The following is a 113,772-nucleotide window of genomic DNA, read 5'->3' as shown; positions in this document are numbered from 1 at the left end:
GGGGGGGGGGGGGGAGTTAAAAGTTTTTCCATTTTTTGCGTCATAAAACGGACCCTGGCGACTCTATTATCTATGACAGCCTAAAGCTGTCGGGTGTGCCACCGGTTTTTCATGATCGGCTTGGTGGCGCACCGCCCCAGCTGCTATGGGAAGTAGCTGGGGGCATAAGGGAAATAACTTGTGCCTGCCAATCGTGGGGATTAGGTGAGCACAAGGGCACCTGCCGCCGGGACTAGGGGAAACGCCCCGGTAGTCAAAGTGCCAACACCGTGATGTGTTCGGGGTGTAGGGTCGCTGCTGCTGGAACTTATCGAGCGGCTCTACACACCGCACTCACACAAACCGCCACTCACAGGGCCGTTCGCGGGTTCTGTGCTGGGGCAAACAGATATAACTTCATACACTTCAGACGCTTTCGCAGGCGCTGAGACACCAAGTGCCAACACTGTTCGTGGGTGGTGGCGCGCAGGCTAGACAGGCCACCACCGGCTGATGGCCCCTCCTCGGGGAGGGGAGCCATCAGCAGCAACAGAGGGTAGAGAGACTGATGCCACTTTACTGCTAGGGGCGGCACAGCCCGGCTCCTTACACTGCCTAAGGGGCCGGGCTGTCTTGCTTCTTTTCATAAACTACTGCATGAGCAGCTTAATCCCGATAGACTAGTAGAATACCCCCCACTACTCTAAGCTAGGGGTAACTCGCATAAACCCAGGGATTTTCATGCAATCACATAAGACCGCGCAACCGGCTAGCGGCGGCCCCACCGATGAGCTACTGCTCATGGATGTCCGCGAAGGCAAGCTTGATTCGTTCGGCGTTCTGTATGAACGTTACGTGTCGATGGCTCGTGCCATCGCCTACAAGCACACCTCTAACAAGACCCTTTCAGAAGACATCGTCTCCGGAGCCTTTGTGCGTGTGCTCCAGGCCCTCAAAAACGGCAAGGGCCCCCGAACCTTTATGGGGGGCTACCTAGCTACCACTATTGCCCACCTGGCAGCAGAAAACGGTCTCATCGCTCAAAAAGAAGTTCCCAGCCAAGAAGAACACCTAGAATTAATGGGTTCGCTGGACGAGACCGTCCTAAAATTACATGAATCAGATGAGCTCATTACCGCCTTTACCGGCCTGCCGGAACGCTGGCAGACCGTGCTCTGGATGACCGAGGTTGAAGATAAAAAGCCTCGCGAAGTCGCCCAAACCATGAATCTTTCTGCCAATGCTGTCTCGGCTCTGGCGGCCCGCGCCCGAGAAAGCCTGCGCGAAGGTTTCCTGCGGGCCCACCAGAATGCGCCGAAGACCGATGAATGTGCCCAGTACTCACCCCATCTAAGTTCTATGGTGCGCGGCTCTTTGACCAAGAAACGTAGTGAAGCCCTGCGACTGCACCTATCGGTCTGCTCCTACTGCACTTCAGAATACTTGGCCCTGGCCGGTATTAATAAGTCCATGCGGGTTTGGGTTTTCCCAGTCTTGGCAGGCCTGGTTCCCGTCCTCACCGACGGCTCGAAAGTCTTGCTGCCTTTCCTGGCCGGTGGTGTGGCTGGTGGCGCCGCCGCTGGTGCCGGCGCCCAGGGTGGCCTTTTCTCAGGTTTTGGGGGCGGACGCTGGACGCCCGGCAGCCAGGCCCTGGCAGGTGCCGCTGCGGTCGTGACCGCTATCGGTGCTGTGGCCGGTGGCATGGCCCTGGTCAATAATTCTTCGGCCGGGTCAGCGGTTATCAGCGCAGACTCCCAGCTGCAGACCCCTAAAGCCCAGCCGAGCGACGATACTTCAGGCGTTACCGATAGCCTGGTGAACGAGCCCCAGAGCGTCTCTAGCGGCATGACCGCCGAAACTTTGCGCTCGTCCGTAGCCGTTAACGGGCCCTCAGCTGGCCAGGGCAGCAGCAGCTCTAGCAGTGCTGCCTCTTCAAGTTCTCTGGCCAATGCGGTGGCGCCGGAAGCTCCTGTTGCGCAGCCGCTTGCTGCTGCCTCGTCCGACGGTAGCTCTGCTTCAACGAACAAGACCGCTGAGTCTGCTGCATCTAGTGCGAGTGCTCCTGCCGCTTCAGAAAATGCTACAGCGTCTCTGACTGAGCCTGTTTCTGTGCAGGTTCCTCTGGCTCCTGCCCCTGAGTCTTCGGTTGCCCCGGTCACCCCTGAGCTACCTGCTGCTCCCGAAGCCCCTGCTGCTCCCTCGCAGCCGGAAGCTCCTGCGGAGCCGGTAACTCCTGAGGCTCCTGCGGAGCCGGTTGCTCCCTCTGAACCAACCCCTCCGGCAGAACCTGAGACCCCGATTGCTCCCGAGCAGCCTGTGGACCCTGAGGTTCCTATTGAGCCCGTTGACCCGGAAGTTCCCGTTGACCCTGAGGTCCCTGTTGAGCCTGTGGACCCTGAGGTTCCTGTTGAGCCAGTTGACCCGGAAGTTCCGGTCGAGCCAGTTGACCCCGAGGTTCCTGTTGAGCCTGTCGATCCGGAAGTTCCCGTTGACCCTGAGGTCCCCGTTGAACCTGTGGATCCTGAGGTCCCCGTTGAGCCCGTTGACCCGGAAGTTCCGGTCGAGCCTGTGGACCCGGAAGTTCCCGTTGAACCTGTCGATCCTGAGGTCCCCGTAGACCCTGTTGAGCCAGAAGTTCCTGTTGAGCCTGTCGACCCGGTTGAGCCTGTCGACCCTGTGGACCCCGATACTGGAATCCCTGAGATTCTGGGGCCCCTGGACTGGGTGGGTACTCCGGAGTACTACGAGTTCATCGCTAATACTCCCTGGGATACCATTGGGTACCCCGTTGGTGACAACCGTATGTGCATCATCACCTTCCTGGTCACTGACTCTGAAGGTGCTGAATTCCCCTCAGGATTTGGAACCTACCTGCCCCCCATCATCATCGAATCGCCCTATGCCACCTACGTGCTTGAGAGCTACTTTGGCATCAGCCGAATTCAAGACATCACCTGCTACTAGGTAAGAAACGTCTACCGGCCCCGCGCAAGGGGACTCGGTGGGCGTTTTTCTAAAGCCTCTAGCGGAACACCGGGCACTATCTCAGCTTGGTCATCTAACCTAGAAATCAAGACCCCGACGAAAGGACTTTCATGCACAGCCATAACAACGGCCTCAAAACAGCCCTGCTCTTGGGGTCGATGGTAGGTTTCCTGCTCCTCATTGGTGCAGGCCTGGCCTACTTCACCCGAAGCTCAATCTTTATTGTGCTCTTCGGCCTGATCGGTGTAGGTACGGTCGCCTACACCTACTGGAATTCCGACAAGCTCGCTATCCGCTCCATGAACGCCTACCCCGTGACCCGTGAGCAGATTCCCGGCCTCTACGCCATCGTTGAAGAGCTCTCAGCTAAGGCCAACCAGCCCATGCCCAAGCTCTACGTTGCCCCGACCATGACCCCTAACGCCTTCGCTACCGGCCGTAACCCCCAGAACGCCGCGGTCTGCTGCACCGAGGGTATTCTGCAGCTGCTCGACGAGCGCGAGATGCGCGGTGTGATTGGTCATGAGCTCATGCACGTCTACAACCGCGATATTCTGACCGGCTCCATTGCTGCCGCTATCGCCTCCGTCATCGGTACTATCGCCCAGTTCGCTACCTTCGGCGCCATGTTTGGAGGTAACCGCGAAGAAAACCGCGGTGGCGGCCTCATCTTCACCCTGCTCATCGCCTTTCTAGCGCCCCTGGCCTCGGCCGTCATGCAAATGGCCATTAGCCGCACCCGCGAATACGATGCCGACGAGGACGGCGCCCGCCTCACCGGCGACCCGCTGGCGCTGGCGTCCGCCCTGCACAAGCTGGAAAACGGGGTGTCACGCTACCCCATGAACCCCGAGAACCGCCAGACCGCAGGCGCTGCCTCCATGATGATTGCTAACCCCTTCCGCGGCGGCGGTTCAATTAAGAACCTGATGGCCACCCACCCGCCCATGGCTGACCGTATCGCCCGCCTCGAAAATATGGCTCGTCAGAACGGCCAGCTCTAACCGGTAGATCACGGTCGGCTTCAGTTGACCGTACAAATCTGAACAGGTTAAAGAAGAGCTCCCCACCTGCCCGGGCAGGTGGGGAGCTTTATACCTAGGTGCGGACGCCCCCTATGGGGCAGGTGCCTAGCGGTAGTTGACGAACTGCAGGTCAACCTCAAGGTCGGCGCCCTTGAGCAGGGCAATGACGTCCTGCAGGTCATCGCGGGACTTGGAGGTTACGCGCAGCTCATCGCCCTGAATGGTGGCCTTGACCGACTTGGGGCCCTCCTCACGAATGAGCTTAGAGATTTTCTTGGCCTGGTCCTGGGCGATGCCTTCCTTGATGGAAGACTCAATGCGGTATTCTTTGCCTGACGCGTAGGGGTCGCCGGAATCCAGGGACTTGAGCGAGATGCCGCGCTTGACCAGCTTGGACTGGAAGACATCGAGCACGGCCAGGGCGCGCTCCTCGGAGTTGGCCTTAATCAGGATCTTTTCGCCGGAGAAATCAATTTCAGCGCCGACACCGCGGAAGTCGTAGCGCTGGGCTACTTCCTTCTGGGCCTGGTTGAGGGCGTTAGAAACTTCCTGCTTGTCGACCTTTGAAACAACGTCGAATGATGAATCGCTTGCCACGGGTGCTTACCTCTTTGCTTGTAGATAGGTGACCGTGCCCCTGTAGACCGCTAGCGGGTGAGGGGCGCTTACCTACAAAGGTACCCTGTTTTGCGGGGGCTATGCAGGTTATCGCAATCGTTATGAAACTGTGACACCATTCTCAGCTAAAGTTCATCTTGGTTTGGGAGGATGAAGCTATGGCTGAAAAGAAAACAGCTGCCCACGCTGCAGCCGGCGTACAGCCCGGCTCAGGAACCACTCCGGCAGCGCACCAGGTACTAGCTGTAACTGACGGGACCATGCAGCGAGCCTACGAGGCTCTCCTTGCAGATTTAGTGGCAGACGGCTTTACTGCCGCCGATGCAACTGCCCCGGCGGGCAGCGGCTCGCCTGAAGTCGAACGGGCCCCAGATTTTGCCCGCGGGCTGGGGCAAACCCTGCACGATGCTGATTTAGTCGCCAGATTCGAGGGCGTGAAAGAAAACCTTTCCCGCGAAATTCGCGGCGGCATGTGCACCCCCGATCAGGCTTATGCCTACCTAGAAAACCTTGAAATATCGCTCCTGCTAGAGCAAGAAGCCCTGGCGGCAAGCTCTGCGTCTAACTAACATGGCCCCGACCGGCGTCCGCTCTCATAGCGCGCCGGTCGGCCCGCTTAAGTGGTCTTTGCAACAAAAGCTACTTTTGGTTTGGCAAGCTGCCTAAAAGTGTGTAAAGTATTCTACTGTTCGCTCAAACGAACACATTCAAGAAATTGAATACGGCAGATTACCCGAGCGGCCAAAGGGGGCTGACTGTAAATCAGCTGGCATTGCCTACGGGGGTTCAAATCCCTCATCTGCCACAGCGAAAATCCCGCCTCACATGAGGCGGGATTTTTTATTCCCCTGGTGAGCTAGCTTCATTATCAGAGAAACCGGCCACAGTCTTTAGACAAGCCCCGATAAAACCGGTAGCGTGTTTCTCATGGCAACCATTGAAATTACCCAGGAAAACCTGACCCAGAACGTCGAAAACTCAGACATTCTCTTCCTCGACTTCTGGGCCGATTGGTGCGGCCCCTGCAAGCAGTTCGGCCCCATCTTCGAAGCTGCATCTGAAAAGCACGCCGACATCACCTTCGGCAAGGTCGACACCGAAGACCAGCAGCAGCTGGCCGCCGCAGCAGGTATCACCTCTATCCCCACCATCATGGGCTTCCGCGAGGGCGTTCTCGTCTTCTCCCAGCCCGGTGCTCTGAATGCCCAGCAGTTCGACCAGATTATCGACGCGGTCAAGGGTCTGGATATGGCCGAGGTGCACAAGCAGGTTGCCGAGGCTGAAGCAGCCCAGGCTGAGCAGGCCTAAAGCCACTAACTTTCTTTATATAAGTCGCCCTCCCCCTAACTGGGGGAGGGCGACTTCGTCTTAGAAGGAGCGCATATCCTGCGGGGCGTATCGGGGGCCGCGGCGCGGTTCGCTGATCCCGGCGGCCTTGATGAGGGCCACGACCCGCTGGCGGTGCCCGGCGTAGGGGATAAGCAGCTCTACCATGCGGGCGTCATCGCCGCGGGTGCCATCGAAGGCGTAGGTGACGTGGTGTGCAAGGTGGTAGTCGCCCACGCTGACGGCGTCGGGGTGGCCGCAGTAGCGTTGCAGGGTTTCTGCGATGGTCCAGGGGCCAATGCCGGGAACCGAGTTCAGCGCCCGGGCGAGCTCGCTTACGCTGTGCTGGGCGGCAAACCATTCGAAGGACTCAGCCCGGTTCGCATAGTGCACCATGGCAGATGAGCGGGAGCGGTCGAAGCCGGCGCGGTGGTAGGCCCAGTCAGGAATCTGGGCAAAGACGGACGCCTGCGGGAAGATAACAAGCCCCGGCGGCTGGTCGGGGAGCCCGGTTGCAGGGGATGGTTCACCGTACTGGCGTAGCAGGGCCCGCATACCTCCCATAGCCTCGATGCCGGTGACCCGCTGTTCGGTGATGGCCAGTAGCAGGTTCTGCGAGAGCAGGCCAATAGAGGGTAGCCGCAGCCCCGGTGCCTCGGCCCGTGCCCGCACCAGCCTAGCTGGCAGCTGCCCCCAGGCCTCTGAGGCGTAGAAACCGGCCCACCGGTCCTGCTCACCCACCCAGCCCGGCACGCGAGCCGCAAAAGCTTCCAGGGCGGACGCAGGCGAGGCGTCACCTGCGGAACTTTCACCTGCCCAAATCGTTACCTCAATCGGGGCACGCAGGTCGGCGGGGCGCGTCCTGGCAAAACGAACAAGCAGCCCCACCCCAGCTTCGCGGGCCGTCGCCCAAAAAACAGGGCCAGCAGGCCCGGCTACCTGACGAAAGAGGGGGTCGAAGGCTCCGCGCTGTAGGGGAGCAAAAGTCTGGCCCAGGTGGACCCGGTGGGTTGGTTCCAGAACAAAATGCGCGCGCAACATGCTCACCATCGTCTCACACCCGCTCTACCTGACCCACAGAACCACTTTGCTGTCTATACTCGTACAAGACGCCGCACCCGTGGCGCCCACCCCAACCTCAGACGAAGAAGGCGCATGAGCTCCCCCCTACTGCCAGCAGAAGCCCACCCCATCAGGGCGCGTATCAGCGCTGCAGCCCTGGCCCTAGCTGTCTTTGCCCTCTACAGCGTCTACTCCTGGTTGCAGTGGCGGCACTACGTGGTGCCCTCCTGGGACCTGGGTATCTTCTCGCAGCTGGCTAAGGCATACGCCTCGGGTCAGGCCCCGATTGTGCCGATTAAGGGGGAAGGCTTCAACCTGCTGGGGGATCACTTCCACCCCGTCACCGTGCTGCTGACTCCCTTCTACTGGCTCTGGCCTACGCCCGCCACCCTGCTCTATGTGCAAAACGGGCTGGTCGCCCTATCGGTCTATCTGCTGGTGCGCTTCGCCCAGCGGATTCTGGCCCCCTGGGCAGCCCTAGCCCTGGGAGCTGCCTACGCCCTGAGCTTCGGTATTCAGCAGGCTGTAGCCGTTCAATTCCACGAGGTTGCCTTCGCCCTGCCCCTGCTCGTCATGAGCCTAGGCTACCTGGCCATGACCCGCCTGACGGATGCCCCCGCCCCCCTGCTGCGCCGCGCCATCTACTGGGCTGCCCCCCTGGTCTTCGTCAAAGAGGACGTCGGCATCACGGTTTTCGTGATCGGGCTCGTCGCCCTGGCCCGCACCGGCTGGCTCTCAACCGCCAGCAGCATAGCCTTCCCGTCGGCGTCCGCCCCGGTACGCCCCCGCCGCGAACTCTACCGCACCCTGCTGCGTTCCTGGGGCAACACCCCCGCGGTCGCCGAAGCCAGCCTACTCATGCTCTGGGGAATAGTCTGGCCCCTGCTCGCCATTGGCCTTATCCTGCCCCACTTCAACACCGGGGGAGTCTTCGACTACTCCGACAAACTCGACATCGCAGCGGCTATCGGCGACCCGCTTGGCGCCTTCGCCCAGCTCTTCTACCCCTGGCAAAAAACCGCCACGCTCGGCCTGCTCCTGCTCACCGGCGTCCTGGCCTGGACCACCAGCCCCCTCGCCCTCATCGCCGCCCCCACCCTCATCTGGCGTTTCCTTTCACCCCAAGAGGGCTACTGGGAACCCACCTGGCACTACAACCTCGTGCTCATGCCCATCGTCTTCACCGCCCTGCTCGATGTGCTCGCCCGAGCCGTCGCCCGTACGCACCTCCCCGCCTATCGGCTCGGGGCAACACCCGCCGGGCGCACCGTCCGCACAATCCTTGCAACCCTGCGCCACCGCGCCCCGGTAGCCCTGCCCGCGCTCGCCCTCATCATCAGCCTAGGACTCCTGCCCAACCAGCCCCTGGTCCAGCTGACTGACCCAGACTTTGCCACCACGGAGCTTTCCACCACTGACCAGATGAAGGCCGAAGCTATTGCCGCTATCCCAGAAGGTGCCACCGTAGCTGCCGACCTCTCCGTCCTCACCTACCTGGTGCCCAACCACACCGCCTACTGGATTGGCCACTCCGGGGAACCCGGCCCCGACTACGTGCTCGTCGACAAACTTGGCAGCGCCTGGGGCGGCAACCCGCCCAGCAGCTCCGTCGCCTACGCCACCGACCGCTACGGTACCGCCACCTACGTTCACTACCGCACCATCGGCACCATCGACATCGCCGTCCGCACCCGCTAGCTGTACCCTCTATCACCACCCGGGCCCAAAACGCCCAAACTAGGGTAGAGTTGAAAACGTAAGACTCGGGAACCCCCGACCATTTCTCTTCAGCGCCCACGCCCGCTACTGGCACACAACCACAGGGCCACGCGCGTTCAACGAACATACTTAGGCTAAGCAGACCGTTGAACCTTCGACTAGAGAACCTGATGTGTAATCAGCTCGCCCAAGCGCGCACCCCTGATAGCCAGCGCCCACGAACCGAAGACCTCTGATCTTTGAGGCCCCTCGCGAGCATTCCACGGGGACACCCCGTACAGCACCTCCACCTCAGTGAGAGTGCTGAAACCCCACTCGATGAGGACAACATTGACTGAAAATACTGCCGTTAACGCAGAAACCGCAACCGACGCCATCTTCCAGGAACCGGTTGTAGACACCCCCACCCAGCAGGTAGAAAAGGACGAGGACGGCGGCACCCGCTTCACCGACCTGGGCCTGGACGCCCGCGTCCTGGCAGCCCTCGAAAAAGTCGGCTACGAAAAGCCCTCACCTATTCAGGCTGAAACCATCCCCCTGCTGCTTGAAGGCCGCGACGTCGTCGGCCTAGCCCAGACCGGCACCGGCAAAACCGCAGCCTTCGCCCTACCTGCCCTCTCAACCCTGGCAGAACTGGCCGACATCAACGGCGTCTCCAAAGACACCCAGGTGCTCGTCCTGGCCCCCACCCGCGAACTGGCCCTGCAGGTTGCCGAAGCCTTCTCGTCCTACGCAACCGAAATGCCCGACTTCACCGTGCTGCCCGTCTACGGCGGCTCACCCTACGGCCCCCAGCTGGCGGGCCTCAAGCGCGGCGCCCAGGTCGTTGTCGGTACCCCCGGCCGCGTCATCGACCACCTGAAAAAGGGCTCCCTGGATCTCTCCAACCTGCAGTACCTCGTACTGGACGAAGCTGACGAAATGCTCCGCATGGGCTTCGCCGAAGACGTAGAACAGATCCTGGCAGACACCCCCGACTCCAAGCAGGTTGCCCTCTTCTCAGCAACCATGCCCAAGACCATCCGCAAGATCGCTGAGCAGTACCTCAACGACCCCGCAGAGGTCCGCGTCAAGTCAAAGACCACCACCAGCGCCAACATCCGCCAGCGCTACATGCAGGTCATGCACTCCCACAAGCTCGAAGCCATGACCCGCGTGCTTGAGGTCGAAGACTACGACGGCATCATCGCCTTCGTCCGCACCAAGAAGGAAACCGAAGAAGTCGCCGACAAGCTCAAGGCCCGCGGCTACCAGGCTGCCGCCATCAACGGCGACATCCCCCAGAACCAGCGCGAACGCACCGTCGAAGCCCTGCGCGATGGCCGCATCGACATCCTGGTCGCCACCGACGTCGCCGCCCGCGGCCTCGACGTCGAGCGCATCTCCCTGGTCGTCAACTTCGACATCCCCCACGACACCGAATCCTACGTGCACCGCATCGGCCGAACCGGCCGCGCAGGCCGCGCAGGCGAAGCCATCCTCTTCATGACCCCGCGCGAAAAGTACATGCTGCGTCAGATCGAAAAGGCAACCCGCCAGCAGGTCGAACAGATGCACATGCCCACCGTCGAAGACGTCAACGCCAACCGCAAGCAGAAGTTCGCCCAGCAGATCACCGACACCATCGAAACCGAAGACCTCAGCTTCTTCCGCGAACTCATCGACGCCTACGCCAACGAACACGACGTCGAAGGCGAAGAAATCGCAGCAGCCCTGGCCGTCATCGCCCAGCAGGGCCGCCCCTTCCTGGCCGAAGAAATGCCCGAACCCAAGAGCAAGAAGCGCGACCGTGACCGCGACTTCGACCGCGACGACAAGCCCCGCGGTGGCCGCCGCCACTCCGAAGAAGGCATGGTCGACTTCAAGCTCAACGTAGGCCGCTCCTCCCACGTCTCACCCGCAGCTATCGTCGGTGCCCTCACCAACGAAGGCGGCCTCAAGGGCAAGCAGGTCGGCGCAATTGACATCCGCCAGCACTTCACCATCGTCTCCCTGCCCGAAGCAGAACTGCCCGGTGATTTCTTCGACCGCCTGCGCGACACCCAGGTAGCCGGCGAGTTCATCAACATCAAGCGCGACCGCGGCCCCAAGGGTGGCGGAGGCGGACGCAAGTTCGACCGCGACGACCGCGGCTTCGGCGGCAAGAAAAAGTTCGACCGCGACGACCGTTTCGGCAAGAAGGACTTCGGCGGCAAGAAAAAGTTCGACCGCGACGACCGTTTCGGCAAGAAGGACTTCGGCGGCAAGAAGAAGGGCCGCAAGAAGTTCTAAGGGCTGTGCCCCGGAGTAAGGTTTTGCAGGCTCGCGCTCGCTGCCGACCCTCTCGCTGGTTCGCTTCACTCACAAGCGATTCACGCCAGCCGCCGAGCCAGCAGCTTCGCTGCGAGCCTGCGCCACCTTACCCATAGGGCACCATTTCAACTTGTGCCCTAGAACACCTAAAAAAACAGGTTCTAGATTTGCGTCTTCCAAAGGTTGTACCGTAAGCTAGTATCTGTTGCCCCGATAGCTCAGTGGTAGAGCGCCATCTTGGTAAGATGGAGGTCCCGGGATCGATTCCCGGTCGGGGCTCTGTATGAGCCCAAAAGTTCATACGTGGCGGTGTAGCTCAGCTGGTTAGAGCGCACGACTCATAATCGTGAGGTCGACGGATCGAGCCCGTCCACCGCTACGCCCCGATAGCTCAGTGGTAGAGCGCCATCTTGGTAAGATGGAGGTCCCGGGATCGATTCCCGGTCGGGGCTCAGATAACCTGTCAAGCATTAGCTTGGCAGGTTTTTTGTTTGTAGAGTGGTTTCTATGGCTATTAACCAAGAGATCGTAGGCCGCATCTACCCGGCCACAGAGCCCTATGCGGTTGGGCGAGAAAAAATCCGTGAATTCGCTACAGCTGTGAAGGCCACCAGCCCCCTGCACTTTGACGTGCAGGCCGCCCAGAGCGCAGGCTACAGCGACCTGATTGCCCCGCCCACCTTCGCCATTATTCTGGCCCAGAAGGCAGACGCCGCCCTGATTGGTGACCCCGAAGCCGGTATCGACTTCTCCCGCGTGGTCCACGCTGACCAGCGCTTCACCCACCACCGCCCAATCGTGGCAGGGGACGAGCTGCTCACCGAGGTGCACGTCGATAGCGTGCGCGTCATGGGAGCTGGCGCTATGCTGACCACCCGCGAAGAAATCACCACCGTGGAGGGCGAAAAGGTCGCCACCTGCATCTCATCACTGCTGGTTCGGGCGGAGGACTAACCCATGGCTATCTCTTTTGACTCCCTTGAAAAGGGTACCGAGATTGGTACCCGTCAGATCTCTGTCACCCGCGCTGACCTGGTGGTCTACGCGGGCGCGTCCGGCGACTTCAACCCCATCCACTGGAATGAGCGCTTCGCAACCGCTGTGGGCCTGCCCGGCGTCATCGCCCACGGCATGTTCACCATGGGTGCTGCCGTGCAGCTGGTGACCGACTGGGTAGGCGACGCCGGTGCGATTGTGGACTACCAGACCCGCTTCTCCAAGCCGGTTCCGGTACCCGATGCTGATGACGCGGCCTCCCCGGCTACCGGCGGCAACGTCATCTCGGTTGCCGGTAAGGTTGGCGCCCTGGATGCGGATGCCCGCACCGCCCGCATCGACCTGACCGTCACCGCCCCCGACACCGAGGGCAAAGAGCAGAAGGCGCTGATGAAGGCCCAGGCACTCGTGAAGCTTGCCTAGTATAGCCCCCACCTTGCGCACTAAAGGCGCCCGTTCAGAGATTGAGCGGGCGCCTTGTTGTGCACGACCACTAGAATAGACAGCAGGACACAAACACACTGACGCGCCCTCTTAGCTTTACTACGAGAGAATCGACCTTACCCACCATGGCACATAACCCCCGCACCCAGCTTTCCGACCGGCAGATTAAGACCTGGTACAGGGCTGTGCTGGGTCTTTTCTTTGCCAGCGGTTTAGTGGTTTCTGCCCTGCTGACCCGCCTGCCCGATGTGGCTAACGGGCTGGGGCTGAGCTCCGGTCCCATGGGCTTGCTGCTGCTGGGTATGACCATTGGCTCCTTCTGCGCCGTGAGCTTCTCAGGTGCCCTCGTCGCCCGCCACGGCGCTATCCGCTGTATCGCGGCAGCCTACACCACCACCGTCACCGGCATGCTCCTAATCGGCCTGGGCGTGCACCTCGCCAGCGTGCCCGTGACCCTGCTCGGCCTCATGCTTCAGGGCCTGGGTAGCGCTGTCTCCAACGTGGCCTCCAACGTGCAGGGCGTAGCCAACGAGCGGGCACTGGGGCGCTACGTTACCCCCATCATGCACGGCTTCTTCTCCATCGGCACCGTAGCAGGTGCCGCTATCGGCACACTCGACACCCGCCTGGGCGTGCCCTTCGCCGTCCACATGGCCTATTTCGCGTTAGCGGTTGCTGCCCTCGTCCTCATCTCCCTCAAGTTCTGCCACAGCGAAAACTACGGCCAGGACGACACCCAGGCCATCGCCGCCGTCGGCTCCTACCGGGTGCGCGACGCCTGGCGCGACAAACACACCATCCTCATCGGCCTCTTCGTACTGGGCATGGCGCTGGCCGAAGGCTCCGCCAACGACTGGGTTGCGCTCGCCCTCACCCACGACTACGGCACCAGCAACACCATCGGGTCGCTGGGCTACTTCACCTTTGTGGTGGCCATGATGGTGGGGCGTTTTGGCGGCACCGCCCTGCTCAACCGCTTTGGCCGGGTGCCGGTGCTCCGCACCACCTGCTCGCTCGCCATTATCGGCCTGGCCCTCTTCATCTTCGCCCCTACCGTACCCCTGGGCTTTGTCGGCCTGCTGGTCTGGGGCCTGGGCGCCTCCCTCGGCTTCCCGACCGGCATGTCAGCTGCCTCGGACGACCCGCTCAAGGCCGCCGTCCGCGTCTCCGTTGTCTCAACCATCGGCTATGCGGCCTTCCTGGGCGGCCCGCCCCTGCTGGGCCTGTTGGGGGAGCACTTTGGAATCCGCAACGGCCTGCTAGCCGTGCTGGTTTTTGCGGTTGTGTCCCTACTGCTCACCAGCCAGCTGGAACCCAAGAAGCCTGGCAGCACCGTCCACACCGAAAAGCTCTAGGGGCGTTAGCCGCCAGGACGCCCGCGCCCAGCTCCCAGCTCCCAGCGCCCGGTGAGCACGCTCGCAGGCGGCGCCCCGGCAGAGCCGGTAGAATGGGCACCGTGACTGACAAGCTTTTAAGTGAACTGACCACTGCCGCTGTGGGTGGCCCCGCCCGTCTCTTCGTTGAGGCCACCAGCGAGCAGGAGATTATTGATGCCGTAACCGCCGCCGACCGTGCAGGAGAAGACCTGCTGGTGGTGGGCGGGGGCTCTAACCTGCTGGTAGCCGATGAGGGCTTTAACGGGGCAGTGGTGCACATCGCTTCAACCGGTATTGAAACCGTGAGCGACTACGCCTGCGGCGGCACCACCCTGCGCGTGCAGGCAGGCCACACCTGGGACGACCTGGTAGCCTACGCCGTAGAGAACGAGCTCTCCGGTATTGAGGCCCTCTCAGGTATTCCCGGCACCGTGGGCGCCACCCCCGTGCAGAACGTGGGGGCCTACGGCTCTGAGGTCGCCCACACCATCGCCTCGGTTCGCACCTGGGACCGTGAAACCGGCGGCTACAAGACCTTCGCTAACGCCGACTTGAAGTTCGCCTACCGCGACTCGATTCTCAAACAGTCCACCGTCAACGGGTCTCCCCGCTACGTGGTGCTGACCGTAGACTTCCAGCTGCCGCACGGCTCCCAGTCCGCCCCCGTCCGTTACGCTGAGCTGGCCCGCCAGCTGGGTGTTGAGGTGGGGGAGCGCGCCGACTCTCGCCTGGTGCGCGAAACCGTGCTGCGCCTGCGTGCCGGCAAGGGCATGGTGCTGGACGCCGCCGACCGCGACACCTACTCCACTGGCTCCTTCTTCACCAACCCCATCGTGGGGCAGGACGTCGCAGCCCAGCTCCCCGAGGACGCCCCCCGCTACCCGGCAACCCCCCCCGCCGGTGAACCCCTGGACGGCATGGTCAAGCTCTCTGCTGCCTGGCTGATCCAGCACGCCGGGTTCGATAAGGGCTTCGGCCTTGAGGGCGAGGCGGCGGAGCTTGCCGGTGGCAGAGCGTCACTCTCCACCAAGCACACCCTGGCTATCACCAACCGCGGTGGTGCCTCGACCGCCGATATCGCGGCCATCGCCCGCGCTGTGCGAGCCGGGGTTGAGGAAAGCTTCGGGGTACGCCTGGTTCCTGAGCCTGTGGTCGTTGGGTTTACTCTCTAACGCAGGGGCGCCATGAGCCTAGAGAAAGAAATCGAGAGCGGGCAGGGCGGACGCCTACACCGGCGTATGGAGCGCTTTCGCGCCTTTATGGGGCGGCACGCCGCCCTGCTTCTGCTCTACCGCCTGCTCATTATCGGGCTAGGTTTTTTGTGCATCGTCGCCGGTATTATCATGCTGGTGACGCCCGGCCCCGGCTGGCTTTTCATCTTCATGGGCATGAGCCTGTGGGGCACCGAATTCCACTGGGCCCACCGCCTGAACGTGTGGGCGAAAGCTAAGGTGCTGAATATCTGGCGGCAGTTAGAGGCTAAGCGGCATCGGGCCCACCGTCGTCGCACCGCCGCCCGCTGGGCCAGCCGTAGCAACCGCAGCCACTACTGCCCAACGGGCTGCCACTACAGGCAAACACTATAACATTTCGAATATTTCGAATAGTGCTATAGTGGTGGCATGACCGTCACTCAGAATAATCAGCGTTCTATTCTTGAACCCTCCACCTTTCATGAAGCAGACTTAGAACTACTTTTTTCTTTTTTGCACAGCGCTTCTAGTGAGGATGAGGGGGCTCAGCCTGCGCTGCTATCGCCAGACGGTAAAAAACAGGTCATTCCCTTCCTCTTATATGACACACTAACAACCATCGTTGATGCCTTAGCCCATAACAAGGCTGTTTCGATTACGCCTACCGATACCAAGCTCACCACTCAGCAAGCTGCTGATTATCTCCAAATATCTCGTCCAACACTCGTAAAAATTCTCGAATCTGGTGATATTCCCTTTACTACTGTTGGCCGCCATCGCCGTGTGCTTCTCGCAGACTTGATTCAGTATGAAGAGAAAGAGCGAAGAGAGCGTAAAGCTTTCCTCCAAGAACAAACGCAAGAATCATCAGCAGACGGTAGCTACTTTGACCTACCTCCAAGCTTTGCGCAGACTCGCATTCCGTCAGGAAAATCTTAATGTCTGGGCTATCTGCTGTTCTCGATGCATGTGTACTGCTACCGATGCCAACGTGCGACTTACTTCTGCGCCTAGCAGATGCAAAAGAGTACAGGCCCCTCTGGTCGCATGGGATTCTAGAGGAAGTAGAACGCAACTTGCAGACAGCGTTCATGCGAACGCCTGGGCAGGCTGAGAAGCGCGTGAGAAATATGCAGAAATACTTCCCAGATGCAGAAGTTTGTGAGTATGAATCGCTGATACATCAGATGGGTAACGACCCTAAAGATCGCCATGTTTTAGCAGCAGCAGTTCGAGCTCGTGCTGACTTTATCGTTACTTTTAATCTGAAAGACTTCCCTGAAGAGACTTTAGCTCCATTTGATGTGAGGGCCGTTCATCCAGATGATTTTCTCTGCGACCGGTTTGCACTGAACCCGCAGAGAATCAAACAAATTGCTGAAGACATTGTGCGAGACATGAAGAACCCAGAGGTAACTCACACGGAGTATCTGGTGGGATTGAGAAAAATTGGGCTGGTGAGGTTTGCAGAGACTCTTGAGTCTAATGGGTTCTAGCTTTCGAACCCCAGCATATGATCCAGAGTCTCGTGGATCTGCTGGTCTTCGAAGCCCAGTTTGCGCATGGCTGTAATGTACTTTTCGGTTAGGGTCTGCGCCTTGTGCGCGGTTGAGTCGAGGGCAGTAATAAAGGACCCTGCCCGGCCGTGCGTTTCAATGGCACCGGCAGCTTCCAGCTCCTTGTAGGCCTTAGCCACCGTGTTTACTGCCAGTCCTGTTTCGGCAGCCAGCGCCCGCATTGGCGGTAGCCGGTCACCGGCCGCCAGAGCACCGGAAGCCCGCGCCGCAATAATAGCCCGCCGTAGCTGGGAGTAGGGCGGGACGTCCGAGCCCTTATCAACCCTAAAATTTAAAGCACGAATGCCCCCGCACAGCTCCTCGTGGGAGTCGTGAATCGGGGGCATCTCGTTCTTGGTCATAGCACCAGTCTAAAGGGTGCCGGTCGCAATCTTCAGCATGCGACGCACAGGTTCTGCGGCACCCCAGAGCAGCTGGTCACCCACGGTGAAAGCAGAGATGTACTGGGGGCCCATGTTCAGCTTGCGGATACGGCCCACAGGGATATCCAGGGTGCCGGACGCCGCAACGGGAGTCAGACCCTCGACAGTGGCGTCCTTGGTGTTGGGGATAACCTTTGACCACTCGTTATCTTCATCGATGATCTTTTCGATTTCCTCAACGGTCAGGTCTTCCTTGAGTTTCAGGGTCAGAGCCTGGGAGTGGGAGCGCATGGTTGCAATACGCACGCACAGTCCGTCCAGGACCACGCGGTCATCACCTTCAAGACCCAGAATCTTGTTGGACTCAGCCTCAGCCTTCCACTCTTCGCGAGACTGGCCGTTGCCCAGGTCAGAGTCAATCCAGGGAATCAGCGAACCTGCCAGGGGCACGCCAAACTGGGTGGTGTCGAGCTCACCGGAACGCTGCAGCTCCAGCACCTTACGGTCAATCTCAAGGATGGCGGACGCGGGATCGTCTAGCTCGCTTGATACGTGACCGTTGATATCGCCAAACTGCTTGAGCACTTCGCGCATGTGGCGGGCACCGCCACCGGAGGCAGCCTGGTAGGTCATGGAGGTACCCCACTCCACCAGGCCCTGCTTCCACAGGCCACCGAGACCCATGAGCAGGCAGGAGACGGTGCAGTTACCGCCGATGAAGTCCTTGACGCCGGACTCCAGGCCGCGGTCGATGACGTCGCGGTTGATGGGGTCAAGCACGATGACGGCATCATCGTTCATGCGCAGGGTTGAGGCTGCGTCAATCCAGATACCGCTCCAGCCGCGCTCGCGCAACTGGGTGTGTACTGCCTTGGTGTAGTCGCCGCCCTGGGCGGTCACGATGACGGGCAGCTTGGCGAGCTCGTCAATGTCGTGGGCGTCCTTGAGGGTGGACTCTTCGAGGGCACCGCCGAAGGTGGGGGCAGCAGAGCCAGCCTGGGAGGTAGAGAAGAAGACCGGCTTGATGCCTTCGAAGTCACCTTCTTCGAGCATGCGCTTCATGAGCACGGAGCCAACCATGCCACGATAACCAACAAAGCCTACGGAATCACCAGATGTAAAAGTCATGGTTTCAGTCTAGCTTTTACCGGCCCCCGGCGCAGGGTCTGGAACCGCATGGTGAGAGGGAGCTTCTCACCGGTGGCAGTCAGCGCATAGCCCCTCTCTGAGCGGACGGGCGCGCCCTCGGCCACCAGCGTCCAGTCAGTTCCCAGCTCGGGGGCGTAGGTGTCCCCGGGAATCTCAGCCTCAAAGAGCGTGCGTTCCACCCGGGCAACCTGCCCACCTGCCACAGCAGGTAAGTCGGTGCGGCCCAGAGCCTCAGCGTAGAGAGAGCCGCCGCCAATCACCCAGTAGGTGGCGGCGTCCGGAGCTAAACTCTGCGCTGCCTCCAAAGCCGCATTGAGGGAAGGAACCCAAACGGCCCCGTCCTTTTCTTCAGGCTGCGATACAGAACGCGTAATCACAAGGTTGAGACGGCCGGGCAGGGGACGGAAGCGGGGCGGGAAGGACTCCCAGGTCACCCGACCCATCATGACCGGGGCTCCTAGTGTGGCAGCCTTGAAGTGGGCTAAATCTTCGGGGGCGTACCAGGGCATATCGCCGTCGCGGCCAATCACCCCGTTACTTGCCTGAGCCCAGATGGCTGCTAGCTCCGGCAGAGACCCTGTGCCCTTTAGCTGTACACCGTTCACGCTTACCACTCAGCTCTAGACCGCAATAGGTGCTTTAATCAGGGGGTGATGGCGGTAGTCCACCAGCTCAAAGTCCTCAAACTCGTAGTCGAAAATTGAGGGCTTCTTATTCTTGATACGCAGGCGGGGGTAGGGGTAGGGCTGGCGAGAAAGCTGCTCGGTTACCTGCTCATAGTGGTTGGAATAGATATGGCAATCCCCACCGGTCCAGACGAACTCGCCGGGCACCATGCCTACTTCCTCAGCAATCAGCTGGGTGAGCAGGGCATAGGAAGCAATATTGAAGGGCACACCTAAGAACATGTCAGCTGAACGCTGGTAAAGCTGGCAGGAGAGCTCTTTCTGGCCGTCCTGACGGGTCTTCACATAGAACTGGAAGAGGGCATGGCAGGGAGGTAACGCCATGTCGTCAACCTCCGCCGGGTTCCAGGCAGAGACAATATGACGGCGGGAATCGGGGTTGTTCTTGAGGGAATCAAGCACCTTGGCGATCTGGTCGATAGCCTGCCCATCACCTGCTGGCCAGGAGCGCCACTGCACCCCGTAGACCGGGCCGAGTTCGCCGTCCTCGTCCGCCCACTCATCCCAGATCGTTACGCCGCGCTCCTGCAACCAGCGCACGTTGGACTCCCCGCGCAAAAACCACAGCAGCTCAACCACAATCGACTTGAAGTGCACCTTCTTGGTGGTAATCAGCGGGAAGCTCTCAGATAGGTCAAAGCGCATCTGACGGCCAAAGACGCTCTTAGTGCCGGTGCCGGTGCGGTCAGCCTTCTCATCGCCGGTGGCCATGATCTCGCGCAAGAGGTCTTCGTAGGGGGTAGGAATAACAGTCATATCTTCTTTAATCGTCAAAAGGCTTAATTTGTTCCAGCGACACCACGGTCTTGGGATGGGCCACAGAAACCTGCAAGACCCACATCTCACCGGGCTTCAGGTAAGGGTCCTCGGTGGGTAGGTGACCCCGTAGCTGCTTATTGAGGTGCTCACCCAGAACCTCAAGCACGGTAGGTAGTACGGGGCGGTGGGTGCAGAGCATGACCGACTTATCCCGCTTCTCAAAGAGGGACTCGACCACCTTACGGGCGTGCTTTGGCGCCCGGGCATGGTGGGCTTCGGTCAGGGCCCGCTTCTCCTTGATGGAAATACCAGAGGCCTTGGAGTAGGGGTAGACGGTCTGCATGCAGCGCACCCAGGGGGAGGAAATGATGCGTTCGGGCTGCCAGGCCTCCAGTAGGCGTCCTACCGCCAGGGCCTGGCGCTTGCCGGTAGCCGCAAGTGAGCGCTCGCCTTCGGCCCCGGCCCAGCTGGCGCGCGGTTTGGCCTTGGCGTGGCGGACGATAATCACCGGGCGGGTGCGCAGGTTCTGCGCGTGGGCCAGGGCCAGCAGGGCGTCGAGGGGCTCTTTGTCGGTGGCGTTGGTGAGCATGGTGCGGGCCTGTTTGGGGGTGACCCAGCGCAGCTCGTCCACTTCGCCCTCGTCAGCAACGGCTTTTTGCCCGGCGGGTGCTTCGGCTGCCCAGTAGTAGACCTCCTTGGGCTTGCCCTTGACCTCGTAGGCGGTCACCGCCAGAGGGGCGCCGAGGGTGACGTTGAGCCCGACCTCTTCACGGATTTCCCGGATGGCGGTTTCGGGCAGGGTTTCGCCGGGGTCCTGCTTGCCCTTGGGCCAGGACCAGTCATCGTAGCGGGGGCGGTGGATGATGAGGACCTGCACCTGGTCGTGGTGCCAGCGCCAGATGATGGCGCCTGCTGCGTTGACAGCTGCCCGGTTGTGGGGGCCCCGGCTGAGCGAGAGCGCTCCGTCGTGGGTGTGGGCGGCGTAGAAGGTCTCGGTGTGCGGCATGTGGGAAGCTCCGTGGGGGTGGGCGGGCATTGAGAATGTCCTTGAGTTAACCGAATGTTAACCCAAGGACATTCTATGCCCCTTAGCTGTGAGCGGTGGGCAAGGCGCGGACGTCTGCGCCCGGCTTAGGCTCGCTTGTTGCGTTTCTGGTCGCGGCTAGCCAGGTAGTAGGCCTGCACATCGCGCAGGGGTGAGCCGTCGGCTGCCAGGTGGTGGCGTTCCCAGGTGCCGTCGGCTGCCAGGTGCCAGTTGCTGGTTTTCTCTGAGAGGTAGTTGTCGAACATATCGAGCAGGTACTTGATATGGGCTTCTGCCTTCACATGCACCAGGGCTTCAACACGGCGGTCGAGGTTGCGGTGCATCATGTCTGCTGAACCGATGTAGACCTTGGGGGTCCCGGCGTTCTCGAAGGTGAAGACGCGGGAGTGCTCAAGGAAGCGGCCCAGGACTGAGCGCACCTTGATGTTCTCGGAGAGACCGGGGACGCCGGGGCGCAGGGCACAGATACCGCGAACGACCACGTTGACCTCAACCCCTGCCTGGGAGGCGCGGTAGAGGGAGTCGATGATGGCCTCATCGACCATGGAGTTGCACTTGATCTGAATCTTGGCGGCGTGGCCCGCGCGCTTGTGCTCGATTTCCTTGTTGATGTTGTCAATCAGGCCCGAACGCAGGGAGCGGGGGGCAACCAGTAGCTGCTTGTAGGTGGTCTTCGGGGCGTAGCCGGAGAGCTGGTTGAAGAGGCGGGAGACGTCCTCACCGATTTGCGGGTCGCAGGTGATGAGACCGAGATCCTCGTAGAAGCGGGCGGTGGAGGGGTGGTAGTTGCCGGTGCCGATGTGGCAGTAGCGGCGCAGCCCGTCCGCCTCTTTACGCACAACCAGGGAGAGCTTGCAGTGGGTCTTGAGGCCCACGATGCCGTAGACCACGTGCACGCCCGCGCGTTCGAGCTTGCGGGCCCAGTTGATGTTGGCCTCTTCGTCGAAGCGGGCCTTAATCTCAACCAGGGCCAGCACCTGCTTGCCGGCTTCGGCTGCCTCAATGAGGGCGTCCACGATGGGGGAGTCGCCGGAGGTACGGTAGAGGGTCTGCTTAATGGCGAGGACGGCCGGGTCGGCCGCTGCCTGCTCTAGGAAGGCCTGCACGCTGGTGGCAAAGGAGTCGTAGGGGTGGTGCAGCAGGACGTCGTGGTCGCGGGTTGCGGTAAAGACGTCGGCTGCCTTGGAGGTTTCGTTGGCGTTGAGCCAGCGGGAGGTGTGGGCGATGTGCTTGGGGTAGTGCAGGGCCGGGCGGTTGGTCTTGGCGATATCGGACAGGCCGCGCAGGTCGAGAGGCGCGGGGAGCTTGTAGACCTCGTGCTCGTCGATACGCAGCTCTGAAACGAGCAGGTCAAGGATGGTGGGGTTGATGGTGTCTTCAACCTCCAGACGCACCGGGGGGCCGAAGCGGCGGCGCAGCAGCTCGGTTTCTAGGGCCTTGAGCAGGTTCTCAGCGTCGTCTTCTTCAACTTCAAGATCCTCGTTACGAGTCACGCGGAAGGCGTGGTGCTCCACGACCTCCATACCGGGGAAGAGCATGTCGAGATGCTCGGCGATAATGACCTCAAGGGGGATGAAGCGGACCTCGCCCGAGGAGGACTTGACCGCGCGGGCGCCGTCAACGGCCACCATGCGCTCGATGGCTTCGGGCACCTTGAGGCGGGCGAAGAGCTCCTTGCCGGTCTGGGGGTTGCGGACGATGACGGCCAGGTTGAGTGACAGGCCAGAAATGTAGGGGAAGGGGTGGGCCGGGTCAACAGCCAAGGGAGTGAGTACGGGGAAGAGCTCGGCGCGGAAGAAACGGGAGAGGCGCTCCTGCTCACTGGAGGAGAGGTCTGCCCAACCGACGATACGGATGTTTTCCTTTTCCAGTTCGGGGTAGACCTGCTCGTGGAAGACGCGGTACTGGCGCTCCTGCAGGGCGTGGGCGGCCTCGGAGATTTCTTCCATCTGCTCTTCGGGGGAGAGCCCGGCTGCTGAGGGCACAGCGATGCCGGTGGCGATACGGCGCTTGAGGCCGGCCACGCGCACCATGAAGAACTCGTCCAGATTGCTGGTAACGATGGAGAGGAAGTTCAGGCGCTCTAGCAGGTAAAGGTTGGGGTCTTCGGCCAGTTCGAGCACGCGGGTGTTGAACTCAAGCCAGCTGATTTCGCGGTCAAGGAAGCGGTCGCTGCCGAAGTCGCCTTCGAGGTTGGGCTGCTTAATTTTTTCGCCCACGTCGATGCGGTCTACGCGGGTTTCGGCGCGTTCGAGCTTGTTAATATCGCCGTTGATATGGGGGTGGGCCGGGGTTTCTGCCGGTGTGGTGGTCATGGTGTGCCTTTCAATGCGAGGGGCGGTGGTAAAGATTAGGGGTGGGCAGGTGCGTACTGTCGGTCGATGGTGAGGGGTGTAAAGCCGAGGGAGCGGTAGAGGGCTACAGCGGCGGTGTTGTCGGCATCGACATAGAGGACGATGCGGTCAAGGGGGGTGCCGGACTCGTCGGTAGCATCGTCTAGGTAGGCCATACCGGCTAGGGTCAGGGCCTTACCCAGCCCCTTACCCTGCCAGGTGGGCGCGATGCCTACCGCGTAGACTTCCCCTTCGGGGCCCTCGCCCTGGCCGGTAGGAATCTTGGTCCAATGGAAGCCTGCCAGCTGCCCGTCCTGTTCTACCGCCAGGAAGAACCCTTCTGGGCGGAACCAGTCAGAGTCGGTGCGGGCCGCAAGGTCATCGAGGGTTAGCCGCCCCTGCTCGGGGTGGTGGGCAAAGGCCTGGGCGTTGACCTGCACCCAGGCCTCAGCCAGGTCGGGGGTATAGGCGGTCAGCGCCAGGTCAGCGGGGAGGGGGCGGGCCTGGGCCGCGGCGCGGACGCTCTCCCGCGCCTCATCGGTCAGGGCCAGACCCAGCTTGTAGAGTTCGCGGGTAGAGCGCCAGCCCAGCTTATCGGCAAGGTGGGTTGCCGCCTGCAGGGCAGGGCTAGACGTATCAGAACCACCGTGTACCCAGGCCCGAAGCGGCTCTTCACCGGCAGCCTCAACCGCCGCGCCTATCAGGGCCGAGCCAAGGCCCTGGCCACGGGCCTCGGGGGCAACAGCGGCCTCCAGCACCCAGAGCTCGCCCTCCCTCACCAGGGCGGCGAAACCTAGGGGTGCACCAGCCTGCCGGGCCTCAAAAAGCCGCACACCGGCGTCCGCCCCCGCAGCTGCCTTGCGCAGCTCAACAAAGGTCTGCTCAGAGAAGGGGGAGGTGCCGTCCTGCCGCCGGGCCAGCTCAGCCAACCGCTCAAAATCAGCTAGCACAACACCCGAAACCTTGGGTGAAACAATTTCATAGACCACACGCGCCTCCTACACACATCGCAGCTCCTCTAAGCCTACCTAGAATCCGACCGCGCCGAGTTAAAGCTATATCCCACATTGCGAACCGTCGTAATCAACTGCTCATGGTCAGGGCCCAGCTTCGACCGCAGACGACGAATATGCACATCAACCGTGCGCGTACCACCGTAGTAGTCATAACCCCACACTTCAGAGAGAAGCTGGGCACGCGTAAAAACCCGCCCGGGGTGCTGCACCAAAAACTTCAGCAACTCAAACTCTTTATAGGTCAGGTTCAGGGGCGACCCCTGCAAACGCGCCGAATACGAGGCCTCATCGACCGTGATACCACCGGCCCGAATCACCGTGCTCTCAGGTTCAGCCTCCTCAGCCACATGCGCCGTCAACAACCTCAAACGGGCCTCAAGCTCAGCCGGACCCACCGACTCAAGCACGATATCGTCCACCATCCAGTGCGGCGCCACCGCAGCCATACCGCCCTCGGTAAGCACCATCAACAGCGGCGTAGTAAAACCAGACCCCTTCAACAACTGGGCACAGTTACGGGCCGCAACCAACTGCTCACGGGCATCAACCAAGACCACATCGGGCCCAGCAGCCTGCACCATCGACGGCGCAGCGCCCAGAGGAAGAACCGATATCTGATGAGCCAACAACCCCAGCGACTGAGTGACATCGGCGCCATCAGCCGCAGAATCACTCAATACGACAATATGCAGCACGCTCATACACTCCCTAGAACAGGTCAACTCAAGCACCAGTATAAAACGCAGGCCACAGACGTTGATAAACAGGTTCGTAATACGGGAAGATAAGAAGAAGCCCGGAACCCACACCACCGGCCCACCACACAGCGAGATGAAACCCCAGAGTGACGACTAAAGACCCCACCCACACCCGAGCTATCCGCACCTTCGTCCCCGAGCTCACCAAGCTCCGCCGGGCCAGGCAGAAAACCGTCTACGAAGGGCCCATCGGGCGCATCGGCATAACCCGCCGTTCTCGCTACACACTGGTGGCGCTCTCAGCCCTCGTCACCCTTATAGCCCTGGTCATCACCGCAGCTACCTCACCCGACCTCGCAGCACTCACCGGGCTGGGCGCCGTCCTCCTCATCGCCGGCGGCTGGCCCGCAGCCACCGGCATCGCCGAACTGCGTGGACGCCGCCGCATCACTTCCCACTCCGTCATCGTGCTGATATCGGGCGTAGCCTCCCTGCTCTACTCCTGGCTCAATCCCGGCAATTCCCCCCTGGCCTTCCTGCCCGCTATCGCAGCGGTGGGCGTGGTCGCAAGTTTCATGGCAGAACTAGCCCGCGGTGAAGGTGCTGTGGGGCGCCTGGAATCGGTCATCAGCTGCGTCTCGGGTGTGCTGGCCTCAGTCTCTGTGGCAGGCTGGGTGGGTCTAGCCATCCTGGCCAGGGACGTTGAAACCGCCTACCCCGTCATCACCATCGGCCTGGTCGTCGGCCTGCTGCTGGGACTTATCGGCATCCGGGTTGTCTCAGCAGGCCCCAAGGAAGGGCCCCGCCGCGGCGCCGTCACCCTGGGCGTAACACCCGTAGCATTTATCGGCGTCATCGCCTATGTGTGTGCGACTTTCCTCACTCGCGTGGTAGGGTAGCGGTATGAGTATTCTTGCACTTGAAATTTTCTTCCTCGTCCTTCTGGGCCTGGCAGGTCTGGCTATCTTCACCTGCATCGGTTTCGTACTCACCGGCCTCTTCCGCGGCCAGAAGTAAGCAACCCACAGGCTTATCAGCACCGGCCCCGCGCACTGTTGCGCGAGGGCCGGTTTTCTTTATGTTTCGGGCGCCTAAGGTGAAGGGAGCAGCGGGGGCGCCCCGGCAGACGACTGGCTGGGGCTGGCATGAATCGCGTGCGAGCTTTGCGAGCCTGCGAGAAGGTTAGTCGTCAGAGGGGCGCCCCGCTGCTCATAACTGCCCCTCTCCTCAGACAGGCTTGCCGATTACACTGGTATGTATGGCTATTGAAATTCCCACCAACCTTACCCCCGAACTCGTGCCCTTCTCCTGGCTGCTGGGCACCTGGGAGGGTACCGGCTCCCTCTGGTACGAGGGGGCAGAATCAACTCCCTTCGGGCAGATTATTACCTTCAGCCAGGACGGTCTGCCCTTCATTGAATACCGCGCCGAGAGCTTCCTGCTCGATGACCAGGGGCAGAAGCTGCGCACCATCACTGTTGAGACCGGCTTCTGGCAGATTGACCGCCCTCAGGTGGACGGCGACGTCGGGCCCGGCCTGGTGCCTGCTGATGTGGTTCCCGTGCACCAGGATGCTGAGTCCGTTGAGTCCCTGCGCAACGAGGACGGCGGCTTCAACCTGCTGGCCACCATCGCCCACCCCGGTGGTCTGACCGAAAACTATGTGGGCATGATTAAGGGCCCGGTGGTGCGTATGCAGACCGGCAACATGCTCAAGGACGACATCACCAAGGGCTACGCCGGTTCTGTACGCCTCTGGGGCCTGGTCAACGGCAACCTCATGTGGGACTGGGAAACTGCTAACCCCGAAACCCGCAAGCTTGAGAAGCACGCTTCGGCTGAGCTGCGTAAGACCTCGTCCATGACCGGTGAAGATCTGGGCACCACCATGTTCGGCGGCGAAAACCTTGCAGGTGACCAGTAGTGACTGCCTACCGTAGCCCCCTGCTGTCTCGCCCGGGTGCTTTTGCGGCGTCCGGGGCGGACGCTGGGGTCGCTGCCCACTACGGCGACCCGGTTGCTGAGCAGCGGGCTCTGGCCCGCCGTACCCGGCTTGCCCTGGTTGACCACTCCAACCTGGGCGTGGTGACGGTTGCGGGCGAGGACCGCCTGAGCTGGCTGACCACCCTCTCAAGCCAGGTCCTAGCCGGGCTGGGGGAGGGGGACTCTACCGAGCTTCTTCTGCTGACCCCGCAGGGCCGCATCGAGTTCTCCGCCTTTGCTGTTGAGAAGGACGGCGCGGTCTGGCTGATCACCGAACGAGACCAGGCTGCGCCCCTGGTTGAGTATTTGAACCGCATGAAGTTCATGTTGCGCGTTGAGATTACCGACCGCACTGAAACCCACGCGGTGCTGGGTTCCACCCTTGACCCGCGCGAGGTCGATGGGGCGGACGCCATGTTGGTAGGCGGCATTGTCTGGACTGACCCCTGGAGCGCCGGTATTGCCCCCGGGGGCTACACCTACGCGTCCGCTGGGGAAGACGAGCACCCGGCGTCCGCCTACCGCCGCTACCTGACCATCGTGCCCGCCCACCGCCTGCTCGATGCGGTCGAAGGAGCCCAGCTAGCCGGGGTATGGGCGGCTGAGGCCCTGCGTATTGAGGCCTGGCGGCCGCGCGTGGGCGTGGACTCCGATGAGAAGACCATCCCCCACGAGCTCGACCTGCTCCGTACCGCCGTGCACCTGGAGAAGGGCTGCTACAAGGGCCAGGAGACCGTGGCCCGCGTGCACAACCTGGGGCACCCGCCCCGCCGCCTGACCTTCCTCGACCTGGACGGCTCCGAGCACACCCTGCCCGCTGCCGGTTCTGCCGTGATGAACGGCGAGAAGAAGGTGGGCACCGTGACCTCGGTGGCCCTGCACCACGAGGCTGGGCCTATCGCCCTGGCCGTCCTGAAACGCTCGGTTGACCCCGCCGCCACCCTGCGCGTGGTGGACGGGGGAGATACGGACGCCGACGGCAACCCCGCAACCAGCCAGTACGCCGCCACCCAGACCGTGATTGTTGCTCCGGACGCCGGCCGGGTGGCAGGACGCCGGAACATGGGGGACTTTCTGCGCTAGAGTTCTCTGAGCCCACACCACGGTAGATACGGCACAGACACGGTAAAACAAGTGCCGATAAAAACGACTGCCTCCCCAAGAATCCTTGGGGAGGCAGTCGTTTCTAGTGTGAGGCGTGTGGCCTAGCGGCCGAAGAGAACCTTAGCCTCTTCGTAGCGGTGGACCGGAACGGTCTTCAGGCCGTTAAGGGCCTCAGCGAAGTCAACGCGCTTAATCTCGGTACCCTGCAGGGCAACCATCTTGCCCCACTCCTTGTCGTGAATCATATCGACAACCTGGATGCCCAGGCGGGTTGAGAGCACACGGTCAAAGCCGGTGGGGGCGCCACCGCGCTGAATGTGGCCCAGGGTGGTGTTACGGGTTTCAATGCCGGTGATGCGCTCAATCTCCTGCGCAACCCAGTCGCCGATACCGCCCAGGCGGGGGCGGCCGTCCTTCTCCTGGCCCTTACCAGCCATCACATCGTCGAAGCCCTCGGGGATGAAGCCCTCAGCAACAACAATCAGGGGGGAGCGGCCGCGGTCGTGAACTTCCTTGACCCAGCCAGAAACCTCTTCCAATGAGACCTTGACCTCGGGAATCAGAATAGCGTGAGCGCCACCGGACATACCGGAGTGCAGGGCAATCCAACCAACGTGACGGCCCATGACCTCAGCAACCATGGCACGGTGGTGGGACTCGCCGGTGGTACGCAGACGGTCCAGGGCATCGGTTGCGATAGAAACTGCGGTATCGAAACCGAAGGTGTAGTCGGTTGCCTGTAGGTCGTTATCAATAGTCTTGGGAACACCAACCACGGGCAGGCCCGCGTCAGCCAGGCGCTTAGCACCAGCCAGGGTACCCTCGCCACCGATAGCGACAATAGCGTCGATACCGTTGCGTTCCATCATGATCTCGATGTTCTCGGGGCCACCCTTAGGACCATCGAAGGGGTTAGTGCGGGAAGTACCCAGGATGGTGCCACCGGTACGAGCCAGACCACGAACCTTGGTACGGGGCAAATCCATGAAGTCGCCTTCAACAACACCGCGCCAACCGTCGCGGAAGCCAACGAACTCGTCGCCGTAGGTCTTGACGCCATTGAGCACAGCGCCACGGATAACAGCGTTCAGGCCGGGGCAGTCGCCGCCGGAGGTGAGCAGACCGATCTTCATGGAGAAACTCCTTGTGTTATTCCTGGTGGGGAATGATGGTGGTGACCCTGTTGGGTTTCTGCCCGTTTAGGCAGTCCAAAGTGTGGGTCTTTGTTGGTTTCTATTGTAGTAAAGAGGGGTTGCGTTGGGTAGCTGTGGGGTGGGTTGCGCTGTATGTTTTGGGTCGCTGAGTAAGAGTCAAATGCGACTTTAGGGGCGGGAAAGATTCTAGTTTCTGGCACTCCGGATATTACAGATAGCGCGGCATATGAACCTTCGCAAGCGACCCTCTCGCAGCTTCGCTTCGCTCAGGTGCGATTCACGCCAGCCGCCGAGCCAGCTTGCTTGCGGTTCATATGCCGCGCTTACTTGGCGTCCTGCGTACCGCTGGGGTGTGCCCGAATCAGGCAAACTACTCTGCGGTTGCCAGCAGCTTCTGCATACGAGCCAGGCCTTCGGTGAGGTCCTCATCGCCCAGGGCGTAGGACAGGCGCAGGTAGCCGGAGGGGCCAAAAGCCTCACCGGGAACAACCGCTACTTCAGCCTCTTCCAGGATGATTTCGGCAAGCTCAGCGGAGGTCTGCGGGGTCTTGCCCGCAATGGTCTTGCCTAGCAGGCCGGTGACGTCGGCGTAGGCGTAGAAGGCGCCCTTGGGGGTGGGGCAGTGGACGCCCTCGATAGCGTTAAGCCCCTCAACGATGGTCTTGCGGCGGCGGTCGAAGGCCTTGTGCATCTCGTTGACGGCGTCGAGGGAACCCGAGACAGCTTCAAGTGCCGCCAGCTGGGCGATGTTGTTGACGTTAGAGGTCATGTGAGACTGCAGGTTGGTTGCTGCCTTGGTGATGTCGGCGGGGGCAATCATCCAGCCCACGCGCCAGCCGGTCATGACGTAAGTCTTGGCAACACCGTTGAGAATGACGGTGTTCTCAGCCAGGGCGGGCACAGCCTTGACGATGGAAGTGAAGGGTACGCCGTCGTAGGTGAGGTGCTCGTAGATTTCGTCGGTGAGCACGATGATGCCCTTCTCCAGCGCCCATTCGCCAATAGCTTTGGTCTCTTCGGGGGTGTAGACCGCACCCGTGGGGTTAGAGGGGGATACGAAAATCAGGGCCTTGGTGGCGGGGGTGTAGGCTGCCTCCAGCATGTCGGGGGTGACCTTGTACTCCTTGTCGGCTCCCGCGAAGACCTCGATGGGGTTGCCACCAGCCAGGCGGATAGCTTCGGGGTAGGTGGTCCAGTAGGGGGCGGGCAGCAGTACGTCGTCGCCCTCGTCAATAACGGTGGCAAAGGCCTGGTAGACGGCCTGCTTGCCGCCGTTGGTCACGATGACCTGGGAGGCGTCAATATCGATGCCGGAGTCACGCTTGGTCTTCTCAACGATTGCCTGCTTGAGGGCGGGCAGGCCAGCGGCCTGGGTGTAGCGGAAGTTGGCGGGGTCCTCAAGAGCCTTACGGGCGGCGTCCACAATGTAGTCGGGGGTGGGGAAGTCGGGCTCGCCCGCACCAAAGCCGATAACCGGGCGTCCTTGCGCCTTGAGGGCCTTAGCTTTAGCGTCAACGACGAGGGTGGCCGAGGGGGCGATAGCGCCAATGCGGCGTGATACGCGGGCAGTCATGGGGAGGTTCTCGCTTCCGTCCTGTGGGCAGGACCGTTGGGTTATGGCAAAAAGGGTGCGGACGCCAGCGCGGCGGCTGGCATCTACCCCCTTAAATCAATCATAGGGTGGGCGGGAGCCTGAAGAGGGGCTGGCGCGCACCAAATTGCCAAAGCAAAAAATATGTTCTACAGTAGATAACGTTGTTCGCAACCGAACAGCTTCAGGTTTGTGCCCGCAAGGGTTCCAAACCTCCTTGAAGGGGTAACCTTCAAAGGGCGGTGGCTCAATTGGTAGAGCAGCGGTCTCCAAAACCGCAGGTTGCAGGTTCGAGTCCTGTCCGCCCTGCTTCAAGCCTCACAGGTTTATTTGTCAATCGAACAGTTCATGTTCATGATGAGTCTAGAAAGGGGCGGGCCTACCATGGCTAAATCAATCGCCGCCAGGACCGCCGATTCTGAAGAACCAGGCGCAGAGAAGAAGCTGGGCTTCTTCGGCCGCATTTTCCAGTTCTTACGCGAAGTTATCGCAGAACTCAAAAAAGTCACCACTCCCACCGGTAAAGAGCTGGTGCAGTACGTGATTATTGTTCTTTTCTTCGTTGCTTTTATGATGCTCTTCATCTCGGGCCTAGATTACGTTTTCGGTCAGGGAGCCTTCTGGATTTTTGGTAACGGCATCAACTAGAAGTACGAAGCTAGGCCGACGGCGGCCTAACCCGTAGAATCTTTTGTGTATGTAGGGCGTGCGCGCCTTCAAGTAAACCCCAATGACGAAAGCAGGAAAGCGTGTCCGAGCAGGAAGTTGCACCTGAAACCGAAGAGGTCGTAGAACCTGCAGAGCAGGCAACCAAAGAGGGCCACGAGGCTGTTGAAGTAGCAGCCGCTGAGGTCGTCGAAGAAGTCACTGAAGCTGAAGAAACTGGCGAGCCCGCCGTTGACCCGCTCGAAGAGTTCAAGGCTAAGCTGCGCCGCCAGGAAGGTGAATGGTTCGTCATTCACACCTACGCCGGCTACGAGAACAAGGTCAAGGCTAACCTCGAATCCCGTGCCCAGACCATGAACGCTGAAGATGACATCTTCGAGGTTCAGGTCCCCATGGAAGAGGTCATGGAAGTCAAGAACACCACCAAGAAGCTGGTTCGCCGTGTGCGCGTCCCCGGCTACGCTCTGGTGCGTATGAACCTGACCGACGAGAGCTGGGGCGTTGTACGTCACACCCCCGGTGTGACCGGCTTCGTCGGGCAGGACGCCTACACCCCGGTTCCCCTGCGCCTCGATGAGGTTGTCGACATGCTGGCTCCCGTCTTTGAAGCTGAGCAGGCAGAAGCAGGCGCCGCCCCCAAGGCTGCCCCCGCTGTTGAAACCGGCTTTGAGATCGGCGAGGCCGTCACCGTTAAGGAAGGCCCCTTCGAGGGCATGCCCGCAACCATCTCAGAGATCAACGCCGCAGCCTCATCAATGGTTGTGCTGATTTCCGTCTTCGAACGCGAGACCCCCGTGACCCTGAACTTCTCACAGGTCACCAAGATGTAAAACCAGCTTGTCTGGATCAAGGGCCGCCCCGCTTGATGTGGGGCGGCCCTTTTGTTTTCGTTCAAAAGTGGGGGAGGGCTACTAGAGTTTTCCGCATTTATTCTGGTTTACCCGCAACTAGTTGCGGGTAAACCAGAATAAATGCGGGGAACCTGGAGTGATGGTGTTTGCGCAATCGGCCTAACCCCGTACCTATCCACCTGTGAGCAAGCACCCAGGGGTAGGCGTCCGCCCCGCAATAGCTTTAAAGCTCGGATCGTACTAAGATAGAAGACTGTATGTGCGCACCCACGCCGGTGCGCCCCTACACGGTGCCGCCGCCGCCATGGCAGCACCACCGCCCGGTGCATACTCCTGTGCGCCGGTCCACCAGCTAAGAAAAGGACCAAACACAAATGGCTCCCAAGAAGAAGGTCGCAGGCCTCATCAAGCTGCAGATCCAGGCAGGCGCCGCTAACCCCGCGCCCCCCGTTGGCCCCGCACTCGGTGCACACGGCGTCAACATCATGGAATTCTGCAAGGCCTACAACGCAGCCACCGAATCCCAGCGCGGCAACATCATCCCCGTAGAAATCACCGTCTACGAGGACCGCTCCTTCACCTTCATCACCAAGACCCCTCCCGCAGCACAGCTCATCAAGAAAGCAGCTGGCGTTGCTAAGGGCTCCGGCGTACCCCACACCCAGAAGGTCGGCTCACTGACCCTGGACCAGGTCAAGGAAATCGCCCAGACCAAGATGGAAGACCTCAACGCTAACGACATCGACGCCGCAGCGAAGATCATCGCCGGCACCGCCCGCTCCATGGGCATCACCGTCGAAGGCTAAAACCCTTCCACCCCGCCCACCGCGGGGAACCGAGGTTCGCACCTCACCCAAAGACAATTGTTAGAGTCTCCCACCCGGGAGGCATGTGGCAGAGCCGAGCGCGGCTCACCAAAGACCACACCTGCAAAGGAGAAAAGCAGATGGCAAAGCGCAGCAAGGCGTACCAGGCAGCTGTAGCCAAGATCGAAGCGGACAAGCTCTACGCACCCGCCGAGGCTATTGCAGTAGCAAAGGACATCGCGGCAGACAAGCCCAACTCAACCGTTGAGGTCGCACTGCGACTCGGCGTTGACCCCCGCAAGGCAGACCAGATGGTACGCGGTACCGTCAACCTGCCCAACGGCACCGGTAAGACCGCCCGCGTTGTAGTTATCGCAGCCGGTGAAAAGGCTGAAGCAGCAGAAGCAGCTGGCGCTGACTTCGTTGGCTCAGACGACCTGATCGCAAAGATCGCTGGCGGCTGGACCGACTTCGACGCAGCAGTTGCAACCCCCGACATGATGGGCAAGGTTGGCCGTCTGGGTAAGGTTCTGGGTCCCCGTAACCTTATGCCCAACCCCAAGACCGGCACCGTCACCATGGACGTTGCTAAGGCAGTTGCAGACATCAAGGGCGGTAAGATTGACTTCCGCGTTGACCGCAACTCAAACCTGCACTTCATCATCGGTAAGGCTTCCTTCACCGCTGAGCAGCTGACCGAGAACTTCGAAGCAGCTCTCGAAGAGGTTAACCGCCTCAAGCCCTCATCAGCTAAGGGCCGCTACATCTCAAAGGCAACCATCGCCACCACCTTCGGTCCTGGCGTTCCCGTTGACCCCTCAACCGTAGCCTAAGTTTCTTAGACCCTAACGGTTATTCAAGGCAGGCTCCCCGCGCATAGGTGCGGGGGGCCTGCCTTTTTGTTGTGGCGGGCAGGCAGAGCGATGGCGAAGCAAGGCGGGGTGCGCGGACGCCCGGGTCTAGCTTTCGCGGGCCCAGCCAGCTATTCTTGTGGTCAAGAGCACACCCCTTTCAATGATGTCTGGAGGTTCAACCCCGTGTACCGCGTCGCCTACTTCCCTTACCCGCGTCCGTCCGATCTGCCCGTCTATCGCGATGAAAAGTTGCTCTACCCCGGCCTGCTTGCCCTGCAAGAACCGGTGAGTCAAACCGTCTTTCTCTACCGCCTAGAAACCCTGTACGAGGGGGACTTTCCCACCGACTACACCATCTATAACTATGCTGGTGGACCCCTTGAGAGCGAAATGCGCATTAATATCTCCGCCCTGGGGCCTGCAGAAGAACGCGGGGACGGGGAGCCGATGTATCAGTTTGAAGCCTACTCCCGTTTCGAAGACCGCGCTGGAAAGCTTATCTCACAGGGGCTACTGACCCGCACCGGAGAAATCCGCTGGGACGAACAAGACCCCGGCCACTGGCTACACCCCCACGTGAAAACCCTGATCGAGTACCTGGCTCAGGCCCCGGCCAAAGCGCCTGAGACCATCGAAGAAGGGCAGGTTATCACCTGGGACCTCCCGCAGCTTCTGAGCGACGAGCTGACCATCAACGAACATAACTTCGAGCGCCACCTGCCCCACTGGTTCGCAGTAGAGCACAGCGAAGATTGCACCTGGTACACAGAGCAGCTCGCACAGCACACTGATGACGAGGAGCCCCTGCCACTCCTTAACCGTCTAGTACAGGTCGTCCACCCCGATACAGTAAGCGACAGGCCAGCCCACCCGGGGGAGCTTGCCCCTAGTATCGGCTATACCGCGAAGGTCAAAGGTGCGGGGGCTGATGTGCTCAAATGGGGTCGCAATCTGACTCCCACGGTGTGGGGCAGAGAAGCTGATGCCGGGCTACTTCCCGGTTTCAGCGGCGAGAACCTGCCCGGTTCAATTCGAGATTTGGTAGAGCAGGGTGAGATTATCTACCCCGATGACCGCATTGAGCAGGCACGAGGCTAACTGCTTCCCTAACGAGCGTGCGCCTTATCGCTGAGCGTGCCGCAGATAGGTGCACGCTCAGCGATAAGGCGCACGCTCGGTCAAATCAGGGTTGCACTGTGGTGGGAAGGCTGCGGTCAGGGCGTACCGTGCAACCGTCGGGCATAATAGAGGTCATGACCAGCCCCGACCTTACCATCACCGGCCTGACCAAGCGGTTTGGTGCGTCCGCCGTGCTTGACGGCATTGACCTGACCGTGCCCGGTGGCAGCCTACTTTCCCTGGTGGGGGAGTCGGGGTCGGGCAAATCCACCCTGCTGCGCATTATTGCCGGGCTGGAACAGGCGGACGCCGGTCGCGTGCTGTTCGGCCACCGGCCGGTAGGTGTTGGGGGAGGCACCCGCATCAAGGGCAAGGCCAAGACCCGGCAGGCAGGGGCCGTGCCGGTGGGGTTCGTTTTTCAAAAGCCCGTGCTCTACCCCCACCTGAGCCTGGAAGAGAACATCCTCTTCGCCCAGCGCCTGCGCGCCCAGGAGCAGCTGGACCGCGACCACTACCTTTCCCTCGTCGATACCCTGGGTCTGGGGGAGCACCTGCGTAAGAGGCCGGCGCAACTATCGGGTGGCCAGGCCCAGCGGGCCGGTATCGCCCGGGCCCTGGTGCGTAAACCCACGCTGGCTCTCTTCGACGAGCCGCTCTCTAGCGTCGATGAGCACCTGAGCGAAGCTATCCGCGCCGACCTGCTGACCCTGCACCGCCAGCTAGGGTTCACGGGCATCTACGTCACCCACAACCCCGACGAAGCCCTCGCGATGGGCCAGCAGCTTGCGGTGCTAGAGGGCGGACGCCTGGCCCAGGTTGCCGCCCCGGGGCAGGTACTGGCCGCCCCGGCGTCCGCGCAGGTCGCCCGCCTGCTGCACCCGCTTTACAACGAGCTAGAGGTAGAACGGGGTGGGCGGGCAATACCGGCCGGTATCTCTGCCCACGGATTTGAGCGGGCGGACGCCGCTAGCCCGGGGGCCCTGCCGGTGCGGGTGCTGGGCGTGCTCGCCCATACGACAGGAAGCCGTTTTAGCCTTGAAACCACTCGGGCGGTAGAGCTGCCACACTCGGACGGTGCCGTGACCATTCCCGCCGGTAGCCCGCTCACGGCTGTGCTGCCAGAAACCCCGGTAGGCGCGGAGCAGGGGCTCTACCTGAAACTCCGACAAGATGCTCTGCACTGTTTCTCAGGGCAAAGCTAGTTTGTACCACGTGCTGACCAAAAAACCTGCCTCATCTGGTCTGTATGCGGTACAAAGGTGGATAGAAGCGGCGGTTTAAGTGATTAAGCACCCTTAAACCCGGTTTTAACTTGCCAGGGCCCCGCTAACCGTGGTTAGATGAAGTAACCAAAGACCGCCGGTCTGTGCCTTTTACAGGTACGATAAGGGCTAACCAGCCCACCTGCGTAGGTGCCGATAACAGAATACAAACCAGTTATAGCTGGGCTTGTATTATGCCTCGATGCCTGCGCGTCGGGGCATTTTTTGTTGGCCTGGCGGGATAAGAACTGGAAGGAACACCATGGCAACACAGGATAAGATTGCTGCCGTCTCTGAGATCAAGGAACTCCTTGAATCCTCAAACGGCGTAATTCTCACCGAGTACCGTGGTCTCACCGTTGCACAGATGAAGGAACTTCGTCGTGCACTGGGTGCTGAGACCGAGTACGCCGTGGTAAAGAACACTCTGACCGCTATCGCGGCTAAGGAAGTTGGCATCGACGCATTCGATGGTCAGCTCCACGGCCCCAGCGCAATCGCATTCATCAAGGGCGACTTCATTGATGCTGCGAAGGGTCTGCGTGACTTTGCCAAGGCTAACCCCCAGCTGATCGTTAAGAGCGGTTACTTCGAGGGCGAAGCTCTCGACGAAGCTGGCATCAACAAGTTTGCAAGCCTCGAATCACGCGAGGTACTTCTTGCAAAGGTCGCAGGCGGCGCAAAGGGCGCAATCGCAAAGGTTGCTCGCACCGTTGACGCTCTGCGTATCAAGCTCGAAGAGCAGGAAGGCGCAGCACCCGAGGCCGAGTAATCGTCTCGAACTGCCCACCGCACAGACTTCGGCCTACTTACCTGGGCCACCCCACAATTTTCAAGCTCGCAGGCTGAAATACTGAGGCTTGCAACTGAATCAAAGAAGGAGCCAATCTCATGGCTAAGCTTTCAATCGAAGAACTCATTGAAGCATTCAAGGAACTGTCACTCGTTGAGGTTTCCGAATTCGTTAAGGCATTCGAAGAAGAATTCGACGTAACCGCAGCTGCTCCCGTTGCTGTTGCTGGTGTTGCTGGCGGCGACGCTGGTGCTGCTGAAGAGCAGTCAGAATTCGACGTTATCCTCGAATCAGCTGGCGACAAGAAGATCGGCGTTATTAAGGAAGTTCGCGCCCTCACCTCACTGGGTCTGAAGGAAGCTAAGGACCTCGTTGACGGCGCTCCCAAGCCCGTTCTCGAAGGCGTTTCCAAGGAAGACGCAGAGAAGGCTAAGGAAGCTCTCGAAGGCGCTGGCGCAACCGTCACCCTCAAGTAAGTTTCTTACTTTTCTTATCTTTGGCGCAGGGGCGGCACCCATCACGGGTTGCCGCCCTTGCGGCTTTTTGTTTAAGGACGGACGCCGCCCTCACCTCTTCCCCTGCCTGCTGGTTTTGGTTAGGCTGGGGTCATGGGTAAGACTCTGATTCGTGCATTCTGGTGTCTGTTGCTGGCCGGTGCTCTGGCCTGGCTGGCTATCCTGGTGTGGCCGGGGCACCCGGTCACCTCCTGGCTGACCACCCGCCTGGTTATAGCCCAGGCCGTCGCCTTCCCCACCCTGCTTGCGGTGGCCGGGGCGGGCGTCCTGATAGTGGCCCTGCCGGTGACGCTATGCCGTTCCACCAGCGGAGCTACCCGCGTCCTTGCCGGGCTGACGGCGGTAGCCTGTGCCGTCTCTAGTCTGCTGGCTGTCACCGACCCCTACGGGGCTGCGCGCTACCAGGCGCGCGGGGTGCCCGCTATTGGGTGCGTTAATATGCAGACCTACCGGGTGACCACCTATAACGCCCTCGACACCCTGACCGCCCAGTCCCTGGCTCGGTTGCTGGCCGATGAGCCGGATTTCCTGGTGCTCCCTGAAGTCTCACCCGATACAGCCGCTCTTGCTGGCGGCGTTTCGGGCTACCAGGTCTTCGCCTCCACCAGCGGAAAGGCCCACATCGCCCCGACACTGACCCTGGTGAGCGACCGACTGGGCACCTACACCGCGCAGGAAGTGCCCATGACCTTCGGCGCCCTCATTCTGGCTCCTGAAAATGACGATAGTGGTCACCCATCACTGCTGGCGGTGCACACGGCCCCGCCCGTGCCCTCCTACATGCAGCAGTGGCGCGATGACCTAGCCACCATCGACCGCCTGGCCCGCGATGAGAACCGCCCTGACCTAATCGCCGGCGACTTCAACGCGACCCTGCTCCACGGCGGCCTGGCCAGTTACGCGGGGGTAGGCTCATACCTGGGTGCGGATGCTGCCCTGGCCACCCACCGGATTGAGGGCACCTGGCCAGTCGGCGGAGTGCTAGGAATGAAAGCACCCATCGACCACATCATGGTGATGCAGGGGCCACCTGCTGGTGGTGAAGAAGTGACCTACCAGCAGGTAGGTAATTCTGACCACCTGGCAGTAAGTGCCGCCGTAGACCTTTGCAGCTAGGCGCGTGGGCTAGCCCATATCATAATCTGGAAGATTTGCCGGTCTGCTCTGCACACTGCCGACCTAAGACCTGGGGAGAGGGCAGGGGGTAAGCTGGATATGACTAACGATTGACAGACCCCGCTATCGCACCCACCCAAGGAGCCCCGCGTGACTAAGCCCGGACGTCCGGACGCCGCCGAACTGCTCGCAGCCGCCGAGCAAGCCTATGCCACCTACCACGAGCAGGTACGCACCGACCCCGACTACCCGGCCCTGCACCTGGCACCGCCGGTGGGCCGTCTCAACGACCCCAACGGGCTGATCTACCATGAGGGTACCTACCACGCCTTTTACCAGTACTCACCCGTCCACCCCACCCGCGCCGTCTTCTGGCGCTACGCTACCAGCGACGACCTCACCCACTGGCAGGACCGCGGCACCGCCATCGCCCCCACCGACTGGTTCGATAAGAATGGCTGCTACTCGGGCTCGGGTTTCGTGGGCGAGGACGGCACCTTTGAGTTCTTTTACACCGGCAACGTCAAGGACGCCGACGGCAACCGGGAGGCCTACCAGGTACTCTTCACCTCACCCGACCGGGGTAAGACCTTCACCAAGCAAGAGGTCTTTATCAACGGCCCCGAAGAGGGCTATACCGCCCACTACCGCGACCCCCACGTGATTGAACGCGAGGGCACCTTCTACGCCGTCATCGGCGCCCAGCGCGAGGACGAAACCGGGGCCGTGGTGCTCTACTCCTCACCTGACCGCCGCACCTGGACCTTCGACGGGGAGCTCACCTTCTCAGACCCCGCCCTGGCCAACCTGGGCTACATGTACGAGTGCCCCGGCCTGATTCAGCTGCGCGACGAAGAAACCGGAGAGCTCAAGGACGTACTGATTTTCAGCCCCCAGGGTATGGAGGCCGACGGGGAGAAGTACAACAACATCTTCCAGACCGGCTACATCGTGGGCACCCTCACCGGCACCCATTTTGAGGTCACCACCCCCTTCACCGAGCTGGACGCTGGCACCGAGTTCTATGCCCCCCAGTGCTTCCACGGAGTGGGGCAGGACGGCTCCCATGCTGTGCTCCAGGGCTGGTTCGGCAATGCCGACCAGGACGACCACCCCTCCTGGGACAACCACTGGGTGCACATGCAGACCTACCCCCGCCGTCTCACCCTGCGTGCTGGCCGTATCTACCAGAACCCCGTGGATCAGCTTGATAGCGCCCTGGCACCCGCCCCGGTTAAACCCGCAGCTCATGGCGAGATTGCGGAACTGGCGGACGCCCGCGTCTGGCGCCTGTGCGGTGAGGTAGCGGTAGCTGAACCCGTGCAGATTATCGTTGAGGATGCCGCGGGGCAGGCCCTGGTGCTGACCCTGAGCGAGGACGGTGCCCACCTAGACCGCACCGGCAGCCGCTACACCGTGGGCGGGGCAGAACGCCACCGCACCCTAGAGCACTGCGCTACCCGCACCTTCGACCTGCTGGTCGATGCCTCCGGAACCGAATTCTTCCTCGATGGGGGAGCCGCCGTATTCTCATCCCGAACCTACTTCACCGGGGCTAAGCGCACCGTCCGCCTGGTAGCAGACGAGGCGGCCGTGCGGAGCCTCGAAGCTGCCCGACTTGTAGAAGACTAGGGGAGAGGGGCCGGTGCCTTAGTGCGCGGGGCGAAAAATTTTCCGTGACCTGGCACCGGTCGGGCTCAGCAAGACCTGTCTCACAGGTTACCGGCGGTGGTAGGCTGGTGGAGACGCCGCACACAGCGGCCCCATCACTCCCAACCACTATGAGGTGACAACCATGGCAGGCTTCTTCAAAAAGCTCTTTGGCGGTAGCGACGACACCGCAGCGCAGACCCCCGCTCCCGCAGCTATTCCCGCCGCAGCACCGTCCGCCGCTGGCGCGTCCGCTCTGACCGCCCACATGAACGGTACCGTTGTTGAGCTTGCCGGCGTGAGCGACCAGATGTTCGCCTCAGGCGCCCTGGGCCCCGGTGCCGCCATTGAGCCGACCGCAGGTGTGGTTGTAGCTCCCGCAGACGGCGAAGTAACCGTCGCCTTCCCCACCGGCCATGCCTTCGGCATCCGTACCGCAGACGGTCTGGAAATCCTGATTCACGTAGGCTTCGATACCGTGGAACTGGACGGCAAGTTCTTCGAACCCAAGGTCAAGAAGGGCGATACCGTCACCCGCGGCCAGGTACTGGTGGAGTTCGACCTGGAGCAGGTCAAGGCTGCAGGCTACCCCGTGACCACCCCGCTGGTTATCACCAACGCCAAGAGCTCCGTTGCCGACCTGACAGTTGCCAACGCAGGGAGCGACGTAGCGGCCGGTGCTGACTTTATCACCGCAGCTCGCAAGGGCTAAAACAAAGCTTGAGATAGGGTCGGTGGCCACCTAACACAGGTGGCCACCGACCTTTTGTAAGGGGCTGTTTTGGCCCCTTTTTTGGTGCTAGTATGTCAAACGATTGGCATGTTTGTTTTCGGGCAAACGTACACACTCGCGCCGAGGCAGAACCACAGATATAGGGGGAGCCTGGCCCATACACCAAGGAGAAGACATGGACCATAAATCCGTGGCTGAGCGAGTCCTCACCGCCGTTGGCGGCAAGGACAACATCGCAGCAGGTGCCCACTGCGCCACCCGCCTGCGACTGGTGCTCAAAGACATGAACGCCGTCAACCAGGCCGCCCTGGACAACGACGAGGACCTCAAGGGTACCTTCAACAACTCCGGCCAGTTCCAGATCATCGTGGGCCCCGGCGACGTTGACGAGGTCTACAAGCACATGGCCGCCGCCGGCATGAAGCAGGTTTCAAAGGACGAACTCAAGAACGTCGCAGCGGACCAGGGCAACCTCTTCACCCGCTTCATTAAGGTCGTCTCAGAAATCTTCCTGCCGATCATCCCTGTACTGGTCGGTTCCGGTCTGCTCATGGCACTCAACAACGTGCTGACCGCACCCAAGATTTTTGACCCCGAGCTCTCCCTCATCGAGATGTACCCGGCCTGGACAGGCTTCGCCGAAATCGTCAACCTGCTCTCGGCAGCGGCCTTCGCCTTCCTGCCCGTGCTCGTCGGCTTCACCGCCACCAAGGTCTTCGGCGGTAACCCCTACCTGGGTCTCACCATGGGTGCTGCCATGGTCTTCCCCTCCCTGGTCAACGGCTACAACGTAGCTGCCGCCCTGCAGGACGGCACTATGACCTACTGGGACGTCTTCGGCATCCAGGTCCAGCAGGCTGGCTACCAGGGTACCGTCCTGCCCATCATCCTGGTCGCCTTCATCCTGGCCAACGTTGAGAAGTTCTTCCACAAGATTCTCAAGGGCGTCATCGACTTCATGTTCACCCCCACCCTGACCCTCTTGATCACCGGCTTTGCCACCTTCATGTTGGTCGGCCCGCCCATGTTCAAGCTGGGCACTATGCTGGGCGACGCTATCAACTGGCTCTACACCACTGCTGGCCCTGTGGGCGGCTTCCTCTTCGGTCTGATCTACTCACCGATTGTCATTACCGGTCTGCACCAGTCCTTCCCGCCCATCGAACTCCAGCTCTTCACCCAGGGTGGCTCCTTCATCTTCGCTATCGCCTCCATGGCTAACGTGGCCCAGGGCGGTGCCGCCCTCGGCGTCTACCTGACCACCAAGGACAAGAAGATGAAGGGTCTTGCCGGTGCCACCGCGCCCTCAGCCTTCCTCGGCATCACCGAACCCGCCATCTTCGGCGTCAACCTGCGTCTACGCTGGCCCTTCTACATCGGTATGGGCGCCTCAGCTGTAGCCTCAACCCTTATCGCTATCTTCGGCGTCAAGGCCATGGCCCCCGGTGCCGCAGGCTTCCTGGGCTTCCCCTCCATCAGCACCGAAGCCGGTGCGGGCTGGGCAGGCTTCGCCATCGCTATCGTGACCTCAGCCGTCCTCTCCACCGGTGCCTCCTTTATCTACGGTAAGCGCGCCTTCGCCGGCCAGGTTGCCGAAGAAGAAGTTGAAGCCGCCGCCCCCGCCGCTACCGCTGTGTCTGTAGCTGCCCCCGCCACGTCCGCCCCCGTAGCAGCCACCGAAGGCTACGAACTGACCGCTCACCTCAACGGCACCGCCGTGGAACTCTCAGCGGTATCAGACCCCACCTTCGCCTCCGGCGCCCTGGGCCCCGGCGCAGCCGTAGAACCCACCGAAGGCAAGCTCTACGCACCCGCCGACGGTAAGGTCACCGTAGCCTTCCCCACCGGCCACGCCATCGGCATGCGCACCGACAAGGGCGTAGAAGTCCTTATGCACATCGGCTTCGACACCGTCGAGCTGGACGGCAAGCACTTCACCCCCAAGGTCGAAAAGGGCCAGGAGGTCAAGCGCGGCGACGTGCTCGTCGAGTTCGACATGGCCGCCATCAAGGCCGCAGGCTACCCCCTGACCACCCCGCTGGTCATCACCAACGCCAAGAAGACTGTTGACTCAACCGCTCTTGCCGTTGCTGCAGGCTCAACCGTGGCCGCAGGCCGCGACGAGCTGGTCAGCGTAGCCGCTAAGACCGCAGCCGTCTAAAACCTTCCCAGGGAAGAAAACCCGCCCCGTGCCCGTCCTGCTGATAAGGACGCGCGCGGGGCGGGTTGCTTTGCGCTATACCAGTACGGGGGTGCCCCTACATCTTGGCTCGTGACCCTCTTGCTCCTCGCCCGGGGGCTCGTCGCAATTCACGCCAGCCCCGAGCCAACGAGCTGCGATGCAGGGTCACCCCCTCCGTAGAAGGTGCAAGGAAAACTCTCTCTAGAGCTTTCTTGACCGGGTAATCTTGAAAGGTAACACCGTACCCAGGAGGATTCCATGCCCGAGCAAACCTACGACTTTACCGTGCGCGAAGCGACCGAAGCTGACTACCCCGGCGTGATCGAGGCGTTGACCAATGCCTTTGAGCACGACCCGGTCATGAACAAGGCTATGGGCGGGGACGGCCGCACCGAGACCGTCCGCGGCCTTTTTGAGTTCCAGCTGCGCACCACCTACGCCCCGAAGGGCACTATCGATATCGCCGTCACTGCCGACGGCAAGGTGCTGGGTGCTGCCCTCTGGCTCTCGCCCGAGGCCCAGAAAGGTAACCTGCTAGCCGACATTAAGGCCCTGCCCGACTACTACCGGGTGCTAGGGAAGGGGCTGGCTCGTGCCACCGTCACCGAGCTGCGCCTGCTGGCAGCCCGCCCCAAGTTCGACCACTGGTACCTCTACACCATCGGTGTGCACGAGGACGCCCGCGGCCACGGCATCGGCTCCCACCTGCTGGATTACCGCCGCGAGCGCCTGGGCGAGACGCCTGCCTACCTGGAAGCCTCCACCTACCGGTCAGCTTCTCTCTATGCCCGCCACGGGTTTGTTGAGCTTTTCCGGTTTAAGGGCGGCAAGCCTGCCCTGGGCATGTTGCACCCGGCTCCGGTGACCCAGGTGTCGCTTCACGACCACCATAGAAGCAAGTAATATTCTTTTTTCTCTGTTCAGGGGCGCGTGAGCGTGCAAGAATACTGTTGTTTGCCGGGCTGTCTGCTTATCCCCCATAGGTGGCAGTCGGGGTGCTACCGCTACCACCGGTAGCACCGGGCAGGCACTACACACGCAACACGGAGAAAGAGCACCCCCATGCCCCTTTTCACGCTGCCACATACCCGAAAAGTCGCCAAGGCGCAGCTTGCTGCTGTCACCGCGGTGACCCTGCTTGCTAGTGGCACTACCTATGCAAGAGCAACCGAAACCCCCGATGCTACGGGAACCTACCAGGCCGGGCAGACAGGCGATAGCAGCGCCCTGGTTAAAGAAACCGACCGCCTGATAGTGACCTTTGCCGAGGGCACCACGACCGAAGAGCGCCAGACTATCGTTGACCGCGCCCTTGAAGATACCGAGGCCCTTAAGACGGCAGAGGTTGTCAAAGAGTCTGTGGGTGAGGACGCCACCACAGGCGTGATTGAAGCCGACCACCCCCTGAGTGAGGCCGAGCAGCAGAGCGCTATTGAGGCGCTGGAAGCTGACCCGGGCGTCCTCGCAGCTGAACCTGACCAGCTGGTCCGGGCCGTGCAGAATGTGCACGGTACGGCCACCGGCGAACCCCTGTATAGCACCCTCTGGAACTTTAGGGCAGCTAACGTGGCCCCCGCCTGGTACCGGGCGGACGGGGCTGGAACCACTATCGCGGTGGTCGATACCGGCATCACTTACCACCCCGATCTGGCCCCTAACCTGGTGGCCGGGTATGACTTTATTTCTGATAACTCCTACGCCCGCGACGGGGGCGGACGCGACGCCGACCCCACCGATATCGGCACCTTCTCTGGTTCTACCCCCTCGAACTGGCACGGCACCCATGTAGCCGGTATCGCGGCGGCCGCAGCCCAGGGCACCGGGCTGGCGGGGGTGGCCCCTCGCGCTAAGATTCAGCCGGTGCGGGTACTGGGCGTGAACGGCTGGGGCTATGCCTCGGACATCGCGGACGGTATCGCCTGGGCCTCCGGCGGGAACGTACCCGGCGCGCCCCGGAACGCGACCCCGGCAACCGTCGTCAATGCGTCCTTGGCCTGGCCGTCTGATACCTGCCCGGCTGCCCTCGACGCCGCTATTAAGGGAGCCTACTCCCGGGGCGTTCCGGTCGTTGTTGCCGCCGGGAACGCGGGTGCTAACGCAAACGCCTGGACACCCTCTAACTGCTACTTCGCTATCGTCGTGGGAGCTACCGGCGGCGATAACGCCCTGACCGCCTACTCCAACTGGGGCTCGACCCTCGATATCCTTGCCCCGGGCGGTACCGCCTGGCAGCAGGTGAACTCAACCTCTAACGCGGGACGCACCACCGCTACAACCGCCAGCTTTGGCGGGCTCTACGGCACTTCTCAGGCAGTCCCGGTGGTAGCGGGCACTATCGCCCTGATGAAGCAGGCCAACCCTAACCTCACCATCGAGCAGATTCGAAACACCCTAAAATCTACCGGTAGCCCCGCCAGCGGCTACCGCCTGGTGAACACCGGTCAGGCTGTAGCAACCGTAACCCCGCCCCCACCTGCCTACCGGGTGATGGGCGGAATCGGTTCTTACTACCAGGCCAACGGTGGTGAAGCTGTTTTTGGTAAGCCCACCCAGAACGAGTTTGGCTCGGTCGGGGGCGGCGCTATTCAGAACTTTGACCGCGGCTACGCCCTGTACTGGACGGCCACCTACGGCACCCACGCGGTGAAATGGGGCACCGGTATCGGCGAGCACTACCGCCAGAACCGCTGGGAACTGGGCCACCTGGGCTACCCTACCAGTAGCGAGTACGCCTATTCTTACGGGGCCGCCCAGAATTTTTGGAACCCCGTGACAGGTTCCCGCTACGCCGTACTGTGGAGCGCAGAGACAGGAACCCACACCATGGTGGGTGGGGGAGTGATCGCCGGTAAATGGTACAGCATGGGCGGGCCGGACCGCCTGGGCTTCCCGTCCACATCAGAAATCGCTTTGAGCGGCGGTGGGGTAGTGCAGTTCTTCCGCAAGGGCGGCAGCCTGACTGCCATCTACTGGCACCCGGTGCACGGTACCCGCAGCGTGTCGGGTACTGGGGCTTTCTACCACTACTGGCTAGCAAATGGCTACGTCACCCGTCTGGGCTACCCGGTTACCGATGAACACCTGGGGGCAGACGGACGCATGCACCTGCGGTTTTCGTCCGGCGCTCACCTGACCTGGAGTACGTCCGAGGGGCTGCACCGGGTGCGCTAGCTTATGCCACCGCGCTCTCTTCCCAGAGCAGGGAGCGGGTGCTTGACCCTTCATGAAGGCTCACCGGTAGCACATCGCTGCCGGTGAGCTCTTTTTCTTCGCTGTTCATAGCGTGCATGAGCTGGGCGACGGCCCGCTGGGCCATTGCGTCGATCGGCTGCACGACGGTGGTTAGCTCGGGCAGGAGGGCCCGGCTGGTTTCGGTGCCGTCAAAGCCGATGACCTGCAAGTCATTGGGCACCTGCCGGCCGCTAGAGCGGGCATAGCCCAGCACCATGGCAGCGTAGACATCGTTTGAGGCGAAGACAGCATCAACCTGCGGGTGCTTGTCGAGGTAGGTGAAGATGCGCTCGCGTTTGGTGGCCTGCGGGGTGGTGAAGCCCAGTTCGAGGATATGCGGGGTGTAGCCAGCTTCGGTGACCGCTAGCTGGTAGCCGCGCTGGCGGGCGTTGTCGAGGGAGATAGTTGAGGTGATGTGCAGGATATTGGTGGCCCCGCCGTCCAGGAGTAGGCGGGTGGCCCGGTAGGCCCCGTCGAAGTTGTCGCAGCTGATGTTGGGGCCGCGGCCGGTGTGCTGGCGGTCGATGGTGATCAGGGGAGCACCCAGGTGGGGAAAGTTGGCAACAACCTGGGAGTGGGCGCCGGTGATGACGCCGTCGACCTGGTTGGCTATGAGCATATCGAGGTAGCGCTGCTCTGATTCGGGGTGGTCGTTGCTGTTGCAGAGAATGGTCTTGTAGCCGATGTCGGCCAGGTGGGATTCGATGCGGTAGGCCATTTCCCCGTAGAAGGGGTTGGCGACGGAGGGGAAGACTAGGCCGATGAGTTGGCTTTTTTGCCCCTGGAGGGAGCGGGCGATGGCGTTGGGCCGGTAGCCGAGCTGCTGCATGGCGTCGAAGACTTTGACGCGGGTTGTTTCGGAGAGGTAGCCCCGGTTGTTGAGCACGCGGGAGACTGTGGTGGGGAAGACGCCTGCCAGCGCAGCGACATCACCGAGTTTTGGTTTGGGCACGCGGGGCTCCGGTCTGTTGGGGTGGGCTCGGGCTGTTCTCAATTATAGGGCCTGTCTAACAGGCGCTGAGAAGTGTTGAGCTGTGTGACGGGGGCGGTTTGCGCTTGCGCTGAGAGAGGGGTAGGGCAGCGGGGTTAGCGGGGCAGGGGGAGGTAGCTGACGGTGCTGCCTGCTGCCGCACCAGCCGGCGGGACGAGGGCGAGGGCGTCCGCTGTGGCGAAGGAGGTGAGCATGTGGGACTGGGTTTTGGGTAAGGGGGTGAGGGCTGCCCCGTGGGGTGAGGAGCTGAGACTGGCAGGTAGCAGGCGCAGGTCGTGTTTGCGGTAGCCGGGTACCCCGTGGGTGAGGACGCCGGTGGGCAGCTCGGCTAGGGGAGCTGTGCTAGCGCCGGTGAGCCAGGGCGTGAGGTAGGAGTAGAGGGCGGTGTAGGCGGCCAGGGGGTTGCCGGGCAGGCCCAGGACGAGCGGCGCGGCCGGGTTGCTGCTGGCCGGTAGGCGGGCGGCTAGGGCCGGGTGGCCGGGGCGGATGGCTACGGATTCGAAGAGGTAGCTGGCCTGAAGGTCGTGGAGGGCACGGCGTACCCAGTCGGCGGTGGAGGTTGAGGAGCCTCCGGTAATCAGGAGCAGATCGGCTCGGGTTGCGGTGAGCCAGTCGGTGAGCTTGGCTTTGCTATCGGGCAGGCGGCAGGTGCTGGTGACTGCCGCCCCGAGATCTTCGATGATGGAAGGGAAGGCCAAGGAGTAGGCGTCTCGCACCTGGCCGGGGCCGGGCAGACCTGCGGTAATAATTTCGTTGCCGGTGTAGGCGATAGCCACGGTGGGGCGGGCGGTCACGGTCAGGGTGTCAAGGCCGAGCGTGGCGAGGGCGCCGAGATGCCGGGCGGTGATACGGGTGCCCGTTGCAAGCACACTGCTGCCCGCGGGGAGCTCTTCACCGGCGCGACGGATGTCGGCCCCCGGGCTGGGGTAGCCCCGTCCACTAAAAAAACGGGGGTCGGGGCTGAGCATGTTGCCTTCTCGCAGGGCGTGTTCCTGGCGGATAACAGCTTCGGTACCCGGGGGAATGAGCCCGCCGGTCAGAATGGGGGTTGCCTGGCCGGGGGCGAGGGGGAGGGTTTTGCGGTGGACGTTCTCGCCGTCGGCAGCTGGCGGGTGGGTCAGTACCTGCCAGGGCGGAGCCCCGGCGGTGGCGTAGCCGTCCATAGCCGAGGAATCGTAGTGGGGAACGGGCAGCAGGGCACGGGCGTCACGGGCCAGGGTCCTGCCCATGGCGTTGGCGAGGAGGACCTCTTCTTCAGTGAGGGTCAGAGCTGCCCCCGCCCGGTGGAGGAGCTGCCTGGCCTGGTGCCAGCTGGTGTGGTGCACGGTGCTGTCCTTAGGGGGTAGGGGGAACCTGGGTGTAGCCAGCAGCGCGGGCGGCCTCCCAGGTATCAACGTCGGCGGTCAGGTCGGCAGGTAGTTCTAGTTTTGCGGGGTCAAGGGGGCTGAGAAAGCGGCGGACGGAGGCGTTGGCGGTATCCCCTGCAAAGGCAGGAGCCAGGGCCGCGGCCCGGTAGATGCCCTGCAGGGGCTGGGTGATGCCCTCAGAGACAGCCCAGTAGCCGGTGACCTCATCCGGTGCGGACGCCGCCGCCTGCAGGAGCAGGGGAACTGCGGCCCCAACGCGGGGCAGGTCGCAGGAAAGAACTAGCACCCAGTGCTGGGGCGAGCTCAAGAGGTCGGGCTGGGACATAGCGAGGGCGCTAAGACCTGCGGAAATACCGGCAGCGGGCCCACCGAAGGCCGGTTCCTCCCGGGTCTGCAAGACCCCCGCGGGTAGGGCCAGTTCTGCTGGGCCCACCACAACCCGGGCAACGGCCCCAGCGCAGGCTGCCAGGGCCTGCTCAAGCAGGGTGGACGAGCCGTTGGAGAGCAGGGCCTTGGGCACCCCGCCCAGGCGGGAGGAACGTCCGCCCGCCAATATCAGGGCTGAAAACTTCACATCGGTCATAAGCGCTGCCTATCCTCCAGCAAAGGGCGGCAGGACGTCCAGACGCTGGGCCCCATGCAAGAGTTTTGCATCATCGAGGGAATCTGCGCTCGCTGCGACTCCGTCCACGAGGAAGGTACAGCGGGGCAGAATATCGGCTAGAGTCTGGCCCGAGGGAGTGGCTCCGGTAAATTCGCGGGTCAGGTAGCCCTGGAGGCCGGCGAGTGTGGGGACGGGGAGTTGTCCGAGTTCCACTGTCAGGCTGGGGGTGCCCGCTGCTGCCCGGGCCGCAGCGAAGAAGTTAATCTGCATGGGGTAGTCCTTGAATCTTAGCCGCCGATGGCGCTCATGGATCGAGTAGGTTGGGTGAAGTCGGGGGTGTCGAAGCCGACGGTATCCTTGCCGTGGGCCTTGGGCTTGGCCCACATGGCTCCGCGCCATATCTGGGCTAGCTCAGCGTCGTCGGCCCCACCGCGCAGGGCTCCCATGAGGTCGGTTTCGGTCAGGGAGAAGAGGCAGGAGCGCACCTTGCCGTCGGCGGTGATACGGGTGCGAGTACAGGCTGAGCAGAAGGGCTCGGTGACCGAGGCGATAATGCCCACCTGTCCCAGGGGCTCTGCTGCGCCGGCTGCCCCCAGCGGGTAGACGTCCCAGAGAGCTGCGGGGGAGGCCCCGCGCGGACGCCCGTGGGGCAGTAGGTCGTAGTGGTCGGCTAGGCGCTGGCGGATTTGCTCGGCGGTGATGGTGCCTTCACGGGTCCAGTTGTGGTCGGCGTCCAGGGGCATTTGTTCGATGAAGCGGAGCTGATAGCCGCCCTCTAACGCCCAGGTGAGGAGTTCATGGCCCTGCTCATCATTGACGCCGGCCATGAGGACCGCATTGATTTTGAGGGGGGTGAGCCCGGCTGCCGCTGCGGCTTCAATTCCTGCGAGTACCGAGGCTAGCTTATCCCTGCGGGTGAGCTGAGCGAACGTTTCGGGGCAGATGGTATCGAGGGAGACATTGACCCGGTTGAGCCCGGCCTGAACCAGGGCATCTACCTTTTTATCGAGTCCGATCCCGTTGGTGGTCAGGGCGATGGGCAGGTGGGGGTGTTCGGCGCGGACGGCAGCAATAATATCGGTAAGGTCAGCTCGCACTAGGGGCTCGCCACCGGTAAAACGTACTTCCTCTACACCTAGTTCTCGTACGCCTACCCGCACCAGCCGGGTGACCTCATCGAGTGTCAGAAGCTGTGTTCCGGGAAGCCAGTTGAGGCCTTCAGCGGGCATACAGTACACACAGCGCAGGTTGCACTTGTCCATCAAAGAGATGCGCAAATCGGTGGCGGTGCGTCCCCAGCGGTCGGCAAGGGGCCCGGTGGTGGGCACGCCCGGGTGTGCAGCTGCACTGGCACCGCCGGTCACAACCGGGATAGAAGAACCCAGGAGCACCGGGGGGTTGGGGGCTGAAGACTGGGGCATACCCGCACTTTCACAAATCTTAATCGGTATTTCAGATGTAATATTTAGCCTAGCTAAACCGGGTGAAGAACACCACCTGGCTCTACACTAATCTATAGACAAAGACCCTCTGCTAGCCACTGTTACCCTGTCATTGGAGACCCCATGCGCCGCCTGAGCACCCTTCTCGTTCCCCTTCTGCTGGGCCTTACCGCCTGCGGGGGAGTAGCAACCTCCCCACAGGGGCAGGACGCTGAGGTGCAGCTCTTTGCTGCGGCCTCCTTAGGGGCTGTGGGCGATGAGCTCATAGCGGCCTATCGTCAAGAAAACCCGCAGGTCTCTATCACTGCCACCTACGCAGGGTCATCCCAGCTGGTTACGCAGATGGTCGAAGGCGCTACCCCCGACCTGCTGATTACAGCCGATAGCACCACTATGAACCAGGCGCTTGAAAAGGTTGAAGAGCTCGCCGCTGCGACCCCTGAGACTATTGCCACCAACGCCCTGGTGCTGGCAACTGCTCCAGGTAACCCTGCCGCCATTGATAGCCTTGATGACCTGGCTGCACCCGGCGTCCTGACCGCTATCTGCGCCGAGCAGGTGCCCTGCGGACGCCTGGCCCACCAGGAACTTACCCGCCAGGGTGTAGAGCTAGCCACCTCCACCGAAGAAGCTAACGTCTCGGCAGTTTCCACCAAGGTGGCCACCGGCCAGGTGGATGCCGGCTTCATCTACTCCACCGACGCCACCGCTATCTCAGCCACCGACGATATCACCGTCATCACCCTGCCCCAGGTCGAACGCAACGCCTACCCCCTAGCTCTCACCAGCAGCGGTCAAGGTAAGGAAGACGCCCAAAACTTTGCGAACTGGCTGGTCACTTCTGAGGTAGCAGCTCAGATTCTTGCCGACTACGGCTTCGAACCTGCCTAAACTAGAACTATGAGCGTACCCGGCCCCGCACCCACCCCGCCGCCACGAGGGCGGGCCAGCTCCTTTACCGCCGTCCCCGTGCACGCTGTGCTTCCCACCCTGCTCACCCTGGCACTCATCGCGGGTCCCCTGCTTTCCCTCCTGGTTCGTACGCCCTGGGGGAGTCTGCCCCAGCTACTGGCAGAACCAGCTGCCCTGGCTGCCGTCCGGCTCTCGGTGCTCACCGCTCTAGCTGCTACCGCTGTATCAGCCCTGCTGGGCACCCCTACAGCCCTGGTGCTGGCCACGGTTCTCGAGCAGTCTCGCGCTCGCCGCCTGAGCTGGGCCCTCTACGGGTTGATCTATACCCCTATCATCTTCTCCCCGGTGGTCTCTGGTCTGGCTCTGCTTTTCTTCTGGGGTAGGCGAGGGCTGCTCGGCTCCTGGCTTGAAACGGCAGGCCTCTCGGTGGCCTACACCCCGCTGGCTGTGGTTCTGGCCCAAACCTTTGTGGCCCTGCCCTTCTTTGTGGCCACCCTAGTCACCACACTGCGAGCGCTGCCTCCTGAATACGCCGAGATTGCCCGGCTTGAGGGGGCGAGCCCCACCGAGGTTACTACCCGTGTGCTCTTGCCCCTAGCTGCGCCCGGCCTGCTGACGGCAGCCGTCCTGACCTTTGCCCGTGCCCTGGGCGAGTACGGGGCAACCGTTACCTTCGCCGGAAATATCGAGGGCGTCACCCGAACCATCCCCCTGGCCATTGAGCTGGCTCTGAGCTCCAACCGCATGGAGGCAGCCCTGGGCGCAGCCCTCATGCTCATTGCCCTCTACCTCAGCCTGCTGGCCGCCGGAGCCTTTGCCCTCTGGCTGGGCCGACTGAAAGGAAACCGCCGAGCATGACACAACCCCAAGAGACCCTTGACCGGCTGCTCCCCGCGGGGGAGAGTATCGCGCCGGGCGCCTATGCTGCATGTGTACGTGAACTGGTAGCTGCTACCGTCATCCCCACCAGTCAGCGGTTACCCCTCCAGCAGGCCGCCGGGCGCCAACTCGCCGAATCCCTCTACGCCTTGATTCCGCAGCCCTCCTTCGCCAACTCCCAGATGGACGGCTATGCGCTGACCGATGCAGCGGCGCAAGATGACTGCCGTGTCTTTCGGGTGGGACCCGATATTCCCGCCGGGTCGCCTGTGACCGGGCTGCCGGTGGCTGATGATTTGGTTTACCCCGTTATGACCGGCGCTCCCGTGCCCGCAGGGTACACCACCGTGGTACCGGTTGAGCGCAGCCGCCCGCTGGTAGGGCAGCCGGACGCCGCCGGGTTTGTGGGCGAGGGCGGGCAGGTTGAGCTACCGCAGGCTTCTCCCGGTACCTTTGTGCGCAGCGTGGGGGAGGACGTTGCAGCCGGTCAGCTCCTGGCTGACACCGGTAGCCGTCTGACTCCGGCCCTGCTTGGTGCCCTGGCTGCTCAGGGGATCGGGGAAGTGGAGGTCTACTGCCCTCTGCACCTGCTTATCATTACCGGGGGTGATGAGGTCGCTCCCGCCAGTGCTGCCCCTGCCCCGGGGCAGATATTTGATGCCAACGGGCCGGTGCTCACCGCCCTGGCCCACCAGGACGGTTGCACCACCGACCACCTGCCCATCGGCGACTCCGTGGAAAACTTTATTGCTGCCCTGACCGGTGCGCTTGCAGAGCGGATGCCCGATGTGATCGTCACCAGTGGCGGTATCAGTCACGGTAAGTACGAGGTGGTTCGTCTGGGTATGGCGGCCCTGGCTGCCGACCCTGCTGCTCGGGGCACTGCTGCTGGCAGCACGGTTCGGGTGCTTGCGCACTGGTTTGGTCACGCCACCCAGCAGCCCGGTGGCCCCCAGGGTTTGGCTCTGCTGGGTCTTCCTGCTGGCAGGGTACTGCCGGTGGTCTGCCTGCCGGGTAACCCGGTCAGCACCCTCATCAGCTACCACTTGCTGCTGCGGCCAGCCCTGGTTCATCTGATGGGCGAAGAACGGGAGGACGCCCGTGGCAGGCTGGTGCTCGAAGCCCCCCTCGCTGCCCCGGAAGGTAAAACCCAGTACCGGCGGGCTCGGCTGACCCGGCAGGTCCAGCCGGACGGCAGCGTCCTGACCCTGCTGGCTCCGAGTGCTGCCACCGGTTCCCACCTGCTACTACAGGCAGCCCGTGCCGATGCCCTGGTGGAACTGGAACCCGGGCGTACCTATCGCGGCGGCGAGCTGGTGCGGTATATTCCCCTGTAGCTGCACCAAAAGTTACCCCGCCTGCAAATCACGTATAGTAAATACTGATTAATTTTGTGTTGAGAGGCTAGCCAAGAATCATGACCGCCCCCACCCCCACAGACCGTCTCACCCACGTGCGCGCCGACGGCAGCGCCCACATGGTCGATGTCACCGAGAAAAACGAAACCACCCGCACCGCCGTGGCTGAGGGCTATATCGTTACCCGGGCAGACGTTATTGAAAAAATCTTTGACGCCGACCTGCCTAAGGGCGATGCCCTGCCCGTGGCCCGCGTCGCCGGCATTATGGCAGCCAAGAAAACTCCCGAGATTATCCCCCTCTGCCACCCCCTGCCCCTGGGTAAAATTACCATCGACTTTGAGCGGCACCCCGACCGTATCCGCATCGAGGCCCTGGTCAAAACCCGCGGCGTCACAGGTGTAGAAATGGAAGCCCTCACTGCTGTCTCCGGGGCGGTGCTGACAGTCTATGACATGATCAAGGCCGTTGATAAACAAGCTGTCATAACCGGTATCAGGGTGCTGGAAAAAACCGGCGGTAAATCCGGTGACTGGAAGGTAGAACAGTGAGCAGCAGCTACACCCTGCCCAAGAACCGTACCGGCCTAGTCATCGTAGCCTCCACCCGGGCTGCCCGCGGCATCTACGAAGATAAATCCGGCCCCCTAGCGGTCACCTGGCTGCGCGACCAGGGCTTTGAAACCCCCGACGCCGTCGTGGTGGCGGACGCGGACATGCCCGCCTACATCGACCGGCTAGTAGCATCAGGGCAGCTGCCCACCTTCATCCTGACCAGTGGCGGAACCGGCCTCAACTCAGACGATACAACCGTCGAGGCTGTGCGCCCCCACCTGACCAAAGAAGTTCCCGGAATCATGCACGCCTTCTGGAATCAGGGTCTCAAAAACACCCCCGCCGCTGTGCTCTCCCGCGGAATCGCAGGCGTCATCGGCACCAGCTTCATCATGACCCTGCCCGGCTCCACCGGGGGAGTCAAGGACGGTTGTGCCGTGCTCGAACCCCTCGTTACCCACATCTGCCGCCAGCTAGAGGACTACCATGACCACTAACCACCCAGACCCCACAGGAGCCAACCCCTACGCCGGGCGTCCGCTCGAACCGGTGGACTCCACAGTCGTTCACGCCTCCATTACCGAAGACCCTCTTGAACCGCTCCTAGCAGGAGCGAAAGAAGCGACCATGACCCGCGCCATGGGCGCCCTGGTCGTCTTCGACGGCATCGTGCGCGACCACGACCACGGGGAGCCTGTCGCGGCCCTTGCCTACAGCGCCCACCCCCAGGCAGTCGACTACCTGGAACGCGTCCTGCACTCGGTGGTAGAAGAAATCCCCGGCGTGCGCCTGTGGGCAGCCCACCGTATCGGCCCCATCCCCATCGGCGAATCCGCCCTCACTGTCCTTGCGGCAGCAGCCCACCGCGGCACCGCCTTCACCGCCTGCTCCCTGGCAGCTGACCGCATCAAAGCAGAAGTGCCCATCTGGAAAGAACAAGAACTCACCGACGGCAGCGTGCAGTGGGTAGGAATCGATACGCCTACCGGCTAAGGCTTTCGAGCCGAAGGTATGGAATGCCAGGTGGGCCTCGCATTCTCGCCCGCCGACCCTCTTGGGTCTCGCGCTGGGGCGCTCGCCCCAATTCACGCCAGCCCCGAGCCAGCGGGCTCGATACGCGAGGCCCCACCCAGCCCTGCTCCACTCTAGAGAAAGACTTCCTATGACCTCTGAACTAACCTCGCTGGCCTATCAGCTCTACGGGCGGCAGATGATCCTGCCGGAGCTGGGGCAGAAGGGGCAGGAAAAACTGAGCGCGGCAACGGTTGCGGTGCTGGGCGCTGGCGGGCTGGGCTCACCGGCCCTGCTCTACCTGGCAGGGGCGGGCGTCGGTCGTATTCTTATCATCGACGATGATGCGGTAGAAACCTCTAACCTGCACCGTCAGGTCATCCACTCCTATGCCCGGGTGGGGGCATCCAAGGCTGACTCAGCCGCCCAAACCCTGCGCGAACTCAACCCCCTGATCAGGGTCGAAGCTGTCAAAGAGCGTCTGACCGACGCTAATGCGGCAGCGCTACTAGCCGGGGTGGACGTGCTGGTCGATGGTTCCGATAATTTCCCCACCCGCTACACCGCTTCTCGCGCTGCTGCTGCCCTGGGCATTCCCCACGTGTGGGGTGCCATTCTCGGGTTTGACGCCCAGATGAGCGTCTTCTGGGCAGGTCACGGGCCGGTCTACGAGGACCTGTACCCGCTCGAACCAGCCCCCGGTTCGGTACCTAACTGCGCTACCGCAGGGGTGATTGGTGCCCTGGCTGGGGTCGTTGGAACCGCAATGGCCTTGGAAGTTATTAAGCTGCTGGCCGGTATCGGGCAGCCGCTGATGGGCGAGGTGGGCTACTATACCGGCCTGAGCGGCCGCTGGGAATACATCCCCCTGCTTGCCTCTACCTCCCGCGCCGCTTCTAGTTCGGGTACCGGACCGAGTGCCCGCACGGCGGTTTCTGGTACGGACGCCGGTGGGCAGGTAGCGGGGAAGGGGCAGGCCCCTGCGCCCCTGCGTCCGCCTGCTGTTGACTGGGAACCCGCTACCGCCGAACCTGACCAGTACGGTATGGAAGTTACCTGGGCTGATATTGCCGGCTCGCCCTACTTTGAGGGGGTTCCCCTCATTGATGTGCGAGAGCCCCACGAACACGCAGCGCTGGCTGTTCCGGGTAGCTTCAACCTGCCCCTGTCGCTGATTGAAGCCGCTTCTGCCGATCCGGCTCTAGGTTCGGCCATTGACACGATTCTGCCCAGCCACCAGGGGCGCTATGCCCTCTACTGCGCGGCGGGGGTGCGCTCGCTCAAGGCGCTGAAGCTGCTCACCGATGCTGGTTTTAGTGATCTCTACAGCGTGGAAGGTGGCATTGACTCCTGGCTGACAAGCCAGGGGTAGGGCTTCTGCGCGGGTGGTTTAAAGCCCTGCCGGCGCTGAATATGTGCATGCCTGATACTTAATTAGCGAAGATTTTTATTCGGTATTTATTGTACGAATTATTGGGTAGACTGGTGCCCATGACACAGCAGGCATCACACACACCTGGGCCCGACGGGCCTCTCACTGACAAGCTCATCAAATTCGGCAAATTCTTCACCAAGTGGGACGAAACCGACGACGGCCGCGCAGCCTTCCTCAAAGGTGGTCGCGCAGGCGACGTTTTCTACCGCAACCGCTGGAGCCATGACAAGGTCGTCCGCTCCACCCACGGCGTTAACTGCACCGGCTCCTGCTCCTGGCAGGTCTTCGTCAAAGACGGTGTGATCACCTGGGAGGCTCAGGCCACCGACTACCCCACCGTCGGCCCCGATCGCCCCGAATACGAACCCCGCGGCTGCCCCCGCGGCGCCGCCTTCTCCTGGTACACCTACTCACCCACCCGCGTGAAGTACCCCTACATTCGCGGTGTGTTGCTGGAGATGTACCGCGAAGCCCGCGCCCGCCTGGGGGACCCCGTAGAAGCCTGGGCCTCGATTGTCTCTGACCCCGAGAAACGCTCCCGCTACCTGAGCGCCCGCGGCAAGGGCGGTCTGGTGCGCGGCTCCTGGGCAGAAGCCCTCGAAATGGTGGTTGCCGCCCAGATTCACACCATCAAAACTTACGGGCCCGACCGCAACATCGGTTTCTCACCCATTCCTGCCAAGTCCATGGTCTCCCACGCTTCGGGTGCTCGCTACATTGAGCTCATCGGTGGCGTGATGACCTCCTTCTACGACTGGTACGCCGACCTGCCGGTGGCCTCACCCCAGGTCTTCGGCGACCAGACGGACGTGCGCGAGTCAGGTGACTGGTGGGATGCCACCTACCTCATGATGTGGGGCTCCAACATCCCGGTCACCCGCACCCCCGACGCCCACTGGATGGCCGAGGTACGCTACCGCGGCACCAAGGTTGTCTCCGTCTCGCCCGACTACGCCGATAACACCAAGTTCGCCGACGAGTGGCTACCCGCCCAGGCTGGCACCGACGCCGCCCTGGCCATGGCCATGGGGCACGTGATCCTCAAAGAGAACTTTGTCGACCGTCGCGTTGAGTTCTTCGAGAACTACGTGAGCACCTACACCGACTTCCCCTTCCTGGTCACCCTAGAGACCCGCGAGGACGGGGTGACGGTTCCGGCTAAGTTCCTCACCGCCGCCAACCTTGCCGAGCACGCCCAGGTGCCCGATGCGTCCTTCAAGACCGCCCTGCTCAACCGCGAAACCGGCGAGGTCGTGGTGCCCAACGGCTCCCTGGGTCACCGCTACAACGCAGAGGACGAAGGCAAATGGAACCTGGACTTACAGGGCGTCAAGCCTGCCCTGTCCATCCTTGATCTGCCGACCGGCGCCGAGCGCGCCGTCGAGATCCAGATGCCCGCCTTCGACGAGCCCTCGGGCCGCGGCAAGATTATTACCCGTGGCGTACCCACCATCACCGTTGAGGGTAAGACCGTCACTACCGTCTTTGACCTCATGCTGGCCCAGTACGGTATCGGCCGCCCCGGCCTGCCCGGCCAGTGGGCCACCGGGTTTGAGGACGCCGACACCCAGTACACCCCGGCCTGGCAGGAGGCCATTACCTCCGTACCCGCCGAAGCTGTCATCCGTACTGCCCGCGAGTTCGCCCAGAACTCCATCGACTCGGGTGGCCGCACCATGATTATCATGGGTGCCGGTATCTGCCAGTGGTACCACGGCGACACCACCTACCGCGCGATTCTGGCCCTGCTCATGATGTGCGGCGCCGAAGGCCGCAACGGCGGCGGCTGGGCCCACTACGTCGGCCAGGAAAAGGCTCGCCCCATCACGGGCTGGTCCCACATGGCCAACGCCCTGGACTGGATTCGCCCGCCACGTACCCAGGCTGGCACCGCCTTCTGGTACATGCACACCGACCAGTTCCGCTCCGACGGCCGTACTACCGATTCCCTGCAATCGCCCCTGGCCAAGGGGGATTTGCGCGGGGTGCACACTGCGGACGTCCTGGCCCGCTCCGTGCGCATGGGCTGGATGCCCTTCTACCCCCAGTTCCCCGAAAACTCCCTGGATTTGGCGGACGCCGGTGCCGCAGCGGTTGCCGCTGGCACCGCAGAGTCCCCGGCAGACTACGTTGCCCAGCGCCTGAACTCGGGCGACCTGGACTTCTCGGTGGAGGACGTCGACAACCCGGTCAACTGGCCCCGCACCCTGGTGCTGTGGCGCAACAACCTGCTGGGCTCGTCCGCCAAGGGCGAGGAATACTTCCTCAAGCACCTGCTGGGCACCCACAACTCGGTCATGGGTAAGGACGCCGAAGACTTCAAGCCCGCCGAGGTCAAATGGGCCCAGAATGCGCCCGAAGGCAAGCTGGATCTGCTGGTGACCACCGACTACCGCATGACCTCATCCACCCTGCTGTCGGACATCGTCTTCCCCGCCGCTACCTGGTACGAGAAGCACGATATCTCTTCCACCGACATGCACCCCTACATCCACGCCTTCTCCCCGGCCATCAACCCGCCCTGGGAGACCAAGACCGACCACCAGGTCTTCAAGGAACTGGCCTACCTGTTCTCCAAGTGGGCAGCTAAGCACCTGGGCAAGCGCAGCGACCTGGTATCCGTGCCCCTGCAGCACGATACCCCCGGCCAGCTGGCCCAGCCCGGCGGCCATGCACCTGACTGGAAGAATCAAGGAATCAAGGGTATCCCGGGCAAGAATATGCCCATCTTCACCGTGGTGGAGCGCGACTACCCGGCTATCTACGACATGTACACCTCGGTGGGCCCCCTGCTCTCCAAGCTGGGAACCACCACCAAGTTTGTGACTGTGGACGTCAACGAGCAGCTAGCCCAGCTAGCTGAGGAACACGGCGTGATGGGTAGCGGTAAGGGCGCTGGCCTGCCGGCCCTTGATACCGACATTAAGCTGGCCGACACCATCCTGGCTCTTTCGGGTACCTCCAACGGCCCGGTAGCCCTCAAGGGCTTCAAGGCCTTGGAAAAGCGGGTGGGCAAAAAGATGCACCACCTTGCAGAGGGCAACGAAGAAAAGCGCATTAAGTTCCGCGATACCCAGGACCGACCCTGCCCCGTCTTCACCTCACCGGAATGGTCAGGTTCTGAGACTGGCGGACGCCGCTACGCCCCCTTCACCCTCAACATCGAACAGCTCAAGCCCTTCCACACCCTCACCGGTCGTATGCACTTCTTCCTCGACCACGACTGGATGAGCGAGATGGGAGAGCAGCTACCGGTTTACCGCCCGCCGCTGGATATGCACAACCTCTTCGGTGAACCTGAAATTGGTGAGACCGGCGACCTGTCGGTGGCTGTCCGCTACGTGACGGTGCACAACAAGTGGGCTATCCACTCCTCCTACCACGACAACCTCTACATGCAGACCCTCTCCCGCGGTGGCACCCACGCCTGGATGAGCCCGGCGGACGCCGCCAAAATTGGGGTCAAGGACCATGACTGGATTGAGTGTGAGAACGCCAACGGCGTCTTCGTGGGCCGCGCGGTGGTCTCCCACCGTATGCCCGAAGGTGTGGTCTACGTGCACCACGCCCAGGAGCGCCTGGTCAACATTCCCAAGTCAGAGGTCTCGGGCAAGCGAGGCGGTATTCACAACTCCGTCACCCGCATCATGGTCAAACCCACCCACCTGATCGGTGGCTACGCCCACCAGGCCTACGCCTTCAACTACCTGGGACCCACCGGTAACCAGCGAGATATCGTTTCAAGAATTCGCCGCCGCAAGCAGGAGGTAACCTACTAATGCGCGTCATGGCACAAGTTTCAATGATCATGGCCCTCGACAAGTGCCTGGGCTGCCACACCTGCTCCGTCACCTGTAAGCAGGCCTGGACCAACCGAGCCGGTACCGAATACGTCTGGTTCAACAACGTCGAGACCCGTCCCGGCCAGGGCTACCCCCGCCGCTACGAAGACCAGGAAAAGTGGAAGGGCGGCTGGGTACTGAACAAGCGCGGACGCCTGGAACTCAAGAGCGGTAACCGCTTCAAGAAACTCTTTACCCTCTTTGCCTCCCCGGTTCAGCCCGAACTCTCGGACTACTACGAACCCTGGACCTACGACTACGAGAACCTCACCAACGCGCCCCTAGGCGATGACTTTCCCACCGCGCGTCCTAAATCTCTGATTACCGGTGAGGACACCTCCATCGAATGGGGCCCCAACTGGGACGACAACCTGGGCGGTGCCCACGAGTCCGGCCACCTGGACCCTCTGGTTGAAAAGGTGCGTCAGCAGTCAGAAGAGAAGATCAAGTTCGAATTCGAACGCACCTTCATGTTCTACCTGCCCCGCATCTGCGAGCACTGCCTCAACCCCTCCTGCATGGCGTCCTGCCCCTCCGGCGCTATCTACAAGCGCGAAGAGGACGGCATCGTGCTGGTCGACCAGAACCAGTGCCGCGGCTGGCGCCAGTGCATCACCGGCTGCCCCTACAAGAAGATCTACTTCAACCACAAGAGCGGCAAAGCCGAAAAATGTACCTTCTGCTACCCCCGCATCGAATACGGTATTCCCACCGTCTGCGCTGAAACCTGTGTGGGCCGCATGCGCTACATTGGCATCTTCCTCTACGACGCTGACCGCGTCACCGAAGCTGCCTCTGTGCCCGATGAAAAGCAGCTCTATCAGGCCCAGCTCGACATCATGCTCGATCCCTTCGACCCCGAGGTGATTCGCGAGGCAACCAAGCAGGGCATTCCCGACTCCTGGATTACCGCAGCCCAGAAGTCCCCGGTCTACAAGCTGGCCAAGGAATGGAAGATTGCCCTTCCCCTGCACCCCGAATACCGCACCATGCCCATGGTCTGGTACGTCCCGCCGCTCTCACCCATCATCGACCTGCTCAAGGAACAGGGCCACGACGCAGAGTCCCAGGCCAACCTCTTCGGAGCCATCGACTCCCTGCGTATCCCCGTCGAATACCTTGCCGAGCTCTTCACCGCAGGTGACACCACCATCGTGGTCAATGTGCTCAAAAAGCTAGCCGCCATGCGCGCCTACATGCGAGACATTACCCTCGGCGGCGTCGGCAACGAAGAGATCGCCCACGAAGTCGGCATGACCGGCGCAGAAATGTACGAGATGTACCGCCTCATGGCTATCTCCAAGTACGAAGAACGCTACGTCATTCCTCCGGCCCACCTGGAGGACGCCCACAACCTCGAAGAAATCGGCTGCTCCCTCGACACCGACGGCGGCCCAGGCATGCTCTACGACGGAGCCTTCACCGACCCCGGCGATCGCCCCGTGCCTGTCTCCGCAGGTTCCTACGCTAACGCCGCCCGCGCCGACGGCAAGGTCGATATCTTCATGTGGGACGGTAAAACCCGCCCCGACTCCCTCTTCCCCGATACTTCCGGAAGCAAGAAGGTCTAGCCGTGGCAGGATTCTTCTCCAAACTCCTCAAACGCAACGCGGCGGAGGTGGAACCACCCACCCCGCCCTCGGGCGACCCCTTCGACATGGACTGGGGGAGCGGGCACCCCACCGACGCCGTGGTCTACCAGCTCACCAGCGTCCTCATGCGCTACCCCAGTGAAGAAACCCGCGCCCTGCTGCCCGAACTCACTGCGCTTGCCGAAGAAACCGGCAATGACTACTTAACGCGCGGTGTAGCCCGCATCAAGACCTGGTACGAGGCAACCGAGCTTGACGCCATGCAGGCTGAATACGTACAGGAATACGACCTGTCGCGTCGCCACGCCTTCCACCTGTCCTACTGGACCGAGGGGGACACCCGCCGCCGCGGCGAGGCCCTGGCCCGTTTCAAGCAGATGTACCGCGACTCCGGCATGGTCACCACCCTGCACGGGGAACTGCCGGACTACCTGCCCATGGTTCTCGAGTTCACCGCCCTGGTGGACGCCCGGGCCGGGCGGGCAGCGCTTCAGGCATACCGGCCCTCCCTGGAACTTCTTCGCCTGGCCCTGCGCGATGACAACCTGCCCTACTATGAGCTGATTGAGGCGGTCTGCCAGACCCTGCCCGGAGTTTCCCCAGAAACTCAGGCGGACGTGCAAAAACTGGTCACCGCAGGCCCGCCCGCAGAAGCCGTCGGCCTGGCCTTGGCCCCCGGCGACCCCCGCCTGCTACCCCTTTTGCTGCCCCACGAACAGACACCCGGCGCCACCATCGGTGCCGACCACAAGAACGGAGCCCACCTGTGACCACCACAGTCAACGCCCTCGACTTCTTCCTCTGGGGCATCTTCCCCTACATCACCCTCGCCATCGTCATCGGCGGTACCATCTGGCGCTACAAAACCGACCAGTTCGGCTGGACCACCCGCTCCTCCCAGATGTACGAATCCCGCCTGCTACGCATCGCCTCGCCCATGTTCCACTACGGCATCCTAGTCGTGCTCGTAGGCCACATCGTTGGCCTCGTCATCCCCAAATCCTGGACCGACGCCGTTGGCATCTCGGAGCACTTCTACCACATCAACGCCCTGGTACTGGGCTCCATCGCAGCGGTCGCCACCCTCATCGGCCTCTTCGCCATGATCTACCGTCGCCGCACCTCCGCCACCGTCTTCCGCGCCACCACCTGGAACGACAAGATGATGTACGTGGCACTCACCAGCGCCATCGTCCTCGGCTCGGTAGCAACCCTCTTCAACGCCATGGAAATTGAAGGGCACCACAACTACCGCGAAACCGTCTCGGTCTGGTTCCGTTCCCTCTTCTACTTCCAGCCCAACGTCGAGGCCATGGCGAGCGCCACCACCTCCTTCCATATCCACGTCATCGTGGCCATGATCCTCTTCTGCCTCTGGCCTTTCACCCGCCTGGTCCACGCCTTCACCGCACCCCTGCACTACATCTTCCGGCCCTACATCGTCTACCGCTCGCGGGGCAAGCGTAACCACGCCCGCGGCTGGTCGCCGGTAGGCACCGCAGACTCCGTGAATAAGGACGCCCGCACGGTCGAGCGCCAGCACCACCACCACTAAGGAAAACACCATGTCTACTACGGCTGTTGCTGCGAAAGATCCGCAGCTTGCTGGCCAGTTCAAGTACGTCATTATGGCGGCCCTGGCCTCCATGATTGGCTTCTGGGGCTGGACCATGATTGGCCCCCTGGCCAAGTACTACACCGAAACCTACGGCCTGACCGAGGGGCAGCGCTCCCTGCTGATTGCTACCCCGGTGATCGTTGGGTCCCTGGCCCGTATTCCGGTGGGTGCCCTGACCGACCGCTTCGGTGGTCGCATTATGTTCACCATCATGCTGACCCTCACCGGGTCCATGGTGCTCGTTACTGGCCTGGTGGGGCAGATGGGTAACTTCTCCCTGCTGCTGGTGGCAGCCTTCTTCCTGGGTATTGGTGGATCCATCTTCGCGGTGGGTATTCCCTTCGCCGCTGCCTGGTTTGAGCCCCACCGCAAGGGCCTCGCCACCGGTATTTTCGGCATGGGCATGGTCGGTACCGCCTGCGCTGCCTTCTTTAACCCCCGCATGCTGGCTGCCTTCGGCTACTTTCCCACCCACGTCATTATGAGCTGCGCAGCCCTGACCTACGCCGTCATCGTCTGGCTCTTCATCCGCGACTCACCCGTTATGAAGGCCCGCACCCCCGAGCCCGTTCTGCCCAAGATTCTGGCGGTGTCCAAGAAACTGGTGACCTGGCAGCTCTGCTTCATCTACGCTGTGGTCTTCGGCGCCTTCGTGGCTTTCTCCAACTTCCTGTCAACCTACATGCAGAACATTTACGGCTATGAGGCCGTTGCTGGTGGTACCTTCGCCGCCATGTTCGCAGCCTGCGCCGTGCTGGCTCGCCCCTTCGGCGGCGTCGCAGCCGATAAGTTCGGCGGCAAGCTCACCACCCTCATCGTTTTTGTTGCTATGACCGTGCTGGCTGTCTGCATCGCCTTCGAGCCCGAGAGCACCGCTGTGAACACCCTGCTTCACGTGGTCATGGCCCTCTTCGTGGGTTTCGGTACCGGCACCATCTACGGCTGGCTGGGCAAGGTCGTTCGCCCGCAAGATACCGGTACCGTGTCTGGCCTGGTCTCGGCAGCCGGTGGCCTGGGCGGCTACTTCCCGCCCCTGATTATGGGCGCTGCCTACACCGCTTTCGGCAACTATTTCTGGGGCGTGCTGGCTCTGGCTTCTACCTGCGTGATTTCTATTCTGGTTTCCCTCTGGATGGCCTCAGACAAGAAGCCTGCCCGCGCCGCCTAAGCTCGGCTTGGCACTCCCCGTTCAGGGAGATTTCCGGACGCCCGCGCCCCGCTTTCCTGCCCTTGGGCAGGGGCGGGGCGCGGTTGCGTCCGCCCCGTAAAATCGACTTTTCCACCCCAAAAGTCTCTCGTGTGGTGCTTTGGGTGTAAGGTATGGCACAATAAGGGTTGTTACAACTAAAACGCCGTTACAACTGGTGCGGGAGAGACCGTACATGCTCGAGGTTGAGGGACCACGGGCACCGGCGCCGAAGGAGCAAACCCTCCCCGGGAAACTCTCAGGCACATGTACCGCTCAGTTAGGCAACTCTGGAGAGGGGCGTCAAACCCCCACCGAAGGGGCAAAATTCGCGCCCGCTACCAAGCGTGATGGGTAGCTGCGAACTAAAACTCTCAGGTTTTAACAGAGCGGGGAGGGCACCACCACAGGGCACCCCTGTGGGCAGGTTTACCCTCTACCCCTGGAGAGTCACCATGTCATTCATCGACCGCCACCTTGGCCCCCGCTCAAACGACCAAGAAACCATGCTCTCGGTGCTGGGCTATGACAGCCTCGGCGCCCTCATCAACGAGGTCATCCCTTCCAATATTCGTCTAGAGGGCGACCTCAACCTGCCCGCCCCCCTGACCGAACTTGAGGCCCAGAACAAGATTGCCTCCTACGCCGCCCTCAACCAGGTCAAGCACCAGATGATCGGTGCCGGCTACTACGATGCCATCACCCCGGCCGTGATCCGCCGCAACATTCTTGAAAACCCGGGCTGGTACACCTCCTACACCCCCTATCAGCCCGAAATCTCCCAGGGCCGTCTCGAAGCGCTGCTGAACTTCCAGAACACTGTGATGGAACTGACCGGCCTGCCCATCGCTAACGCCTCCCTGCTCGATGAGGCAACCGCCGTTGCTGAGGCCGCCGTCATGATGCACCGGGCCAACCGCAAGGTCAAGAACGGCTTCTTCGCTATTGACTCCCGCGCCCTGCCCCAGACCCTCTCGGTTGTCCGAGGCCGTGCCGAAGCCCTGGGCATTCCCTTCGTGGTCACCGATTTTGCCGATGGCCTGCCCGAGGGTGACCTCTACGGCGTCATTATCTCCAACCCCGGCCACGACGGCGAAGTCCGCGACATTGAGCCGGTTATCAAGGCCGCCAAGGACCGTGGCGCCCTGGTCACCGTCATCGCCGACCTGCTGGCCCAGACCCTGCTGACCGCCCCCGGCCACCAGGGCGCTGACATCGCTGTTGGCTCCTCCCAGCGCTTTGGCCTGCCCTTCTGGTACGGCGGACCCCACGCAGCTTTCATGGCTGTCTCTAAGGGTATGGAACGTAACCTGCCCGGCCGTCTGGTGGGCGTTTCCCAGGACGCCTTCGGCAAGCCCGCCTACCGCCTGGCCCTGCAGACCCGCGAGCAGCACATCCGCCGCGAAAAGGCCACCTCAAACATCTGTACCGCCCAGGCCCTGCTGGCTATCGCCGCCGGTGCCTACGCCGTCTACCACGGCCCTGAGGGCCTGCGGGCTATCGCTAACCGCCTGCACGATAATACCGCCCGCATCGCCGCCGCCGGTACCGCAGCCGGCCTGAAGCTGGTCCACGAGACCTTCTTCGACACCGTTGCCTTTGAGGCCGAAGGACGCGCCGACGAGCTGGTTGCCAAGGCCCTGGACGCCGGTATCAACGTCCGTAAAATCTCAGCAGACCGTATCTCCATCTCCGTGGGTGAGTCCCACACCGATGAGGTCCTGGAAGCCCTGGCAGCTGCCCTGGGCGGGCAGCTGGGGGAGACCGACGCCTACGAGCTACCCGAGGCCCTCCTGCGCACCGACGATTACATGACCCACCCGGTCTTCCACCTCTACCGCTCTGAGACCTCCATGATGCGCTACCTGCGCTCCCTCTCAGACAAGGACCTGGCCCTGGACCGCACCATGATTCCCCTGGGCTCTTGCACCATGAAGCTGAACGCAGCAGCCGAGATGGAACCCATCTCCTGGCCCGAGTTCGCCTCCATCCACCCCAACGTGCCTGCCGACCAGGCTAAGGGTTGGAAAGCCCTGATTGATGAGCTCTCAGCCTGGCTGGTCGAAATTACCGGCTACGACGCTATCTCCCTGCAGCCCAACTCGGGTGCGTCCGGCGAATACGCGGGTCTGCGTGCTATCCGTGCCTACCACGAGGCTAACGGCGATACCCAGCGCACCGTCGTCCTGATTCCCATGAGCGCCCACGGCACCAACGCCGCCTCCGCCGCGTTGGCTGGCCTGTCCGTTGCCGGTGTGGCGACCGCCCCCGACGGCTCCATCGACGTAGAAGACCTCAAGGCCAAGATTGAAAAGTACGGTGATACCATCGCCGGCATCATGATTACCTACCCCTCCACCCACGGTGTCTTTGAGGAGCAGGTCGTTGAGGTCTGCCAGCTGGTGCATGACGCCGGTGGCCAGGTTTACGTAGACGGCGCCAACCTCAACGCCCAGATGGGCTTAGCTCAGCCCGGCAAGTTCGGTGGCGACGTCTCCCACCTGAACCTGCACAAGACCTTCGCTATCCCCCACGGCGGTGGTGGCCCCGGCGTCGGCCCTGTTGCCGTCGGCGCCCACCTTGAGAAGTACCTGCCCGGTAACGGCTTCGAGGCGGACGCCGAAGGCCAGCTGGCAGATGCGCCTCTGCCCATCTCCCAGGCTATGTTTGGTTCTGCCGGTGTGCTCCCCATCTCCTGGATGTACATCGCTATGACCGGCGCTGAGGGCCTGCGAGCTTCTTCCGAAACCGCCATTCTCTCGGCCAACTACATCGCCAAGAAGCTGGGCTCCCTGTACCCTGTGCTCTACGCGGGTGAGACCGGCCTGGTGGCCCACGAGTGCATCCTAGATCTGCGCGAGCTGACCGCCGCGTCCGGCATCACTGCCGAGGACGTCTGCAAGCGTCTCATGGACTACGGCTTCCACGCGCCCACCCTGGCCTTCCCCGTTCCCGGCACCCTCATGGTCGAGCCCACCGAATCAGAGTCATTAGCTGAGCTGGATCGCTTCATTGAGGCCATGACCCAGATTCACGCTGAGATTCAGGAAGTCATCGACGGTAAGGTCAGCGCCGAGGAGTCTGTGCTGCGCAACGCCCCGCACACCGCCGAGGTCGTCACCGCCGACGAATGGACCCGCCCCTACCCCCGTTCGCAGGCCGCCTACCCCGTGCACGAGCTGCGCCTGAACAAGTACTTCACCCCCGTTGGCCGCATCGACGGTGCCGGCGGCGACCGTAATTTTGTCTGCGAATGCCCGCCCATGGAAGCCTTCGACATCGAAGTCCACAGCGCTTAAGGCTAGAAAGGTTTACCCCTATGTCACCCCAGAAAACTGCCCTCTACCAGGTCCACGCTGACCTGGGTGCCGCCTTCACCGACTTTGGCGGCTGGGACATGCCCCTCAAGTACACCAACGATGTTGAAGAGCATAAGGCTGTTCGATCAGCAGCAGGCCTTTTCGACCTCTCCCACATGGGTGAATTCCGGGTCACCGGCCCCGACGCCGGCGCATTCCTGGACTACGCCCTGCTCTCTAACATGTCCATTCTCAAGGTGGGCAAGGCCAAGTACTCCCTGCTGTTGGCCGAGGACGGCGGCGTTATCGACGACCTGATTACCTACCGCCTGGGCGAGGAAGAGTTCCTGGTTATTCCTAACGCAGCCAATGTTGCTGCCGACTACGAGGCTATGAGCGCCCGTACCGAGGGCTTCGATGTGCAGCTGGTCAATGAGACTGAAGCGACCTCCCTGGTCGCTGTTCAGGGCCCGGCCTCTGAAGCCATCCTGCTGGAGATGGACCCCTCTGACGCCGAGACCATCACCTCCATGGGCTACTACGCAGCTGCCCCGATTCGCTTCGGCAACATCGAGGCCCTGCTGGCCCGCACCGGCTACACCGGTGAGGACGGCTTTGAAATCTACGTCGCAAATGAGGACGCTGCCCAGCTCTGGGCCCTGGCCTCTGAACGCGGTGAGAAGCACGGGGCAATCCCCGCCGGGCTGGCCGCCCGCGACTCCCTTCGCCTTGAAGCCGGTATGCCCCTCTACGGCCACGAACTGGGCCGCGACATTACCCCCTTCGAGTCGGGCATGGGCAAGCTGGTCGAGATTGCTCTGACCAAGAAGGCCGCCAACTTCGTGGGTAAGGACGCCCTGGTTCAGCTTGCCGAGCAGGCCCCGGCTCGCTCCCTGGTCGGCCTCAAGGCCCAGGGCAAGCGCCCGGGCCGGGCAGGCTCCAAGCTGGTAGACGAGAATGGCACCGAGATCGGTGAGATTACCTCGGGTATTCCCTCACCCACCCTGGGATACCCCGTTGCCATGGCTCTACTGGCCACCGAGCACGCTACCTCAGGTGCGACCGTCAACGTCGATATCCGTGGTAAGGTTGCTCCCTTCGATATCGTCGAGCTGCCCTTCTACAAGCGCGAGAAGTAAGCCGCTCAGCGCGCCCCTATTTTAGAACCCTGTGCTACTGCCACCCCGTCACAACCGGCCTTGGGCCGGTTGGTAGCACAGGGTTCTTTCTGACCTAGGCCCCCTTGACACCCCGCAGGAGCATCACCGATGGACCTCAACGACACCCCCGACTACCTTTCTGAGCCACCCCATTCAGAAGCGCAGACCAAAGCCGAAGCCCTGGACTACGACATCTCTGTCTTCGAGATGTTCTCCATCGGTATTGGTCCCTCCAGCTCCCACACCGTGGGCCCGATGCGAGCCACCAACCGGTTCATCGCCGAGCTGATTGACGCAGGCTCACTCAAGGACGTCACCCGGGTCCACATCGACCTCTACGGCTCCCTGGCTGCTACCGGCGCCGGGCACGGCACCATGAGCGCAGCCATTAAGGGGCTGGCTGGTTTCGTGCCCGAAACTATCGACATTGCTGCTGCCGAGGCCCTCATGGACCGCAACCAGGTGGACGGTACCCTGCCCCTGGCAGGCTACCCCTCGGCAGCCTTTGAATCCGGTGCCCCCGGCCCAGAGGCAACCAAGGTGAGCGGGCCCGTCCTGGCCTACAAGGAAGCCGATATCACCCTGCGTCCGCTTACCGTACTTCCCCGCCACACCAACGGCATCAAGGTCACCGCCTACGCGGGGGAGAGCCTGCTGTTAGAGCGCACCTACTTCTCCATCGGCGGTGGGTTCATCGTTGAGGAAAACGAAGAATCATCGGGTTCCACCGGGCTATCTGAGGCTCCTTACCCCTTCGGGTCGGGCGAAGAGCTCCTTGATATGGCCAATAGCGCGGGCCTGTCCATCGCCCAGCTCAAGATGGAAAACGAGAAGACCGAGCGCAGCGAGAGCGAAGTACGCGCCGGAATCTTGCATATTCGGCAGGTCATGAAGGAATGCATTGGCTCGTCTCTGGAACGAATGGGTTACCTGCCCGGACCGCTTAAAGTGCGCTGCCGTGCTGGCCAGTGGCACCGCGACCTGCTGGCAGAAGACCCTAAGAAGTCACCCGAGTTCGCTATTGACTGGGTTAACCTCATCGCCTTAGCTGTCAACGAGGAAAACGCCTTTGGCGGCCGTATCGTCACCGCCCCCACGAACGGGGCCTCAGGCATTATCCCAGCTGTGCTGCACTACGCTCTCAACTATGTGCCCTCGGTGCGTCACCGCGGTCAAAAGGTTATTGATGATGCTGTCGTTGACTTCTTCTTAGCGGCTGCCTCCATCGGTGCCCTCTACAAGAAGCGGGCCTCAATCTCTGGCGCTGAAGTGGGCTGTCAGGGCGAGGTTGGCACCGCCTCCTCTATGGCGGCTGCGGGCCTGGCCCAGGTTATGGGCGGCACCAACGAGCAGGTAGAAAATGCCGCCGAAATCGCTATGGAGCACAATCTGGGGCTGACCTGCGACCCCGTGGGGGGTCTGGTGCAGATACCCTGCATTGAGCGTAACGCCATGGCGGCCTCCAACGCCGTTACCGCCGCCAAGATGGCCCTGCGCGGGGACGGCCAGCACCGGGTCTCCCTGGACCAGGTCATCGAAACCATGCGCCAGACCGGCGAAGATATGTCGCACCGCTACAAGGAAACCTCCATGGGCGGTCTGGCCGTCAACGTGGTGGAGTGCTAGCCGGAGTTTGCAAAAGTCGCAGAGATTGGGTATAGACAGCGCAAATGTTTTGCTGTAGCATGAATATTTGCGCTTCCCTAATCTTCTGTGCCTTCATATAGCGGTGGGCAGGTTGTAACAGGTTTTAAGTACGCCCCAGTACCCCGAACATCAATCTAGCCACTATCCCAGCACGGCACAGGTGCTATAACAGGCTAGTTTGCCTCTTCAACGGGTCCTTGAGTGTACCGCCCCTGGTGGGGGAGCGGGTACGAACAGACATGTCTGTGGAAGGATCCAATCTTGGTCGCCTCGAGCACCTCTAATACTGAAGCCGCTAACGGCGTAGGTTCGCAGCGCCGAATCTCATTCGCAAAAATTGCTGAGCCCCTGCAGGTTCCCAACCTGCTCGCGCTCCAGCTCGACAGCTTTGATCAGCTCGTCGGTAACGAACGCTGGGCAGCTAAAGCAGCTGTAGCAGCAGAAACCGGCGATACCTCCGTCAGTCAGACCTCAGGTCTTGCCGACATCTTCGAAGAAATCTCCCCGATCGAAGACTTCCAGGGCACCATGTCCCTGTCCTTCTCCGATCCCGAATTCGCTGACCCCAAGTACACCATGGAAGAGTGCAAGGATCGCGACGCGACCTACGCAGCTCCCCTGTACGTCAAGGCCGAATTCATGAACAACAACACGGGCGAAATCAAGCAGCAGACCGTGTTCATGGGTGACTTCCCCCTGATGACCGAATCCGGCACCTTCGTGATCAACGGCTCCGAGCGCGTCGTTGTTTCCCAGCTGGTTCGTTCACCCGGCGCCTACTTCGAAAAGACCGCCGACCGCACCTCCGATAAGGACATCTACACCGCGAAGATCATCCCTTCCCGCGGTGCCTGGTTCGAACTCGAAATCGACAAGCGCGACCAGGTCGGCGTCCGTCTGGACCGCCGCCGCAAGCAGTCCGTCACCACCCTGCTCAAGGCCCTGGGCTGGAGCGAAGCCAAGATCCTGGCTGAATTCGGTGAATTCGACTCCATCCGCGCCACCCTCGAGAAGGACACCGTCCAGACTCGCGAAGAGGCCCTGCTTGATATCTACCGCAAGCTGCGCCCGGGCGAACCCCCCACGGTTGACGCTGCCCAGAACCTGCTGGACAACATGTACTTCACCCCCCGCCGCTACGACCTGGCAAAGGTCGGCCGCTACAAGGTGAACCGCAAGCTGGGTATCGACACCCCCGTTAACGACCCCTCAGCTTCAGTGCTGTCCCAGGACGACATCGCAGCGATGATCCGCTACCTGGTTACCCTGCACGCAGGTGGCACCAGCATCAAGGGTGTCCGCGATGGCCAGGAAGTTGACATCCGCGTTGATGTTGACGATATCGACCACTTCGGCAACCGCCGCATCCGCGCCGTGGGCGAACTGATCGAAAACCAGATCCGCACCGGTCTGTCCCGTATGGAGCGCGTTGTCCGCGAGCGTATGACCACCCAGGACGTCGAGGCTATCACCCCTCAGACTCTGATCAACATCCGCCCGGTCGTTGCCTCCATCAAGGAATTCTTCGGCACCTCTCAGCTCTCCCAGTTCATGGACCAGAACAACCCGCTGGCAGGTCTGACCCACAAGCGTCGTCTCTCCGCGCTGGGCCCCGGCGGTCTCTCCCGTGACCGTGCAGGCATGGAAGTGCGAGACGTGCACCCCTCCCACTACGGCCGTATGTGCCCTATCGAAACCCCTGAAGGCCCCAACATCGGTCTGATCGGCTCGCTGGCAACCTACGCCCGCATCAACCCCTTCGGTTTCATCGAGACCCCCTACCGCATCGTCAAGAACGGCAAGGTCACCGACGAGGTCAAGTACCTCACCGCCGATGACGAAAAGGGCAACACCATCGCTCAGGCCAACGCACCCCTGAACGCAGACATGACCTTCGCTGAAGAGCAGGTTCTCTGCCGTGCAGGCGACGGCTCAGGCGAAGCAGTGCTGGTAGACGCCGGTGAAATTGAGTTCATGGACGTCTCCCCCCGCCAGATGGTGTCTGTGGCAACCGCCCTGATTCCCTACCTGGAACACGACGACGCTAACCGAGCACTGATGGGTGCTAACATGCAGCGTCAGGCTGTGCCCCTGCTCGAATCAGAGGCACCCGTCGTTGGTACCGGTATGGAACGCTACGCGGCTCTTGACTCCGGTGACTCCGTTGTCGCTAAGAAGGCCGGTGTGGTCTCCGAGGTCTCTGCTGACCTGGTTGTCGTCCGCAATGACGATGGCACCACCACCTCCTACCCCATCCTTAAGTTCCAGCGCTCCAACCCCGGTAACTGCTACAACCACCGCGTTGTTGTTAAGGTGGGCGACCGCGTTGAAGAGCGCAGCCTGATTGCTGACGGCCCCTCAACCGACAAGGGCGAACTGGCACTCGGTAAGAACCTGCTCGTGGCCTACATGTCATGGGAAGGCTTCAACTTCGAGGACGGCATCATCCTGTCCCAGCGCATGATCTCCGACGACGTGCTCACCTCAATCCACATTGAAGAGCACGAAATCGACGCCCGCGACACCAAGCTGGGTGCCGAAGAGATCACCCGCGATATCCCCAACGTCTCCGAAGAGGTGCTCTCAGCCCTCGACGAGCGCGGCATCATCCACATCGGTGCCGAGGTTGAGGCCGGCGACATCCTGGTCGGTAAGGTCACCCCCAAGGGCGAAACCGAACTGACCCCCGAAGAGCGCCTGCTGCGCGCCATCTTCGGTGAGAAGTCCCGCGAAGTCCGTGACACCTCACTCAAGGTTCCCCACGGCGAGTCCGGTACCGTTATCGGCGTCCGTATCTTCGACCGCGAAACCGACGACGAAGACCTGCCCAGCGGCGTCAACCAGCTGGTCCGCGTCTACGTTGCCCAGAAGCGCAAAATCACCGTCGGCGATAAGCTGGCAGGCCGCCACGGTAACAAGGGTGTTATTACCAAGATCCTCCCCATCGAGGACATGCCCTTCATGGAAGACGGCACCCCCGTCGACATCATCCTCAACCCGCTGGGCGTTCCCGGTCGTATGAACATCGGTCAGGTACTCGAAGTTCACACCGGCTGGCTGGCCAAGCAGGGCTGGAAGATCGAGGGCAACCCCGCCTGGCTCGACAAGCTCCACAACTTCCCCAAGGAAACCGGCCCCACCAACGTCGCAACCCCCGTGTTCGACGGTGCCGGTGAAGAGGAACTGTTCGAGCTGCTGGACCACGCTAACCCCAACCGCGATGGCGACCGCCTGATCAACCGCTCAGGTAAGGCCCGCCTGCTCGATGGCCGCTCCGGCGAGCCCTTCCCCGAGCCGGTATCCGTTGGCTACCAGTACATCCTGAAGCTGCACCACCTTGTCGACGACAAGATCCACGCACGCTCCACCGGCCCCTACTCCATGATCACCCAGCAGCCCCTGGGCGGTAAGGCCCAGTTCGGTGGCCAGCGCTTCGGTGAAATGGAAGTGTGGGCACTGGAAGCATACGGTGCCGCCTACACCCTGCAGGAAATCCTGACCGTCAAGTCTGACGACGTTCACGGCCGCGTGAAGGTCTACGAAGCCATCGTTAAGGGCGAGAACATCCCCGAACCCGGTGTGCCCGAGTCCTTCAAGGTCTTGATCAAGGAAATGCAGTCCCTCTGCCTGAACGTTGAGGTCCTCTCAACCGACGGTAAGACCATCGAAATGCGCGATGTAGAAGACGAAGGCTTCCGAGCAGCAGATGACCTGGGTATTGACCTGTCCCACGCAGAGCCCAGCTCTGTCGAAGAGGTCTAAACCCTCCCATCTGTTCGAACAAGACTTCAAAACACTAGGAAAGAGATAAGGACCAAATGTCCAACGAATCTTCACTTGGTTTGATGCGTATTGGCCTGGCGACCTCCCAGAACATCCTGGACTGGTCGTACGGCGAGGTTAAGAAGCCCGAAACCATCAACTACCGAACCCTGAAGCCCGAGAAGGAAGGCCTCTTCGACGAGCGCATCTTCGGCCCTACCCGCGACTGGGAATGCTACTGCGGTAAGTACAAGCGCGTACGCTTCAAGGGCATCATCTGCGAGCGCTGTGGCGTAGAGGTAACCCGTGCCAAGGTGCGCCGCGAGCGCATGGGCCACATCGAGCTGGCAGCTCCCGTGACCCACATCTGGTACTTCAAGGGCGTGCCCTCACGTCTGGGCTACCTGCTTGACCTGGCTCCCAAGGACCTGGAAAAGATCATCTACTTCGCCGCCTACATGATTACCCATGTGGACGAAGAAGCCCGCCACGAGGACCTGCCCAACCTGCAGGCCGCCCACGACCGCGACAAGAAGGTCCTACAGGACCAGCTCGCAGCCGACATCAACCTGATCGCCCGCGAAACCGAAGAGGAACTCGCCAAGATCGAGGCTGACGGTGGCAAGGCCGCAGAAAAGCGCAAGCTGCGTGACGCAGCCGAGCGCCAGATGGCGTCCGTCCGCAAGAACGCAGAACGCGAAATCGAGCAGCTCGACCGCATCTGGGACCGCTTCAAGAACCTCAAGGTCGCTGACCTTGAAGGTGATGAGGCCCTCTACCGTGGCATGGTCGACAAGTACGGCATGTACTTCGAAGGTTCCATGGGTGCAGAAGCAATCAAGAAGCGTCTTGAGAACTTCGACATGGAAGCCGAAGCAGAGGCACTCAAGGACATCATCCAGACCGGTAAGGGCCAGAAGAAGACCCGCGCCCTCAAGCGTCTGAAGGTTGTCAACGCCTTCCTGACCACCGACAACTCCCCGCTCGGTATGGTACTGGACTACGTTCCCGTCATCCCGCCGGAATTGCGCCCCATGGTGCAGCTCGACGGTGGCCGCTTCGCGACCTCCGACCTGAATGACCTCTACCGCCGCGTCATCAACCGCAACAACCGCCTCAAGCGTCTGCTGGAACTCGGTGCCCCCGAGATCATCGTCAACAACGAAAAGCGCATGCTGCAGGAAGCTGTTGACTCCCTCTTCGACAACGGCCGTCGCGGTCGCCCTGTCACCGGTCCCGGTAACCGCCCCCTCAAGTCCCTCTCTGACATGCTCAAGGGTAAGCAGGGTCGTTTCCGCCAGAACCTGCTGGGTAAGCGCGTTGACTACTCGGGTCGTTCCGTTATCGTCGGTGGCCCCACCCTGCAGATGCACCAGTGTGGCCTGCCCAAGCAGATGGCTCTGGAGCTCTTCAAGCCCTTCGTCATGAAGCGCCTGGTTGACCTCAACCACGCCCAGAACATCAAGTCTGCAAAGCGCATGGTCGAGCGTTTCCGCCCCCAGGTGTGGGACGTTCTCGAAGAGATCATCACCGAGCACCCCGTGCTGCTGAATCGCGCACCCACCCTGCACCGCCTGGGTATTCAGGCCTTCGAACCCCAGCTGGTCGAAGGTAAGGCTATCCAGCTGCACCCCCTGGTCTGTTCAGCATTCAACGCTGACTTCGACGGCGACCAGATGGCAGTCCACCTGCCCCTGTCACCCGAGGCTCAGGCCGAGGCCCGCATCCTCATGCTGTCCTCCAACAACATCCTGAAGCCCTCCGATGGCCGCCCCGTTGCGGTACCTGACCAGGACATGATTATCGGTCTCTTCCACCTGACCACCGCCCGTGACGGTGAAAAGAACGAAGGCCGCCTCTTCTCGTCCTACGCTGAAGCCATCATGGCCATGGACCGCCACGAGATTGAGCTCTACACCAAGGTCAAGATCGTGCTGGACGACTTCGTACCCTACGAGGGCTGGGAAGCCCCCGAAGGCTACGAGCCCGGTCAGCCCGTCCTGGTAGAAACTACCGTCGGTCAGGTCATCTTCAACGAGACCCTGCCCGCCGACTACCCCTGGTACACCGGCATTGCCGACAAGAAGTCCCTGGGTGCCCTCATTAACGACCTTGCTGAGAAGTACCCCATGCACGTGGTAGCCAAGACCCTTGATGCCCTCAAGAACACCGGCTTCTACTACGCTTCACGCTCAGGTGTGACTGTTGCGGTTTCCGATATCGCAGCGCCCCCCACCAAGCCCGCCATTATGGAAGGCTACGAAGAGCAGGCTGCCAACATCGAATCCCAGTTCGCCATGGGTCTGATCGACGACGTCGAACGCCGTACCGAACTGATCGACATTTGGACCAAGGCAACCGACGAGGTCGCCGAGGCCATGAAGGAAAACCTGGCTGAGAAGAACACCACCATTAACCGCATGGTCACCTCCGGTGCACGCGGTAACTGGATGCAGGTTCGTCAGATTGCAGGTATCCGTGGTCTGGTGTCCAACACCAAGGGTGAGATTATGCCCCGCCCGATTAAGTCTTCCTACCGTGAAGGCCTGTCGGTTCTGGAGTACTTCATCGCAACCCACGGTGCTCGTAAGGGTCTGGCAGATACCGCGTTGCGTACCGCAAACTCCGGTTACCTGACCCGTCGTCTGGTTGACGTTTCTCAGGACGTCATCGTGCGCGAGCACGACTGTGGCACCCGCCGCGGTCTGACCCTGCCCCTGATCGAGAAGGACGCCTCTGGCAAGGTTTCCCTGCACGAGAACGTCGAGTCCTCAATTCACGGTCGCGCTCTGGCTGTTGACGTTGTGGCTGAAGACGGTACCGTTCTGGCTGCTGCTGGCGCCGACGTCTCAGATATCGTCATTGACGACCTGTTCAAGGCCGGTATCGAAGAGGTTCGCGTCCGCTCCGTCCTGACCTGTGAGTCAGCAGTTGGTGTTTGTGCCCTCTGCTACGGCCGCTCCATGGCCTCAGGCAACCTGGTCGACATTGGTGAGGCCGTCGGTATTATCGCGGCTCAGTCCATTGGTGAGCCCGGTACCCAGCTGACCATGCGTACCTTCCACACCGGTGGTGTCGCATCGGCTGACGATATTACCCAGGGTCTGCCCCGTATTCAGGAACTCTTCGAGGCCCGCACCCCCAAGGGTGTTGCCCCGATTTCAGAGGTCACCGGTCGCGTTACCATCGAGGACACCGACAAGTCCCTCAAGGTCGTTGTCACCCCCGATAACGGCGATGACCCGGTAGCCTACCCCGTGCTGCGTCGTGCCCGCCTGGAAGTTGCTGAAGGTGACCACATCACCGTCGGTACCCAGCTGGTCGCCGGTGCTGTTGACCCCAAGGAGATTCTGCGTATTCGCGGTCCCCGTGAGGCTCAGAAGCACCTGGTGGACGAGGTCCAGGGCGTTTACCGCTCCCAGGGTGTAGGCATCCACGATAAGCACGTTGAGGTTATCGTTCGCCAGATGCTGCGTCGTATCACCGTCATCGACTCCGGTGAGACCAACCTGCTCCCCGGTGAGCTGGTTGAGAACATCGCCTTCCAGAACGCCAACCGTGCGGCTCTGGCTGAGGGTAAGCGTCCTGCCTCAGGTCGCCCCGAGATGATGGGTATTACCAAGGCGTCACTGGCTACCGAGTCCTGGCTGTCTGCCGCGTCCTTCCAGGAAACCACTCGCGTCCTTACCCAGGCTGCGATGGAAGGTAAGGAAGACCCGCTGGTCGGCCTCAAGGAAAACGTCATCATCGGTAAGCTCATCCCCGCTGGTACTGGCCTTGCCATGTACAACGACATCGAGGTAGAGCCCACCGATGAGGCTCGCGAGGCTCTGTTTGCTCAGACCGCAACTCCCTACAATGATTTCAGCTACGCCGAGACCAACGAGGGTGCTATCAGCCCCGAGTTCCAGGCTATTCCGCTGGATGACTACGAGTTCGGTAAGTAAACCGTCCGCCGTTAGCCCGGTATAGGTAAGGCCCTTCCCCGCATTTCTGCGGGGGAGGGCCTTGCTTGTAGGGGTATGTTTAGTCTGCGCGAAGAAACAGGCGGACGGACGGGCGCCTGTTTGCGGGGAAATCTTAGGTGAGCTGGTTGCCCTGTGCTGCCAGGAGCCTTTCGAAGTGAGTCAGGAGTTCTGCCCTGTCTGGGCTCAGGCCGGTGATGAGTTCAAAGGCATCGGCTGCCTGTCCCACTGCCATGAGCCCGCCGGGTAGTACCCTGCACCCTATAGAACGAGCCTTCTGTATGAGCGGGGTGTTCTGGGGCAGGTAGATGACGTCAAAGACCCAGAGGCCCGAGTGGAGGTAGTCCAGGGGCAGGGGAGTGCCGGGGTGGTGGTGCATGCCGATGGGGGTGGCGTTGACTAGGCCGGTTGAGGCGGCAAGGGCTTCAGCAAGCTCGGCTTCGGTGACGGTGCGGACGGTTGCGCCCGGGTAGAGCGCCGCCAGCTGCTGGGCCTTGGTTGAAGACCTTTCAATATCGACATCAAATAGATTGAGCGTTCTAGTTCCTAAACTCAGCAGGGCATCTGCGGTGGCAGAGCCCGCCCCGCCGACACCCAGCTGGGTGACGGTTGCCAGATCCTCGGGGGCTGGGGCCAGCCCCTGGGTTAGTGCAGAAGCAAAACCACTCACATCGGTGTTGTACCCGATGAGCCTTCCCTCCCGCGCTACCACCGTATTGACAGCCCCCAGCCGGGCTGCGGCGTCCGACACCTCATCGAGGTGCTCCAGAACAGCCTGCTTGTAGGGGAAGGTGATATTGAAAGCGTTAAAGCCAAAGTCAAACCCCCAGTGCAGCAGATCTCCCACGGGCAGTACACCCGCTGCTCGCGCCCCGGGGCCCAGAGCATCAAGGTCGATAGGGCGGTAGAGATAGCGCACACCTGCCCGGTCTGCTGCGAACTCGTGCAGGGGCGGAGTAAGAGAGGCCGTGATGCCGCTACCTAGCAGGCCGACCAGGTAAGACTCGTTGGGGGTGCTCACTCGTGCTGTCCTTTGCGTGGGGTTAAAGTTCTTCCGTTCTACCACGAATCGCGGGGCAAGCCCAGCTAGCTGGAAGAGGCCCCGGTCGGTAGGCTTAGGGGAGCACACACGGGCGGGCTCCACCCGCCTATCTTTTCGCACATCTTGAGGGTTGAATGAAACTATCACGACATGTAGGGGTCAAGCTCGGCGTCTTTGGGGCTGCCCTATCGCTAGCTGCCGGGGCCTATCTGATCCCGTCCCAGGCCGACGTTGAACTAACGCCAGCGGGTGTCAATGCCCAGAGCCTGGCTCAGCTGGTGAACTCCACCCAGCCAACCGCCACGAACCCCTACCTGGTCGGGGCGGGCGTTGCCGATATCACCGGTGAGGTCGCCGAGGTGGCCTTCGTGGGCTACGGTACCGATACCCAGAAGGGCTCGGGTATTCATACCCGCCAGTACGCCCGCGCCTTCGTGGTCATTGACCCTGCTAGCGGCTCCCGCAACCTGATTGTGGTGCTTGATGCTCTAAGCGCCTGGAATAGCATTCGTGCTGAACTGGTGAACCGTATTCAGGCTGAGCTCGGCCCCGAGTTCACCGAAGCGAACATCATGATTACGGCCTCCCACAGCCACGCCACCCCCGGCGGCGTGAGCAAGGACGTGCTCTACAACCTGGCAACCCTGGGCTTCAACGAACCCACCTTCAATAACCAGGTCAACGGGTCTATGCAGGCTATCCGCGAGGCCCTGTCCGACCTGGCCCCCGGCAACGTGACGGTCTCCAGCAGCCAGCTCACCGGTGTGGGCGTCAATCGATCGGCGGTGGCCCTGGAACAAGACCCGGCTAACCTCACCGACGAACTCATCAACGGGGTAGACCCCACCAGCACCACCTTCCGTTTTGAGCACGACGGGGTGACCCGCGCCGTCCTGAACTGGTTCGCTATTCACCCCACTTCTCTGACCAACCAGAACACCCTGGTCTCTTCAGATAACAAGGGCTATGCCCAGTACCTGCTCGAAACCGTAGACCACGGGGTCAACCTGAACGCGGGCGCTGAAGATGACGCTTTCATCGCGGCCTTTGCTAACAGCAACACCGGTGACGTCTCGCCCAACACCATGCTGCAGCCGGGTATGGGCCCCACCAACGACATGTTCACCAACCTTGAGATTCAGGGAACCAAGCAGGCGGACGCCGTCCGCACCCAGCTAGCAAGCGCAGGTACTCCAGTGGGGCAGGGCCTGGACTCCCGCATCACCTACGTGGACTTCTCCAAGGTGCAGGTGGACGCCCGGTGGACGGGCAGCGGCTACGCGGGCTCTACCTGTAATGCCTCGCTGGGTGCCCCCTTTGCCGCCGGTAGCGTGGAGGATGGCCCCGGCGCAGCCGGCTTCAATGAGGGAGTTAACGCCAATAAGGTCTGGAGCGACTTCAACTGGCTGGCCTACAGCTCATCTGCCAGCTTGAGCGCCTGCCAGTACCCCAAGGCTAACCTGCTGGCCGTCCACGAGAAGGTACAGCAGAAGCTGCCGGTGCAGGTCATGCGCTTCGGTAACTACTACCTGCTGGGTATGCCCGGTGAGCACAACGGTGCGGTCGGTGTTCAGTACCGCCAGGATATGGCGGCTCTGTTGGGAGTCGATGAGTCACAGATTATCGTGCAGGGCTACACCAACGCCTACAGCCACTATGTGACGACTCCGCAGGAATACGTTTCGCAGCAGTACGAGGGTGGGGCCACCGTATTCGGTATCAATACCATGGGGGCCTTCCGCCAGACCCTCAACACCGTTGCAACTTCCCTGCGCGATGGCACCGAGCTGCCCCTGGGCGATAAGCCCACTGTACGCACCCCCATGAAGAGCGCTGTGGGTAAGGTCTGGTACGACCTGCCCGGCGCTGGCCACTACTACGGTAAGGTGCTCACCCAGCCCGCCAACACGGCCCGGGGTGCAACCGTCAGCGCCCTCTTTGTGGGTGCCCACCCCAACAACGACCAGCAGCTGAACTCCAGCTACCTTGAAGTTCAGCGTCTAGAGGGTAACCAGTGGGTGACCGTAGCCGGCGATAATGACCCGGCCACCCGCTTCCGCTGGAAGCGGCACCTGGCAGCCCAGTCCCGCGTAACCATCGAATGGCAGATCCCTGCCGATGCGGTTCCCGGTACCTACCGAATCCTTTACCACGGGGATTCCAAGAACGGGGTCGGCACCATCACCCCCTTCACCGGAGCAACCCAGAACTTCACCGTCAGCTAGGCGGGCAGGTTCTTTTAGGACGCGGACGCCGGTGCCCCCTTCCCCCGGGCAGGGGAGGGGAGCGCCGGCGTCCTTGCGCTTTTAAAAGCCTTAAGTGCCAGACATCACCCGATTAAAGAGCTTAAAGCTGCCCCCAGAGCACGCAGGGGGTAGATTAAGCCTTTCTAACCAGCTAGAGTAGTACCTGGAGTACTTAGCAGTAGTATCTACTGCCCGCACAGACACGTTCTGAGCAGTACATAAGAACCAATGGCAGAATGGACACCGTCCTTTGGCCTTGTTCGCCCGGGCATCTAGCCCGAACAGCGATCTTGAGGCCTAAATGCCATTTTTTGTTGTGTCTGGGCTCCTGCTAAGTCATAAAGATTTTCTTTTGCGCTTATCCCAAGTGACAGAAGGCAAGTAAACCGGTAGCCCCTAACGGGGCCGCCGATACCAAACGGAGAACAAGTGCCTACAATTCAGCAGTTGGTCCGTAAGGGCCGTGCACCCAAGGTCGTAAAGACCAAGGCGCCCGCACTTAAGGGCAACCCCATGAAGCGTGGCGTATGCACCCGTGTATACACCACCACCCCGAAGAAGCCGAACTCAGCACTGCGTAAGGTCGCACGTGTTAAGCTCAACGGCGGCGTCGAGGTTACCGCATACATCCCCGGTGAGGGCCACAACCTTCAGGAACACTCCATCGTGCTCGTTCGCGGTGGTCGTGTGAAGGACCTCCCCGGTGTTCGTTACAAGATTGTACGTGGCGCACTGGATACCCAGGGCGTTAAGGGCCGCGGTCAGGCTCGTTCACGCTACGGCGCAAAGAAGGAGAAGAAGTAATGCCTCGTAAGGGTCCCGCTCCTAAGCGTCCCCTCGTAAACGACCCCGTTTACGGCTCACCGCTGGTTACCCAGCTCATCAACAAGGTTCTGCTGGACGGCAAGAAGTCAACCGCTGAGCGCATCGTTTACGGTGCCCTCGAAGGCGTTGCCCAGAAGACCGGTGCAGACCCCGTAGTAACCCTCAAGAAGGCAATGGACAACGTCAAGCCTTCACTCGAGGTTCGCTCACGCCGCGTTGGCGGCGCGACCTACCAGGTCCCCGTCGAAGTTCGTGCAGGCCGCGCAACCGCTCTGGCCCTGCGCTGGCTCGTTGGCTTCTCAAAGCTCCGCCGCGAGAAGACCATGACCGAGCGTCTCATGAACGAGATCCTGGATGCATCCAACGGTCTCGGTGCCGCTGTGAAGCGTCGCGAAGACACTCACAAGATGGCCGAGTCCAACAAGGCCTTCGCACACTACCGCTGGTAATTTCTTCGTAGCCTGCCGTTATTACATACGTACATAGCGGCAGGCTTTCGGAGTTTCTCACAAGGGAGAACAAAGTGGCACTAGACGTGCTTACCGACCTGAATAAGGTCCGCAACATCGGTATTATGGCGCACATTGACGCCGGTAAGACCACCACCACCGAACGCATCCTCTTCTACACCGGTATCAACCACAAGATCGGTGAAACCCACGACGGTGCGTCCACCATGGACTGGATGGCTCAGGAACAGGAACGCGGTATTACCATTACCTCCGCGGCAACCACCTGCTTCTGGAAGAACAACCAGATCAACATCATCGACACCCCCGGCCACGTTGACTTCACCGTTGAAGTTGAGCGTTCACTGCGCGTCCTCGACGGCGCTGTTGCAGTGTTCGACGGCAAGGAAGGCGTTGAGCCCCAGTCTGAAACCGTTTGGCGCCAGGCTGACAAGTACGAAGTTCCCCGCATCTGCTTCGTCAACAAGATGGACAAGCTGGGTGCAGACTTCTACTTCACCGTAGACACCATCGTCAAGCGCCTCGGCGCTAAGCCCCTCGTTATGCAGCTGCCCATCGGCGCTGAAAACGACTTCATCGGCGTCGTTGACCTGCTCACCATGCAGGCCTACGTCTGGCCCGGCGATGCCAAGGGTGACGTTACCATGGGTGCTTCCTACGAAATCCAGGAAATCCCCGCTGACCTGCAGGAAAAGGCAGAACAGTACCGTGCCGAGCTCGTTGAAAACGTAGCAGAAGCCTCTGAAGACCTCATGGAAAAGTACCTCGAAGAGGGCGAACTGACCATCGAGGAAATCAAGGCAGGCGTTCGCGCCCTGACCGTTGCTAACGAAGCCTACCCCGTCTTCTGTGGCTCAGCATTCAAGAACCGCGGTGTTCAGCCCATGCTCGACGCAGTTCTCGACTACCTGCCCTCACCGCTGGACGTCCCCGCGATGATCGGCCACCTGCCCTCTGATGAAGAGGTTGAGGTAACCCGTAAGCCCTCAGCTGACGAGCCCTTCGCAGCTCTGGCCTTCAAGGTTGCAGCACACCCCTTCTACGGTCAGCTGACCTACATCCGCGTTTACTCCGGTAAGGCAGAACAGGGCCAGCAGGTTCTGAATGCCACCAAGGGTAAGAAGGAACGTATCGGTAAGCTCTTCCAGATGCACTCCAACAAGGAGAACCCTGTTGAAGAGATCCAGGCAGGTCACATCTACGCAGCAATCGGTCTGAAGGACACCACCACCGGTGACACCCTCTGCGACACTGCTAACCCCGTAGTTCTGGAATCCATGACCTTCCCCGCCCCCGTGATCTTCGTGGCCATCGAGCCCAAGACCAAGGGCGACCAGGAGAAGATGTCAACCGCTATCCAGAAGCTGTCTGCTGAAGACCCCACCTTCACCGTTTCACTCAACGAAGAAACCGGCCAGACCGAAATCGGCGGCATGGGCGAGCTCCACCTCGACATCATCGTTGACCGTATGAAGCGCGAATTCAAGGTTGAGGCTAACGTTGGTAAGCCCCAGGTTGCTTACCGCGAAACCATCACCAAGAAGGTCGAGAAGGTCGACTACACCCACAAGAAGCAGACCGGTGGTTCCGGTCAGTTCGCGAAGGTTCAGGTCTCCTTCGAACCCATCGCCCTCGATGCTGAAGAGCTCTACGAGTTCGACAACGTCGTCACCGGTGGTCGTGTTCCCCGCGAATACATCCCCTCCGTTGACGCCGGTATCCAGGACGCAATGCAGCTCGGTATCCTCGCTGGCTACCCCGTTGTTGGTGTCAAGGCAACCCTGATCGACGGTGCTTACCACGATGTTGACTCGTCTGAAATGGCCTTCAAGATCGCTGGTTCAATGGTCTTCAAGGAAGGCGCACGTCGCGCTGCTCCCGTCCTGCTGGAGCCCCTGATGGCTGTTGAAGTACGTACCCCCGAGGACTACATGGGCGACGTTATCGGTGACCTGAACTCACGTCGTGGTCAGATTCAGTCCATGGAAGATGCAGCAGGCGTCAAGATCGTTCACGCTCTTGTACCGCTGTCAGAAATGTTCGGTTACATCGGTGACCTCCGTTCAAAGACCCAGGGTCGTGCAGTCTTCTCCATGGAGTTCGACAGCTACGCTGAGGTTCCCAAGAACGTCGCTGATGAAATCATCCAGAAGAGCCGCGGCGAGTAATTCTCACCCGGGTGCGGCTCACCCCGTGTGAGCCGCACCGCTTTTCAAAAAACCTTGTAATTGAACCCGTCTTCGGGTTTCGCCCCACCGGCCTTATCCGCTATTGTGGTAGCTAGACCGCCTTTTACGGCGGAGTGCGCCGGTGTGAAACCCGAGTGCAGGTTCTCAAATCTTCTCTATAGGAGGAATACTCTTGGCTAAGGCTAAGTTCGAGCGCTCCAAGCCTCACGTAAACGTCGGTACCATCGGTCACGTTGACCACGGTAAGACCACCCTGACCGCTGCAATCTCCAAGGTTCTGGCTGACAAGTACCCTGACCTGAACGAGCAGCGCGACTTCGGTATGATCGACTCCGCTCCTGAAGAGCGCCAGCGCGGTATTACCATCAACATTGCTCACATCGAGTACCAGACCGAGAAGCGTCACTACGCACACGTTGACGCCCCCGGTCACGCTGACTACGTCAAGAACATGATCACCGGTGCTGCTCAGATGGACGGCGCAATCCTCGTTGTTGCTGCCACCGACGGCCCCATGGCTCAGACCCGCGAGCACGTTCTGCTGGCTCGCCAGGTTGGCGTTCCCACCCTGCTCGTTGCTCTGAACAAGTCAGACATGGTTGAGGACGAGGAACTGCTCGACCTCGTTGAAATGGAAGTTCGCGAACTGCTCTCCTCACAGGAGTTCGACGGTGACAACGCTCCCGTTGTTCGCGTTTCCGCTCTGAAGGCTCTCGAAGGTGACCCCGAGTGGGTTGCTAAGGTTGAAGAGCTCATGGACGAGGTTGACAACTACATTCCGGACCCCGTTCGTGAGAAGGACAAGCCCTTCCTCATGCCCATCGAAGACGTCTTCACCATCACCGGTCGCGGTACCGTTGTTACCGGTCGCGCCGAGCGCGGTACCCTGAAGATCAACTCCGAAGTTGAGATCGTTGGTATCCGCCCCATCCAGAAGACCACCGTTACCGGTATCGAGATGTTCCACAAGCAGCTCGACGAAGCATGGGCAGGCGAGAACTGTGGTCTGCTGCTTCGCGGTCTGAAGCGCGACGACGTAGAGCGTGGCCAGGTTGTTGTTGAGCCCGGCTCAATCACCCCCCACACCCAGTTCGAGGCTAACGTCTACATCCTTTCCAAGGATGAAGGCGGCCGCCACAACCCCTTCTACTCGAACTACCGCCCCCAGTTCTACTTCCGCACCACCGACGTTACCGGTGTTATCACCCTTCCCGAGGGCACCGAAATGGTTATGCCCGGCGACAACACTGAGATGACCGTTGAGCTCATCCAGGAAATCGCAATGGAAGAGGGCCTCGGCTTCGCAATCCGCGAAGGTGGCCGCACCGTTGGTTCAGGTCGCGTTACCAAGATCATCAAGTAAGTTCCTTACTTCCCGATCTGAACTCCTGCTAGCGTCCAGCTAGCGGAGGGCGATAGAGGGCTGGCCCCCGCAGAGCAATCTGCGGGGGCCAGCCCCTTTTTTGTTTCTTGATGAGCCCCTGATAAGCAGCGTGTCTATTGATGCTTAGCCCAGGGGATAACCGGAGTCTCACGATTGCCCTGGCTCTGGGGCTGGACCTGGTTCTGAGGCTGGCTCTGGCTCTGGGCTTGAGGCTGCATTGCAGGTTCTTCTGCCCGAGCAAGGAGCCGCCAGATAACGAGCCCCATGAGAACAAAGCCCAGGAAGAGGAGCGACCAGGCATTTAAACCGTCTAAGACATAGAGCACCTGGTAGGTCAGCAGTAGAGCCGTGAGGGGAGGAGCCAACTTTTTCCCTACCATGGCGGAGGCCCCGAGAAGCGTGCCGGTGGCAGCAAGCAGCAAAATCGTATCGTAGGGGGCTAGATAGGGATAGTTGAAAGGGAGAATGAGCAGGCTATAGAAGACCTGGGCGCTAAAGGCTAACCAGAAAAGACGGGCAGGGCGATTGCTCAGACGCGGGACGCCAGCAGGCTGGGCACGCATCCATATCGGTAGCACATCAGGGCGGCCTACCATGGCCAAAAGTGCACAGCTGAGGGTGAGGGCCTGGAAGAAGTAGAACACCCCGTTATCCATATCGTGATAGAGCAGGGTCTTCAGGAGCAGGTTATTGAGCCCTAGAAGCAGGATTGCGGGCCGGGCGGCAGGGGAGACCAGCAGGAACCAGGCTAGGGTGAAAAGCAGAATAAGAACCAGCGAGAGCGGGAAGCTTTCATCGGAGAAGTAGGGGTAGAGCCCGGTGAAGTGAGCGATAATCAGACCGGTGAGTGACATGGCCCGGTTGTGCTGGTAGCCCCACCGTCCTAGCGGGTCAGCAGGGCGTACGCGCAGAGGCACACGACCCGGAACAGGAGGACGGGCAGCTTGTGCTGCCGGGGCTAGAGCTGCCAACAGGGTTGTAGTTACTAGAATGCTCACCGTAATCCAGGTCAGAACAGCGACGTTGCTGAGGCTGGTGAGCCCCCATAGCAGGGTAGCTAGGCCCGTGGTGAGGGCAACCGAGATAAGGGCTGACTGGGCAGCCAGGACGCCCTGGGTGCGTGGTACTCGCAGCCAGGTGAGAGCAAGCGCCAGGAGTATGAGGGAGCCAAGAGCCGTGCTCGGGTTCCAAGCGGTATCAATAAGGAATAGGGCCACTGCGGCAGAACTCCAGCTCAAGCAAAGACCCAGGATGTACTCCACCGGGCTCTGAGACGGAGTTCTATCAAAGAGCAAGAGTATGGAGCTCAGGGCAAGGGCTGCGGTAAAGCTAAGGAGGAGCAACAACAGGCTACGACCGGTGAAGGAAGAAAAACTCATCAGCACGACAGCGGCGCCCACCAAGTAGATCCTCAAGGTAACCAGAGCATGAGAACGTGCTAAATGATTAAGCAGGGGGAGAGCAGCCAGGACGCCTGCCGCCGCAACTGCCAGGGTGAGAAGATTGTACTCAGCCGGTAGCGGACCTGTGCACAGCATGATGAGCGCAAGGGGCACAACCACATAGAACGTGGTCAAAAGCCCTACCGATTCAAGGCCGCTAGGGGAGCGTAGCTGGGCTGGGGCGTCCTTACTGTAGGGAGAAGTGAGGGGAGTAGCAGTCCTGCCCTGCATTGTGTGGGTACCCAGAGACCTGCTCAGGGTGAGAAGGGCAGCGCAGAGGGCCAGCCCAGTATAAATACCGAGTCCAAGGCTATGAATGCCGTACCCTATCGGTTCGGTATGAGCCATGAAGGTCAACGATACTGAGGGGCGCATCGTAATAGCTGCCGTTGTTCCGAGAAGGCCCGTGAGGAGAGCAAAAAAGGGGAAGGTCTGGGAGACAGGAAGACGCCTGTGGAGTGCAGCAGGTTTTGTTACCCGGGAACGCAGGAGCAGCTCGGCTAGGAGATAGCTGGCGGATGCTCCTGCCGCCAGGAGGACTAACCCAAGGTAACGGGGACTGCCCGCTACGAACCCTAGAGAAAGTACCGCGACAGCAGTAAGCGTGAGCGTGGCGAACTGGGCCCAACGGACGGAGCGCAAGCTGGTAGCGTTGCGGACGTCGATTGCTTGAGCACTACCGCTCGCTGCTGGCAGGCAGAAAGCCCCGAGCAGGAGGAGAGTAACCGCTAGGGGAGCCGGCGGTAGAACGAAAAATCCTATCCACGCCAGAGCTAAGGCACCTAGGGGAAGATGCTGACTGAGCTGGGTGCGGTAGGCCAAAATGCCGAGAGAGGCGCAGTTGGCGAGGCTGATGAGGCCCAGAAGCACAGTGCTTGAAAGATTCTCCTGCGTGAAAGAAGTCAGCGGTGTTGTGGGAGCGGTATCAATAAAGGTGGGAATTGCCTGCATCTGGTCTATGAGCCATGCGAGAGCAGAAGCAAGGAAGGGCTGGGCTAGTGCCCAGGTGATCCAAGCATCGATGTCCACCCGCCAGGGTAGGGGAAGCCTGGTCCCAGCCAGTACGAGCGCACTTGCCAGCAGGAAAAAGGCAACAGGAATAGAGAAAGGCAGCGGGGTGACGCTGCGTTCATGAAGCCACAGAGTTAGGGCAACTACCGCTAGAAAGGAATAGATGCGGGCCTGGAGGTAGTAGAGCCAGGTGGGCGGTTGCCTGAGCTGGGCTCCTGAATAAAGGGTCGCCAATGCCGCAATGATGCTGATTTCCCAGGGCGCCAGGCTGGTGTAGAAAAGGGCGGCGCCTACAGTTGCCGGAACGAAGACACGAGAAGCATCGAGAAAACCCGCGGCAAGTTGAGTAGGCATGCGGTCCTGGAAAGCCCGCAACCAGAGCGTAAGGGCGGTTGCAAGGACGAGGAGAGCAACGAAATACCAGATGAGTGCGACCTGCAGGTTCTTTGACATGGCCAGGACGTCAGAGACCAGAAATGCTAGGGCCAGGTAGCTCATAACCCGGGCCTGCATCAGGGCTAGGGCGCCACAGGCGGCAAGAGTGCCGATGCAGGAAACCAGTAACCAGAGTAGAGGCCCTGACTCCGGCCAGATGAGGGTGTAGAAAGCGAACCCGCACAGAGGGATAAGAGCTAGCGCCGTACCGGTAAAAGCATAGGACGCCAGCCGCAGCTTGGGAACCCAACGAAAGGTGCCCAGCCCCGCTGTATAGAAGAGGGCGGCAAGAGCAGACAGCAAAAAGGCCTGTTGCGGCGCTGTGGCCAGAGAGGTGGCCAGAAGCCCGGCGGCGCTGATAATCAGAAGACTGCCCAGGTATAGACCGATATTGAGCAGGATATTCTCACTAGAGTGTCGGTGAGATTGGGGCCGGAAATCTGGGTGTGTGCTCATAGCTTTATCCTAGTGAGGACGCGCACTATTGCTCGGTATATGACAGGCTTCTTCCCTCTTCTATGCAGTGCGCGGACGCCCGTGATTGAGTAGAAGATGAAAGGAAAAGCGGGCTGAATGTGGGGCTGGGCACTTCGCACAGAAAAACCTTGCGGGGAAGCTTGGACTCTGGCAAGATGGATAACGTTGTTCAAGCGCTTACCCCGTGAAAGTAGCCCTGATTCCTTCTCGAATCGGGTGAAGGTAAGCCCAAATATGACCCAATCGATCAGTTCGAGGGAAAAGTGCGCTCCTTTTTGCCCTGGCAAAAAAGCGACACGCCCGAGTTCGGGGGTCGGTGCCTCGGTAGGGTGAGGAACCCGGCAAACGTCGGATTCAGCCTACGCAGAGGTGGCGCGAAAGAGACGAAGAATCATCTCTTTACCTCAAGCGCCAGATAAAGGAGCAACCGCTCCGTTACAGGGAAGTAGACAAGAAAGAGAGTCCGACAGATGGCGGGACAGAAAATCCGCATCCGTCTGAAGTCATACGACCACGAGGTCATTGATTCTTCAGCTCGGAAAATCGTTGAGACAGTTACGCGTGCAGGCGCGACGGTAGTAGGCCCCGTGCCGCTGCCCACCGAAAAGAACGTTTACTGTGTTATCCGTTCGCCTCACAAGTACAAGGACAGCCGCGAGCACTTCGAAATGCGCACGCACAAGCGTCTGATCGACGTCGTTGATCCGACCCCCAAGGCTGTTGATGCCCTCATGCGTCTTGACCTTCCGGCAGACGTAAACATCGAAATCAAGCTGTAGAGGATCGCATCTAAATGACTAACAAGTTCGAGCGCCAGGTTAAGGGCCTGCTGGGCACCAAGCTTGGCATGACCCAGGTCTGGGACGAAAACGGCAAGTTCGTGCCCGTTACTGTCGTCAAGGCCGATTCCAACGTTATTACCCAGCTGCGCAACGCTGAGACCGATGGCTACGAAGCTATCCAGATCGGTTTCGGTGCAATCGAAGCTCGCAAGGTAACCAAGCCCCTCGCCGGTCACTTCGAGAAGGCAGGCGTAACTCCTCGCCGTCACCTCGTTGAACTGCGTACCTCAGACGCCGCTGAATACTCACTCGGTCAGGAACTGACCGTTGAGCTCTTCGAAGCAGGCCAGAAGGTCGACGTAGTTGGCAAGACCAAGGGTAAGGGCTTCGCCGGTGTTATGAAGCGTCACGGCTTCGCAGGTGTAGGTGCATCACACGGTGCCCACAAGAACCACCGTAAGCCCGGCTCAATCGGTGGCGCATCATACCCCGCACGCGTTTTCAAGGGTATGCGCATGGCAGGCCGTATGGGCGCTGCACGCCACACCACCATGAACCTCACTATTCAGGGTGTAGACGCCGAAAACAACGTTCTTCTGATCAAGGGTGCTATCCCCGGTCCTAAGGGCGGCGTTGTTCTGGTTCGCACCGCTGTGAAGGGAGCCTAATAAACCATGGCTGTCAAGACCGTAAAGGTAGACCTGCCCGCTGACATCTTCGACGCTCAGGCCTCTATTCCCCTGCTTCACCAGGTAGTAGTAGCCCAGCTCGCAGCAGCACGCCAGGGTACCCACAAGACCAAGAACCGCGGCGAAGTTTCCGGCGCAGGTCGCAAGCCTTTCAAGCAGAAGGGCACCGGCCGCGCACGTCAGGGCTCAATCCGTGCACCCCACATGACCGGTGGTGGCATCGTACACGGCCCGACCCCGCGTAGCTACGCACAGCGTACCCCCAAGAAGATGATTGCAGCTGCACTGCGCGGCGCTCTCTCAGATCGCGCTCGTCACGACCGCGTTCACGTTGTCGAAGCTCTGGTAGAAGGCACCAAGCCCTCCACCAAGGCAGCAAAGGCAGCAATCGCAGAGATCACCAGCCGCAAGAACGCACTGGTTGTCATCGACCGCAAGGACGACCTGGTAGCACTGTCAGCACGCAACCTTGAGAACGTTCACGTCATCTACGCAGATCAGCTGAACACCTACGATGTTCTGATCTCAGACGACGTCATCTTCACCAAGGATGCCTACGACGTATTCGTCGCAGTTGCTTCCAAGGCTAAGAAAGAGGCTGCTAAGTAATGTCTGTTACCACCTCAACTTTCAAGGATCCCCGCGACGTGATCATCGCTCCCGTCGTGTCGGAAAAGAGCTACGGTCAGCTCGACGAAGGTAAGTACACCTTCCTCGTAGACCCCCGCTCCAACAAGCTGGAAATCAAGCAGGCCATCGAGACCATCTTCGATGTCAAGGTTGCTTCCATCAACACCGCTAACCGTCAGGGCAAGCGCAAGCGCACCCGTTTCGGTTGGGGTGCTCGTAAGAACACCAAGCGTGCGATTGTAACCCTCAAGGAAGGTTCAATCGACCTCTTCGGCGGTCCGGCTGCATAAGCACCGGAGACCACTTTAGCGAAGGAAAGAAATATCTAAATGGGTATTCGTAAGCACAAGCCGACGACCCCGGGTCGCCGCGGCTCGAGCGTCTCAGATTTCGCAGAAATCACCCGCTCAACCCCGGAAAAGTCCCTGGTTCGTCCGCTCCCCAAGAAGGGCGGCCGTAACAACACCGGTCGCATCACTACCCGTCACAAGGGTGGTGGCCACAAGCGCCAGTACCGTCTGATCGACTTCCGTCGTCACGACAAGGACGGCGTCGACGCACGCGTTGCACACATCGAGTACGATCCCAACCGTACCGCCCGCATCGCTCTGCTCCACTACGTTGATGGCACCAAGCGTTACATCATCGCCCCCAACAAGCTTGCTCAGGGCGACATCGTAGAGTCAGGTCCCTCTGCCGACATCAAGCCCGGCAACAACCTGCCCCTGCGCAACATCCCCGTTGGTACCGTGATTCACGCTGTTGAGCTCCGCCCCGGTGGCGGCGCTAAGATGGGCCGCTCCGCTGGCGCATCCATCCAGCTGGTCGCTAAGGAAGGCAAGTACGCCCAGCTGCGTCTGCCCTCCGGCGAAATCCGCAACGTGGACGTCCGCTGCCGCGCAACCGTCGGTTCCGTCGGTAACGCCGAGCAGTCCAACATCAACTGGGGTAAGGCCGGCCGTAACCGCTGGAAGGGCATCCGCCCGACCGTCCGCGGTGTCGTCATGAACCCCGTTGACCACCCCCACGGTGGTGGTGAAGGTAAGACCTCAGGTGGCCGTCACCCGGTTAACCCCAACGGTAAGCCCGAGGGTCGTACCCGTCGCCCCAACAAGGAAAGCGACAAGCTCATTGTTCGTCGCCGTCGTACTGGCAAGAAGCGCTAAGGAGCCTGAAACATGCCTCGTAGTTTGAAGAAGGGCCCTTTCGTTGATCAGCACCTTTTCGTAAAGGTTGCAGCTCAGAACGAGAAGGGCACCAAGAACGTTATCAAGACTTGGTCCCGCCGCTCGATGATTATCCCCGACATGCTCGGTCACACCATCGCAGTGCACGACGGACGCAAGCACGTACCCGTGTTCATCACTGAGTCCATGGTTGGTCACAAGCTCGGCGAGTTTGCGCCCACCCGTACTTTCCGTGGCCACGTTAAGGACGACCGCAAGGGTAAGCGTCGCTAAGCTACGGTTCACCCCGTACCTTAGAAACGTTTTCCTTTCGGCAATAGACGAAAGAGAGATAGGCAATGGAAGCCAAGGCAACTGCGTCTTACGTACGCGTTACGCCTATGAAGGCACGCCGCGTCATCAACCTTATCCGTGGTAAGCAGGCGGAAGAGGCTCTGGCGATTCTGAAGTTCGCTCCTCAGGGCGCTTCAGAACCGGTATACAAGATCGTTGCATCAGCTGTTGCAAACGCTCGCCAGAAGGCTGCCCAGCAGGGCGTCCCCTTCAAGGAAGAAGAGCTGTTCATCAGCGAAGCATACGCGAACGAAGGTCCCACCATGAAGCGATTCCAGCCTCGTGCCCAGGGCCGTGCGTTCCGCATCAACAAGCGCACCAGCCACATCACCGTGGTAGTCGCTACCCCGGAGAAGGAGGAGGGCCGCTAAATGGGTCAGAAAATTAACCCCAACGGTTTCCGACTTGGCATCACCACCAACCACGTCTCAAAGTGGTTCGCTGACTCCAACAAGGAAGGCGAACGCTACGCAGACTTCGTTCGTGAAGATGTAAAGATCCGCGAACTCCTGTCCAAGGGCATGGAGCGCGCAGGCATCGCCAAGGTCGAAATCGAGCGTACCCGTGACCGTGTCCGTGTGGACATCCACACCGCACGTCCCGGTATCGTTATCGGCCGCCGCGGCACCGAAGCTGACCGCATCCGCGGTGAGCTCGAGAAGCTAACCGGCAAGCAGATTCAGCTGAACATCCTCGAGGTTGCTAACCCCGATCTGTCAGCTCAGCTGGTTGCACAGGGCATCGCAGAACAGCTCGCTTCACGCGTTGCTTTCCGCCGCGCCATGAAGAAGGCAATCCAGTCCGCACAGCGTGCAGGCGCAAAGGGTATCCGTATCCAGTGCTCCGGCCGTCTGGGTGGCGCTGAAATGTCACGTTCCGAGTTCTACCGCGAAGGCCGTGTGCCCCTGCACACCCTGCGCGCGAACATCGACTACGGCTTCTTCGAAGCAAAGACCACCTTCGGCCGCATCGGCGTCAAGGTTTGGATCTACAAGGGTGACCTCACCGACAACGAGCTTGCTGCACAGCAGGCCGCTGGTAACCGTCGTGGCAACGGCCGCGGTGGCGACCGTCGTCGCGCAGGTGGCCGTGGTCCCCGCCGTGAACGTCGTTCCGACAACGCTTCAGCACCCGCTGAGGCTAAGACTGCAGAAAACGGTGAGGCATAAATGCTAATTCCCCGTCGAGTAAAGTACCGCAAGCAGCATCACCCCAAGCGTTCAGGTATGGCTAAGGGTGGCACCGAGGTAGCGTTCGGCGAGTGGGGCATCCAGGCCCTGACTCCCGCATACGTCACCAACCGCCAGATTGAAGCTGCACGTATTGCAATGACCCGTCACATCAAGCGTGGCGGTAAGGTTTGGATCAACATTTATCCCGACCGTCCGCTGACCAAGAAGCCTGCTGAAACCCGTATGGGCTCCGGTAAGGGTTCACCCGAATGGTGGGTCGCAAACGTCAAGCCCGGTCGAGTCATGTTTGAACTCTCCGGCGTATCCGAAGAAGTGGCTCGTGAAGCTATGCGCCTCGCAATCCACAAGCTCCCGATGAAGGCACGCGTTGTGCGTCGCGAAGGTGGTGAATAGAAATGGCAGTTGGATCAAAGGATCTGAGCATCGACAAGCTGGCAGAGCTCTCCAATGAGAATCTGGTAGAGAAGCTGCGTGAGTCGAAGGAGGAGCTGTTCAACCTCCGTTTCCAGGCAGCCACCGGTCAGCTTGAAAATCCCGGTCGTATCCGCTCGGTCAAGCGCGACATTGCACGTATTTACACCGTGCTGCGTGAACGCGAGCTCGGTATTCGTCCCGCAACCGAAGGTTAAATCACATGAGTGAAGTAAAGACTGAAGAGCGCGGCTACCGCAAGACTCGCCGCGGCTACGTAGTGTCCGACAAGATGGACAAGACTGTAGTCGTTGAGGTCGAGGACCGCGTAAAGCACGCCCTGTACGGCAAGGTTATGCGCCGTAGCTCCAAGATCAAGGCACACGACGAGCAGAACACTGCTGGTATCGGTGACCTCGTTCTCCTGGCCGAGACTCGTCCGCTCTCCGCTTCCAAGCGCTGGCGCATCGTCGAGATCCTCGAAAAGGCTAAGTAAACACTCCGTTTACTAAAGCTACGAGCTAGCTAGAGCTCCCCTTCCCCTCAAATCGAGGGGGAGGGGAGCTCTCTGTTTTTAAGGGTGCTATCTCACTGCCTAAGAGTGGTGCATCTCTCTAGGCTGGCAGCGCCTGCTGTGGTAAAGTTTTCATTCTGTGTGGTTCTCTATGCCCACACAACCACGGTTCTTTTCGTGCCACAGCATAATGCCGCTCATAACGCGGGGTTCGCCCGCTTACGCGGGTCTAGATGTTCGTCGGCATGATAGGAGCCCAGGCGTGTCCGCCAACTCTTCAACTTCTCTAAGGGCTGTAAGAGACCGGCGCGTCAACATCCCGTAGAAATGTTCCGCAAGGCTGGCTCACAAAATACCGTGTGTCGGAACCGGCGAGACGACAGGAGAAATATGATTCAGCAGGAGTCACGACTCAAGGTTGCTGACAACACCGGTGCGAAGGAAATCCTGACCATCCGTGTTCTCGGTGGCTCAAAGCGTCGTTACGCAGGCATTGGCGACATCATCGTCGCAACCGTCAAGGACGCAATCCCCGGCGGTACCGTAAAGAAGGGCGACGTTGTTAAGGCAGTAGTCGTCCGCACCAAGAAGGAAGTTCGTCGTCCCGACGGCTCCTACATCAAGTTCGACGAGAACTCAGCAGTAATTCTCAAGAACACCGATGGTGACCCCCGTGGCACCCGTATCTTCGGACCTGTTGGCCGCGAACTGCGCGACAAGAAGTTCATGAAGATCATTTCACTTGCTCCGGAGGTGCTCTAACTCATGGCTAAGATCAAGTCTGGCGACCTGGTACAGGTTATTTCAGGTGCAGATAAGGGTAAGCAGGGCAAGGTTCTGAAGGTATTCCCCAAGACCGAGCGCGTGCTGGTTGAAGGCGTCAAGATCGTCACCAAGCACAACAAGGCTAACCCCATGACCGGCGAAGCTGGCGGCATCGAAAAGGTTGAGGCACCGATTCACGTTTCAAACGTTGCAATCGTTGATCCCGAGACCAAGAAGCCGACCCGCGTTGGTTACCGCCTCGAGACCGTAGAGCGCAATGGCAAGGAACGCACTGTTCGCGTTCGCGTTGCCAAGAGCTCGGGTAAGGACATCTAATGACCGAAGCAAAGATTACCCCTCGTTTCAAGACTAAGTTCAACGAAGTAGTCACCCCCGCCCTGCAGGAAGAGTTCAAGTACGAGAACGTCATGCAGGCACCGAAGATCGTTAAGGTCGTCGTTAACATGGGTGTTGGTGAAGCTGCTAAGGACGCGAAGCTCATGGATGGTGCTATCCGCGACCTCACCGCTATCACCGGTCAGAAGCCGCTCGTTACCCGCGCGAAGAAGTCCATCGCACAGTTCAAGCTGCGTGAAGGTCAGCCCATCGGCGCACACGTCACCCTCCGTGGCGATCGCATGTGGGAATTCCTCGACCGCCTCGTCACCCTGGCACTTCCCCGTATCCGCGACTTCCGCGGCCTCTCGGACCGCCAGTTCGACGGTAACGGTAACTACACCTTCGGTCTGACCGAACAGTCCATGTTCCACGAAATCGATCAGGACTCAATCGATCGCGTACGTGGTATGGACATCACCGTAGTAACCACCGCAAAGACCGACGATGAAGGCCGTGCGCTTCTGAAGGCACTCGGCTTCCCGTTCAAGACCCAGTAACGACTACGTTATAGGTCCGCACCGAATCACGGTGAGGAAACCATAACGAGGAAGGGCTCAGCCCACCATGACTATGACAGATCCTGTCGCAGATATGCTGACCCGTTTGCGCAACGCAAACTCAGCACATCACGACACCGTGTCAATGCCTTACTCCAAGCTCAAGGCTCGCATCGCCGAGATCCTCAAGGCTGAAGGCTACATCGCTGACTTCAAGGAAGAGGAAGCAAAGGTCGGTAAGACCCTCACCCTCGAACTGAAGTTCGGCCCCTCACGTGAGCGCTCCATCGTAGGCGTTCGCCGCATTTCCAAGCCGGGTCTGCGTGTATACGCAAAGTCCACCAACCTGCCCCAGGTACACGGTGGCCTCGGCATCGCAATCCTGTCAACCTCTTCAGGTCTGCTCACTGACAAGCAGGCTGCGAAGAAGGGTGTTGGCGGCGAAGTCGTCGCTTACATCTGGTAGTCGGTAGAAGAGAAAGGAAGAAGAATGTCACGTATTGGACGTCTCCCCATCTCGGTTCCTGCCGGCGTTGAGGTAAAGATCGACGGCAACGTAGTTGCTGTTAAGGGTGCAAAGGGCGAGCTGACCCACGAGGTTGCTGCTCCCATCACCGTTGCACTCGAAGACGGTGTTGTCACCGTTTCCCGCCCGAACGATGAGCGTGCATCACGTTCACTGCACGGCCTGACCCGCACCCTGATTCAGAACATGATCATCGGTGTTACCGAGGGCTACTCCAAGAAGCTCGAAATCGTTGGTACCGGTTACCGCGTAACCGCTAAGGGTTCCGACCTCGAGTTCGCACTTGGCTACTCACACCCCATCACCATCGAAGCACCCGAGGGTATCACCTTCGCTGTTGAGGGCGCTAACAAGCTGACCGTTTCCGGTATCAGCAAGCAGCAGGTAGGCCAGGTAGCCGCTAACATCCGCGGTCTGCGCAAGCCCGATCCCTACAAGGGTAAGGGTGTTCGCTACGAAGGCGAGCAGATCCGTCGCAAGGTCGGAAAGGCTGGTAAGTAACAATGGCTGTAAAGACTAAGTCAGCACAGCGCGCACGCCGTCACGCACGCGTCCGCAAGTACGTTTCAGGCACCGCAGCACGCCCCCGCCTGTCCGTCACCCGCTCAGCTCGTCACATGTTCGTACAGGTCATCGATGACACCAAGGGCCTGACCCTGGCATCAGCTTCCACCATGGAAGCAGACCTGCGCGCAGCAGAGCTGGACAAGACCGCTAAGGCAAAGCGCGTCGGCGAACTCGTCGCCGAGCGTGCCAAGGCAGCAGGCATCGAAGCAGTTGTCTTCGACCGCGGTGGTAACAAGTACCACGGCCGTGTCGCAGCAGTTGCAGAAGGCGCACGCGAAGGAGGTCTGGCACTCTAATGAGCGAGCAGACTGTAAACGAAAAGGAAACTCAGGTGACTGAAGCAACCGCAGAAGCTACCGCTGAAACCTCCGAGAAGCGCGAAGCCCGCCGTAACGAGCGCGGCGAACGCCGCGGCAACCGCGGTGAGCGCCGCAACAACCGCGGCCGCGAAGAAGAGAAGGACAAGTTCATCGAGCGCGTTGTCACCATCAACCGCGTCTCCAAGGTCGTCAAGGGTGGTCGTCGCTTCAGCTTCACCGCACTCGTCGTTGTTGGTGACGGTAACGGTATGGTTGGCGTTGGCTACGGCAAGGCGAAGGAAGTTCCCGCAGCTATCTCAAAGGGTGTAGAAGAAGCAAAGAAGAACTTCTTCCGCGTACCCCGCGTTGAAGGCCGCACCATTCCTCACCGCGTTCAGGGTGAAGCAGCAGCAGGCGTAGTTATGCTCCGCCCCGCTACCGCTGGTACCGGTGTTATCGCTGGTGGTCCCGTTCGTGCCGTACTTGAGGCAGCAGGCATCCACGATGTTCTGTCCAAGTCACTCGGTTCATCGAACCAGATCAACATTGTCCACGCGACCATCGAAGCACTGCGTCAGCTCGAAGAGCCTGTAGCAGTTGCTGCACGCCGTGGTCTTCCCCAGGACGAGGTTATCCCCGGCTTCCTGCGTGTCGCTCAGTCTGAAAAGGCAGGTGCGTAATGACCGGTAAGCGTATTCAGCCCAGCGACGCAAAGCTGGAAATCACCCAGATCAAGTCCTACGTCGGTGAGAAGCAGAACATGCGCGACACCCTCCGTTCCCTGGGCCTCAAGCGCCCCGGCAACAAGGTTGTTCGCACTGCTGACCCCGTCACCTGCGGCATGATCAACACCGTAGCTCACCTGGTTCAGGTTGAGGAGGTCAAGTAAAGATGGCAAACAACGACGCTATCAAGATTCACGATCTGCGCCCGGCTCCGGGTGCCCACAAGGCTAAGACCCGCGTAGGCCGCGGTGAAGGCTCAAAGGGTAAGACCGCAGGTCGCGGTACCAAGGGTACCAAGGCACGTTACCAGGTTCGCGCCGGCTTTGAAGGTGGTCAGCTTCCGCTGCACATGCGCCTTCCCAAGCTGCGCGGCTTCAAGAACCCCTTCCGCACCGAGTACCAGGTTGTTAACCTGGACCGCATCGCGGAACTGTTCCCCGAGGGCGGCGACATCACCGTTGACGCTCTGGTAGCAGCTGGCGCAGTTCGCAAGAACGAACTGGTCAAGGTTCTGGGTACCGGCGAAATCTCAGCAGCCTACAACGTAACCGTTGATAAGGTTTCTGAGTCAGCTAAGGCCAAGATTGAGGCTGCTGGCGGTTCTGTAACCGTCAAGTAGTCCCATGACGCACCGGGGTAACCCGGACGCGGCAAACTCTTGCGGGGTGCCCCGCTCACTTCGGTGGGCGGGGCACCTTTCTTTACGCTCAGAGGGCCTGCGCTACCCACAAAAGACTTTTAAGCGATAGACTGGACAAGATTGTGTACTCGCCCCGTCCACCTGCCACTATCAGGTTGCCCGGGGCAACCTAATTTTTTGTCTCACAGGAGGACATGTGCTGACCGCTTTCGGACGGGCTTTCAAGACGCCCGACCTGCGTAATAAGCTGCTGTTCACCCTGGGTATTATCGTGATCTACCGCGTGGGCGTCTTTATTCCCGCCCCCGGTGTCTCCTACGGAAATGTGCAGCAGTGCCTGTCGACTGTTACCGCAAGCGGTGGCGTTTACGACATGATTAACCTCTTTAGCGGTGGCGCGCTGCTCCAGCTATCGATTTTTGCCCTGGGCGTTATGCCTTACATTACCGCGAGCATTATTGTTCAGCTGCTTCGCGTCGTCATTCCCCGCTTCCAGCAGCTCCATGAGGAAGGTGCCCAGGGGCAGACCAAGCTGACCCAGTACACCCGTTACCTCACCATTTTGCTTGCCCTGCTGAACGCCACCACCATTGTGTCGCTGGCTCGTTCAGGTATGCTCCTACAGGGCTGCACCCTGCCGATTATTCCCGATGACGGTATATGGAACATTCTGCTGATTATCATCGCTTTGACCGCCGGTACCGGTGTGGTCATGTGGCTGGGTGAACAGATTACCGAAAAGGGCGTGGGCAACGGTATGTCCCTGCTGATTTTCACCTCGATCGCAGCGTCCTTCCCCTCCGCTTTTGGTTCCATTCTGCAGACCCAGGGCTGGGGCATCTTCTCCGCAGTTGTCGCGGTCGGCCTGCTAGTTATCGTTGCGGTTGTCTTCGTTGAGCAGTCTCAGCGTCGCATCCCAGTCCAGTACGCCAAGCGGATGATTGGGCGCCGTACCATCGGCGGCACCACCACCTACATTCCGCTCAAGGTCAACATGGCTGGCGTCATCCCCATCATCTTCGCCTCATCCATGCTCATGGTGCCCGGCCTGATTGCCCAGTTCAACACCCCCTCGGACGGCTCAGCTCCGCCCGAATGGGTTAACTGGATCAACACCTACTTGGTCATGGGCGATCACCCGCTCTATATGACCCTCTACTTCCTGCTCATCCTGGGATTTGCCTACTTCTACGTCTCCATCACCTTCAACACCGAAGAAGTGGCTGGCAACATGAAGAAGTACGGTGGCTTCATCCCCGGTATTCGTGCAGGACGCCCCACCCAGGAATACTTGAGCTACGTTCTCAACCGTATTACCCTGCCCGGCGCCATCTACGTAGCTGTCCTAGCGCTCCTGCCGCTGGTGGCCTTCGTCCTCTTCGGCGCTAACCAGAATTTCCCGCTCGGCGGTGCCTCACTGCTGATCGTCATCGGCGTTGGCCTTGACACCGTCAAGCAAATCGACGCCCAGCTCCAACAACGCAACTACGAAGGACTACTGCGATGAACCGTCTGCTCATCATTGGCCCTCCCGGCGCCGGTAAAGGCACCCAGGCCGTCAAAATCGCTGAAAAGCTGAACATCCCCGCTATTTCCACCGGTGATATCTTCCGCAAGAACATCAAGGAAGAAACCGAGCTGGGCAAGGAAGCTAAGAGCTACATTGACTCTGGCAACCTGGTTCCCGACTCAGTCACCAACCGCATGGTGCGCGCCCGCCTGGCAGAGGACGATACCGCTAACGGCTTCCTGCTCGATGGCTACCCCCGCAATACTGCCCAGGTCGGAGAACTCGACACAATCCTGGCAGACATGGGCCAGGAAATCGGCCAGGTTCTCCTGCTGGTTGCTGACAACGACGAGCTGGTCGAACGCCTCCTGGGCCGCGCCGCCAAGGAAGGCCGCTCAGACGACAACGAAGAGGTCATCCGCCACCGCCTCAAGGTCTACGAGGAAGAAACCGCACCCCTCGTAGCTATCTACACCGAGCGTGGCCTCGTCACCCAGATCGACGGTCTGGGCGAAATCGACGAAGTCACCGCCCGTATCATGGACGCCCTCAAGTAAGGCAGCAACCCTACCTGTGCCCCCGGTCATTGCGGGGGCACAGGTCTTTAACGCACACTGGTGTAGTTTGGCTCAAAAGCCCAGCACACAAACCTAGCCAGGAAAGAACCCTATGCGCCGTATCGAATACAAGACAGACCGCCAACTCGCTGACATGGCCCGAGCCGGCGTCATCACCTCCCGCGCCCTGGACGCAGCGGTAGCAGCTGCCGCCCCCGGCGTCACCACCGCCGAGCTCGATACGGTCTTCCGTGGCGTCCTGGCGGAATACGGGGCGGGATCCAACTTCCTGGGCTACTACGACTACCCGGCCACCATCTGCACCTCCGTGAACGACGTTGTCGTCCACGGTATCCCCGGCGACCTTGCCCTAGCAGAAGGCGACATGATCTCTATCGACGGCGGCGCCACAGTACAGGACGCTCGCGGCACCACCTGGCACGGCGACTCAGCCCGTACCGCCCTCATCGGCAAAGTATCGGACGCCCGCCGCGAACTCTCCGAGGTCACCCGCGCCGCCCTCTGGCACGGCATCGCAGCGCTTGCCACCGCCAAGAAAATCGGCGAAGTCGGCTTTGCGATCGAAAACTTCGTCCGCCAAGAAACCGGCGATAAGTACGGCATTATCGAAGACTTCGTCGGCCACGGTATCGGCACCTCCATGCACATGGCCCCCGACGTGCTCAACTACGCCGCCCGCGACCTCGGACCCCGCGTCAAAAAAGGCATGGCCTTCGCCATTGAACCTATGCTCGTAACCGGTGGAATCGAAACCGTCACCCTCGAGGATGAGTGGACCATCAAAACCGTCGACGGGGGAGACGCCTGCCAGTGGGAACACTCTGTTTGCGTACACTCTGAAGGTATCTGGGTCCTCACCGCAGAGGACGGCGGCGCCTCCGAACTCTCCAAGCTCGGTGTTACCGTCAAACCCATACCAGCCTAAACCTCGTAACCTGCCCCTCCGCGTCCGCCCCGCATCACACCGAAAGCACCTACCATGACCGAAACCACCAGCGTCCCCCTGGAAATCTCCAGCGCACGGCCTGAACCCGGCCAAATCATCCTCAAAGCCCCTCGCCGGGGTAAACCCCCGCGCCACATTGCAGACTTTGATATGGCCGGCCGCCGCGCCTTCCTCGAAGAACTCGGCTACAAGCCCTTCCGCGCAGCCCAGCTCTCCAAGCACTACTTCGAACGCCTGGTCACCGACCCAGCAGAAATGACCGACCTCCCCGCAGCAGAACGCGAACAAATGGTTGCCGACGCCATGCCCCAGCTGCTCACCACCGTCCGCACCCTCGAAGCCGATGGGGGAGACACCCTCAAAGTCGTTCACCGCCTCTTCGACGGCGCCCTGGTTGAATCCGTCATCATGCGCTATGAGAACCGTGTCACCATGTGCATCTCCTCCCAGGCTGGCTGCGGCATGAACTGCCCCTTCTGCGCCACCGGCCAGCAGGGCCTCACCCGCAACCTCTCCACCGCCGAAATCGTCGAACAGGTCATCGCCGGTGCCCGCTACCTCAAAAACATGAAGGGTCTTGAACAGGCAGAAGGTGGCTCCGAAGACACCCGCCCCCTACGAGTCTCCAACATCGTCTTCATGGGTATGGGCGAAGCCCTCGCCAACTACAAGGCCACCATGGGTGCCGTCCATCGCCTGATTGACCCCGCCCCCGAAGGCCTGGGAATCTCCGCCCGCGGCATTACCATGTCCACCGTCGGTCTCGTACCCGGCATCCGCAAATTTGAGCTAGAAAAACTCCCCATCACCCTGGCCCTCTCCCTCCACGCCCCCGACGACGAACTGCGCGACGAACTCATCCCCATCAACCAGCGCTGGAAAGTCGACGAAACCCTCGACGCCGCCTACGACTACTACCGCACCACCGGCCGCCGCATCTCCATCGAATACGCCCTCATCCGTGACATCAACGACCAGGGCTGGCGCGCCGACCTCCTCGGCAAAAAACTCGCCTCTCGCGGACGCGGCTGGGTACACGTTAACCCCATCCCGCTCAACCCCACCCCCGGCTCCAAATGGACAGCCTCCCGCAAGGGCGTCGAACAAAACTTCGTTGAACGCCTCCGTGCCCACGGTATTCCCACCACCGTGCGCGACACCCGAGGAAGTGACATCGACGGTGCCTGCGGCCAGCTGGCAGCCAAGGAAGACTAAATGCTGACGCACAGCAGATGCGCTTTTGCCTGCTGACCCTCTCGCTGGTTCGCTAACGCTCACGAGCGATTCACGCCAGCCCCAGCCAGCAGGCTGACAGCGCATCCGCTGCGCTCAGTGGGTGTGGAGTCTGGTCAGCTGGCTACGGGAGCGTCCTGCCCCTGAGCTTAAGCCCCTGGCCTTAATGTGAAGCTCGCTATGTTTTGCGAAAACCATTAACATTCCGGGGCTTTTGCCGTATATTAGTTTGTTGGTTGTCTGTGCCATGCGTTTAGTGCGCAAGCGGAGCGGTACCCGAATCTGGGAGAACGCACCGAATACAGAAAAAACACTACCAAGAGCCCCCAAGAAACCTTGGGAGCACGAAAGTAAAGCGGAGGATATGGCCAAGAAAGACGGCGTCATCGAGATTGAAGGTACCGTGGTCGAAGCACTGCCCAACGCATCATTCCGCGTTGAGCTAGACAACGGACACAAGGTACTTGCCCACATCTCAGGCAAGATGCGTCAGCACTACATTCGAATCCTGCCTGAGGACCGAGTAGTAGTCGAGCTCAGCCCCTACGACCTCTCACGCGGTCGTATCGTCTACCGCTACAAGTAAACACGAGCAGCAAACGTCGCTAAGCAGCGGCGTTTACGCCGTGTAAAAGGGGTAAACAGTTCTCCCACCGGCTAGCCGGACGCAGAACCTCTTACCCCGCCCGTCCAAAAGCATTAGCTGAAACATCAACGCAAAGGAATGCGATGAAGGTCAAGCCGAGCGTTAAGCCGATCTGCGACAAGTGCAAAGTGATCCGCCGTCACGGTGTGGTCATGGTGATCTGCGAAAACCCGCGCCACAAGCAGCGCCAGGGCTAATTACTAGCCAACGCTGACAAGACCACCCCACCAGGTGGCACAACAGAAAATGGCACCGCTCCTGCCCACAAAAGCAGGATACCTCCGGGCACAGAGGCCGGGGACCGGGACAACCGGGCAGTGATGTCACAGACCTCTGCGAAAACAAGGAGAACGCCCCATGGCACGTCTCGCTGGAGTCGATATTCCCCGCGAAAAGCGCGTGGAAATTGCTCTTACTTACATCTACGGCGTGGGCAAGACCCGTGCAAAAGAAGCGCTTGCTGCAACCGGTGTTGACCCCAACACCCGCGTCAAGGACCTTGACGATACCCAGCTCGTAGCACTTCGTGACTTCATCGAAGGCAACTACAAGGTTGAAGGTGACCTTCGCCGCGAGGTTGCTGCCGACATCCGCCGCAAGGTAGAAATCGGTAGCTACCAGGGTCTGCGTCACCGCCGTGGCCTTCCCGTACACGGCCAGCGCACCAAGACCAACGCACGTACCCGCAAGGGCCCGAAGCGTACCGTCGCAGGTAAGAAGAAGTAAACAGTGTTGCCTCAGTCTTGCACATCGCGTAAGACCAACACTTCAACCAAAACTTTGTAGGAGAATCAAAAATGCCTCCCAAGACTCGCGCAGCGGCCAAGCGTACCGGCCGCCGCAAGGTTTCCAAGAACATTGTTGCCGGTCAGGCACACATCAAGTCAACCTTCAACAACACCATCGTTTCAATCACTGATCCCTCTGGTGCTGTTATTTCCTGGTCATCCGCCGGCGAAATGGGCTTCAAAGGTTCACGTAAGTCAACCCCCTACGCAGCTCAGATGGCCGCTGAGACCGCTGCAAAGCGCGCTCAGGAACACGGTGTCCGCAAGGTAGACGTTTTCGTCAAGGGCCCCGGCCCCGGTCGCGAAACCGCTATCCGCTCACTCCAGGCTACCGGCCTCGAAGTTGGCTCCATCCAGGACGTCACCCCCGTTGCCCACAACGGCTGCCGTCCTCCGAAGCGCCGCCACGTCTAAGCCCCACCGGCTAGACGCGTCCCGAACATCGGGCGACCCGCAACCCACCGGCTGCAGGTCAATGAACAGACTGCTTCGTCTGCTTCCTCACTCGTTTTTCCCAACCTGTGAGCTCATATAGCGGATGCTCACCGAAAGGAAACATAGTGCTCATTGCACAGCGCCCCATCCTGCGTGAAGAACACGTATCGGAAAACCGTTCACGCTTCACCATCGAGCCCCTCGAACCCGGCTTCGGCTACACCCTGGGTAACTCCCTCCGCCGCACCCTTCTCTCATCCATCCCCGGTGCCGCTGTAACCAGCATCCGCATCGACGGCGTGCTGCACGAATTCAGCACTGTAGAAGGTGTGACCGAGGACGTCACCGAGATCATCTTGAACATCAAGAAGCTCTCCATCTCATCAGAGAACGACGAACCCGTCATCGCCTACCTGCGCAAGCAGGGCGAAGGTGAACTCACCGCAGGCGACATCGAGGTGCCCGCAGGCGTCGAGATCCACAACCCGGACCTCCACATCGCAACCCTCAACAACCGCGCAAACTTCAACGCAGAACTGACCATCGAACGCGGCCGCGGCTACGTCTCGGCAGCACAGAACAAGTCAGGTGACGCAGAAATCGGCCGCATCCCGGTCGACTCCATCTACTCACCCGTCCTCAAGGTCACCTTCCGCGTCAGCGCAACCCGTGTTGAGCAGCGCACCGACTTCGACTCCCTCACCCTGGACGTCGAAACCAAGGAAGCAATTGCTCCCCGCGACGCAGTCGCATCAGCAGGCAACACCCTCGTTGAGCTCTTCGGCCTCGCCCGCGAACTCAACACCGCCGCTGAAGGTATCGAAGTTGGCCCGTCACCCGCTGACGAGTCAATGGCCGCAGACCTGGCTCTGCCCATCGAAGACCTGGACATGACCGTCCGCTCCTACAACTGCCTCAAGCGCGAAGGTATCCACACCGTGGGTGAACTCGTGACCCGCAGCGAAGCAGACCTCATGGACATCCGCAACTTCGGTGCCAAGTCCATCGACGAAGTCAAGGCAAAGCTCACCGAGCTCGGCCTGTCCCTCAAGGACTCACCCGCCGGAATGGACCTCTCAGCCCGCCTGCAGGACGACGACAGCTACGGCAGCGACTACTAAGACACCGGCAGTCAACGCTTCCACGCGTTACACCAGTCAAACATCTTTGGTTCCCCTGCCGTGAGGCAGTAAGGAACGGCAAACCAGGAGAATAAATTATGCCTACTCCCACTAAGGGTCCCCGCCTCGGCGGATCACCGACCCACGAGCGCATCATGCTGAACAACCTGTCTCAGCAGCTCTTCGAGCACAAGCGCATCACCACCACCGTTACCAAGGCAAAGCGTCTGCGCCCCGTCGCCGAGCGTCTGATCACCTTCGCAAAGAAGGGCGACCTCAACGCACGCCGCCGTGTCCTGCGCTCCATCGGTAACAAGACCGTAGTCCACGAGCTCTTCACCGTCATTGCCCCCGCAATGGCAGAGCGCCCCGGTGGCTACACCCGCATCACCAAGATCGGTAATCGCAAGGGCGACAACGCCCCCATGGCAGTTATCGAACTGGTCATGGAGCCCGTTGCAACCGCCGCAGCTGTTTCAGAAGCTACCAAGGTAGCAGAGACCGCAGCACCCGCAGCAGAAGAGACCAAGGCAGCAGCAACCGCAGCAGCTGAGTCCTCAGACCTGCCCGCAGGCGCACACGCAGCAACCGAGAACGGCGAAGCTCCCGAGGGCTTCGAAATCAAGGGTAACGCTGACTCCATGAAGTACCACGTACCCGGCTCACGCTGGTACGCAAACACCCAGGCTGAAATCTGGTTCGACACCAAGGAATCAGCTGAAGCAGCAGGTTACGCACCTGCCGGTGGTGCAGCAGCACAGACCATCTCCGAAGACTAATTCTTAGTCACCGGTAGATAAAAGGCGGCTCTTCCCCTCACACGGGGGAGAGCCGCCTTTGTCTGTAGCGGGTAAAGTGGAGTGAGCCTGTACCCCGCCTTCTAAGGAGAGCCGTGACCGAAACCCCCGAGCCGCTATACGAGCCCCGCGTACGCGTGCGCCTTGATTTTGCCTACGACGGTGGCCCCTTCGCAGGCTGGGCCAAGCAGCCGGGGCTTATCACCGTCCAGGGAGTCCTCGAAGAAGCCCTGGCCCTTATCTTCCGCCGCCCCGTCTACACCACGGTAGCCGGGCGGACCGACGCCGGCGTTCACGCCCTGCACCAGGTGGTGCACTTCGACCTTGCCAAGGACGCCTGGGAGCGGCTACCCGGGCGCAGCCAGGACGCACCGGCGTCCGCCCTCCGCCGTAAATTGCGCGGAGCCCTCAGCCGGGCTTTGGCCGATGCAGAAGCAGAACTAGGGCTGCCGGCCCGCCTACAGGGCTACCTGCAAAAAGCTATTACGGTCAGTAGCTGCCAGGAGGCCCCAAACGATTTCGACGCCCGCTTCTCGGCCCTGGAACGCTCCTACCGTTACCTGCTTGAAGACGGGCAGGAAGAGAAGGGCAGTAACCCGCTGAACCGCCATCATGCCTGGCAAATCAACCCCGTACTCGATATAGATCTGATGAACCGTGCCGCCCAGAACCTCTTGGGGCTCAACGACTTTCTCTCCTTCTGCAAGCCCCGCGAAGGCTCCACCACGATTCGTGAGTTGCGCGAACTTCGGTTTGAGCGGCGGGCGGACGGCCTCATCGAAGCAAGCATCAGGGCAGATGCCTTCTGCCACAATATGGTGCGAACCCTCATCGCCTCACTGGTGATGGTGGGGGAGGGGAAGAAAGACGAAGCCTGGCTCATCTCCCGTATCGAAGAGCCTGTACGAGACTCCCAGGTGCGTCTAGCTGCCCCGCGCGGTCTGGCCCTAGCCGCTATCACCTACCCCGAGGCGTCCGGCTACGCAGCCCAAAGCGAGAAAGCCCGAAACCTGCGAACCCTCTAAATCACACGCCTGTGATTTAAACGTGAGGTCGGTCAAAACCCCGTCTTTAAAGGGCTAAGCCCTGGATTAAGAGACTTAAACTCTGTATAGTTTCATACGTTGTGCGTATACCGCCCTCATTTCGTACCCTGTTCTTCGGTCTAGTTGCAGGACAATAACGGGGAACAAGAGGTCTGAGGAAATCGGTAACGCAGATGCGTTTGGCCCTCACCCAAACCCTGCGAAAACGCACCTATGTAAACCAGCGCGATACCCAACTAGCGCTACAAGAAACGAGAAAAGGCGAAATTTTGCGCACTTACACTCCGAAGTCAGGCGACAACAACCGCCAGTGGCACATCATCGATGCCTCTGATGTTGTTCTCGGCCGTCTCGCAAGCCAGACCGCAATCCTGCTGCGCGGCAAGCACAAGCCCACCTTCGCACCCCACGTTGACATGGGTGACTCCGTCATCATCATCAACGCTGAAAAGGTTGCACTGACCGGTGCCAAGCTTGAGCAGAAGCGTGCCTACCGCCACTCCGGTTACCCCGGTGGTCTGAAGTCAGTCAACTACGCCGAACTGCTGGAAACCAACCCCGTTCGCGCCGTAGAAAAGGCTGTTAAGGGCATGCTCCCCAAGAACAAGCTAGCTGCCCAGCAGCTCAAGAACCTCAAGGTCTACGCAGGTTCCGAGCACCCCCACGCAGCTCAGCAGCCCAAGACCTACGAATTCACCCAGGTTGCCCAGTAATTCGGGCCTACGAAAGAACTATTAAAGGAGACATCGTGGCTCAGAACGAAGAGTACACCACCGAAGAAGAGCTCACCAGCTACACTTCCGAGTCCTCAGCACCCGTTGCTGAAAAGGCTGCCCGTCCCGCACTGACCGTTGGTGGTCAGGCTGTTGGCCGTCGCAAGGAAGCCGTTGCCCGCGTCCGTCTGGTACCCGGTACCGGCAAGTGGACCGTTAACGGTCGCGAGCTCGACAACTACTTCCCCAACAAGCTGCACCAGCAGGAAGTAAACGACCCCTTCAAGCTGCTTGAACTCGAAGGCGCCTACGACGTCTTCGCCCGCATCTCAGGTGGCGGCCCCTCCGGTCAGGCCGGCGCTCTGCGTCTTGGCGTTGCTCGTGCCCTGAACGAGATTGACGCTGAGAACAACCGCCCCGCCCTCAAGAAGGCAGGCTTCCTGACCCGCGACGCTCGTGTTATCGAGCGTAAGAAGGCTGGTCTTAAGAAGGCACGCAAGGCTTCACAGTTCTCAAAGCGCTAAGCTACGATTACTGGGCCTGCAGCTCAGGCTTATTGTCAAACGCCCCATTTCTCTGCGAAGAGAAATGGGGCGTTTGCCTTACCCGGCTTAGGGTCAAAAGACGTGTAACAGTGGGGTGTCTCACGTCTTGCATCTAGAATAGATGTGGAACATACGCACGAGAGAAAGGGTGCCCATGGCATCTTCGAACACCACTCGCACCTCACGCTCCACCAAGGCCGCAGGCAAGGACGCCGCTACCGAGCTAGAAACTCCCAGCACTGAAGCTGTGGAACAGGACGCCCCCCAGCAGGTTACCGACCCAAAGAAGGAAGCCGTGAAAGCGGCCCTCACCAAGGAGACCCGCCGCGTATCGGTCGTAGAGGACTACAGCGCAGAGCTCGATGAAATTTCATCTCTGACCAAGAAACTCAGCGGTGACGGCGAGAAGTCGGATGCCTGGAAGGCCGGCTACCCCTACGACAAGAAACTTTCCCGTAAGGAATACGAGAAGGAAAAGCGAGCCCTGCAGATTGAGCTCCTCAAACTCCAGCTCTGGGTCAAGGAAACTGGCCAGAAGGTCCTGATTATCTTTGAGGGCCGCGACGCAGCGGGTAAGGGCGGCGCCATTAAGCGCTTTATGGAACACCTCAACCCCCGCGGCGCCCGTGTCGTCGCTCTGGAAAAGCCCACCGATGTTGAACAGACCCAGTGGTATTTCCAGCGCTACATCCAGCACCTGCCCTCCGGTGGCGAAATCGTGCTCATGGACCGCTCCTGGTATAACCGAGCAGGTGTTGAGCGTGTTATGGGCTATTGCACCTCCCAGCAGTACTACGAGTTCATGCGCGAGGTCCCCGAACTAGAGCGCATGCTGGTTAACTCTGGTGTCAAACTCATTAAGTTCTGGTTCTCCGTTACCCGTGCAGAGCAGCTGGCTCGCTTTAATTCTCGCCGCACCGATCCCGTACGCCAGTGGAAGCTATCGCCTACCGACCTGGCTTCCCTCGATAAGTGGGATGACTACACGGCAGCTAAAGAGGCTATGTTCTTCTACACCGACACCGGCGATGCCCCCTGGACCGTTGTGAAGTCTAACGACAAGAAGCGCGCCCGCCTTGAAGCTATGCGCCACGTGCTCAACCAGTTCGACTACCCCGATAAGGACCACGCCCTGGTCGGTTCTACAGACCCGCTGATTGTGGGCAAGGGCTCGGATGTTCTCGAGGACGATGTGCCCGAAAACCCAGAAGGTTTCCCCGTCCTACGCGAAGAAAAATAGAACTGAGCGCGTAGAATAATCAGTAATGTCTAGATTATTCGGAACCGACGGTGTTCGCGGCCTCGCTAACGAAGTGATTACTCCTGCTCTTGCTATGGAGCTTGCGCAGGCCGCATCCATCGTCCTTGGGTTCAATACGGTTAAAGAAGGTGTCCGCCCCAAGGCTGTTATCGCCCATGACTCCCGTATCTCAGGTGAGTTCATTGGCGCGGCAATGACCGCAGGCTTCGCAGCGTCAGGTGTTGACGTGCTCGATGCGGGTATGGTGCCCACCCCCGCCGCGGCCTACCTGGTGGCAAGCACAGAAGCCGACTTCGGCGTCATGATTTCTGCTTCCCACAACGCGGCTGAAGATAACGGAATTAAGTTCCTGGCTCGCGGCGGTAAGAAGCTGGATGATGCGATTGAGGACGCCATTGAGGCCCTCTACCGCTCTAAGGACTTCCGTTACCCCACCCACGGTGAGGTGGGGCGCGTCCGTCCGCTGACTGATGGTGAAGACCGCTACGTCACCCATCTGGTCTCAACCATGCCCGAGCACCGCCGCCTTAACGGCCTCAAGGTTGTATTGGACTGTGCTAACGGTGCCTCATCCGGGGTTTCTCCCGATGCCTTCCGCACCCTGGGCGCCAAGGTGTTTGTGATTGGTGCTGAACCCGATGGCATTAACATCAACGACGGTGTGGGCTCGACCCACCCCGAGAAGCTTCAGGAAGCGGTTGTTCGCCACAGTGCTGACCTGGGTATTGCCCACGACGGCGACGCCGATCGCTGTATGGCTGTCGATGAGCAGGGCAACCTGGTCGATGGCGATCAGATTATGTCGATTCTGGCGCTGTCGATGAAGGAAGCAGGAACCCTCAAGGATGACACCCTGGTCGCCACTGTCATGTCTTCACTGGGCCTGGAAATCTTCCTCAAGGAACACGGCATCAAGCTAGAGCGCACCGCTGTGGGCGACCGCTACGTGCTGGAATCCATGAACAAGAACGGCTTTAACCTGGGCGGTGAGCAGTCGGGCCACGTGATTATGTCGGACCACGCCACCACCGGTGACGGCGTGTTGACCGGCCTGCATCTGGCTGCTGAAATGGCCCGTACCGGCCTGCCCCTCTCTGAGCTGGCTAACCGCATGCAGGCAACCCCCCAGAAGCTGATTAACGTCAAGGGCGTTGACCGCGCTGGCGTGGCTGGCTGTGTGCCCCTGCAAGAAGCGATTAAGGACGCCGAGGCCCAGCTGGGCGATACCGGTCGAGTTTTGCTTCGCCCCTCGGGTACCGAACCCCTAGTGCGAGTCATGGTTGAAGCTGAAACCCAGGAGGTTGCCGATGCAACCGCCCAGGCTCTAGCCGACGTCGTGGCTCGTGAACTGGCTATCTAAGGTAGCCTCCTCTTAGCCCCTGCCGGGCCCTGTTCTCCCTCACCGGGGGAGCGGTGCCCGGCTTTTTGCGCTCAAGCCTATACTTGTCTAACCTATGTGAGAAATTGTTTTCTCCGGTTATGCAAGAAACAACAGGGCATGAGAAAGCCCCGGTAGGTAATGAACTAGCCCCCGAAAGTTGGACTGGTTTAATCCTAGACCGTCAGGGCTGCCAAAGCCTGGCTCCGATACCCCATCGGAG

The 113,772-nt window shown here is 60.8% G+C and carries 106 protein-coding genes, 5 tRNA genes and 2 riboswitches; of the genes, 92 read left to right on the top strand and 19 right to left on the bottom strand.

Features of this window, described 5'->3' with window-relative positions; genetic code table 11:
- Positions 1–720 precede the first annotated feature (720 nt).
- Positions 721–2,943 (top strand): RNA polymerase sigma factor, encoded by a 2,223-nt coding sequence (locus tag ACFP6B_RS10550; protein ID WP_377129807.1) that lies wholly within the window; start codon positions 721–723, stop codon positions 2,941–2,943.
- A 131-nt stretch (positions 2,944–3,074) separates the two neighbouring features.
- Positions 3,075–3,968: a zinc metalloprotease HtpX gene (htpX, locus tag ACFP6B_RS10545; RefSeq protein WP_237184944.1), complete on the top strand. Its 894-nt coding sequence runs from the start codon at positions 3,075–3,077 to the stop codon at positions 3,966–3,968.
- A 126-nt stretch (positions 3,969–4,094) separates the two neighbouring features.
- Here the strand turns inward: htpX and ACFP6B_RS10540 are convergent, their stop codons facing one another.
- Positions 4,095–4,586, bottom strand: a complete 492-nt coding sequence (locus ACFP6B_RS10540) for a YajQ family cyclic di-GMP-binding protein (protein ID WP_237184942.1) — start codon at positions 4,584–4,586, stop codon at positions 4,095–4,097.
- A 179-nt stretch (positions 4,587–4,765) separates the two neighbouring features.
- Between ACFP6B_RS10540 and ACFP6B_RS10535 the strand changes: the two genes are divergently transcribed.
- From ACFP6B_RS10535 to ACFP6B_RS10525, 3 genes are all read left to right on the top strand, one after another.
- Complete coding sequence (locus ACFP6B_RS10535; protein ID WP_377129805.1) at positions 4,766–5,176, top strand: hypothetical protein; 411 nt, start codon at positions 4,766–4,768, stop codon at positions 5,174–5,176.
- Between the two features lie 154 nt (positions 5,177–5,330).
- Positions 5,331–5,412, top strand: a tRNA-Tyr gene (locus ACFP6B_RS10530).
- A 122-nt stretch (positions 5,413–5,534) separates the two neighbouring features.
- A complete protein-coding gene (locus tag ACFP6B_RS10525) occupies positions 5,535–5,915 on the top strand; it encodes a thioredoxin family protein (protein ID WP_135012472.1) in 381 nt (126 codons plus the stop codon).
- Positions 5,916–5,975: 60 nt separating this feature from the next.
- Here the strand turns inward: ACFP6B_RS10525 and ACFP6B_RS10520 are convergent, their stop codons facing one another.
- Positions 5,976–6,974, bottom strand: a complete 999-nt coding sequence (locus ACFP6B_RS10520) for a DNA-3-methyladenine glycosylase family protein (protein WP_377129803.1) — start codon at positions 6,972–6,974, stop codon at positions 5,976–5,978.
- Positions 6,975–7,088: 114 nt separating this feature from the next.
- On the opposite strand from ACFP6B_RS10520, the gene ACFP6B_RS10515 reads away from it, so the two are divergent.
- The 12 genes from ACFP6B_RS10515 (at position 7,089) to ACFP6B_RS10460 (ending at position 16,511) form a co-directional block, all read left to right on the top strand.
- The gene (locus tag ACFP6B_RS10515) at positions 7,089–8,693 is read left to right on the top strand and encodes a DUF2079 domain-containing protein (RefSeq protein WP_377129801.1); all 1,605 of its coding nucleotides are present in this window, start codon (positions 7,089–7,091) and stop codon (positions 8,691–8,693) included.
- A gap of 339 nt (positions 8,694–9,032) precedes the next feature.
- Complete coding sequence (locus ACFP6B_RS10510) at positions 9,033–10,985, top strand: DEAD/DEAH box helicase (protein WP_377129799.1); 1,953 nt, start codon at positions 9,033–9,035, stop codon at positions 10,983–10,985.
- 228 nt (positions 10,986–11,213) lie between these two features.
- A tRNA-Thr gene (locus ACFP6B_RS10505) sits at positions 11,214–11,285 on the top strand.
- Positions 11,286–11,311: 26 nt separating this feature from the next.
- Positions 11,312–11,385, top strand: a tRNA-Met gene (locus ACFP6B_RS10500).
- Position 11,386: 1 nt separating this feature from the next.
- Positions 11,387–11,458 (top strand) — tRNA-Thr (locus ACFP6B_RS10495).
- A gap of 55 nt (positions 11,459–11,513) precedes the next feature.
- A complete protein-coding gene (locus ACFP6B_RS10490) occupies positions 11,514–11,960 on the top strand; it encodes an FAS1-like dehydratase domain-containing protein (protein ID WP_377129797.1) in 447 nt (148 codons plus the stop codon).
- A 3-nt stretch (positions 11,961–11,963) separates the two neighbouring features.
- Positions 11,964–12,425, top strand: coding sequence for a MaoC family dehydratase (locus tag ACFP6B_RS10485; protein ID WP_377129795.1), 462 nt, complete (start codon positions 11,964–11,966; stop codon positions 12,423–12,425).
- A gap of 146 nt (positions 12,426–12,571) precedes the next feature.
- Positions 12,572–13,801 (top strand): MFS transporter, encoded by a 1,230-nt coding sequence (locus ACFP6B_RS10480; protein WP_377129793.1) that lies wholly within the window; start codon positions 12,572–12,574, stop codon positions 13,799–13,801.
- Between the two features lie 101 nt (positions 13,802–13,902).
- Positions 13,903–14,994, top strand: a complete 1,092-nt coding sequence (locus ACFP6B_RS10475) for a UDP-N-acetylmuramate dehydrogenase (RefSeq protein ID WP_377129791.1) — start codon at positions 13,903–13,905, stop codon at positions 14,992–14,994.
- A gap of 12 nt (positions 14,995–15,006) precedes the next feature.
- Positions 15,007–15,408, top strand: a complete 402-nt coding sequence (locus ACFP6B_RS10470; protein ID WP_237222551.1) for a PGPGW domain-containing protein — start codon at positions 15,007–15,009, stop codon at positions 15,406–15,408.
- A 36-nt stretch (positions 15,409–15,444) separates the two neighbouring features.
- On the top strand, positions 15,445–15,954 hold the full coding sequence (locus ACFP6B_RS10465; RefSeq protein WP_237222552.1) for a helix-turn-helix domain-containing protein: 510 nt from the start codon (positions 15,445–15,447) through the stop codon (positions 15,952–15,954).
- Positions 15,954–16,511, top strand: a complete 558-nt coding sequence (locus ACFP6B_RS10460) for a PIN domain-containing protein (RefSeq protein ID WP_272878566.1) — start codon at positions 15,954–15,956, stop codon at positions 16,509–16,511. Before ACFP6B_RS10465 ends, ACFP6B_RS10460 begins: the two co-directional genes overlap by 1 nt.
- Here the strand turns inward: ACFP6B_RS10460 and ACFP6B_RS10455 are convergent.
- From ACFP6B_RS10455 to ACFP6B_RS10420, 8 genes are all read right to left on the bottom strand, one after another.
- Complete coding sequence (locus ACFP6B_RS10455; RefSeq protein WP_237184926.1) at positions 16,508–16,933, bottom strand: GntR family transcriptional regulator; 426 nt, start codon at positions 16,931–16,933, stop codon at positions 16,508–16,510. The two genes, ACFP6B_RS10460 and ACFP6B_RS10455, sit on opposite strands and share 4 nt — an antisense overlap.
- Positions 16,934–16,942: 9 nt before the next feature.
- Positions 16,943–18,082: an aspartate-semialdehyde dehydrogenase gene (gene asd, locus ACFP6B_RS10450; RefSeq protein ID WP_377129788.1), complete on the bottom strand. Its 1,140-nt coding sequence runs from the start codon at positions 18,080–18,082 to the stop codon at positions 16,943–16,945.
- Positions 18,079–18,708 (bottom strand): dihydrofolate reductase, encoded by a 630-nt coding sequence (locus ACFP6B_RS10445; RefSeq protein ID WP_377129786.1) that lies wholly within the window; start codon positions 18,706–18,708, stop codon positions 18,079–18,081. Before ACFP6B_RS10445 ends, asd begins: the two co-directional genes overlap by 4 nt.
- A gap of 15 nt (positions 18,709–18,723) precedes the next feature.
- Positions 18,724–19,545, bottom strand: a complete 822-nt coding sequence (locus ACFP6B_RS10440) for a thymidylate synthase (protein ID WP_237241559.1) — start codon at positions 19,543–19,545, stop codon at positions 18,724–18,726.
- Between the two features lie 7 nt (positions 19,546–19,552).
- On the bottom strand, positions 19,553–20,584 hold the full coding sequence (locus tag ACFP6B_RS10435; protein ID WP_377129783.1) for an NUDIX hydrolase: 1,032 nt from the start codon (positions 20,582–20,584) through the stop codon (positions 19,553–19,555).
- Between the two features lie 95 nt (positions 20,585–20,679).
- A complete protein-coding gene (locus tag ACFP6B_RS10430) occupies positions 20,680–22,908 on the bottom strand; it encodes an RNA degradosome polyphosphate kinase (RefSeq protein ID WP_377129781.1) in 2,229 nt (742 codons plus the stop codon).
- Between the two features lie 35 nt (positions 22,909–22,943).
- A complete protein-coding gene (gene mshD, locus ACFP6B_RS10425; protein ID WP_377129779.1) occupies positions 22,944–23,915 on the bottom strand; it encodes a mycothiol synthase in 972 nt (323 codons plus the stop codon).
- 35 nt (positions 23,916–23,950) lie between these two features.
- A complete protein-coding gene (locus ACFP6B_RS10420; RefSeq protein ID WP_377129819.1) occupies positions 23,951–24,637 on the bottom strand; it encodes a response regulator transcription factor in 687 nt (228 codons plus the stop codon).
- 149 nt (positions 24,638–24,786) lie between these two features.
- Here ACFP6B_RS10420 and ACFP6B_RS10415 point away from each other — a divergent pair, with 149 nt between their 5' ends.
- The 3 genes from ACFP6B_RS10415 (at position 24,787) to ygfZ (ending at position 27,706) form a co-directional block, all read left to right on the top strand.
- The gene (locus tag ACFP6B_RS10415) at positions 24,787–25,539 is read left to right on the top strand and encodes a hypothetical protein (protein ID WP_377129777.1); all 753 of its coding nucleotides are present in this window, start codon (positions 24,787–24,789) and stop codon (positions 25,537–25,539) included.
- 359 nt (positions 25,540–25,898) lie between these two features.
- Positions 25,899–26,564 (top strand): FABP family protein, encoded by a 666-nt coding sequence (locus tag ACFP6B_RS10410; protein WP_377129775.1) that lies wholly within the window; start codon positions 25,899–25,901, stop codon positions 26,562–26,564.
- A complete protein-coding gene (ygfZ, locus tag ACFP6B_RS10405) occupies positions 26,564–27,706 on the top strand; it encodes a CAF17-like 4Fe-4S cluster assembly/insertion protein YgfZ (RefSeq protein ID WP_377129773.1) in 1,143 nt (380 codons plus the stop codon). Before ACFP6B_RS10410 ends, ygfZ begins: the two co-directional genes overlap by 1 nt.
- A gap of 122 nt (positions 27,707–27,828) precedes the next feature.
- Here the strand turns inward: ygfZ and ACFP6B_RS10400 are convergent, their stop codons facing one another.
- Both ACFP6B_RS10400 and ACFP6B_RS10395 read right to left on the bottom strand, forming a co-directional pair.
- The gene (locus ACFP6B_RS10400) at positions 27,829–28,860 is read right to left on the bottom strand and encodes a 6-phosphofructokinase (protein ID WP_377129771.1); all 1,032 of its coding nucleotides are present in this window, start codon (positions 28,858–28,860) and stop codon (positions 27,829–27,831) included.
- A gap of 391 nt (positions 28,861–29,251) precedes the next feature.
- Positions 29,252–30,454: a pyridoxal phosphate-dependent aminotransferase gene (locus ACFP6B_RS10395; RefSeq protein WP_377129769.1), complete on the bottom strand. Its 1,203-nt coding sequence runs from the start codon at positions 30,452–30,454 to the stop codon at positions 29,252–29,254.
- Between the two features lie 254 nt (positions 30,455–30,708).
- On the opposite strand from ACFP6B_RS10395, the gene ACFP6B_RS10390 reads away from it, so the two are divergent.
- The 15 genes from ACFP6B_RS10390 to ACFP6B_RS10320 all read left to right on the top strand — a co-directional run bounded on the left by ACFP6B_RS10390 (position 30,709) and on the right by ACFP6B_RS10320 (position 46,190).
- A tRNA-Trp gene (locus tag ACFP6B_RS10390) sits at positions 30,709–30,781 on the top strand.
- Positions 30,782–30,856: 75 nt separating this feature from the next.
- Entirely contained in the window at positions 30,857–31,120 is a 264-nt protein-coding gene (gene secE / locus ACFP6B_RS10385; RefSeq protein WP_237194772.1) for a preprotein translocase subunit SecE, read from the top strand.
- Between the two features lie 101 nt (positions 31,121–31,221).
- Positions 31,222–31,968: a transcription termination/antitermination protein NusG gene (gene nusG, locus ACFP6B_RS10380; protein WP_377129767.1), complete on the top strand. Its 747-nt coding sequence runs from the start codon at positions 31,222–31,224 to the stop codon at positions 31,966–31,968.
- Positions 31,969–32,363: 395 nt separating this feature from the next.
- Positions 32,364–32,795, top strand: coding sequence for a 50S ribosomal protein L11 (gene rplK, locus ACFP6B_RS10375; RefSeq protein ID WP_135012423.1), 432 nt, complete (start codon positions 32,364–32,366; stop codon positions 32,793–32,795).
- Positions 32,796–32,935: 140 nt separating this feature from the next.
- A complete protein-coding gene (rplA, locus tag ACFP6B_RS10370) occupies positions 32,936–33,628 on the top strand; it encodes a 50S ribosomal protein L1 (RefSeq protein WP_185174246.1) in 693 nt (230 codons plus the stop codon).
- Positions 33,629–33,832: 204 nt separating this feature from the next.
- A complete protein-coding gene (locus tag ACFP6B_RS10365) occupies positions 33,833–34,747 on the top strand; it encodes a hypothetical protein (RefSeq protein ID WP_377129764.1) in 915 nt (304 codons plus the stop codon).
- Between the two features lie 155 nt (positions 34,748–34,902).
- Positions 34,903–35,970, top strand: coding sequence for an ABC transporter ATP-binding protein (locus ACFP6B_RS10360; RefSeq protein WP_377129762.1), 1,068 nt, complete (start codon positions 34,903–34,905; stop codon positions 35,968–35,970).
- Positions 35,971–36,292: 322 nt separating this feature from the next.
- Positions 36,293–36,802: a 50S ribosomal protein L10 gene (rplJ, locus tag ACFP6B_RS10355; RefSeq protein WP_237185947.1), complete on the top strand. Its 510-nt coding sequence runs from the start codon at positions 36,293–36,295 to the stop codon at positions 36,800–36,802.
- 119 nt (positions 36,803–36,921) lie between these two features.
- Positions 36,922–37,299 carry a 50S ribosomal protein L7/L12 gene (rplL, locus tag ACFP6B_RS10350; protein ID WP_135012413.1) on the top strand — a complete coding sequence of 126 codons (378 nt, stop codon included), beginning with the start codon at positions 36,922–36,924 and terminating at the stop codon, positions 37,297–37,299.
- Between the two features lie 132 nt (positions 37,300–37,431).
- Positions 37,432–38,454 (top strand): endonuclease/exonuclease/phosphatase family protein, encoded by a 1,023-nt coding sequence (locus ACFP6B_RS10345; RefSeq protein WP_377129760.1) that lies wholly within the window; start codon positions 37,432–37,434, stop codon positions 38,452–38,454.
- 150 nt (positions 38,455–38,604) lie between these two features.
- Positions 38,605–40,086: a glycoside hydrolase family 32 protein gene (locus ACFP6B_RS10340; protein ID WP_377129758.1), complete on the top strand. Its 1,482-nt coding sequence runs from the start codon at positions 38,605–38,607 to the stop codon at positions 40,084–40,086.
- A gap of 163 nt (positions 40,087–40,249) precedes the next feature.
- Positions 40,250–40,816 carry a PTS sugar transporter subunit IIA gene (locus ACFP6B_RS10335; RefSeq protein WP_377129756.1) on the top strand — a complete coding sequence of 189 codons (567 nt, stop codon included), beginning with the start codon at positions 40,250–40,252 and terminating at the stop codon, positions 40,814–40,816.
- A gap of 196 nt (positions 40,817–41,012) precedes the next feature.
- Positions 41,013–42,998: a sucrose-specific PTS transporter subunit IIBC gene (locus ACFP6B_RS10330; protein WP_377129754.1), complete on the top strand. Its 1,986-nt coding sequence runs from the start codon at positions 41,013–41,015 to the stop codon at positions 42,996–42,998.
- Between the two features lie 279 nt (positions 42,999–43,277).
- Positions 43,278–43,922, top strand: a complete 645-nt coding sequence (locus tag ACFP6B_RS10325; protein WP_377129752.1) for a GNAT family N-acetyltransferase — start codon at positions 43,278–43,280, stop codon at positions 43,920–43,922.
- A gap of 159 nt (positions 43,923–44,081) precedes the next feature.
- Entirely contained in the window at positions 44,082–46,190 is a 2,109-nt protein-coding gene (locus tag ACFP6B_RS10320; protein ID WP_377129750.1) for a S8 family serine peptidase, read from the top strand.
- A 1-nt stretch (position 46,191) separates the two neighbouring features.
- On the opposite strand, the gene ACFP6B_RS10315 is transcribed toward ACFP6B_RS10320, so the two are convergent.
- From ACFP6B_RS10315 to moaA, 5 genes are all read right to left on the bottom strand, one after another.
- The gene (locus ACFP6B_RS10315) at positions 46,192–47,202 is read right to left on the bottom strand and encodes a LacI family DNA-binding transcriptional regulator (protein WP_377129748.1); all 1,011 of its coding nucleotides are present in this window, start codon (positions 47,200–47,202) and stop codon (positions 46,192–46,194) included.
- Positions 47,203–47,336: 134 nt separating this feature from the next.
- The gene (locus ACFP6B_RS10310; protein ID WP_377129746.1) at positions 47,337–48,566 is read right to left on the bottom strand and encodes a molybdopterin molybdotransferase MoeA; all 1,230 of its coding nucleotides are present in this window, start codon (positions 48,564–48,566) and stop codon (positions 47,337–47,339) included.
- A gap of 10 nt (positions 48,567–48,576) precedes the next feature.
- Positions 48,577–49,191 carry a molybdenum cofactor guanylyltransferase gene (gene mobA / locus ACFP6B_RS10305; protein ID WP_377129744.1) on the bottom strand — a complete coding sequence of 205 codons (615 nt, stop codon included), beginning with the start codon at positions 49,189–49,191 and terminating at the stop codon, positions 48,577–48,579.
- 9 nt (positions 49,192–49,200) lie between these two features.
- Positions 49,201–49,482 (bottom strand): ubiquitin family protein, encoded by a 282-nt coding sequence (locus ACFP6B_RS10300; RefSeq protein ID WP_377129742.1) that lies wholly within the window; start codon positions 49,480–49,482, stop codon positions 49,201–49,203.
- 17 nt (positions 49,483–49,499) lie between these two features.
- Entirely contained in the window at positions 49,500–50,633 is a 1,134-nt protein-coding gene (gene moaA / locus ACFP6B_RS10295) for a GTP 3',8-cyclase MoaA (protein WP_377129740.1), read from the bottom strand.
- Between the two features lie 144 nt (positions 50,634–50,777).
- On the opposite strand from moaA, the gene modA reads away from it, so the two are divergent.
- From modA to ACFP6B_RS10210, 17 genes are all read left to right on the top strand, one after another.
- Positions 50,778–51,545, top strand: a complete 768-nt coding sequence (modA, locus tag ACFP6B_RS10290) for a molybdate ABC transporter substrate-binding protein (protein WP_377129738.1) — start codon at positions 50,778–50,780, stop codon at positions 51,543–51,545.
- A 9-nt stretch (positions 51,546–51,554) separates the two neighbouring features.
- The gene (locus tag ACFP6B_RS10285) at positions 51,555–52,424 is read left to right on the top strand and encodes an ABC transporter permease (protein ID WP_377129736.1); all 870 of its coding nucleotides are present in this window, start codon (positions 51,555–51,557) and stop codon (positions 52,422–52,424) included.
- Entirely contained in the window at positions 52,421–53,782 is a 1,362-nt protein-coding gene (locus tag ACFP6B_RS10280; RefSeq protein WP_377129734.1) for a molybdopterin molybdotransferase MoeA, read from the top strand. Before ACFP6B_RS10285 ends, ACFP6B_RS10280 begins: the two co-directional genes overlap by 4 nt.
- Positions 53,783–53,862: 80 nt before the next feature.
- Positions 53,863–54,354, top strand: coding sequence for a cyclic pyranopterin monophosphate synthase MoaC (gene moaC / locus ACFP6B_RS10275; protein ID WP_377129732.1), 492 nt, complete (start codon positions 53,863–53,865; stop codon positions 54,352–54,354).
- Positions 54,351–54,854: a MogA/MoaB family molybdenum cofactor biosynthesis protein gene (locus ACFP6B_RS10270; RefSeq protein ID WP_237194740.1), complete on the top strand. Its 504-nt coding sequence runs from the start codon at positions 54,351–54,353 to the stop codon at positions 54,852–54,854. Before moaC ends, ACFP6B_RS10270 begins: the two co-directional genes overlap by 4 nt.
- Positions 54,844–55,350 carry a molybdenum cofactor biosynthesis protein MoaE gene (locus ACFP6B_RS10265; RefSeq protein ID WP_377129730.1) on the top strand — a complete coding sequence of 169 codons (507 nt, stop codon included), beginning with the start codon at positions 54,844–54,846 and terminating at the stop codon, positions 55,348–55,350. The genes ACFP6B_RS10270 and ACFP6B_RS10265 overlap by 11 nt, the downstream gene beginning before the upstream one ends.
- Before the next feature lie 169 nt (positions 55,351–55,519).
- Complete coding sequence (locus tag ACFP6B_RS10260) at positions 55,520–56,740, top strand: ThiF family adenylyltransferase (RefSeq protein ID WP_377129728.1); 1,221 nt, start codon at positions 55,520–55,522, stop codon at positions 56,738–56,740.
- A 119-nt stretch (positions 56,741–56,859) separates the two neighbouring features.
- On the top strand, positions 56,860–60,582 hold the full coding sequence (locus tag ACFP6B_RS10255; protein WP_377129726.1) for a nitrate reductase subunit alpha: 3,723 nt from the start codon (positions 56,860–56,862) through the stop codon (positions 60,580–60,582).
- Positions 60,582–62,216 (top strand): nitrate reductase subunit beta, encoded by a 1,635-nt coding sequence (gene narH / locus ACFP6B_RS10250; protein WP_377129724.1) that lies wholly within the window; start codon positions 60,582–60,584, stop codon positions 62,214–62,216. Before ACFP6B_RS10255 ends, narH begins: the two co-directional genes overlap by 1 nt.
- Positions 62,217–62,218: 2 nt before the next feature.
- Positions 62,219–63,007, top strand: coding sequence for a nitrate reductase molybdenum cofactor assembly chaperone (gene narJ, locus ACFP6B_RS10245; protein ID WP_377129722.1), 789 nt, complete (start codon positions 62,219–62,221; stop codon positions 63,005–63,007).
- Positions 63,004–63,792 (top strand): respiratory nitrate reductase subunit gamma, encoded by a 789-nt coding sequence (gene narI / locus ACFP6B_RS10240; RefSeq protein WP_326502893.1) that lies wholly within the window; start codon positions 63,004–63,006, stop codon positions 63,790–63,792. The genes narJ and narI overlap by 4 nt, the downstream gene beginning before the upstream one ends.
- Positions 63,793–63,802: 10 nt before the next feature.
- Positions 63,803–65,023, top strand: a complete 1,221-nt coding sequence (locus tag ACFP6B_RS10235) for an MFS transporter (protein WP_377129720.1) — start codon at positions 63,803–63,805, stop codon at positions 65,021–65,023.
- A 189-nt stretch (positions 65,024–65,212) separates the two neighbouring features.
- Positions 65,213–65,326: riboswitch (glycine riboswitch) on the top strand.
- Positions 65,327–65,439: riboswitch (glycine riboswitch) on the top strand. It begins immediately after the preceding riboswitch.
- 57 nt (positions 65,440–65,496) lie between these two features.
- Positions 65,497–68,340, top strand: a complete 2,844-nt coding sequence (gcvP, locus tag ACFP6B_RS10230) for an aminomethyl-transferring glycine dehydrogenase (protein ID WP_377129718.1) — start codon at positions 65,497–65,499, stop codon at positions 68,338–68,340.
- A gap of 20 nt (positions 68,341–68,360) precedes the next feature.
- A complete protein-coding gene (gene gcvT / locus ACFP6B_RS10225) occupies positions 68,361–69,479 on the top strand; it encodes a glycine cleavage system aminomethyltransferase GcvT (protein ID WP_377129716.1) in 1,119 nt (372 codons plus the stop codon).
- Positions 69,480–69,608: 129 nt separating this feature from the next.
- The gene (locus tag ACFP6B_RS10220) at positions 69,609–71,126 is read left to right on the top strand and encodes an L-serine ammonia-lyase (protein ID WP_377129714.1); all 1,518 of its coding nucleotides are present in this window, start codon (positions 69,609–69,611) and stop codon (positions 71,124–71,126) included.
- A 282-nt stretch (positions 71,127–71,408) separates the two neighbouring features.
- The gene (rpoB, locus tag ACFP6B_RS10215; protein ID WP_377129712.1) at positions 71,409–74,909 is read left to right on the top strand and encodes a DNA-directed RNA polymerase subunit beta; all 3,501 of its coding nucleotides are present in this window, start codon (positions 71,409–71,411) and stop codon (positions 74,907–74,909) included.
- A 56-nt stretch (positions 74,910–74,965) separates the two neighbouring features.
- Entirely contained in the window at positions 74,966–78,856 is a 3,891-nt protein-coding gene (locus ACFP6B_RS10210) for a DNA-directed RNA polymerase subunit beta' (protein WP_237185974.1), read from the top strand.
- Between the two features lie 133 nt (positions 78,857–78,989).
- Here the strand turns inward: ACFP6B_RS10210 and ACFP6B_RS10205 are convergent, their stop codons facing one another.
- Positions 78,990–79,895 (bottom strand): shikimate dehydrogenase, encoded by a 906-nt coding sequence (locus ACFP6B_RS10205; protein ID WP_377129710.1) that lies wholly within the window; start codon positions 79,893–79,895, stop codon positions 78,990–78,992.
- Positions 79,896–80,050: 155 nt separating this feature from the next.
- Between ACFP6B_RS10205 and ACFP6B_RS10200 the strand changes: the two genes are divergently transcribed.
- The 5 genes from ACFP6B_RS10200 (at position 80,051) to tuf (ending at position 87,009) form a co-directional block, all read left to right on the top strand.
- The gene (locus tag ACFP6B_RS10200) at positions 80,051–82,141 is read left to right on the top strand and encodes a neutral/alkaline non-lysosomal ceramidase N-terminal domain-containing protein (protein WP_377129708.1); all 2,091 of its coding nucleotides are present in this window, start codon (positions 80,051–80,053) and stop codon (positions 82,139–82,141) included.
- Between the two features lie 450 nt (positions 82,142–82,591).
- Positions 82,592–82,966: a 30S ribosomal protein S12 gene (gene rpsL, locus ACFP6B_RS10195; RefSeq protein WP_083090707.1), complete on the top strand. Its 375-nt coding sequence runs from the start codon at positions 82,592–82,594 to the stop codon at positions 82,964–82,966.
- Positions 82,966–83,436 (top strand): 30S ribosomal protein S7, encoded by a 471-nt coding sequence (rpsG, locus tag ACFP6B_RS10190; protein ID WP_135012878.1) that lies wholly within the window; start codon positions 82,966–82,968, stop codon positions 83,434–83,436. The genes rpsL and rpsG overlap by 1 nt, the downstream gene beginning before the upstream one ends.
- A 74-nt stretch (positions 83,437–83,510) precedes the next feature.
- Positions 83,511–85,625 (top strand): elongation factor G, encoded by a 2,115-nt coding sequence (gene fusA, locus ACFP6B_RS10185; protein WP_237185977.1) that lies wholly within the window; start codon positions 83,511–83,513, stop codon positions 85,623–85,625.
- A gap of 193 nt (positions 85,626–85,818) precedes the next feature.
- The gene (gene tuf, locus ACFP6B_RS10180; RefSeq protein ID WP_185174279.1) at positions 85,819–87,009 is read left to right on the top strand and encodes an elongation factor Tu; all 1,191 of its coding nucleotides are present in this window, start codon (positions 85,819–85,821) and stop codon (positions 87,007–87,009) included.
- Positions 87,010–87,143: 134 nt separating this feature from the next.
- Here tuf and ACFP6B_RS10175 read toward each other — a convergent pair whose 3' ends face one another.
- Positions 87,144–90,374: a hypothetical protein gene (locus ACFP6B_RS10175; RefSeq protein ID WP_377129704.1), complete on the bottom strand. Its 3,231-nt coding sequence runs from the start codon at positions 90,372–90,374 to the stop codon at positions 87,144–87,146.
- 491 nt (positions 90,375–90,865) lie between these two features.
- On the opposite strand from ACFP6B_RS10175, the gene rpsJ reads away from it, so the two are divergent.
- From rpsJ to glmM, 35 genes are all read left to right on the top strand, one after another.
- Positions 90,866–91,174, top strand: coding sequence for a 30S ribosomal protein S10 (gene rpsJ, locus ACFP6B_RS10170; protein ID WP_068169589.1), 309 nt, complete (start codon positions 90,866–90,868; stop codon positions 91,172–91,174).
- Positions 91,175–91,188: 14 nt separating this feature from the next.
- Positions 91,189–91,845, top strand: a complete 657-nt coding sequence (gene rplC, locus ACFP6B_RS10165) for a 50S ribosomal protein L3 (protein WP_135012885.1) — start codon at positions 91,189–91,191, stop codon at positions 91,843–91,845.
- A 6-nt stretch (positions 91,846–91,851) separates the two neighbouring features.
- Positions 91,852–92,475: a 50S ribosomal protein L4 gene (gene rplD / locus ACFP6B_RS10160; protein ID WP_135012886.1), complete on the top strand. Its 624-nt coding sequence runs from the start codon at positions 91,852–91,854 to the stop codon at positions 92,473–92,475.
- Complete coding sequence (rplW, locus tag ACFP6B_RS10155; protein ID WP_135012887.1) at positions 92,475–92,786, top strand: 50S ribosomal protein L23; 312 nt, start codon at positions 92,475–92,477, stop codon at positions 92,784–92,786. Before rplD ends, rplW begins: the two co-directional genes overlap by 1 nt.
- A 39-nt stretch (positions 92,787–92,825) precedes the next feature.
- The gene (rplB, locus tag ACFP6B_RS10150) at positions 92,826–93,662 is read left to right on the top strand and encodes a 50S ribosomal protein L2 (protein ID WP_135012888.1); all 837 of its coding nucleotides are present in this window, start codon (positions 92,826–92,828) and stop codon (positions 93,660–93,662) included.
- Positions 93,663–93,674: 12 nt separating this feature from the next.
- On the top strand, positions 93,675–93,956 hold the full coding sequence (gene rpsS, locus ACFP6B_RS10145; protein WP_083090719.1) for a 30S ribosomal protein S19: 282 nt from the start codon (positions 93,675–93,677) through the stop codon (positions 93,954–93,956).
- 65 nt (positions 93,957–94,021) lie between these two features.
- A complete protein-coding gene (gene rplV, locus ACFP6B_RS10140) occupies positions 94,022–94,387 on the top strand; it encodes a 50S ribosomal protein L22 (protein WP_083090720.1) in 366 nt (121 codons plus the stop codon).
- Positions 94,388–95,185: a 30S ribosomal protein S3 gene (gene rpsC / locus ACFP6B_RS10135; protein ID WP_185174281.1), complete on the top strand. Its 798-nt coding sequence runs from the start codon at positions 94,388–94,390 to the stop codon at positions 95,183–95,185.
- Entirely contained in the window at positions 95,186–95,602 is a 417-nt protein-coding gene (rplP, locus tag ACFP6B_RS10130) for a 50S ribosomal protein L16 (protein WP_135012890.1), read from the top strand. It abuts the gene before it with no gap.
- 2 nt (positions 95,603–95,604) lie between these two features.
- Positions 95,605–95,838, top strand: a complete 234-nt coding sequence (rpmC, locus tag ACFP6B_RS10125) for a 50S ribosomal protein L29 (RefSeq protein WP_083090723.1) — start codon at positions 95,605–95,607, stop codon at positions 95,836–95,838.
- A gap of 5 nt (positions 95,839–95,843) precedes the next feature.
- Entirely contained in the window at positions 95,844–96,116 is a 273-nt protein-coding gene (rpsQ, locus tag ACFP6B_RS10120) for a 30S ribosomal protein S17 (protein ID WP_083090724.1), read from the top strand.
- Between the two features lie 408 nt (positions 96,117–96,524).
- Positions 96,525–96,896: a 50S ribosomal protein L14 gene (gene rplN / locus ACFP6B_RS10115; RefSeq protein ID WP_135013742.1), complete on the top strand. Its 372-nt coding sequence runs from the start codon at positions 96,525–96,527 to the stop codon at positions 96,894–96,896.
- A gap of 3 nt (positions 96,897–96,899) precedes the next feature.
- Positions 96,900–97,235 (top strand): 50S ribosomal protein L24, encoded by a 336-nt coding sequence (gene rplX, locus ACFP6B_RS10110; RefSeq protein ID WP_185174282.1) that lies wholly within the window; start codon positions 96,900–96,902, stop codon positions 97,233–97,235.
- Positions 97,235–97,795, top strand: coding sequence for a 50S ribosomal protein L5 (gene rplE, locus ACFP6B_RS10105; RefSeq protein ID WP_135013744.1), 561 nt, complete (start codon positions 97,235–97,237; stop codon positions 97,793–97,795). The genes rplX and rplE overlap by 1 nt, the downstream gene beginning before the upstream one ends.
- Positions 97,796–97,862: 67 nt before the next feature.
- The gene (rpsH, locus tag ACFP6B_RS10100; RefSeq protein WP_135013745.1) at positions 97,863–98,261 is read left to right on the top strand and encodes a 30S ribosomal protein S8; all 399 of its coding nucleotides are present in this window, start codon (positions 97,863–97,865) and stop codon (positions 98,259–98,261) included.
- Between the two features lie 24 nt (positions 98,262–98,285).
- Positions 98,286–98,822 carry a 50S ribosomal protein L6 gene (rplF, locus tag ACFP6B_RS10095; RefSeq protein ID WP_185174283.1) on the top strand — a complete coding sequence of 179 codons (537 nt, stop codon included), beginning with the start codon at positions 98,286–98,288 and terminating at the stop codon, positions 98,820–98,822.
- A gap of 2 nt (positions 98,823–98,824) precedes the next feature.
- Entirely contained in the window at positions 98,825–99,184 is a 360-nt protein-coding gene (gene rplR, locus ACFP6B_RS10090; RefSeq protein WP_135013747.1) for a 50S ribosomal protein L18, read from the top strand.
- Positions 99,184–99,867, top strand: coding sequence for a 30S ribosomal protein S5 (gene rpsE, locus ACFP6B_RS10085; protein ID WP_135013748.1), 684 nt, complete (start codon positions 99,184–99,186; stop codon positions 99,865–99,867). Before rplR ends, rpsE begins: the two co-directional genes overlap by 1 nt.
- Positions 99,867–100,076 carry a 50S ribosomal protein L30 gene (gene rpmD / locus ACFP6B_RS10080; protein ID WP_135013749.1) on the top strand — a complete coding sequence of 70 codons (210 nt, stop codon included), beginning with the start codon at positions 99,867–99,869 and terminating at the stop codon, positions 100,074–100,076. The genes rpsE and rpmD overlap by 1 nt, the downstream gene beginning before the upstream one ends.
- Positions 100,077–100,078: 2 nt before the next feature.
- Positions 100,079–100,531 carry a 50S ribosomal protein L15 gene (gene rplO, locus ACFP6B_RS10075; RefSeq protein ID WP_135013750.1) on the top strand — a complete coding sequence of 151 codons (453 nt, stop codon included), beginning with the start codon at positions 100,079–100,081 and terminating at the stop codon, positions 100,529–100,531.
- A gap of 217 nt (positions 100,532–100,748) precedes the next feature.
- Complete coding sequence (gene secY, locus ACFP6B_RS10070; RefSeq protein ID WP_377129695.1) at positions 100,749–102,059, top strand: preprotein translocase subunit SecY; 1,311 nt, start codon at positions 100,749–100,751, stop codon at positions 102,057–102,059.
- Positions 102,056–102,619: an adenylate kinase gene (locus ACFP6B_RS10065; protein WP_346875842.1), complete on the top strand. Its 564-nt coding sequence runs from the start codon at positions 102,056–102,058 to the stop codon at positions 102,617–102,619. The genes secY and ACFP6B_RS10065 overlap by 4 nt, the downstream gene beginning before the upstream one ends.
- Positions 102,620–102,731: 112 nt before the next feature.
- Positions 102,732–103,565 carry a type I methionyl aminopeptidase gene (map, locus tag ACFP6B_RS10060; protein ID WP_377129693.1) on the top strand — a complete coding sequence of 278 codons (834 nt, stop codon included), beginning with the start codon at positions 102,732–102,734 and terminating at the stop codon, positions 103,563–103,565.
- Positions 103,566–103,619: 54 nt separating this feature from the next.
- The gene (rlmN, locus tag ACFP6B_RS10055; protein ID WP_237210288.1) at positions 103,620–104,801 is read left to right on the top strand and encodes a 23S rRNA (adenine(2503)-C(2))-methyltransferase RlmN; all 1,182 of its coding nucleotides are present in this window, start codon (positions 103,620–103,622) and stop codon (positions 104,799–104,801) included.
- Between the two features lie 382 nt (positions 104,802–105,183).
- Entirely contained in the window at positions 105,184–105,405 is a 222-nt protein-coding gene (infA, locus tag ACFP6B_RS10050; protein WP_083090737.1) for a translation initiation factor IF-1, read from the top strand.
- 143 nt (positions 105,406–105,548) lie between these two features.
- Positions 105,549–105,662 carry a 50S ribosomal protein L36 gene (gene rpmJ / locus ACFP6B_RS10045; RefSeq protein ID WP_004005257.1) on the top strand — a complete coding sequence of 38 codons (114 nt, stop codon included), beginning with the start codon at positions 105,549–105,551 and terminating at the stop codon, positions 105,660–105,662.
- 160 nt (positions 105,663–105,822) lie between these two features.
- Positions 105,823–106,191 (top strand): 30S ribosomal protein S13, encoded by a 369-nt coding sequence (gene rpsM / locus ACFP6B_RS10040; RefSeq protein ID WP_083090738.1) that lies wholly within the window; start codon positions 105,823–105,825, stop codon positions 106,189–106,191.
- Positions 106,192–106,262: 71 nt separating this feature from the next.
- Positions 106,263–106,667 (top strand): 30S ribosomal protein S11, encoded by a 405-nt coding sequence (rpsK, locus tag ACFP6B_RS10035; protein WP_083090739.1) that lies wholly within the window; start codon positions 106,263–106,265, stop codon positions 106,665–106,667.
- Positions 106,668–106,813: 146 nt separating this feature from the next.
- Entirely contained in the window at positions 106,814–107,809 is a 996-nt protein-coding gene (locus tag ACFP6B_RS10030; RefSeq protein ID WP_135013066.1) for a DNA-directed RNA polymerase subunit alpha, read from the top strand.
- A 98-nt stretch (positions 107,810–107,907) separates the two neighbouring features.
- Positions 107,908–108,588 carry a 50S ribosomal protein L17, sunset domain variant gene (rplQ, locus tag ACFP6B_RS10025; protein ID WP_237206214.1) on the top strand — a complete coding sequence of 227 codons (681 nt, stop codon included), beginning with the start codon at positions 107,908–107,910 and terminating at the stop codon, positions 108,586–108,588.
- 113 nt (positions 108,589–108,701) lie between these two features.
- Positions 108,702–109,631, top strand: a complete 930-nt coding sequence (truA, locus tag ACFP6B_RS10020) for a tRNA pseudouridine(38-40) synthase TruA (protein WP_377129689.1) — start codon at positions 108,702–108,704, stop codon at positions 109,629–109,631.
- A 290-nt stretch (positions 109,632–109,921) separates the two neighbouring features.
- Positions 109,922–110,365, top strand: a complete 444-nt coding sequence (gene rplM / locus ACFP6B_RS10015; RefSeq protein ID WP_135013063.1) for a 50S ribosomal protein L13 — start codon at positions 109,922–109,924, stop codon at positions 110,363–110,365.
- 35 nt (positions 110,366–110,400) lie between these two features.
- Positions 110,401–110,889: a 30S ribosomal protein S9 gene (gene rpsI / locus ACFP6B_RS10010; RefSeq protein WP_135013062.1), complete on the top strand. Its 489-nt coding sequence runs from the start codon at positions 110,401–110,403 to the stop codon at positions 110,887–110,889.
- Between the two features lie 175 nt (positions 110,890–111,064).
- Complete coding sequence (ppk2, locus tag ACFP6B_RS10005) at positions 111,065–112,150, top strand: polyphosphate kinase 2 (RefSeq protein WP_377129686.1); 1,086 nt, start codon at positions 111,065–111,067, stop codon at positions 112,148–112,150.
- 25 nt (positions 112,151–112,175) lie between these two features.
- Positions 112,176–113,531 carry a phosphoglucosamine mutase gene (glmM, locus tag ACFP6B_RS10000; RefSeq protein WP_237204780.1) on the top strand — a complete coding sequence of 452 codons (1,356 nt, stop codon included), beginning with the start codon at positions 112,176–112,178 and terminating at the stop codon, positions 113,529–113,531.
- Positions 113,532–113,772 lie beyond the last annotated feature (241 nt).

The organism is Rothia nasimurium (assembly GCF_042660305.1).
GTDB lineage: Bacteria > Actinomycetota > Actinomycetes > Actinomycetales > Micrococcaceae > Rothia > Rothia nasimurium.
The sequence above is the reverse complement of the archived record's forward strand: the minus strand, read 5'-3'. Positions and strand labels throughout refer to the sequence as shown.

Excerpts from the sequence above, each read along its gene's own strand:
- rplK (WP_135012423.1), top strand. The coding sequence starts at position 32,364 with ATGGCTCCCAAGAAGAAGGTCGCAGGCCTCATCAAGCTGCAGATCCAG.
- moaC (WP_377129732.1), top strand. The coding sequence starts at position 53,863 with ATGACCGCCCCCACCCCCACAGACCGTCTCACCCACGTGCGCGCCGAC.
- rpsC (WP_185174281.1), top strand. The coding sequence starts at position 94,388 with ATGGGTCAGAAAATTAACCCCAACGGTTTCCGACTTGGCATCACCACC.
- infA (WP_083090737.1), top strand. The coding sequence starts at position 105,184 with ATGGCCAAGAAAGACGGCGTCATCGAGATTGAAGGTACCGTGGTCGAA.
- rplW (WP_135012887.1), top strand. The coding sequence starts at position 92,475 with ATGTCTGTTACCACCTCAACTTTCAAGGATCCCCGCGACGTGATCATC.
- rpsJ (WP_068169589.1), top strand. The coding sequence starts at position 90,866 with ATGGCGGGACAGAAAATCCGCATCCGTCTGAAGTCATACGACCACGAG.
- ACFP6B_RS10430 (WP_377129781.1), bottom strand. The coding sequence starts at position 22,908 with ATGACCACCACACCGGCAGAAACCCCGGCCCACCCCCATATCAACGGC.
- rpsE (WP_135013748.1), top strand. The coding sequence starts at position 99,184 with ATGAGCGAGCAGACTGTAAACGAAAAGGAAACTCAGGTGACTGAAGCA.
- rpmJ (WP_004005257.1), top strand. The coding sequence starts at position 105,549 with ATGAAGGTCAAGCCGAGCGTTAAGCCGATCTGCGACAAGTGCAAAGTG.
- map (WP_377129693.1), top strand. The coding sequence starts at position 102,732 with ATGCGCCGTATCGAATACAAGACAGACCGCCAACTCGCTGACATGGCC.
- htpX (WP_237184944.1), top strand. The coding sequence starts at position 3,075 with ATGCACAGCCATAACAACGGCCTCAAAACAGCCCTGCTCTTGGGGTCG.
- rpmC (WP_083090723.1), top strand. The coding sequence starts at position 95,605 with ATGGCAGTTGGATCAAAGGATCTGAGCATCGACAAGCTGGCAGAGCTC.
- ACFP6B_RS10395 (WP_377129769.1), bottom strand. The coding sequence starts at position 30,454 with ATGACTGCCCGCGTATCACGCCGCATTGGCGCTATCGCCCCCTCGGCC.
- rpmD (WP_135013749.1), top strand. The coding sequence starts at position 99,867 with ATGACCGGTAAGCGTATTCAGCCCAGCGACGCAAAGCTGGAAATCACC.
- ACFP6B_RS10255 (WP_377129726.1), top strand. The coding sequence starts at position 56,860 with ATGACACAGCAGGCATCACACACACCTGGGCCCGACGGGCCTCTCACT.
- ppk2 (WP_377129686.1), top strand. The coding sequence starts at position 111,065 with ATGGCATCTTCGAACACCACTCGCACCTCACGCTCCACCAAGGCCGCA.
- ACFP6B_RS10175 (WP_377129704.1), bottom strand. The coding sequence starts at position 90,374 with ATGAGCACACACCCAGATTTCCGGCCCCAATCTCACCGACACTCTAGT.
- ACFP6B_RS10510 (WP_377129799.1), top strand. The coding sequence starts at position 9,033 with ATGAGGACAACATTGACTGAAAATACTGCCGTTAACGCAGAAACCGCA.
- ACFP6B_RS10480 (WP_377129793.1), top strand. The coding sequence starts at position 12,572 with ATGGCACATAACCCCCGCACCCAGCTTTCCGACCGGCAGATTAAGACC.
- gcvP (WP_377129718.1), top strand. The coding sequence starts at position 65,497 with ATGTCATTCATCGACCGCCACCTTGGCCCCCGCTCAAACGACCAAGAA.
- ACFP6B_RS10520 (WP_377129803.1), bottom strand. The coding sequence starts at position 6,974 with ATGTTGCGCGCGCATTTTGTTCTGGAACCAACCCACCGGGTCCACCTG.
- rpsS (WP_083090719.1), top strand. The coding sequence starts at position 93,675 with ATGCCTCGTAGTTTGAAGAAGGGCCCTTTCGTTGATCAGCACCTTTTC.
- asd (WP_377129788.1), bottom strand. The coding sequence starts at position 18,082 with ATGACTTTTACATCTGGTGATTCCGTAGGCTTTGTTGGTTATCGTGGC.
- rplR (WP_135013747.1), top strand. The coding sequence starts at position 98,825 with ATGGCTGTAAAGACTAAGTCAGCACAGCGCGCACGCCGTCACGCACGC.
- ACFP6B_RS10525 (WP_135012472.1), top strand. The coding sequence starts at position 5,535 with ATGGCAACCATTGAAATTACCCAGGAAAACCTGACCCAGAACGTCGAA.
- rlmN (WP_237210288.1), top strand. The coding sequence starts at position 103,620 with ATGACCGAAACCACCAGCGTCCCCCTGGAAATCTCCAGCGCACGGCCT.
- rplF (WP_185174283.1), top strand. The coding sequence starts at position 98,286 with ATGTCACGTATTGGACGTCTCCCCATCTCGGTTCCTGCCGGCGTTGAG.
- ACFP6B_RS10210 (WP_237185974.1), top strand. The coding sequence starts at position 74,966 with ATGTCCAACGAATCTTCACTTGGTTTGATGCGTATTGGCCTGGCGACC.
- rplE (WP_135013744.1), top strand. The coding sequence starts at position 97,235 with ATGACCGAAGCAAAGATTACCCCTCGTTTCAAGACTAAGTTCAACGAA.
- ACFP6B_RS10400 (WP_377129771.1), bottom strand. The coding sequence starts at position 28,860 with ATGAAGATCGGTCTGCTCACCTCCGGCGGCGACTGCCCCGGCCTGAAC.
- rpsQ (WP_083090724.1), top strand. The coding sequence starts at position 95,844 with ATGAGTGAAGTAAAGACTGAAGAGCGCGGCTACCGCAAGACTCGCCGC.
- rplA (WP_185174246.1), top strand. The coding sequence starts at position 32,936 with ATGGCAAAGCGCAGCAAGGCGTACCAGGCAGCTGTAGCCAAGATCGAA.
- rplL (WP_135012413.1), top strand. The coding sequence starts at position 36,922 with ATGGCTAAGCTTTCAATCGAAGAACTCATTGAAGCATTCAAGGAACTG.
- ACFP6B_RS10220 (WP_377129714.1), top strand. The coding sequence starts at position 69,609 with ATGGACCTCAACGACACCCCCGACTACCTTTCTGAGCCACCCCATTCA.
- modA (WP_377129738.1), top strand. The coding sequence starts at position 50,778 with ATGCGCCGCCTGAGCACCCTTCTCGTTCCCCTTCTGCTGGGCCTTACC.
- rplD (WP_135012886.1), top strand. The coding sequence starts at position 91,852 with ATGGCTGTCAAGACCGTAAAGGTAGACCTGCCCGCTGACATCTTCGAC.
- rpsM (WP_083090738.1), top strand. The coding sequence starts at position 105,823 with ATGGCACGTCTCGCTGGAGTCGATATTCCCCGCGAAAAGCGCGTGGAA.
- secE (WP_237194772.1), top strand. The coding sequence starts at position 30,857 with ATGGCTAAATCAATCGCCGCCAGGACCGCCGATTCTGAAGAACCAGGC.
- ACFP6B_RS10065 (WP_346875842.1), top strand. The coding sequence starts at position 102,056 with ATGAACCGTCTGCTCATCATTGGCCCTCCCGGCGCCGGTAAAGGCACC.
- ACFP6B_RS10515 (WP_377129801.1), top strand. The coding sequence starts at position 7,089 with ATGAGCTCCCCCCTACTGCCAGCAGAAGCCCACCCCATCAGGGCGCGT.
- gcvT (WP_377129716.1), top strand. The coding sequence starts at position 68,361 with ATGTCACCCCAGAAAACTGCCCTCTACCAGGTCCACGCTGACCTGGGT.
- rplC (WP_135012885.1), top strand. The coding sequence starts at position 91,189 with ATGACTAACAAGTTCGAGCGCCAGGTTAAGGGCCTGCTGGGCACCAAG.
- ACFP6B_RS10265 (WP_377129730.1), top strand. The coding sequence starts at position 54,844 with ATGACCACTAACCACCCAGACCCCACAGGAGCCAACCCCTACGCCGGG.
- rpsK (WP_083090739.1), top strand. The coding sequence starts at position 106,263 with ATGCCTCCCAAGACTCGCGCAGCGGCCAAGCGTACCGGCCGCCGCAAG.
- rplP (WP_135012890.1), top strand. The coding sequence starts at position 95,186 with ATGCTAATTCCCCGTCGAGTAAAGTACCGCAAGCAGCATCACCCCAAG.
- ACFP6B_RS10470 (WP_237222551.1), top strand. The coding sequence starts at position 15,007 with ATGAGCCTAGAGAAAGAAATCGAGAGCGGGCAGGGCGGACGCCTACAC.
- ACFP6B_RS10535 (WP_377129805.1), top strand. The coding sequence starts at position 4,766 with ATGGCTGAAAAGAAAACAGCTGCCCACGCTGCAGCCGGCGTACAGCCC.
- mobA (WP_377129744.1), bottom strand. The coding sequence starts at position 49,191 with ATGACCGATGTGAAGTTTTCAGCCCTGATATTGGCGGGCGGACGTTCC.
- ACFP6B_RS10235 (WP_377129720.1), top strand. The coding sequence starts at position 63,803 with ATGTCTACTACGGCTGTTGCTGCGAAAGATCCGCAGCTTGCTGGCCAG.
- ACFP6B_RS10455 (WP_237184926.1), bottom strand. The coding sequence starts at position 16,933 with ATGACCAAGAACGAGATGCCCCCGATTCACGACTCCCACGAGGAGCTG.
- glmM (WP_237204780.1), top strand. The coding sequence starts at position 112,176 with ATGTCTAGATTATTCGGAACCGACGGTGTTCGCGGCCTCGCTAACGAA.
- ACFP6B_RS10460 (WP_272878566.1), top strand. The coding sequence starts at position 15,954 with ATGTCTGGGCTATCTGCTGTTCTCGATGCATGTGTACTGCTACCGATG.
- ACFP6B_RS10325 (WP_377129752.1), top strand. The coding sequence starts at position 43,278 with ATGCCCGAGCAAACCTACGACTTTACCGTGCGCGAAGCGACCGAAGCT.
- ACFP6B_RS10440 (WP_237241559.1), bottom strand. The coding sequence starts at position 19,545 with ATGACTGTTATTCCTACCCCCTACGAAGACCTCTTGCGCGAGATCATG.
- ACFP6B_RS10550 (WP_377129807.1), top strand. The coding sequence starts at position 721 with ATGCAATCACATAAGACCGCGCAACCGGCTAGCGGCGGCCCCACCGAT.
- ACFP6B_RS10320 (WP_377129750.1), top strand. The coding sequence starts at position 44,082 with ATGCCCCTTTTCACGCTGCCACATACCCGAAAAGTCGCCAAGGCGCAG.
- rplJ (WP_237185947.1), top strand. The coding sequence starts at position 36,293 with ATGGCAACACAGGATAAGATTGCTGCCGTCTCTGAGATCAAGGAACTC.
- ACFP6B_RS10465 (WP_237222552.1), top strand. The coding sequence starts at position 15,445 with ATGACCGTCACTCAGAATAATCAGCGTTCTATTCTTGAACCCTCCACC.
- ACFP6B_RS10200 (WP_377129708.1), top strand. The coding sequence starts at position 80,051 with ATGAAACTATCACGACATGTAGGGGTCAAGCTCGGCGTCTTTGGGGCT.
- ACFP6B_RS10280 (WP_377129734.1), top strand. The coding sequence starts at position 52,421 with ATGACACAACCCCAAGAGACCCTTGACCGGCTGCTCCCCGCGGGGGAG.
- ACFP6B_RS10410 (WP_377129775.1), top strand. The coding sequence starts at position 25,899 with ATGGCTATTGAAATTCCCACCAACCTTACCCCCGAACTCGTGCCCTTC.
- ACFP6B_RS10360 (WP_377129762.1), top strand. The coding sequence starts at position 34,903 with ATGACCAGCCCCGACCTTACCATCACCGGCCTGACCAAGCGGTTTGGT.
- narH (WP_377129724.1), top strand. The coding sequence starts at position 60,582 with ATGCGCGTCATGGCACAAGTTTCAATGATCATGGCCCTCGACAAGTGC.
- ACFP6B_RS10485 (WP_377129795.1), top strand. The coding sequence starts at position 11,964 with ATGGCTATCTCTTTTGACTCCCTTGAAAAGGGTACCGAGATTGGTACC.
- rpsH (WP_135013745.1), top strand. The coding sequence starts at position 97,863 with ATGACTATGACAGATCCTGTCGCAGATATGCTGACCCGTTTGCGCAAC.
- rpsG (WP_135012878.1), top strand. The coding sequence starts at position 82,966 with ATGCCTCGTAAGGGTCCCGCTCCTAAGCGTCCCCTCGTAAACGACCCC.
- ACFP6B_RS10345 (WP_377129760.1), top strand. The coding sequence starts at position 37,432 with ATGGGTAAGACTCTGATTCGTGCATTCTGGTGTCTGTTGCTGGCCGGT.
- ACFP6B_RS10260 (WP_377129728.1), top strand. The coding sequence starts at position 55,520 with ATGACCTCTGAACTAACCTCGCTGGCCTATCAGCTCTACGGGCGGCAG.
- ACFP6B_RS10285 (WP_377129736.1), top strand. The coding sequence starts at position 51,555 with ATGAGCGTACCCGGCCCCGCACCCACCCCGCCGCCACGAGGGCGGGCC.
- rplQ (WP_237206214.1), top strand. The coding sequence starts at position 107,908 with ATGCCTACTCCCACTAAGGGTCCCCGCCTCGGCGGATCACCGACCCAC.
- ACFP6B_RS10335 (WP_377129756.1), top strand. The coding sequence starts at position 40,250 with ATGGCAGGCTTCTTCAAAAAGCTCTTTGGCGGTAGCGACGACACCGCA.
- ACFP6B_RS10435 (WP_377129783.1), bottom strand. The coding sequence starts at position 20,584 with ATGCCCGCCCACCCCCACGGAGCTTCCCACATGCCGCACACCGAGACC.
- rplN (WP_135013742.1), top strand. The coding sequence starts at position 96,525 with ATGATTCAGCAGGAGTCACGACTCAAGGTTGCTGACAACACCGGTGCG.
- rplO (WP_135013750.1), top strand. The coding sequence starts at position 100,079 with ATGGCAAACAACGACGCTATCAAGATTCACGATCTGCGCCCGGCTCCG.
- ACFP6B_RS10300 (WP_377129742.1), bottom strand. The coding sequence starts at position 49,482 with ATGCAGATTAACTTCTTCGCTGCGGCCCGGGCAGCAGCGGGCACCCCC.
- moaA (WP_377129740.1), bottom strand. The coding sequence starts at position 50,633 with ATGCCCCAGTCTTCAGCCCCCAACCCCCCGGTGCTCCTGGGTTCTTCT.
- rplX (WP_185174282.1), top strand. The coding sequence starts at position 96,900 with ATGGCTAAGATCAAGTCTGGCGACCTGGTACAGGTTATTTCAGGTGCA.
- ACFP6B_RS10490 (WP_377129797.1), top strand. The coding sequence starts at position 11,514 with ATGGCTATTAACCAAGAGATCGTAGGCCGCATCTACCCGGCCACAGAG.
- rplB (WP_135012888.1), top strand. The coding sequence starts at position 92,826 with ATGGGTATTCGTAAGCACAAGCCGACGACCCCGGGTCGCCGCGGCTCG.
- rplV (WP_083090720.1), top strand. The coding sequence starts at position 94,022 with ATGGAAGCCAAGGCAACTGCGTCTTACGTACGCGTTACGCCTATGAAG.
- ACFP6B_RS10330 (WP_377129754.1), top strand. The coding sequence starts at position 41,013 with ATGGACCATAAATCCGTGGCTGAGCGAGTCCTCACCGCCGTTGGCGGC.